Annotated in this window: 43 protein-coding genes and 7 pseudogenes (2 of these 50 only partly in view); 21 read left to right on the top strand and 29 right to left on the bottom strand. The window is 71.3% G+C overall.

All coding sequences use genetic code 11. The features are described from left to right. The 3 genes from AB5L52_RS44290 to AB5L52_RS44280 all read right to left on the bottom strand — a co-directional run. Nucleotides 1-19,364 carry the 5' portion of a type I polyketide synthase gene (locus tag AB5L52_RS44290; RefSeq protein ID WP_369368673.1) on the bottom strand. Its footprint begins 5,449 nt before the window's first position, so the window shows 19,364 of its 24,813 coding nt (coding positions 1-19,364); the start codon lies at nt 19,362-19,364; its stop codon lies off the left edge, out of view. Nucleotides 19,365-19,424: 60 nt separating this feature from the next. Further along, nucleotides 19,425-33,581: a type I polyketide synthase gene (locus AB5L52_RS44285; RefSeq protein ID WP_369368672.1), complete on the bottom strand. Its 14,157-nt coding sequence runs from the start codon at nt 33,579-33,581 to the stop codon at nt 19,425-19,427. A gap of 118 nt (nt 33,582-33,699) precedes the next feature. Continuing rightward, nucleotides 33,700-45,534, bottom strand: a complete 11,835-nt coding sequence (locus AB5L52_RS44280; protein ID WP_369368671.1) for an SDR family NAD(P)-dependent oxidoreductase — start codon at nt 45,532-45,534, stop codon at nt 33,700-33,702. A 359-nt stretch (nt 45,535-45,893) separates the two neighbouring features. Here AB5L52_RS44280 and AB5L52_RS44275 point away from each other — a divergent pair, with 359 nt between their 5' ends. Both AB5L52_RS44275 and AB5L52_RS44270 read left to right on the top strand, forming a co-directional pair. Continuing rightward, nucleotides 45,894-47,102 (top strand): cytochrome P450, encoded by a 1,209-nt coding sequence (locus AB5L52_RS44275; RefSeq protein ID WP_369368670.1) that lies wholly within the window; start codon nt 45,894-45,896, stop codon nt 47,100-47,102. A 38-nt stretch (nt 47,103-47,140) separates the two neighbouring features. Beyond that, nucleotides 47,141-48,355, top strand: a complete 1,215-nt coding sequence (locus AB5L52_RS44270) for a cytochrome P450 (protein WP_369368669.1) — start codon at nt 47,141-47,143, stop codon at nt 48,353-48,355. Between the two features lie 72 nt (nt 48,356-48,427). Here the strand turns inward: AB5L52_RS44270 and AB5L52_RS44265 are convergent, their stop codons facing one another. Further along, nucleotides 48,428-50,008 (bottom strand): ArnT family glycosyltransferase, encoded by a 1,581-nt coding sequence (locus AB5L52_RS44265; protein WP_369368668.1) that lies wholly within the window; start codon nt 50,006-50,008, stop codon nt 48,428-48,430. A 390-nt stretch (nt 50,009-50,398) separates the two neighbouring features. Here AB5L52_RS44265 and AB5L52_RS44260 point away from each other — a divergent pair, with 390 nt between their 5' ends. Continuing rightward, nucleotides 50,399-51,316 carry an ABC transporter ATP-binding protein gene (locus AB5L52_RS44260; RefSeq protein WP_351578836.1) on the top strand — a complete coding sequence of 306 codons (918 nt, stop codon included), beginning with the start codon at nt 50,399-50,401 and terminating at the stop codon, nt 51,314-51,316. Next, nucleotides 51,313-52,503: an ABC transporter permease gene (locus AB5L52_RS44255; RefSeq protein ID WP_369368667.1), complete on the top strand. Its 1,191-nt coding sequence runs from the start codon at nt 51,313-51,315 to the stop codon at nt 52,501-52,503. The genes AB5L52_RS44260 and AB5L52_RS44255 overlap by 4 nt, the downstream gene beginning before the upstream one ends. A gap of 345 nt (nt 52,504-52,848) precedes the next feature. Here the strand turns inward: AB5L52_RS44255 and dacB are convergent, their stop codons facing one another. The 6 genes from dacB to AB5L52_RS44225 form a co-directional block, all read right to left on the bottom strand. Next, nucleotides 52,849-54,177, bottom strand: a complete 1,329-nt coding sequence (gene dacB / locus AB5L52_RS44250) for a D-alanyl-D-alanine carboxypeptidase/D-alanyl-D-alanine-endopeptidase (RefSeq protein ID WP_369368666.1) — start codon at nt 54,175-54,177, stop codon at nt 52,849-52,851. 680 nt (nt 54,178-54,857) lie between these two features. Then, nucleotides 54,858-55,850: a Gfo/Idh/MocA family protein gene (locus tag AB5L52_RS44245; protein ID WP_369368664.1), complete on the bottom strand. Its 993-nt coding sequence runs from the start codon at nt 55,848-55,850 to the stop codon at nt 54,858-54,860. A gap of 46 nt (nt 55,851-55,896) precedes the next feature. Continuing rightward, nucleotides 55,897-71,052: a type I polyketide synthase gene (locus tag AB5L52_RS44240; protein WP_369369076.1), complete on the bottom strand. Its 15,156-nt coding sequence runs from the start codon at nt 71,050-71,052 to the stop codon at nt 55,897-55,899. Nucleotides 71,053-71,234: 182 nt separating this feature from the next. Beyond that, nucleotides 71,235-83,981, bottom strand: a complete 12,747-nt coding sequence (locus AB5L52_RS44235; protein ID WP_369368663.1) for a type I polyketide synthase — start codon at nt 83,979-83,981, stop codon at nt 71,235-71,237. Between the two features lie 380 nt (nt 83,982-84,361). After that, on the bottom strand, nt 84,362-84,940 hold the full coding sequence (locus tag AB5L52_RS44230) for a LuxR C-terminal-related transcriptional regulator (protein ID WP_369368662.1): 579 nt from the start codon (nt 84,938-84,940) through the stop codon (nt 84,362-84,364). A gap of 840 nt (nt 84,941-85,780) precedes the next feature. Continuing rightward, nucleotides 85,781-88,825, bottom strand: coding sequence for a non-ribosomal peptide synthetase (locus tag AB5L52_RS44225; protein ID WP_369368661.1), 3,045 nt, complete (start codon nt 88,823-88,825; stop codon nt 85,781-85,783). A gap of 616 nt (nt 88,826-89,441) precedes the next feature. Between AB5L52_RS44225 and AB5L52_RS44220 the strand changes: the two genes are divergently transcribed. Together AB5L52_RS44220 and AB5L52_RS44215 are read left to right on the top strand one after the other, a co-directional pair. Then, on the top strand, nt 89,442-90,020 hold the full coding sequence (locus tag AB5L52_RS44220; RefSeq protein WP_369368659.1) for a LuxR C-terminal-related transcriptional regulator: 579 nt from the start codon (nt 89,442-89,444) through the stop codon (nt 90,018-90,020). 347 nt (nt 90,021-90,367) lie between these two features. Further along, the gene (locus AB5L52_RS44215; RefSeq protein ID WP_369368658.1) at nt 90,368-90,871 is read left to right on the top strand and encodes a hypothetical protein; all 504 of its coding nucleotides are present in this window, start codon (nt 90,368-90,370) and stop codon (nt 90,869-90,871) included. Between the two features lie 460 nt (nt 90,872-91,331). Here AB5L52_RS44215 and AB5L52_RS44210 read toward each other — a convergent pair whose 3' ends face one another. The 3 genes from AB5L52_RS44210 to AB5L52_RS44200 form a co-directional block, all read right to left on the bottom strand. Continuing rightward, nucleotides 91,332-91,694: a DUF1304 domain-containing protein gene (locus AB5L52_RS44210; protein ID WP_369368657.1), complete on the bottom strand. Its 363-nt coding sequence runs from the start codon at nt 91,692-91,694 to the stop codon at nt 91,332-91,334. A 98-nt stretch (nt 91,695-91,792) separates the two neighbouring features. Further along, nucleotides 91,793-92,323, bottom strand: a complete 531-nt coding sequence (locus AB5L52_RS44205; protein WP_351033504.1) for a hypothetical protein — start codon at nt 92,321-92,323, stop codon at nt 91,793-91,795. 701 nt (nt 92,324-93,024) lie between these two features. Continuing rightward, nucleotides 93,025-94,239 (bottom strand): MarR family transcriptional regulator, encoded by a 1,215-nt coding sequence (locus AB5L52_RS44200; protein WP_369369075.1) that lies wholly within the window; start codon nt 94,237-94,239, stop codon nt 93,025-93,027. Nucleotides 94,240-94,281: 42 nt separating this feature from the next. Here AB5L52_RS44200 and AB5L52_RS44195 point away from each other — a divergent pair, with 42 nt between their 5' ends. The 3 genes from AB5L52_RS44195 to AB5L52_RS44185 all read left to right on the top strand — a co-directional run bounded on the left by AB5L52_RS44195 (nt 94,282) and on the right by AB5L52_RS44185 (nt 95,736). Beyond that, a complete protein-coding gene (locus AB5L52_RS44195; protein WP_351580280.1) occupies nt 94,282-94,578 on the top strand; it encodes a hypothetical protein in 297 nt (98 codons plus the stop codon). A gap of 9 nt (nt 94,579-94,587) precedes the next feature. Then, nucleotides 94,588-94,953, top strand: coding sequence for a hypothetical protein (locus AB5L52_RS44190; protein WP_351580277.1), 366 nt, complete (start codon nt 94,588-94,590; stop codon nt 94,951-94,953). A gap of 288 nt (nt 94,954-95,241) precedes the next feature. Continuing rightward, a complete protein-coding gene (locus AB5L52_RS44185; RefSeq protein ID WP_351580274.1) occupies nt 95,242-95,736 on the top strand; it encodes a hypothetical protein in 495 nt (164 codons plus the stop codon). A 105-nt stretch (nt 95,737-95,841) separates the two neighbouring features. Here AB5L52_RS44185 and AB5L52_RS44180 read toward each other — a convergent pair. Next, nucleotides 95,842-95,996: pseudogene (locus tag AB5L52_RS44180) on the bottom strand (transposase); the annotation flags it as partial. A 70-nt stretch (nt 95,997-96,066) separates the two neighbouring features. Here AB5L52_RS44180 and AB5L52_RS44175 point away from each other — a divergent pair. The 3 genes from AB5L52_RS44175 (at nt 96,067) to AB5L52_RS44165 (ending at nt 97,503) form a co-directional block, all read left to right on the top strand. Beyond that, nucleotides 96,067-96,594 carry a GNAT family protein gene (locus AB5L52_RS44175; RefSeq protein ID WP_351580271.1) on the top strand — a complete coding sequence of 176 codons (528 nt, stop codon included), beginning with the start codon at nt 96,067-96,069 and terminating at the stop codon, nt 96,592-96,594. Between the two features lie 66 nt (nt 96,595-96,660). Further along, nucleotides 96,661-96,981, top strand: coding sequence for a hypothetical protein (locus AB5L52_RS44170; protein WP_369368656.1), 321 nt, complete (start codon nt 96,661-96,663; stop codon nt 96,979-96,981). Nucleotides 96,982-97,182: 201 nt separating this feature from the next. Further along, the gene (locus AB5L52_RS44165; RefSeq protein ID WP_369368655.1) at nt 97,183-97,503 is read left to right on the top strand and encodes a hypothetical protein; all 321 of its coding nucleotides are present in this window, start codon (nt 97,183-97,185) and stop codon (nt 97,501-97,503) included. 41 nt (nt 97,504-97,544) lie between these two features. On the opposite strand, the gene AB5L52_RS44160 is transcribed toward AB5L52_RS44165, so the two are convergent. From AB5L52_RS44160 to AB5L52_RS44150, 3 genes are all read right to left on the bottom strand, one after another. Beyond that, entirely contained in the window at nt 97,545-98,624 is a 1,080-nt protein-coding gene (locus AB5L52_RS44160) for a protein kinase family protein (RefSeq protein ID WP_369369074.1), read from the bottom strand. Between the two features lie 375 nt (nt 98,625-98,999). Then, nucleotides 99,000-100,286 (bottom strand): MFS transporter, encoded by a 1,287-nt coding sequence (locus AB5L52_RS44155; RefSeq protein WP_369368654.1) that lies wholly within the window; start codon nt 100,284-100,286, stop codon nt 99,000-99,002. Beyond that, nucleotides 100,283-100,822, bottom strand: coding sequence for an ArsR/SmtB family transcription factor (locus tag AB5L52_RS44150; protein ID WP_369368653.1), 540 nt, complete (start codon nt 100,820-100,822; stop codon nt 100,283-100,285). Before AB5L52_RS44150 ends, AB5L52_RS44155 begins: the two co-directional genes overlap by 4 nt. A gap of 242 nt (nt 100,823-101,064) precedes the next feature. Between AB5L52_RS44150 and AB5L52_RS44145 the strand changes: the two genes are divergently transcribed. Then, the gene (locus AB5L52_RS44145; protein WP_369368652.1) at nt 101,065-101,214 is read left to right on the top strand and encodes a hypothetical protein; all 150 of its coding nucleotides are present in this window, start codon (nt 101,065-101,067) and stop codon (nt 101,212-101,214) included. Nucleotides 101,215-101,321: 107 nt separating this feature from the next. Here the strand turns inward: AB5L52_RS44145 and AB5L52_RS44140 are convergent. From AB5L52_RS44140 to AB5L52_RS44130, 3 genes and pseudogenes are all read right to left on the bottom strand, one after another. After that, a pseudogene (locus tag AB5L52_RS44140) lies at nt 101,322-102,169 on the bottom strand (oxidoreductase). 26 nt (nt 102,170-102,195) lie between these two features. Continuing rightward, nucleotides 102,196-102,339 carry a hypothetical protein gene (locus tag AB5L52_RS44135; RefSeq protein WP_351032995.1) on the bottom strand — a complete coding sequence of 48 codons (144 nt, stop codon included), beginning with the start codon at nt 102,337-102,339 and terminating at the stop codon, nt 102,196-102,198. A gap of 100 nt (nt 102,340-102,439) precedes the next feature. Next, a pseudogene (locus AB5L52_RS44130) lies at nt 102,440-103,245 on the bottom strand (MFS transporter); the annotation flags it as partial. On the opposite strand from AB5L52_RS44130, the pseudogene AB5L52_RS44125 reads away from it, so the two are divergent. After that, a pseudogene (locus AB5L52_RS44125) lies at nt 103,239-103,673 on the top strand (TetR-like C-terminal domain-containing protein); the annotation flags it as partial. The pseudogenes AB5L52_RS44130 and AB5L52_RS44125 sit on opposite strands and share 7 nt — an antisense overlap. A 390-nt stretch (nt 103,674-104,063) precedes the next feature. Here AB5L52_RS44125 and AB5L52_RS44120 read toward each other — a convergent pair. Continuing rightward, nucleotides 104,064-104,363 carry a hypothetical protein gene (locus tag AB5L52_RS44120; RefSeq protein ID WP_369368651.1) on the bottom strand — a complete coding sequence of 100 codons (300 nt, stop codon included), beginning with the start codon at nt 104,361-104,363 and terminating at the stop codon, nt 104,064-104,066. Nucleotides 104,364-104,381: 18 nt separating this feature from the next. After that, the gene (locus tag AB5L52_RS44115; protein WP_369368650.1) at nt 104,382-105,206 is read right to left on the bottom strand and encodes a hypothetical protein; all 825 of its coding nucleotides are present in this window, start codon (nt 105,204-105,206) and stop codon (nt 104,382-104,384) included. Nucleotides 105,207-105,381: 175 nt separating this feature from the next. On the opposite strand from AB5L52_RS44115, the pseudogene AB5L52_RS44110 reads away from it, so the two are divergent. After that, nucleotides 105,382-106,055, top strand: a pseudogene (locus AB5L52_RS44110) (recombinase family protein). A gap of 512 nt (nt 106,056-106,567) precedes the next feature. Continuing rightward, nucleotides 106,568-107,968 (top strand): glycosyltransferase 87 family protein, encoded by a 1,401-nt coding sequence (locus AB5L52_RS44105; protein ID WP_369368649.1) that lies wholly within the window; start codon nt 106,568-106,570, stop codon nt 107,966-107,968. A 358-nt stretch (nt 107,969-108,326) separates the two neighbouring features. Here the strand turns inward: AB5L52_RS44105 and AB5L52_RS44100 are convergent, their stop codons facing one another. Next, nucleotides 108,327-108,968 (bottom strand): hypothetical protein, encoded by a 642-nt coding sequence (locus tag AB5L52_RS44100; RefSeq protein WP_369368648.1) that lies wholly within the window; start codon nt 108,966-108,968, stop codon nt 108,327-108,329. A gap of 79 nt (nt 108,969-109,047) precedes the next feature. Between AB5L52_RS44100 and AB5L52_RS44095 the strand changes: the two are divergent. Further along, nucleotides 109,048-109,416 (top strand): annotated as a pseudogene (locus AB5L52_RS44095) (IS256 family transposase); the annotation flags it as partial. Nucleotides 109,417-109,517: 101 nt separating this feature from the next. Here AB5L52_RS44095 and AB5L52_RS44090 read toward each other — a convergent pair. Next, the gene (locus tag AB5L52_RS44090; protein ID WP_369368647.1) at nt 109,518-109,838 is read right to left on the bottom strand and encodes an SHOCT domain-containing protein; all 321 of its coding nucleotides are present in this window, start codon (nt 109,836-109,838) and stop codon (nt 109,518-109,520) included. 464 nt (nt 109,839-110,302) lie between these two features. On the opposite strand from AB5L52_RS44090, the gene AB5L52_RS44085 reads away from it, so the two are divergent. After that, nucleotides 110,303-110,689 (top strand): hypothetical protein, encoded by a 387-nt coding sequence (locus AB5L52_RS44085; protein WP_369369099.1) that lies wholly within the window; start codon nt 110,303-110,305, stop codon nt 110,687-110,689. Here AB5L52_RS44085 and AB5L52_RS44080 read toward each other — a convergent pair. Continuing rightward, nucleotides 110,631-111,053 carry a tautomerase family protein gene (locus tag AB5L52_RS44080; protein WP_369368646.1) on the bottom strand — a complete coding sequence of 141 codons (423 nt, stop codon included), beginning with the start codon at nt 111,051-111,053 and terminating at the stop codon, nt 110,631-110,633. The two genes, AB5L52_RS44085 and AB5L52_RS44080, sit on opposite strands and share 59 nt — an antisense overlap. Before the next feature lie 67 nt (nt 111,054-111,120). Then, nucleotides 111,121-111,825, bottom strand: coding sequence for a carboxymuconolactone decarboxylase family protein (locus tag AB5L52_RS44075; protein ID WP_369368645.1), 705 nt, complete (start codon nt 111,823-111,825; stop codon nt 111,121-111,123). Between the two features lie 72 nt (nt 111,826-111,897). Here AB5L52_RS44075 and AB5L52_RS44070 point away from each other — a divergent pair, with 72 nt between their 5' ends. Both AB5L52_RS44070 and AB5L52_RS44065 read left to right on the top strand, forming a co-directional pair. Continuing rightward, entirely contained in the window at nt 111,898-112,806 is a 909-nt protein-coding gene (locus AB5L52_RS44070) for a LysR family transcriptional regulator (protein WP_351032976.1), read from the top strand. 711 nt (nt 112,807-113,517) lie between these two features. After that, the gene (locus AB5L52_RS44065; protein ID WP_369368644.1) at nt 113,518-114,240 is read left to right on the top strand and encodes a dienelactone hydrolase family protein; all 723 of its coding nucleotides are present in this window, start codon (nt 113,518-113,520) and stop codon (nt 114,238-114,240) included. Nucleotides 114,241-114,250: 10 nt separating this feature from the next. Here the strand turns inward: AB5L52_RS44065 and AB5L52_RS44060 are convergent, their stop codons facing one another. Beyond that, nucleotides 114,251-114,487: a hypothetical protein gene (locus tag AB5L52_RS44060; protein ID WP_369368643.1), complete on the bottom strand. Its 237-nt coding sequence runs from the start codon at nt 114,485-114,487 to the stop codon at nt 114,251-114,253. A gap of 172 nt (nt 114,488-114,659) precedes the next feature. Next, nucleotides 114,660-114,788: pseudogene (locus AB5L52_RS44055) on the bottom strand (IS256 family transposase); the annotation flags it as partial. 15 nt (nt 114,789-114,803) lie between these two features. Here AB5L52_RS44055 and AB5L52_RS44050 point away from each other — a divergent pair. Further along, nucleotides 114,804-115,133, top strand: a complete 330-nt coding sequence (locus AB5L52_RS44050; protein WP_351578809.1) for an FGGY-family carbohydrate kinase — start codon at nt 114,804-114,806, stop codon at nt 115,131-115,133. A gap of 6 nt (nt 115,134-115,139) precedes the next feature. Here AB5L52_RS44050 and AB5L52_RS44045 read toward each other — a convergent pair whose 3' ends face one another. Further along, nucleotides 115,140-115,343: the 3' portion of a hypothetical protein gene (locus AB5L52_RS44045; protein WP_369368642.1), read on the bottom strand. 66 nt of this gene lie beyond the right edge of the window; 204 of the gene's 270 nt are visible here — the last part of the coding sequence; the start codon falls outside the window, past its right edge — the gene reads right to left on this strand; it ends in the stop codon at nt 115,140-115,142.

Genomic DNA, 115,343 nt, shown 5'->3' with positions numbered 1-115,343 from the left:
TTGATCACACCGGCCACACCCGCGGCAGCCTGAGTGTGCCCGATGTTCGACTTCACCGAACCGAGCAGGAGGGGCTGTTCACGGTCCTGGCCGTAGGTGGCGAGCAGGGCCTGCGCCTCGATCGGGTCGCCGAGGGAGGTGCCCGTTCCGTGCGCCTCGACAGCGTCGACGTCAGCGGGTCCGAGCCCGGCGCCTGCGAGCGCCTGGCGGATCACCCGCTGCTGGGAGGGGCCGTTGGGGGCGGTCAGGCCGTTGGAGGCGCCGTCCTGGTTGACCGCGCTGCCGCGTACGACCGCCAGGACCGGGCGGCCTGCCGCCCGCGCGTCCGAGAGCCGCTCGACGAGCACCAGGCCCGCGCCCTCGGAGAACCCGGCGCCGTCCGCGGTGTCCGAGAACGCCTTGCACCGGCCGTCCGAGGCCAGACCACGCTGCCTGCTGAAGTCCAGGAACAGACCTGGTGTCGACATCACCGTCACACCACCGGCCAGCGCCAGATCGCACTCCCCCGCCCGCAGCGCCTGCACCGCCAGATGCAGTGCCACCAGGGCGGCCGAGCACGCTGTGTCCACGGTCACCGCGGGGCCTTCCAGGCCCAGCGTGTAGGACACGCGGCCGGAGACGATGCTCGCCGCGTTGCCGGTGCCGAGGTGGCCACCGACGTCCTCGCCGGAGGCGACGAGGAGCGGGGTGTAGTCGTTGCCGTTGGTGCCGGCGAAGACGCCGGTACGGGAGCCGCGCAGGGTCGTCGGGTCGATCCCGGCCCGCTCGAACGCCTCCCACGCCAGCTCCAGCAGCAACCGCTGCTGCGGGTCCATCGCCAGCGCCTCACGCGGCGAGACGCCGAAGAAGGCGGGGTCGAACTCGGCCATGGCCCGCAGGAATCCGCCTTCGCGGGCGGTGCAGGTGCCGGGGTGGTCGGGGTCGGGGTGGTAGAGGTTGTCGACGTCCCAGCCACGGTCGGCCGGGAACGGGGCGATGGCGTCGGCGCCGTCCGCGAGCAGCTTCCAGTAGTCCTCGGGGGTGTCGGCACCGCCGGGGAAGCGGCAGCTCATCGCGGTGATGACGATCGGGTCGTCGGCCACGGAGGCAGACGCCGCGGCGGACGCGACAGCGGATCGCGCCGTCGCGGGGCGGCGGGCGCCCTCGTCGGACGCTTCGCCCAGTTCGCCGAGCAGCATCCGGGCCAGCTCCGCGCAGTTGGGATGGTCGAAGACCAGGGTGGCCGGCAGTCGCAGTCCGGTGATCTTGTTCATGCCGTTGCGCAGTTCGACGGCGCTGAGCGAGTCGAACCCGAGGTCGCTGAAGGCGCGGGTGGGCTCGACGGACTGCGGCCCGGGGTAGCCGAGGACGGTGGCGACATAGCCGCGGACGACGTCGAGAACGGCGTCCGCGCGTCCGGCGCCGGTGAGGCCCGCCAGATGCCGGCGGAGGGCGGGCCGGCCGCCTTCGTCGCCGTCGCCGCCGAAGCCGTCGCCGGCACTCTCCCCGGAGGTCGTACCGCGAGACGGGTTGAGGACTCGCTGGGCGTCGGGCAGGTCCCGCAGCAGGGCGCTGGGCCGGGAGCCGGTGAAGGCGGGTGCGAAGCGCTCCCAGCCGATGTCGGTGACGGCGAGGTAGGTCTCGCCGTGGTCGAGTGCCTGCTGGAGGGCCTGGCAGGCCAGTTCGGGCTGCATGTCGTAGACGCCGTAGCGGCGCAGGCGTTCGCCGACCGCGCCGTCGCCCATGCCGCCGTCGGCCCAGTGGCCCCAGGCGACGGCGGTGGCGGGCAGGCCGAGGGAGCGGCGCTGCTGGGCGAGGGCGTCCAGGAAGGCGTTGCCGGGGGCGTAGTTGCCGAGGCCGGGTCCGCTGATGGTGCCGGACGTCGAGGAGAACAGCACGAACGCGGACAGGTCGAGCCCGGCGGTCAGTTCGTGCAGGTTGACGGCGGCGGTGGCCTTGGTGCGCAGCACCGGGTTCATCCGGCCCGGGTCGAGTGCGTCGATGACGCCGTCGTCGAGGGAGCCGGCGATGTGCAGCACGGCGTCGAGCGGCTGTTCCTCGGGGATCGAGTCGATCAGGTCGCGCAGGGCGTCGCGGTCGGCGACGTCGCAGGCGGCGAGGGTGACCCGGCCGGCACCGAGTGCGGTCAGCTCCGCCGTCAGTTCCGTGGCGCCGGGCGCGTCGGCGCCCCGGCGGCTGGTGAGCAGCAGGTGTTCGGCGCCGAGGGAGGCGAGCCAGCGGGAGATGTGTCCGCCGACCGCGCCGGTGCCGCCGGTGACCAGGACGGTGCCGCGGGGGCGCCAGCTCTCGCCGGGCGGGGTGGCGGCGGCGAGCGGGGCCCGCAGCAGCCGGCGGCCGTAGGTACCGGAGGCCCGAATCGCCGTCTGGTCCTCGCCGTCGGGCCGGGCGAGCAGGGCGCACAGCCGGTCTGCCGACCGGCGGTCGAGGGCGGCGGGCAGATCGATCAGGCCGCCCCAACGGTCGGAGTGCTCAAGGGCGGCGACCCGGCCGAGGCCCCAGATGAGGGCCTGCGGCGCACTGAGGACGGTCTCCGAGCCGGTGACGGCGACGGCACCGCGGGTGGCGCACCACAGGGGTGCGCTGACGCCGAGGTCGCCGAGGGCCTGGAGCAGCGTGAGGGTGGCGGCGAGGCCTGCGGGGACCGCCGGGTGTTCGGGGTGCGGGTTCTCGTCGAGGGCGAGGAGCGAGAGTACGCCGCCCAGATCGCCGGGTTCCAGGGCGGGTTCGGCATCGGTCGCGGCGAGCGCTGCGGCCAGCAGGCCGGTCAGACCCCCTCGGTCGGCGGCGGGGGTGCCGCCGCCGACGGGTACGACCCGCACGCTGACGCCGTGGTCGGTGAGCGCCTGGCAGGTGGCGTCCGCCAGGGCGTGACCGGCGGCGGGAACGACGAGGAGCCAGGTGCCCGCCGGGGGCGCGAGCGTGGTGTCCTGGGTGAGCGGGGTCCAGCCGACGGTGTAGCGCCAGTTGTCGACGGTGGACTGCTCCTTGCTGCTGCGCCGCCAGGCGGACAGCGCGGGCAGCACCTCGCGCAGCGGGGTGTCCCCGCCGAGGTCGAGGGTGGCGGCGAGGGATTCGAGGTCCTCTTCCTCCACCGTCTGCCAGAAGCGGCTCTCCACCTCGTCGGTGACCTCCGGGCCGTCCGCGGCGCCGCTGTCCGCCGCCCGCAGCTCGGGCCAGAACCGCAGCCGTTGGAAGGCGTAGGTGGGCAGGTCGACGCGGTGGGCGCCGGTACCGGCGAAGACGCCGTGCCAGTCGACGGGCACGCCCTGGGCGTGGGCCTCGGCGAGGGAGGTCAGGAAGCGGTCGAGGCCGCCCTGGTCGCGGCGGAGCGTGCCGAGCACGACGGCGTCGGCGGCGGCGTCCTCGATGGTCTCGCGGAGGCCGAACGCGACGACGGGGTGCGGGCCGACCTCGATGAAGGCGCGGTGGCCGGCGCCCAGCAGTCCTCGGATCGCGTCCTCGAAGCGGACCGTCTCCCGCAGGTTGGTGTACCAGTAGGCGCCGTCGAGGATGGTGTCCCCGTCCAGCCAGTCGCCGGTCACCGAGGAGCGGAAGGGGATCTCGGCGGGCATGGGCCGCAGGCCGGCGAGCGCGTCGAGGACTTGTTCCCGGATGGGCTCGACATGGCCGGAGTGGCTGCCGTAGTCCACTGCGACCTTGCGGGCCTGGACGCCGTCGCCGGTCAGCTCGGTGAACAGGTCGTCCAGGGCGTCGGCGGCGCCGGACACGACGACCGAGCCGGGGCCGTTGATCGCGGCTATGGCGAGCCGGTCGCCGTACGGCTCCAGTCGGGTGCGCGCCTCGTCGGCGGGGAGCGGCACCGACATCATGCCGCCGTCGCCCGCGATGGCGGTGATGGCCTTGCTGCGCAGGGCGGCGACGCGGGCGCCGTCCTCCAGCGACAGGACGCCGGCGACGACGGCCGCGGCGATCTCGCCCTGGCTGTGGCCGACGACGGCGGCGGGCTCGACGCCGTACGAGCGCCACAGGTGGGCGAGGGAGACCATGACGGCCCACAGGACGGGCTGGACGACGTCCACCCGGTCGAGGTCGGGCGCGTCCGGGCCACCGCGCAGGGCGGCGGTCAGCGACCAGTCGACGTACGGCGCGAGTGCCTGCTCGCACGCGGCGACACGGCAGGCGAACTCCGGTGCGGTGTCGAGGAGTTCCCGGCCCATGCCGGTCCACTGGGCGCCCTGGCCGGGGAAGACGAGCACGGGTCCGGTGCCGCGCCGGTCGGTGCCGCGGACGACGTCGCTGACCATACGGTCCTCGGCGAGGTCGCGCAGTCCGTGCTCCAGGCCGTCGCGGTCGGCGGCGAGTACGACCGCCCGCTGCTCGAACGCGGTGCGGGTGGTGGCCAGCGACAGCCCCAGGTCGGCGAGGCCGAGGCCGGGGTGGTCGCGCAGATGGGCGAGCAGCCGGCCCGCCTGGGCGCGCAGCCCGTCGGAGGTGCGGGCGGACACGGGTACGGGTACGGGTACGAGCGGCAGCGACGCGGGGGCGTCGACGTCCTGCCCGGCCGAGTCTTTCTGTGCCGCGCCGTTCGGTGCCGTCTCGTTCGCCGCCGTCTCGTTCCGGGCCGTGTCGTCGGGGGCCTGCTGGATGATCACGTGCGCGTTGGTGCCGCTCATGCCGAACGAGGAGACGCCCGCGCGGCGCGGACGCCCGGTCTCGGGCCACGGCAGCGGCTCGTCGAGCAGCCGCACGGTGCCCGCCGACCAGTCCACCTCGGGGGTCGGGGTCTCGGCGTGGAGGGTGGCCGGGAGCACGCCGTTGCGGATGGCCATGACCATCTTGATGACGCCGCCGACACCGGCCGCCGCCTGGGAGTGACCGATGTTGGACTTCAGCGAGCCCAGCCACAGCGGGCGGTCCTCGGGCCGGTCCTGGCCGTAGACCGCGATCAGCGCCTGTGCCTCGATGGGGTCGCCCAGCGTCGTACCGGTGCCGTGGGCCTCCACGGCGTCGACGTCGGCCGGGGTGAGCCCGCCGCCGGCCAGCGCGGCGCGGATCACCCGCTGCTGCGAGGGGCCGTTGGGGGCGGTCAGGCCGTTGGAGGCACCGTCCTGGTTGAGGGCGCTGCCCTGGACCACGGCGAGGACGGGGTGTCCGTTGCGCCGGGCGTCGGACAGCCGCTCCACGACGACCGTGCCGACGCCCTCGGCCCAGCTGGCACCGTCGGCGTCCGCGGAGAACGGCTTGCAGCGGCCGTCCTCGGCGAGCGCCCGCTGCCGGCTGAACTCGATGAGGGAGCCCGGCGTCGACATGACGGTGACACCGCCCGCCAGCGCCAGGTCGCACTCGCCCTGCCGCAGCGCCTGCACCGCGAGGTGCAGGGCCACCAGGGACGAGGAGCAGGCGGTGTCGACGGACAGCGCCGGACCCTCCAGGCCCAGGGCGTAGGCGATACGGCCGGACAGGACGCTCGGCGAGTTGCCGGTGCCGATATAGCCCTCGAAGCTGTCCTTGGCGGCGCCGAGGATACCGACGTAGTCCTGGTAGGTGACGCCGGCGAAGACACCGGTGAGGCTGCCGCGCTGGGACGCCGGGTCGATGCCGGCCCGCTCCAGCGCCTCCCAGGAGGTCTCCAGGAGCAGCCGCTGCTGCGGGTCCATCGCGAGGGCCTCGCGCGGGGAGATGCCGAAGAAGCCGGGGTCGAACTGGCTGGCGTTGTGCAGGAATCCGCCCTCGCGGGCGTAGCAGGTGCCCGGGTGGTCCGGGTCCGGGTGGTAGAGCTTGGCGAGGTCCCAGCCGCGGTCGGCCGGGAGCGGGGAGATGCCGTCACCGCGGTTCACGACCAGGTCCCACAGTTCCTCGGGACTGGTGATGCCGCCCGGGTAGCGGCAGGCCATGCCGACGACCACGATCGGATCGTCGTCGAGCCGGGCGCGGGACGCCGCGGGTGCCGCGGAGTCCGGCCGGGCGCCGAACAGTTCCTCGTCGAGGTGTGCGGCCAGCGCCAGCGGCGTCGGGTGGTCGAAGACCAAAGTGGCGGGCAGCAGCACGCCGATGTCGGCGCTGAGCTGGTTGCGCAGCTCGACCGCGGTGATGGAGGCGAAGCCCAGGTCCTTGAAGACGCGGGAGGGCTCCACCTCGTCGACGTCGACGTAGTCCAGCACGGCGGCCACCTTGCGGCGCACCAGGTCGAGCAGCACCCGCTGCCGCTCGGCCGCGGACCGCCCGGCGAGGCGGTCCAGGAGACCCGCTTCCCCGCCTGCCCCGCCGGAGTCGGCGGCGCGACGGCGCACCGGCCGGGACGGGGTGACGGTACGGGCGGGGTCCGTGGCGCCGCCGACAGTGCCGTCGGCGTCCGTACGGTCTTCCGTGACGGCGGTGGTCGTACGGTCACTGGCGGCGTCGGTGGTCGCAGGGTCGGCGGCGGCAGCGGTGCTCGTACGGCCTTGTGCGCCGGCGGCGTCGGCGGTGGGTGCGGGCCCGCCGGTGGCAGGACGCAGCCGCAGCGACTCGACGGCGAGGACCGGCTGTCCGCAGGCGTCGGCGGCCCGGAGCGTCACCGCGTCCTCGGCGCGCCGGGTCAGCCGGACGCGCAGGGTGCCGGCGCCGTCGGCGAGGAGCGTGGCGCGCTGCCACGCGAACAGCAGCAACCCGTCGCCGAGTCCCTCCGGCAGGCCGAGGCCCAGCGGGTGCAGCGCCGCGTCGAGCAGTGCCGGGTGCACCCCGTACCGCTGCGCCTGTTCCCGCACCTCCTCACCGAGGGCGACCTCGGCATACACGTCGTCGCCGTGCCGCCAGACACCGTCGAGCGCGCGGAACGCGGGGCCGTACTCCAGACCGGCGTCGGCCACCAGCCGTTCGTACAGGTCCCCGATCGCGACCGGTTCGGCACCGGCCGGGGGCCAGACCGCGAAGTCGGCTTCCCAATCCGCGTCCGCGTCGTGCCGCGCGGCCGTGGTGGCGGGCGCGAGCAGACCGCCCGCGTGGCGGGTCCACGCGCTCTCGTCGAGCGCTGCGTCGTCGGGGCGCGAGTAGACGGCGAGGGCCCGGGTGCCGCGGGCGTCCGGCTCCTCGATGCGGACTTGCAGCCGGACCGCGCCGCGTTCGGGCACCGTCAGCGGCGCCTCCAGGGTGAGTTCGCGCACCTCGTCGCAGCCGACCTGGTCGCCCGCGCGGACGGCGAGCTCCAGGAAGGCGGTGCTGGGCACGACGGCGGTACCGGCGAGGCGGTGGTCCGCCAGCCACGGGTGCGAGCGCAGCGAAAGCCGTCCGGTCAGTACGACCGCCCCGCTGTCCGCGACGGAGACCGCGGCGGAAAGGAGCGGGTGGCCGGTGGCGGTGAGGCCCAGCGCGGAGGCGTCGCCGGATCCGGCGGGCTCCTCCAGCCAGTAGCGCCTGCGCTGGAAGGCGTAGGTGGGCAGGGCGATCCGCGGCGCGCGGGACAGGGCCGGTACGGGCGCCGTCCAGTCCACCTCGACGCCCCGCGTGAACAGGGCGGACAGGGCCGTCAGCAGGCTGCGCGGCTCGGGACGGTCGTGCCGCAGTGCGGGCACCTGGAGGCCGTCCGCCGTGGGCAGGCACGACTGGGTGAGCGTGGTCAGGGTGCTGTCGGGGCCGAGTTCCAGGAAACGGGTGACGTCATGGTCGGCGAGGGTGCGTACGCCGTCGGCGAATCGGACCGCGTCCCTGACGTGCCGCACCCAGTAGTCCGGGGAGATGAGTTCCTCGGTGGTGGCGGGGCGGCCGGTGACATCGGAGACGACGGGGATGCCCGGCGCCGCGTAGGTGAGGCTCTGGGCGACGGCACGGAAGCCGGTGAGCATCGGCTCCATCAGCGGCGAGTGGAAGGCGTGGCTGACCCGCAGCCTCCGGGTCCGCTTGCCCAGCGCCTCCACGGCGGCGGCGATCTCGCTCACCGCCTCCTCGGTGCCGGACACCACCACGGACAGCGGTCCGTTGACGGCCGCGATGCCGACCTCGTCCTCCCGGCCCGCCAGCAGCGGCAGCACCTCGTCCTCGGACGTCTGCAGCGACACCATGGCTCCACCCGCGGGCAGCGCCTGCATCAGCCGGCCCCGCGCCGCCACCAGACGGCAGGCGTCCGCCAGGGACCACACCCCGGCCACGTGGGCGGCCGCCAGCTCACCGATGGAGTGGCCGAGCAGTACATCCGGGCGCACGCCCCAGGACTCCAGCAGCCGGAACAGGGCCACTTCGAGGGCGAAGAGGGCAGGCTGCGCGTACTCGGTCCGGTTCAGGGCGTCCGCGTCGTCACCGAAGACCACCGCGCGCAAGGGCCGTTCGAGTTCGGCGTCGAAGTGCGCGCACACGGCGTCGAAGGCATCGGCGAAGTCCGGGTACGCATCGTACAACTCCCGTCCCATGCCGAGGCGTTGTGAGCCCTGGCCCGCGAACAGGAACGCCGTGCGCCCGTCGGTGAGCGCGGAGCCGGTGACGGCGCCTTCGGTCTGCTCGCCGTCCGCGACCGCCCTGAGCGTGCTCAGCAGTTCCTCTCGGTCGGCGCCCCACACCACCGTCCGGTGTTCGAACACCGACCGGGAGCGCACGAGGGACGCGGCCACCTCGACCGCCGTCGCCTCGGGACGCCCCGCGACATGGGCGGCCAGCCGCTCGGCCTGGGCCCGCAGGGCGGCCCGGCTGCGGCCGGAGACCACCCACGGCAGCGGCCCGGCCTCGGGGACGACGTCCCCTTGGGCACCCACCCGGGACTCCTCCGGGAAAGGCTCCACCGAAGTGGGTTCCTCCAGGGCGGGCTGCTCAAGGACGATGTGTGCGTTGGTGCCGGACACGCCGAAGGCCGACACACCGGCCCGCCGCGGACGCCCCTCGATCCGCGGCCACTCGGCGTTCTCCGTCAGCAGGCTGATGTCGCCGGCCGACCAGTCCACGTGTGTCGACGGCCGGTCCGCGTGCAGGGTGCGCGGCAACAGGCCGTGGTTCATGGCCAGCACCATCTTGATGACACCGGCGACACCGGCGGCCGCCTGAGTGTGCCCGATGTTCGACTTCAACGAACCCAGCCACAGCGGCCGTTCACGGTCCTGGCCGTACGTCGCCAGGAGAGCCTGTGCCTCGATCGGGTCGCCCAGCGTCGTACCCGTACCGTGCGCCTCCACCGCGTCCACATCGGTGGCTGCGAGCCCGGCCCCGGCGAGCGCCTGCCGGATGACCCGCTGCTGGGCGGGCCCGTTGGGGGCGGTCAGGCCGTTCGAGGCGCCGTCCTGGTTGACGGCGGAACCGGCCACGACGGCGAGCACCTGGTGACCGTTGCGGCGCGCGTCGGAGAGCCGCTCCACCACGAGGACACCCACGCCCTCCGCCCAGCCGGTGCCGTCGGCGTCGTCGGAGAACGCCTTGCACCGCCCGTCCGCCGCCAGACCGCCCTGCGAACTGAACTCGACGAACGCGCCCGGGTCGGCGAGCACGGTCACACCGCCGACCAGCGCCAGGTCGCACTCGGCCGACCTAAGCGACTGCGCCGCCAGATGCAGCGCCACCAGGGAGGACGAGCAGGCCGTGTCGACGGTCACCGCGGGTCCCTCGAAGCCGAAGGTGTAGGCGACGCGACCGGAGACCACGCTGCCCGCGACCCCGGTCAGCAGCTGACCGCCGAGCCCCTCGGGCACCTCGCGCAGCCCGGCGCCGTATCCGGAACTGCCGGCGCCGACGAACACGCCCGTGCGGCTGCCGTGCAGCGCGTCGGGCCTGATCGCCGCGTGCTCCAGCGCCTCCCAGGAGGTCTCCAGCAGGAGCCGCTGCTGCGGGTCGACGGCGAGGGCCTCGCGGGGCGAGATGCCGAAGAAGGCGGGGTCGAACTGCGAGGCGTCGTAGAGGAAGCCGCCGGCGCGGGTGTGGCTGCGGCCCTGGCCGTCACCGTCACCGTTGCCGGAGCCGTACAGAGCGTCGAGGTCCCAACCGCGGTCGGTGGGGAACTCCGAAATCGCGTCGGTGCCTTCGGTGACCAGTCGCCACAGATCGTCCGGGCCCGTGACCCGGCCGGGCAGACGGCAGGCCATGCCGACGATGACGATCGGATCGTCGGTCGTGGCCGCGACGGCCGGGACGGGCAGCAGCGCGTCCGTGGCCCGGTCGGCGGTGTCGTCGGCGGCGAACAGCTCCTGTCGCAGCAGCCGTACGAGGGCCGCCGGTGTCGGATGGTCGAAGACAAGGGTGCTGGGCAGCTTCAGGCCGGTCTCGGCGGCGAGCCGGTTGCGCAGTTCGACCGCGGTCAGGGAGTCGAAGCCCAGGTCGCGGAAGGACCGCGTGGCCTCCACGGACCGGGCGTCGGAGTGACCGAGGACGGCGGCGACACGGCCCAGCACCAGGTCCAGCAGCGCGCGGTCGCGTTCAGCCGCGGACATCCCGCCGAGGCGCTCGCGCAGCATCGAGCCGGCTGCCTCACCGGCGGGAGGAGCCACGGCGGTGGTGAGGGCGGTACGTGCTTCGGGCAGGTCGGCGAGCAGGGCGCTCGGGCGGACACTGGTGTACGCCGGGGTGAACCGTGCCCAGTCCACATCCGCCACGACCACCACCGCGTCCCCACCCGGCACGACCCGGCCCAGCGCCCCGACCGCACGCTCCGGCTCCAAGGCCGACAGACCGCGCCTGCGCAGCGCCTCGACCGCCTCAGCACCAGCCGCCATGCCACCGCCGGCCCAGGGACCCCAGGCCACCGACGTCCCCACCAGCCCACGCGCCCGACGCGCCTCCACCAGCCCGTCCAGGAAGGCATTGCCCGCCGCGTAACCAGCCTGACCACCACTGCCCCACACACCGGCAATGGAGGAGAACACCACGAACGCATCCAACGGACGCCCACCGAGCGCCGCGTCCAGATTCACGGCACCGGCGACCTTGCCCGCCCACACGGCGGTCAGATCCTCCGCCGACACCTCGTCCAGCGGCACATTCACCACAGCACCGGCCGCATGCACCACCGCATCGACCGCATACCGGCCCAGCAACTCCTCCACCGCAGCGCGATCGGCCACATCACACGCATCGATACTCACCCGCACTCCGAAGGCGGCGAGTTCCTCGCGCAGCTCCGCGGCCCCCGGCGCCTCAAGACCCCGACGACTCACCAGCACCAGATGCCCGGCACCCTCCACCGCCGCCCACCGCGCCACACGAGCACCCAACACACCCGTACCACCCGTCACCAGCACAGTGCCCCGCGGACGCCAGCCCCTCTCCCCACCAGCACTCCCGCCCGGAACCACCCGCACCAGCCGACGCCCGAAGACCCCCGACGCGCGCACCGCGACCTGGTCCTCATCCCCCACACCCACCAGAACAGCCGCCAGCCGGTCCGCCGTGCGGCGGTCGATCACCGCGGGCAGGTCGACGAGACCGCCCCAGCAGTCGGATGCCTCCAGTGCGGCCACACGGCCCAGACCCCACACCGCTGCCTGCGGCGCGTCGACGGGGCCGTCCGAGCGGCCGACGGAGACGGCACCGCGCGTCAGCACCCACAGCGGAGCCGACACACCGGCATCGCCGAGGGCCTGCACCAACGCCACCGAACCGGACACACCCACCGGTACGCCGTCCTCGGACACCTCGCCCGAGGAAGCGAGCAGGGACACCACACCCGCGACCGGCGCCGTACCTTCCAGGCGCACGACGAGCTGCGCACGGTCGATGCCGGCCTCGTATGCGATGCGCTCCACCTCCGCACCGCGGGCTGCCAGAGCGGCCGGTACCGCCTCTGCCCATGCGTCCGTGGCGATTCCGGCCGGCTCGACCACCAGCCAGCGGCCGGAGAGGGTGGCCGCCGCAGATACCTCGGCCAGCGGCCGCCACTCGACGCGGTAGCGCAGGCCGTCCGCCTCGGCCTGTTCCACACTCTGCCGCCGCCAGGAGGTCAGCGCGGGCAGTACCGCGCCCACGACGTCCTCCCCCAGCTCCAACTCCCCGGCCAGGGCCTCCAGGTCCTCCCGCTCGACGGCCTCCCAGAAACGGGCGTCGATCTCGCCACCAGCGTGCGTGGCCGGTTCCGTGCTCGTGATCGTCGGCCAGTAGGGCTCGTGCTGGAAGGCGTATGTCGGCAGCTGTACCCACGGCACGTCCGGGAGGAGACTCGACCAGTCCACCTCGGCACCGCGTGTGAATGCCGCGGCCACGGCGGCGACCAGCGCCCCGGGCTCCGGCCGGCCCTTGCGCAGCGCCGGCACGAACAGCCGTCCTTCGTCGGCCGCACAGTCCTGGGCGAGGACGGTGAGGGTGCTGTCGGGGCCGAGTTCGAGGAAACGAGTGACGGTCTGGTCAGCCAGGACACGGACGGCGTCCGCGTAACGAACGGTACGGCGGACGTGCTCCACCCAGTAGTCGGGCGAGGTCAGTTCCTCGGCGGTGGCGGGTGCGCCGGTCACCGTGGAGACGAGGGACAGCTTCGGCGGCCCGTACGACAGTTCCTCCGCGACGGCGCGGAAGTCGTCGAGCATCGGCTCCATCAAGGGCGAGTGGAAGGCGTGGCTGACCCGCAGGGCCGTAGCCTTGCGGTCCCGGGCACGGAAGTGAGCGGCCACCTCCTCGACCGCATCGGCCGCACCCGAAACCACCACCGCCTGCGGCCCGTTGACCGCAGCAATCCCCACACGCCCATCCAGCAGAGGCAACACCTCCTCCTCGGCGGCCTGCAGCGCGACCATCGCACCACCCGCGGGCAGCGCCTGCATCAACCGGCCCCGCGCCACCACCAGACGGCACGCATCCGCCAGCGACCACACCCCCGCCACATGCGCCGCCGCAATCTCACCGATCGAATGACCAGCCAGCGCATCCGGCCGCACACCCCACGACTCCAGCAACCGGAAGAGGGCGACTTCAAGGGCGAAGAGGGCAGGCTGCGCGTACTCCGTCCGGTTCAGCAGCTCCGCGTCCTCACCGAACACGGCCTCCCGGAGCGGCAGTTCCAGCTCCGCGTCCAGATGCGCGCACACGGCGTCGAAGGCGTCCGCGAAAACCGGGTAGTCCTCGTACAACTCCCGCCCCATGCCGAGGCGTTGTGACCCCTGACCCGCGAACAGGAAGGCCGTACGACCCCCCTCACCCACCTCACCGGTCACCGCGCCATCGAAGGACAGCTCACCTGCCGCCACGGCCTCAAGGCCTCGCAGCAGCTCCGTACGGTCGGTGCCCCAGACCACGGCCCGGTGCTCGAACAACGACCGCGACCGCACCAGAGCAGCGCCCACCTCCGCGACGCCCAGCGCCTCGTCACCGGCCACGAACTCCGCGAGCCGCGCCGCCTGGTGCCGCAGCGCCGCGGCCGTACGGCCCGACACCACCCACGGCACCACACCACTACCGCCGACCGGCGCACTCGTCGACTCGGTCTCCTCCTGGACAGGCGCCTCCTCCAGCACCACATGCGCGTTCGTGCCGCTGAGGCCGAACGACGACACACCGGCTCGGCGTGTCCTGCCCTCGGTCCTCGGCCAGTCGGCGTTCTCGGTGAGCAGGTCGACCGCTCCGGCGGACCAGTCGACGTGGGACGAGGGCTCGTCCGCGTGCAGGGTGCGCGGCAGCACCCCGTGCTGGAGAGCGAGCACCATCTTGATCACACCGGCCACACCCGCGGCGGCCTGCGTGTGCCCGATGTTCGACTTCACCGAACCGAGCAGGAGGGGCTGTTCACGGTCCTGGCCGTAGGTGGCCAGCAGAGCCTGCGCCTCGATCGGATCACCCAGCGCGGTACCCGTGCCATGAGCCTCGACGACATCGACGTCGACCGGCTTGAGCCCACCGCTCGCCAGCGCGGCGCGGATCACCCGCTGCTGGGAGGGACCGTTCGGCGCCGTCAGACCATTCGACGCACCATCCTGATTGACCGCACTCCCCCGCACCACCGCCAACACCCGGTGACCATGGCGGCGAGCGTCCGACAACCGCTCCACCACCAGCACACCGACACCCTCACCCCACCCCGTACCATCCGCATCATCGGAGAACGCCTTGCACCGCCCGTCCGCCGCAAGCCCCCGCTGCCGCGAGAACTCCACGAACGCACCCGGCGTCGACATCACCGTCACACCACCGGCCAACGCCAGATCACACTCACCACCACGCAACGCCTGCACCGCCAGATGCAACGCCACCAACGACGACGAACACGCCGTGTCCACCGTCACCGCCGGACCCTCAAGACCCAGCACATACGACACCCGGCCCGACAACACACTCGCCGCGTTGCCCGTCCCCACATGCCCCTCGAAATCCTCACCCGAGGCCAGCAGCAGACCCGTGTAATCCTGACCGTTCGTCCCCGCGAACACACCCGTACGACTGCCCCGCAACCCACCCGGCGCGATCCCCGCACCCTCCAACGCCTCCCACGACGACTCCAACAACAACCGCTGCTGCGGATCCGTCGCCAACGCCTCCCGCGGACTCATCCCAAAGAAGCCCGCATCGAAACGATCCACACCCTCAAGAAACGCGCCCACGTCGACCACCGTGGTCCCGGGACGCTCGCCCTGCGGGTCATACAGCGTGGTGAGGTCCCAGCCGCGGTCCGCCGGGAACGCACCCACCGCGTCCCCGCCCTCCGACAGCAGCCGCCACAACCCCTCGGGATCGCGCACACCACCCGGGAACCGGCACGCCATCCCGACGATCACCACCGGATCATCCGCGACAGCCACGCCCACGGAACCGGTGACTGACAGCTCCGCCCCGGCCACGGCGCCCAGCAGCTGCTCCCGCAGATGCCGCGCCAGAGCCACCGGCGTCGGATAGTCGAACACCAGGGTCGCGGCAAGTCCGGAGACACCCGTCAGCGCCGCCAGGCCGTTGCGGAGTTCGACGGCGGTGAGGGAGTCGATGCCGAGGTCGCGGAAGGCGCGCTCGGCGGCGACGGCTTCGGGGGTGGGGTAGCCAAGGACCGCGGCGGCGCAGGACTGCACCGTCTCCAGCAGGACGCGGTCCTGTTCGGCGGGGGTGAGCCCGGTCAGCCGGCCGAGCAGTCCGGCGCGGTCGTCGTATCCGATGCGCTCGGAGGTCGCCGCGGCGCCCTGGACCGCCGCGCGGGCCTCGGGCAGCGACTCGATCAGCGGGCTCGGACGCGTCATGGTGAAGGCCGGCGCGAAGTCCGTCCAGTTGAGGTCGGCGACGATCACGGCCGCCGTGTCGGCAGCCACCGCACGCCCGAGAACCTTCGTGGCGACCTCGGCATCCAGCGGAAGCACTCCGCCGCGGCGCATGCGCGAGGTGGATCCGGCGTCCTCGGCCATGCCGGCGTCGGCCCAGGGGCCCCATGCGATCGAGGTGGCGGGCAGCCCGTCCGCCCGGCGCCGCTCGGCAAGCGCGTCCAGGAAGGCATTGGCCGCCGCGTAGTTGGCCTGGCCCGCCGCTCCGATGCTTCCCGCGAAGGAGGAGAAGAGGACGAAGGCGTCCAGGTCCCGATCACGGGTCAGCTCGTCCAGATGCAACGCGCCCAACGCCTTCGTCCGCAGCACCGCCGCGAACCGCTCCGGCGTCAACGCATCGATCACACCGTCATCCAGCACACCCGCCGTATGCACCACCGCATCCACCGGATGCGCCAACAACAACTCCGCCAGCGCATCACCATCCGCCACATCACACGCAACCACCGTCACATGCACACCCAGACCCACAAGCTCATCCCGCAGATCCACCGCACCCGGCGCCTCAAGCCCCCGACGACTGACCAGGATCAGATGCCGAGCACCCTCCACCGCCGCCCACCGCGCCACACGAGCACCCAACGCACCCGTACCACCCGTCACCAACACAGCACCCCGCGGACGCCAGCGCCTCTTGCTGCCGGTGCTCTCGGCCGGGGCGACCCGCACCAGCCGACGCCCGAAGACTCCCGACGCGCGCAGCGCGATCTGGTCCTCGTCTGCGGTTCCGCCCGCCAGGACCGCGGCAAGCCTCCGTGTCGCGCGGCGGTCGAGGATCTCGGGCAGGTCGATCAGACCACCCCAGCGGTCCGGATACTCCAGCGCCGCCACCCGGCCCAGACCCCACACCGCACCCTGCACCGCATCGACCGGACCGTCCGAACGGCCCACCGACACACCACCCCGCGTCAACACCCACAACCGACCCCCCACACCCGCATCCCCGAGCGCCTGGACGACCAGGGTCACCGCGGCGCACGTCTGCGTCGCGTCACCCGTGGTCCCGGTGGCGAGGACGACTCCGGACACGTCGTCAGAGGCGGTCGTCAGCTGTGCCGCGAGGGAGGCCCGTTCGGGGTTGGCGGGGAGCTGGACGATCACGGGTTCGGCGCCGCGCGCGGCGAGTTCCGTCGTGAGGGCGTCCGTGCCGGCGTCCTGTGTCGCGCCTTCGGGGAGGAGCAGGAGCCAGCGGCCGGAGAGCAGGGTCGTCGACGAGGGGTCGAGCGGCTTCCACTGTGCCCGGTAGAGCCACTGGTCCGCCCGGGAGATCTCCTGGCGCCGGCGCCGCCACGAGGAGAGGGCCGGGACCAGGCTGTTCAGGGACTCCTCGGCGAGGCCGAGCGACTCCGCCAGGGAACCGAGGTCACCGCGCTCGACCGCGTTCCAGAACTCGTTCTCGGCGGCGCCACCGCTCTGCTGCTCGGCGGCGCCAACGGCGTTCGTGGCGGGGCGGGCCCGATCCGCCAGCCAGTAGCGCTGATGCTGAAAGGCGTAGGTGGGCAGCCCCACCCGGCGTCCGCCGGGCAGGAGGGCCTCCCAGGTGACCGTGGCGCCGTGGGCGTGCAGGCGGGCGAGCGCCGTGAGAGCACTGACGGGCTCGTCGCGGTCCTTGCGGAGGGTGGCCGTGAACAGGTTGCCGTCGCTGCCGCCGGTGTCGGCCGCGGCGAGGGCCTCCGGGCAGGCCTGGGCCAGCGCGGTGAGGGTGCCGTCGGGGCCGAGTTCCAGGTAGCGGGTGATACCGCGCGCCGCGAGGGTGCGCACGCCGTCGGCGAAGCGGACCGTCTGGCGGACGTGCCGCACCCAGTGGTCAGGTGAGCGCAGTTCCTCGGCGGTCGCGGTCGTCCCGGTGAGGGTGGAGACGATCGGGAGGGTCGGGTCCGCGTACTCGAGGCTCTCGGCGACGGCCCGGAACTCGTCGAGCATCGGCTCCATCAGAGGCGAGTGGAACGCGTGGCTGACGCGCAGGGCCGTGGCCTTGCGGTCCCGGGCACGGAAGTGAGCGGCCACCTCCTCGACCGCATCGGCCGCACCCGAAACCACCACCGCTTGCGGCCCGTTGACCGCAGCAATCCCCACACGCCCATCGAGGAGAGGAAGCACCTCGTCCTCGGCGGCCTGCACCGCGACCATCGCACCACCCTCAGGCAGCGCCTGCATCAACCGGCCCCGCGCCACCACCAGACGGCACACATCCGCCAGCGACCACACCCCCGCCACATGCGCCGCCGCAATCTCACCGATCGAATGACCGGCCAACACGTCAGGCCGCACACCCCACGACTCCAGCAACCGGAACAGAGCCACTTCAAGGGCGAAGAGGGCAGGCTGCGCGTACTCCGTCCGGTTCAGCAGCTCCGCGTCCTCACCGAAGACGATCTCCCGCAGGCTGAACGGGAGTTCCGCGTCCACGGCGTCGAGGGCCTCGGCGAAGACGGGATACGCCTCGTACAACTCCCGACCCATGCCGAGGCGTTGTGACCCCTGCCCCGCGAACAGGAACGCCGTGCGGCCGTCGGTCTGTGCGAGGCCGGTGACGATACCCTCGGCGCGGTCGCCGTCGGCGAACGCGGTGAGCCTGTCGACGAGTTCGTCGTGACCGGTGCCGATGACGGCGGCCCGGTACGGGAGTGCCGCTCGGTGCGCGGCGAGCGACCAGGCGAGGTCGAGTGGGGTGTCGCCGGTGTGTTCTCTCAAGTGCGCGAGGAGACGGGCGGCCTGGGCAGGCAGGGCTTCCGGGGTACGGGCGGACAGCACCCAGGGCAGGACGGGGGGTGTCTCCTGGGGCAGCGCACGGTGGGCGGCAGGCGCGGAGTCGTCGGAGAGCGCTTGCGGGTCTTGGGGGGCTTCCTCGTGGGGCGCCTCCTCGATGATGGCGTGTGCGTTGGTTCCGCTCACGCCGAAGGCGGAGACGGCGGCGCGGCGCGGCCGGTCCTCCTCCCTCACCCACTCCCGCGGCTCCGTGAGCAGTCGCACGTCACCCGCCGACCAGTCCACATGCGAGGACGGCGCATCCACATGCAAAGTCCGCGGCAACACCCCATGCCGCATCGCCAACACCATCTTGATCACACCAGCCACACCCGCAGCCGCCTGCGTATGCCCGATGTTCGACTTCACCGACCCCAGCCACAACGGCCGCCCACGATCCCGCCCATACGCCGCAATGAGCGCCTGCGCCTCAATCGGATCACCCAGCGCCGTACCCGTACCATGCGCCTCCACCACATCCACGTCGTGAGGCGAAAGACCGGCACCCGCCAACGCCGCACGAATCACCCGCTGCTGCGAAGGACCATTCGGCGCCGTCAGACCATTCGACGCACCATCCTGATTGACCGCACTCCCCCGCACCACCGCCAACACCCGATGACCATAACGACGCGCATCCGACAGCCGCTCCACCAGCAGCATGCCCACACCCTCGGACCACCCCGTACCATCCGCACCCTCAGCAAACGCCTTGCACCGACCATCCACCGCAAGCCCCCGCTGCCGCGAGAACTCCACAAACACACCCGGCGTCGACATCACCGTCACACCACCGGCCAACGCCAGATCACACTCACCACCACGCAACGCCTGCACCGCCAGATGCAACGCCACCAACGACGACGAACACGCCGTGTCCACCGTCACCGCCGGCCCTTCGAGACCCAGCACGTACGAGACGCGACCGGAGACCACGGAAGTGGAGTTGCCGGTCAGCAGGTGACCCCGTACGTCGTCGGGAATGTCGCCGAGACCGGCGCCGTACTCCTGGTTGCTGCATCCCACGAAGACGCCCGCGCGACCGCCCCGCGCCGACTCGGGATCGATACCGGCGTGTTCGAACGCCTCCCAGGACGCTTCGAGCAGCAGCCGTTGCTGGGGGTCCATGGCGACTGCCTCGCGCGGCGAGATCCCGAAGAACGCCGGGTCGAAGTCGCCGGCGTCGTGGACGAATCCGCCTTCATGGGCGTAACTGCCGTCCACACGCCGGGAGTCGGGGTCGTAGAGGGCCTCGGCGTCCCAACCGCGGTCCGTGGGCCATTCGGAGATGGCATCGGCGCCGTCGGCCAGGAGCTGCCAGTAGTCCTCGGGGGATCGCACCCCGCCGGGGAACCGGCAGCTCATCCCGACGATCGCGATGGGCTCGTCCCCGCGGGACTCCAGCTCCTGGAGCCGCTGACGCGTCTCGGCCAGGTCGGCGGTGACCCACTTGAGGTAGTCCCGGAGCTTGTCTTCATTCGCCATTGGAACTTGCCCCATACGTTGTAGCGGTAGGAACGATTCGGCCTGCTGCTGCGCGGGCGCTCAGGACCGGCCGAGTTCCCGGTTGATGAAGTCGAAGATCTCGTCGTCCGAGGCCGCCTCGAGCTGCTGGGACACGGAGGCTTTGGGATCACCCTCGCTCTGATCACCCAGCTCGCTCAGCATGCTGCGCAGCCGCGCCTTCGCGAGAGTCCTGGCGCTGTTATCTGGGGAAAGCCTTGAAATCGTGGAGGCCAGCCGGTCCAGCTCGGCGACGAGGGCAGTCTCCGCGTCGTCTTCCACCTCGTCGAACAGCTCCTCGTCGAGGAAGGCCGCCAGATGACGAGGGGTCGGATGGTCGAAGACGAGAGTGATGGGCAGCCTCAGGCCGGTCTCGGCGGCGAGCCGGTTGCGCAGTTCGACCGCGGTCAGTGAGTCGAGGCCGAGTTCGCGGAAGGCCTGGCCCGATCCCACGACGCCGATGTCACCGTGCCCCAGTACCTCGGCGGCCCGCCTGCGCACCAGATCGAGCAGCGTCTGCCGTCGCTCGTCCGCCGACTGTCCGCCGAGCTTCTGCCGCAGCGGGGACTCCTGTTCGCCCGCATGGTGCCGGGATGTTCCCGGGGTGTCGGTGAGGGTGGCACGTGCTTCGGGCAGGTCGGCGAGCAGGGCGCTCGGGCGGACACTGGTGTACGCCGGGGTGAACCGTGCCCAGTCCACATCCGCCACGACCACCACCGCGTCCCCACCCGGCACGACCCGGCCCAGCGCCCCGACCGCACGCTCCGGCTCCAAAGCCGACAGACCCCGGCGCCGCAGCGCCTCGACCGCCTCCGCACCAGCCGCCATGCCACCGCCGGCCCAGGGACCCCAGGCCACCGACGTCCCCACCAGCCCACGCGCCCGACGCGCCTCCACCAGCCCGTCCAGGAAAGCATTGGCCGCCGCGTAACCAGCCTGACCACCACTGCCCCACACACCGGCGATGGAGGAGAACACCACGAACGCATCCAGCGGACGCCCACCGAGAGCCGCGTCCAGATGCACAGCACCCGCGACCTTGCCCGCCCACACGGCAGCCAGATCCTCCGGCGACACCTCGTCCAGCGGCACATTCACCACAGCACCGGCCGCATGCACCACCGCATCGACCGCATACCGGCCCAGCAACTCCTCCACCGCAGCGCGATCGGCCACATCACAGGCATCGATACTCACCCGCACCCCGAAGGCGGCGAGTTCCTCGCGCAGCTCCGCGGCCCCCGGCGCCTCAAGACCCCGACGACTCACCAGCACCAGATGCCCGGCACCCTCCACCGCCGCCCACCGCGCCACACGAGCACCCAACACACCCGTACCACCCGTCACCAGCACAGTGCCCCGCGGACGCCAGCCCCTCTCCCCACCAGCACTCCCGCCCGGAACCACCCGCACCAGCCGACGCCCGAAGACCCCCGACGCGCGCACCGCGACCTGGTCCTCATCCCCCACACCCACCAGAACAGCCGCCAGCGCGTTCCCAGTGGTGCCCTCCAGGGCAGCCGGGAGGTCGATCAGGCCGCCCCATCGGCCGGGTGCCTCCAGGGCGGCCACACGGCCGAGGCCCCAGACCGCGTTCCCGACCGGATCGACGGCCGCGTCCGAGCGTACGACCGACACGGCACCGCGCGTCAACACCCACAGCGGAGCCGACACACCGGCATCGCCGAGAGCCTGCACCAACGCCACCGAACCGGACACGCCCACCGGTACGCCGTCCTCGGACACCTCGCCCGAGGAAGCGAGCAGGGACACCACCCCGGCCACTGGCGCCGTACCTTCCAGGCGCACGGCGAGCTGCGCACGGCTCGCGCGCGCGTCGCACGTCCACCACTCGACCTCGGCGCCCGCGGCCGTGAGGGCTTCCCAAACCGAAACGGCCCAGGTGTCGTCCTCAAGGCCCTCCGGTACGACCGCCAGCCAGCGGCCCGCCAGTGTCGCACCGCTTGGGATTCCGGTCACCGGCGCCCACTGCACCCGGTACCGGTAACCGTCCACCTCGGCCTGTTCCACACTCTGCCGCCGCCAGGAGGTCAGCGCGGGCAGTACCGCGCCCACGACGTCCTCCCCCAGCTCCAACTCCCCGGCCAGGGCCTCCAGGTCCTCCCGCTCGACGGCCTCCCAGAAACGGGCGTCGATCTCGCCACCTCCGCCGCCGGATGCCCGTGTGTCGGCACCCGTAGGCCAGTACCGCTGGTGCTGGAAGGCATACGTAGGAAGTTCGGCGGCCCGGGGGACGCCGTCACCGAGCATCGACGACCAGTCGACGGCACCGCCGGACACGAAGACGCCGGCCAGCGCGGACAGTACCGACCTCACCTCGGCCCGGTCCTTGCGCAGAACAGCGACGAGAACGGGCAGGTCACGGTCGACCCTGTTCCTGCCGTCCAGGACGGAGTGCGCCAGGGCGGTGAGCGTGCTGTCGGGGCCGAGCTCGACGAAGCGGCGGACGCCGTCCTGCCCGTCCAGGACGCCTACGGCATCGGCGAAGCGCACCGTCCCGCGGACATGCTGCACCCAGTAGTCGGGCGAGGTCAGTTCCTCGGCGGTGGCGGGTGCGCCGGTCACCGTGGAGACGAGGGACAGCTTCGGCGGCCCGTACGACAGGCCCTCGGCCACCTTGCGGAACTCGGCCAGCATCGGCTCCATCAGCGGCGAGTGGAACGCGTGGCTGACGCGCAGGGCCGTGGCCTTGCGGTCCTGGCCACGGAAGTGAGCGGCCACCTCCTCCACCGCATCGGCCGCACCCGAAACCACCACCGCCTGCGGCCCGTTGACCGCAGCAATCCCCACACGCCCATCAAGGAGAGGAAGCACCTCGTCCTCGGTGGCCTGCAGCGCAACCATCGCACCGCCCTCAGGCAGCGCCTGCATCAACCGGCCCCGCGCCACCACCAGACGGCACGCATCCCCAAGCGACCACACCCCCGCCACATGCGCCGCGGCGAACTCACCGATCGAATGACCGGCCAACACGTCAGGCCGCACACCCCACGACTCCAGCAACCGGAACAGAGCCACTTCAAGAGCGAACAGAGCAGGCTGCGCACACTCCGTCCGGTTCAAGGCTTCGGCATCGTCACCGAAGACCACCTCCCGCAGCGAACGCGGCAGTTCAGTGTCGAGGTGCGCGCAGACGGCGTCGAAGGCGTCCGCGAAAGCCGGGTATTCCTCGTACAACTCCCGCCCCATGCCGAGGCGTTGCGACCCTTGACCTGCGAACAGGAAGGCCGTGCGACCCCCTTCACCCGCCTCACCCGTCACCGCACCATCAGACGACAGCTCACCCGCCGACACGGCCTCAAGACCGCGCAGCAACTCCTCACGGTCCGCACCCCACACCACCGCACGGTGCTCGAACACCGACCGCGACCGCAGCAGAGATCCACCGACCTCCACAGCGCCCAACGCCTCGTCACCACCCACGAACTCCGCCAGCCGCCCGGCCTGCGCCCGCAGGGCGTCACGGCTACGCGCCGACACCACCCACGGGACGAGGGACGACAGTGGCTCGGCCCCGGGAGAAGCCGGAGCCACTTCGGGGACCGGCTGCTCCAGGATGACGTGCGCGTTCGTACCCGAGACACCGAACGCCGACACACCCGCCCGGCGCGCGCGCCCCGCCTCGGGCCAGGCGCGCTCCTCGGTCAGCAGCTCCACGGCACCGGCCGACCAGTCGACGTGCGAGGACGGCACGTCCACATGCAAAGTGCGGGGCAGTGTGCCGTGCCGCATGGCCAGCACCATCTTGATGACACCGGCGACACCCGCGGCGGCCTGGGTGTGCCCGATGTTCGACTTCACCGACCCCAGCCACAGCGGCCGTTCACGGTCCTGGCCGTAGGTGGCCAGCAGAGCCTGCGCCTCGATCGGATCGCCCAACGCGGTACCCGTGCCATGAGCCTCGACGACATCGACGTCGACCGGCTTGAGCCCACCGCTCGCCAGCGCGGCGCGGATCACCCGCTGCTGGGAGGGACCGTTCGGCGCCGTCAGACCATTCGACGCACCATCCTGATTGACCGCACTCCCCCGCACCACCGCCAACACCCGGTGACCATGGCGGCGAGCGTCCGACAACCGCTCCACCACCAGCACACCGACACCCTCACCCCACCCCGTACCATCCGCATCATCGGAGAACGCCTTGCACCGCCCGTCCGCCGCAAGCCCCCGCTGCCGCGAGAACTCCACGAACGCACCCGGCGTCGACATCACCGTCACACCACCGGCCAACGCCAGATCACACTCACCACCACGCAACGCCTGCACCGCCAGATGCAACGCCACCAACGACGACGAACACGCCGTGTCCACCGTCACCGCCGGACCCTCAAGACCCAGCACATACGACACCCGGCCCGACAACACACTCGCCGCGTTGCCCGTCCCCACATGCCCCTCGAAATCCTCACCCGAGGCCAGCAGCAGACCCGTGTAATCCTGACCGTTCGTCCCCGCGAACACACCCGTACGACTGCCCCGCAACCCACCCGGCGCGATCCCCGCACCCTCCAACGCCTCCCACGACGACTCCAACAACAACCGCTGCTGCGGATCCGTCGCCAACGCCTCCCGCGGACTCATCCCGAAAAAGCCCGCATCGAAACGATCCACCCCCTCAAGAAACGCGCCCACGTCCACGTAACTCGTGCCCCGCCGTACGGCGTCGGGGTCGTAGAGGGTGGTGAGGTCCCAGCCGCGGTCGGCCGGGAACGCACCCACCGCGTCCCCGCCCTCCGACAGCAGCCGCCACAACCCCTCGGGATCGCGCACACCACCCGGGAACCGGCACGCCATCCCGACGATCACCACCGGATCATCCGCGACAGCCACGCCCATCGGACCCACCACCGACGCCACCGCTTCGGGCACATCGCCCAGCAACTGCTCCCGCAGATGCCGCGCCAAAGCCACCGGCGTCGGATAGTCGAACACCACCGTCGCGGCGAGCGCGACGCCGGTCGCCATCGCGAGGGTGCCGCGCAGCTCGACCGCGGTGAGGGAGTCGACGCCCAGGTCCCGGAAGGCACGCTCGGCGGGAACCGCGGAGGCGCCCGAGTATCCGAGCACGCCGGCGGCGCACAGGCGGACGACTTCGAGGAGTACGCGCTCCTGTTCCGCGGGGGTCAGCCCGGTGAGCTGGCCCCGCAGGCCGGAGCCGTCGCCTCGGCCGAACCGATCGGAGGCGGCACCGGCGCTCTCGACGGCCGCGCGGGCCTCGGGCAGCGACTCGATCAGGGGGCTCGGACGCGTCATGGTGAACGGTGGTGCGAATTCGCCCCAGTGGATGTCCGCGACCATGACGGCCGGCCGGGGTGCGCCGATGGCGCGGCGCAGAGCGAGCATCCCGAGAGCGGGTTGCAGTGGCAGCACTCCGCCGCGGTGCATGCGCCAGGCCACGACCTCCTCGTCGGCCATGCCGCCGTCGGCCCACGGCCCCCATGCGATCGAGGTGGCGGGCAGCCCCTCCGCCCGGCGCCGCTCGGCGAGCGCGTCCAGGAAGGCATTGGCCGCCGCGTAGTTGCCCTGACCGGTGGTGCCGAGGGTGCCGGCGACCGAGGAGAAGAGGACGAAGGCGTCCAGGTCCCGGTCACGGGTCAGCTCGTCCAGATGCAGCGCGCCCAGCGCCTTAGTCCGCAGCACCGCCGCGAACCGCTCCGGCGTCAACGCATCGATCACACCGTCATCCAGCACACCCGCCGTATGCACCACCGCATCCACCGGATGCGCCAACAACAACTCCGCCAGCGCATCACCATCCGCCACATCACACGCAACCACCGTCACATGCACACCCAGACCCACAAGCTCATCCCGCAGATCCACCGCACCCGGCGCCTCAAGCCCCCGACGACTGACCAGGATCAGATGCCGAGCACCCTCCACCGCCGCCCACCGCGCCACACGAGCACCCAACGCACCCGTACCACCCGTCACCAACACAGCACCCCGCGGATGCCAGGTGGTGTCCCCGTCGGCGGCGGGGATGCGTTCCAGCCGGCGGCCGAGGACGCCGGACGGCCGGACGGCCACCTGGTCCTCCGTGCCGCTGCCGAGGAGGACGCCCAGGAGTCGGGCAGTCGCGCGGCGATCGAGGATCTCGGGCAGGTCGATCAGACCACCCCAGCGGTCCGGGTACTCCAGCGCCGCCACCCGGCCCAGACCCCACACCGCACCCTGCACCGCATCGACCGGACCGTCCGAACGGCCCACCGACACACCACCCCGCGTCAACACCCACAACCGGCCCCCCACACCCGCATCCCCGAGCGACTGGATGAGTGCGGCCACTACGGCGGGGCCGAGTGGCAGGCCGTCATCGTCGGTCCCGGCGAGTGAGGCGAGGGCGAGGACGCCTTCGACGGGATTCCCCTGCGTCGCCTCGCGCAGCCGGTCGGCGAGCGCGGCACGGTGCGTACGGGTGCTGCCGCTGACCTCGACGGTGGCGACACGGTCCGGGCCGCCGAGGGCCGTGATCAGGTTGGTGACCGTCGGGTCGTCGCCCTCTGGGGCGCCGGGAAGGACCAGCAGCCAGCGGCGGCCGGCGAAGTCGGGGGCGGTCGTTGCCGGTTCGGTCTCGGCGGGCTTCCACACCACCTGGTAGTACAGGGCGTCGACCGCGCTGTGTTGCTGCTGCCGCTTCCGCCAGGAGGCCAGCGCCGGTACGACCGCGTCGATCTGCTCGGCGGCCAGGCCCAGGGTCTGCGTCAGCGCGTCGACGTCCTCGCACTCGACGGCCTCCCAGAAACGGTCGTCGGCGGTGTCGGCCGCGGTCCGGGCGGATTCGGGGGCCCCGACGGTGGCTGCGGTGCCATGGTCGAGCCAGTAGCGTTCACGCTGGAAGGCGTACGTCGGCAGGTCCGCCGCCGGTGTGCCGGGACCGGCGCCGAACGCCTGGGTCCAGTCGACGTCGGCGCCGTGGACGTGCAGTTGGGCGAGGGCACCGTACAGGCTGGGGAGTTCGGGGCGGTCCTTGCGCAGCAGGGGCACGAGCAGCGGGCCGCGTCCGGCGGCGGGCTCGTCTGCGAGGCAGGTTCGGGCGAGTGCGGTGAGGGTTCCGTCGGAGCCCAGTTCGAGGTAGCGGGTGACACCGTGCTCCCTGAGGCGGCGCACATCGTCGACGAAGCGAACGGGCTGCCTCACGTGGGCCGCCCAGTAGCCGGCCGCGCACAGTTCGCCGGGGTCGGCGAGGGCGCCGGTGACGTCGGAGACGACCGGGATCTGCGGGCGGTGGTACGTGAGGCTCTCGGCGACGCGCAGGAAGTCGCACAGCATCGGTTCCATCAGCGGCGAGTGGAAGGCGTGGCTGACGCGCAGACGGGTGGTCCGGCGTCCGGCGGCCTCGAAGTGCCCGGCGATCCACGAGACGCCGTCCTCGGTGCCGGAGACCACGACGGACTGCGGCCCGTTGACCGCGGCGATGCCGACCTCGGCCTCCCGCCCGGCCAGCAGCGGCAGCACCTCCTCCTCCGATGCCTGCACCGCGACCATGGCGCCGCCCTCGGGCAGCGCCTGCATCAGCCGGCCGCGTGCGGCGACCAGCCGGCAGGCGTCCTCCAGGGACCACACGCCCGCGACGTAGGCCGCCGCCAGTTCACCGATGGAGTGCCCGGCGAGCACGTCCGGCCGCACGCCCCACGATTCCAGCAGCCGGAACAGCGACACCTCGAAGGCGAACAGGGCGGGCTGGGTGAACTCGGTCCGGTTCAGGGTCGCTTCGTCGTCACCGAACACGATCTCCCGGAGCGAACGGCCGAGTTCGTTGTCCAGGTGGGCGCATGCTGCGTCGAAGGCCTCCGCGAACACCTCGAAGGTCTCGTACAGTTCGCGGCCCATGCCGAGCCGCTGGGAGCCCTGCCCCGCGAACAGGAACGCGAGGCCCCCTTCGGAGTCGGCCGTGCCCACGGCCGCGGCGGGCGTGGGTTCGCCGCGGCTGACTGCCTTGAGGGCGGCGAGGAGGTCGTCGCGGTCCTCGCCGACGACTGCGGCACGGTGCTCGAAGGCGGACCGGGAGGCCGCGAGTGAGTGCCCGACCAGGGCCGCGCTCAGCTTGGGACGGGCCTCGATGTGCCCGGCCAGGCGGGCGGCCTGGGCGCGCAGTGCCTCGTCGCTGCGGCCGGAGACCAGCCAGGGCACCACGGACGCCGGGGGCTGCGGAGCGGCCGGGGGTTCCGGGACGTCGGCGGGGAGTGGCTCCTCCAGGACGACGTGGGCATTGGTGCCGCTGAGGCCGAAGGCGGAGACGGCGGCGCGGCGCGGCCGGTCCTCCTCCCTCGCCCACTCCCGTGGCTCCGTGAGCAGTCGTACATCACCCGCCGACCAGTCCACATGCGAGGACGGCGCATCCACATGCAAAGTCCGCGGCAACACCCCATGCCGCATCGCCAACACCATCTTGATCACACCAGCCACACCCGCAGCCGCCTGCGTATGCCCGATGTTCGACTTCACCGACCCCAGCCACAACGGCCGCCCACGATCCCGCCCATACGCCGCAATGAGCGCCTGCGCCTCAATCGGATCACCCAGCGCCGTACCCGTACCATGCGCCTCCACCACATCCACGTCGTGAGGCGAAAGACCGGCACCCGCCAACGCCGCACGAATCACCCGCTGCTGCGAAGGACCATTCGGCGCCGTCAGACCATTCGACGCACCATCCTGATTCACCGCACTCCCCCGCACCACCGCCAACACCCGATGACCATGACGACGCGCATCCGACAGCCGCTCCACCAGCAGCATGCCCACACCCTCGGACCACCCCGTACCATCCGCACCCTCAGCAAACGCCTTGCACCGACCATCCACCGCAAGCCCCCGCTGCCGCGAGAACTCCACAAACACACCCGGCGTCGACATCACCGTCACACCACCGGCCAACGCCAGATCACACTCACCACCACGCAACGCCTGCACCGCCAGATGCAACGCCACCAACGACGACGAACACGCCGTGTCGAGTGTGACCGCGGGGCCCTCCAGTCCGAGCGCGTACGAAACCCGGCCGGAGGCCAGGCTCGCCGCGCTGCCGGTGAGCAGATGGCCGCGTACGTCGTCCGGGACCTCGGTGAGCGTGGCGCCGTAGCCCTGGTGTCCGCAGCCGACGAACAGGCCGGTGCGGCTGCCGCGCAGCGAGCGCGGGTCGAGACCGGCCCGCTCGACGGTCTCCCAGGAGACCTCCAGGAGCAGCCGCTGCTGGGGGTCGATGGCGACGGCCTCGCGCGGCGAGATCCCGAAGAAGGCGGCGTCGAAGGCGTCGGCGTCGGACAGGAAGCCGCCCTCGTTGACGTAGCTGGTGCCGGGTCGCTGCGAGTCGGGGTCGTACAGCCCGTCGAGGTCCCAGCCGCGGTCGGCCGGGAAGGGGGCGATGGCGTCGCCGCCGTCGGCCAGGAGGTCCCACAGTTCCTCGGGCGAGGTGATCCGGCCGGGAAGCCGGCAGGCCATCGCGACGATGGCGATCGGTTCGTCGGCGGCGCCGCCGCTGCCGCCCGCCGGGACCGGCTCCGCTCCAGTGGTCCGGTGGCCGACCGCGAGGGTGCCGTCGTCGAGTTCGCGCACCAGGTGGTCGGCGAGGGCGAGGGGCGTCGGGTGGTCGAAGACCAGGGTCGTCGGGAGCGTGAGGCCGGTGCTGGTGGCCAATAGGTTGCGCAGTTCCACGGCGGTGAGCGAGTCGAAGCCGCAGTCCTGGAAGGCGCGGGTCGGCTGGATGCTCTCCGGTGTCGGATGGCCGAGCGCGGTGGCGGCGCTGTGGCGTACCAGCTTGAGCAGGAGCTGTCGGCGTTCCGCCGCCCCGAGCGGGGCGAGTTCGGCGCGCAGCCCACTGCGGTGCCCTGCCGTGTGATCCTCGGCCGCCGCCATGGCGCGGGCGGCGTCCGGGATACGGCTCAGCAGCGCGCCGCCCGGCAGACCGCGCCGCCCGGCGGCGATCCTGGCCCAGTCGACGTCGCAGACCAGCGCCCAGGTGTCGTCGTGGGCGAGCAGGCTCTGGAGGGCGGTGAGCGCCGGTTCGACCTCCATCGGGGTCAGGCCGCCGCGCCGCAGCCGCGTCAGTACGGCGGGGTCGTCGGCCATGCCCCCGCCCGCCCACGGCCCCCAGGCGACGGAGGTGGCCGGGAGTCCTGCGGCGCGCCGCTGCCGGGCGAGGGCGTCGAGGAAGGCGTTGCCGGCCGCGTATCCGGCCTGGCCCGCCGAGCCGAGCGCGCCCGCGATGGACGAGAAGAGCACGAACGCCGCCAGGGGGGTGTCCAGGTGCCGGGTGGCCTCGTCCAGGTTGACGGCCGCGCGGAGCTTGGCGCGCAGGACGGTGGCGTAACGCTCGGGATCCATCGCGGTGAGCGGGGCGTCGTCGAGGGCACCCGCGACATGCAGCACCGTGGTCAGCGGCCGGTCGGCGGGGACGGTGGCGAGCAGCTCGTCCAGGGCGGTCCGGTCGGCCGGGTCGCAGGCTGCGACGGTGACCTGGGCGCCCGCCTCCTCCAGTTCGCGGCGCAGTTCGTCGGCGCCGGGCGCCGCCGGGCCGCGCCTGCTGACGAGGAGCAGGTGCTCGGCGCCTTCCCGGGCCAGGCGGCGCGCTGCATGGGCGCCGATGACGCCAGTGCCGCCGGTGACCAGCGTCGTACCGGTGAGCCGCGGTGCGGGACGGGCCTCGTCGCCGTCGCGGACGACACGGGTCAGTCTGCGCGCGAAGACGGCGGATTCCCGTACCGCCAGCTCGTTCTCGTCGCCTGGCTCCGCGACGAGCGCCACCAGCCGGGACAGCGCCCGCTGATCCGGGCGCGTCGGCAGGTCCACGAGTCCGGCCCACAGGTCGGAGTGCTCGACGGCCACGGTCCGGCCGAGCCCCCAGGTGGTGGCCTGCTGCGGCCGGGTCAGCCGGTCGGCGGCACCGACCGACACCGCCGACTGCGTGGCCGCCCACAGCCGGGCCGTGGTGCCGGTCTCGGCCAGCGCCTGCACCAGCAGGGTGTTGAGGTGCAGGCCGAGGGGAACGTCCGCATGAGCCGGGTGGGACATCTCGGTGAGGGCGAGCAGCGACAGCAGCCGCACCGTGCCGCCGTGGTGTGCGGCGGCCTCGGTCACCGCCGCCGCGAGCCGGGCGCGGTCCGCGTCGGCGGCCACGGGGAGGGGGCTCGCGTCCGCCCCGGCGGTGGTGAACGCCTCTGCCAGGGCCTCGGCGGTCTGGGCGGCGTCGGGGTCGCTCGCGCAGAACGGCACCAGCCACACCCCGGCCGGGGAGCCCGCCGGGGACTGCAGTGGTGTCCAGATCTCCCGGTACTGCCAGGACTCCGCGGTGGCCCTGTGCATGCTGTCGTGGTGCCAGGCCGTCAGGGCGGGCAGCACGGGTGCCAGGACGTCGGGGTCGAGGGCCAGCCGCTGCGCCAGGTCCCGGACATCGCCCCTGCGCACAGCGGACCAGAAGGCCGAGTCGACGGCCGGTACCTGACCGTCGTCCGGGTCGGACGCGGCGTCGGCCAGCCAGTACCGGGCCCGCTGGAAGGCATAGGTGGGCAGTTCGACACGCCGGGCGCCGGGGAGCAGTGCCGACCAGTCCGGGCTGTGACCGTACGCGTGCAGCGCGCCGACAGCACGGAGCAGACTTCCCGTCTCCTCCCCGTCCTTGCGCAGCGCCGGTACCGCCACGTACTGCGCCACGGCCGCTTCCGGGTCCTCCCCCGCCGGGGGCAGGACAGCCTGGGCAAGTGCGGAGAGGGTGCCGTCCGGGCCGAGTTCGAGGTAGCGGGTGACGTTCTGGTCCGCGAGGGCGCGGACGGCATCGGCGTAACGCACGGTCTGGCGCACGTGCCGTACCCAGTACTCCGGGGACATCAGCTCCTCGGCACTCGCGGCCTCTCCGGTCACCGTAGAGACCAGAGGAAGCCTCGGCCGCTCGTACGACAGCCCCTCTGCGACCGCACGGAAGTCGGCCAGCATCGGCTCCATCTGCGGCGAGTGGAAAGCATGGCTGACCCGCAGCGCCGTGGTCTTGCGGTCCTGGGCGCGGAAGCGCGCGGCCACCTCGTCCACGGCCTCCGCGGCGCCCGCGACGACCACGGACTGCGGTCCGTTGACCGCCGCAAGACCCACCTGCTCGTCGAGCAGAGGAAGCACCTCGTCCTCGCTCGCCTGCACCGCGACCATCGCACCACCCTCAGGCAGCGCCTGCATCAGCCGGCCCCGCGCCACCACCAGACGGCACGCATCCGCCAGCGACCACACCCCCGCCACATGCGCCGCCGCGATCTCACCGATCGAATGACCGGCCAGCACGTCGGCGCGCAGGCCCCACGACTCCAGCAGCCGGAACAACGCCACTTCCAGCGCGAACAGAGCAGGCTGGGCGTACTCCGTCCGGTTCAGACGCTCCGCGTCCTCACCGAAGACGACCTCCCGCAAACTGAACGGAAGTTCTGCGTCCACCGCGTCGAAGGCCTCGGCGAACACGGGGTAGGCCTCGTACAACTCCCGGCCCATACCGAGCCGTTGCGCGCCCTGCCCCGCGAACAGGAATGCCGTACGCCCCCGCAGCGCCGTACCTCTCACCACCCGCGCGTCCGCCTCACCGGACGCCAGCGCGGCAAGCCCGGACCGCAGTTCCTCCCCATCCGAACCCACGACCACGGCACGGTCTTCGAACACCGACCGCGTCACCGCGAGCGACAGCCCCACATCCGCGGGAGAACCGCTCAGGGACTCCAGCAGCCGTCCCGCCTGCGCCCGCAGGGCGGCCTCCCCCCGCGCGGACACCGGCCACACCACGACCCCGCCGTCACCGGCGTCTGATCCCGCGGACTCCTCGACCGCCTCGGCCTCTTCGAGGATCACATGCGCGTTGGTCCCGGAGATACCGAAGGACGACACACCGGCCCGGCGCGGGCGGTCCCCCGCCCGTGGCCAGTCCCGCGGTTCGTCCAGCAGGTTCACGTCGCCCGCGGACCAGTCGACGTGGGTCGACGGTGCGTCGACGTGGAGGGTGCGCGGCAGCAGGCCGTGCCGCATCGCCAGCACCATCTTCATGACGCCCGCGACACCGGCCGCGGCCTGGGTGTGTCCGATGTTCGACTTCACCGAGCCCAGCCACAGCGGCCGTTCACGGTCCTGTCCGTAGGTCGCGAGCAGCGCCTGCGCCTCGATCGGATCACCCAGCGTCGTACCCGTACCGTGCGCCTCCACCGCGTCCACATCGGCGGCCGAAAGTCCCGCACTCGCCAGCGCCGCACGGATCACCCGTTGCTGCGAAGGACCGTTGGGCGCCGTCAGGCCGTTCGACGCGCCGTCCTGGTTGACCGCGCTGCCACGGATCACGGCCAGGACGCGGTGGCCGTTGCGACGCGCGTCCGACAGCCGCTCCAGCAGCAGCAGGCCGGCACCCTCACCCCAGCCGGTACCGTCCGCGGCCTCCGCGAACGGCTTGCAGCGGCCGTCGGTCGCCATACCTCCCTGGCGGCTGAACTCGACGAAGGCACCAGGGGTGGACATCACGGCGACACCGCCCGCCAGCGCCAGCGAGCACTCGCCCGCCCGCAGGGCGTGCGCCGCCAGGTGCAGGGCCACCAGGGAGGATGAGCACGCCGTGTCGACGGTCACCGCGGGGCCCTCCAGGCCCATGGTGTAGGCGACACGCCCGGAGACCACGCTGCCGGTGTTGCCGGTGAGGATGTGGCCCTCGACTCCTTCGGGGATCTCGCGCAGCCCGGAGCCGTACTCCTGGTTGCTGCAGCCGACGAAGACTCCGGTGCTGCTGCCGCGCAGGGCGGCGGGCGCGATGCCCGCGCGTTCCACGGTCTCCCAGGCGACCTCCAGCAGCAGGCGTTGCTGCGGGTCCATGGCCAGGGCCTCACGGGGCGAGATGCCGAAGAAATCGGCGTCGAAGCGGTCGGCGCCGTGTACGAAGCCGCCCTGGGTGGCCGCACTGCCGCTGCCGCTGCCGTCGTGCCGGAACAGTGCGTCGAGGTCCCAGCCACGGTCGGCGGGGAAGTCCGTCATGGCGTCCGTGCCGTCGGCGAGGAGCTGCCAGAAGCCCTCGGGGGTGTCGGCGCCGCCGGGCCAGCGGCAGGCCATGGCGACGATCGCGACCGGCTCGGTCATCGTCTCCCGCAGCTGCTGGTTGTGCTTGCGCAGCCGTTCGTTCTCCCGGAGCGAGGCACGGAGGGCTTCGACGACTTTTTCGGAGGACATGCTCAGCTCCACACTTCGCGCTTCGATGCAGACGTGACAGACGTGACAGATATGGCGGACATGACGGACAGGGAGGGCCAGACGGGCTGGAAGGGCTGACGGAGAGGGGCCGGGGCGCTCAGTCGTCGGCGCCCAGGGCCATCCGGACCAGGTCGTCCACGTCCATGTCGTCGACGTCCACGTCGGCGCCGTCGACCGTGGCCGGCTCCTGGTCGCTGCGGGCTGCGGGGACGGCGGCCGGGGCCAGGTCCAGCAGCGCGTCCAGCAGTCCCGACTCGCGGAACCTGGTGATGGGGATGGACGTGAGCAGCCTGCGGATCGCGGCCTCGTCGGGTTCGCCCGCGCCCGAGGTGTCGGTGCCGGGTGCCGCGGGGCCCGGGTCCGTCTCGCCGGCGAAGTGCTCCCGGCACAGGTGGTCGGCGAGCGCTTCGGGTGTCGGGTAGTCGAAGACCAGGGTGGCGGGCAGCAGTACCGCGGTGGCCGCGTTCATCCGGTTGCGCAGTTCGACGGCGGTGAGCGAGTCGAAGCCGAGTTCCTTGAAGGACTGCTCGGGGTCGATCCGGGCCGCCGAGGCGTGCCCCAGGACCGCGGCGACCTGGCGGCAGACCTCCTCGACCAGCCTGCGTCGCCGGTCGGCGGCGTCGAGGCGGGACAGTTCACCGGCGAGGTCCGCGCCCGGCTCCGCGATCGGCGTGCGGTCGGCGACGGTGCGCCGGGCGCGGGCGAGGCCGGACAGCAGCGGAGGTACCGGGCCGTCGGCGCCGAGCCTGCTGGTGTCCACCGCCAGCGGCAGCCGTACCGCCGCCGACTGGTCCAGTGCCTCGGTGAACAGCGCCAGGCCCTCCTTCGGGGTGAGCGGCGGCAGTCCGGCGCGCTCCATTCGGCGGACGTCGGCGTCGGTGAGACCGCTGGTCATGCCGGTGGCCTGGGACCAGGGCCCCCAGGGCAGGGACAGCGCGGGCAGGCCCAGGGCGCGCCGGTGCTCGGCGAGCGCGTCGAGGAAGGCGTTGGCCGCCGCATAGTTGCCCTGGCCGGGCGCGCCGAGGGTGCCGGCGACGGAGGAGAACAGCACGAACGCGGCCAGGTCGAGGGGGCGGGTGAGGTCGTGCAAATGGGCTGCGGCGTCCAGTTTGGGGCGCAGCACGGCGTCCAGCCGTTCGGCACCGAGCTGCTCCACGACCGTGTCGTCGAGTACGCCGGCGGCGTGTACGACGGCGGTCAGCGGATGCCTGTCGGGTACGGACGCGAGGAGTGCGGCGGCCTGGGCACGGTCGGCTACGTCCACCGCCTCGATCCGCGCCTCGGCGCCCAACTCGGCCAGGTCGGCCACAAGTTGCTCGGCACCCGGAGTCGCGCTTCCGCGGCGTGAGACGAGCAGCAGATGGCGTACGCCGTGCTCGGTGACCAGATGGCGGGCGAGCAGGGCGCCGAGGCCACCGGTGCCGCCGGTGATGAGGACGGTGCCGTCCGGGTCGAGCGGCGCGGGGACGGTGAGGACGACCTTGCCGACGTGGCGGGCCTGCGACATGTACCGGAAGGCTTCCGGGGCGCGTCGTACGTCCCACGGGGTGACCGGCAGCGGGGTGAGCACCCCGGCCTCGAACAGGCCGACGAGGGTGGTGAGCATCTCGCCGATGCGGTCGGGACCGGCCTCGATGAGGTCGAACGCCCGGTAATGCACGCCGGGGTGGCGGGCGGCGACATCCTCGGGGTCGCGGACGTCGGTCTTGCCCATCTCCAGGAAGTGTCCACCGCGCGGCAGCAGGCGCAGGGAGGCGTCGACGAACTCGCCCGCCAGGGAGTCCAGGACGAGGTCGACTCCGCGGTCGCCGGTCGCGGCGCGGAAGGCGTCCTCGAAGGAGAGGTCGCGGGAGGAAGCGATGTGCTTGTCGTCCAGTCCCGCGGCGCGCAGGGCGTTCCACTTCCCGGGGCCGGCGGTGGCGTACACCTCGGCGCCGAGGTGGCGGGCGAGCTGGGTGGCGGCCATGCCGACGCCGCCGGCCGCCGCGTGGACGAGCACGGACTGGCCCTCGGTGACGCCGCCGAGGTCGACGAGGGCGTAGTACGCGGTGAGGAAGACGATCGGTACGGTCGCCGCCTGGGCGAACGTCCAGCCGTCCGGGATACGAGCGACGGTGCGGGCGTCGGCCACCGCGACGGGCCCGTAGGCGGAGGGGAACATGCCCATGACGCGGTCACCGACGGCGAAGGCGGTCACGCCGGGGCCGGTCTCGGTGATCACACCGGCGCCCTCCAGACCGAAGTCGCGGGCCGGGCCCGGGTACATGCCGAGTGCGTTGAGCACGTCGCGGAAGTTGACGCCGGCGGCGCGGACGGCGATCCGTATCTCGCCGTCGCCGAGGGAGCGTTCGGCGTCGGGGGCGGCGACGAGCTCCAGGCCGTCGAGTGTGCCCTTGCGGACCATGTCCAGCCGCCAGGCCTTCTGGGCCGTGGTGTGCGGGAGGCGCAGCGCGGTGTCCTGATCGGTGCGGACGATGCGCGGCAGGTGCACCTGCCCCTCCCGCAGGCCCAGTTGGGCGTCGGGTCGGTCCAGGGCGGCGGGCAGTGCGGCCAGTGAGGCGGCGGCGCTGTCGGTGTCGACGAGGGCGAACCGACCGGGGTGCTCGGACTGGGCGGAGCGGACCAGGCCCCAGGCGGCGGCCGCGGCCGGGTGGCGCACTCCCGGTCCGGCGGGTCCGTCCGGCATCAGCGCCTCCCGGGTCACCAGCACCAGCCGGGTCCGGTCCAGACGTCGTTCGGCCAGCAGGTGCCGTACGAGGGTGAGCGCGTGCTGCGCGGCCGAGTGTCCCGCCTGCTCCAGGGGGCCGCTGTCGTGGGGTACTACGGCGAGTACGGTGCCGGGCGCGGCCTCAGCTGCCGCGAGGGTGGCGAGATCGGCTGCCTCGGTGAGGTACGCGGAGACGCCGGCGGCGGCGAGTTCCGCGGCGAACTCCCGCCCGGCGCCGTCGCCCAGAACCGTCAGCCCGTCCGGGGCCGGACGGCTGCCGTTCGGCGCGCCCATGTGGCCGTCGGCGGCCGGCTGTGGCTGCGGCTGCCAGTCGATCTGGAAGAGGTCGCCCGCGCCCCGGTCGGGCCGTGCGCGCAGCCGCTCGGGATCGATCTCACGCAGGGTGAGGGAGCCGACGGAGGCGACGGGCCGCCCGGTGGTGTCGGCGACGTCGAGGGCGACGGCATCGTCGCCGCGCAGGGCGAGCCGGACGCGTACGGCGGTGGCGCCGGTGGCGTGCAGGGTCACGTCCCGCCAGGAGAAGGGCAGCCGGCCGGGCGCGGAGTCGTCCAGCGGCAGGAAGGCGGTGGCGTGCAGGGCGGCGTCCAGCAGGGCGGGGTGCAGGCCGTAGCGGGGTGCGTCGGCGTGCGCCTGTTCCGGGAGCGCGAGCTCGGCGTACACGTCGCCGTCGAGCCGCCAGGCCGCGCGCAGGCCCTGGAAGAGGGGCCCGTAGCCGAAACCGGCCGCGGCGAGGCGGTCGTAGGTGTCCTCGACGGGCAGTTCCTCGGCGCCCGCGGGCGGCCAGGCGGCGAGCGGGGTGCCCTCGGGGTCCGGGCGGGCACCGGCCGCGAGGATGCCGTCGGCATGCAACGTCCAGGGCCGGTCGGGGGCCGCGTCGGCGGGGCGGGAGTGCACCCCCAGCGGGCGGTTGCCGTCGGCGTCGGGTGCGCCGAGCCGCAGCTGCAGGGTGACGGCCTGCCCGTCGGCCAGCAACAGCGGCTCGACCAAGGTCAGTTCGGTCACCCGGTCGCAGCCCACGCGGTCCCCGGCGAGCAGCGCCAGGTCGAGGTGGGCGGTGCCGGGCAGGACGGTGGTGCCGCCGACGGCGTGGTCGGCGAGCCACGGCTGGTCCGCGACGGAGAGCCGGCTGGTGAAGACATGTTCGCCGGTGTCGGCGAGGTCGACGCGGGCGCCGAGCAGCGGGTGTCCGGTGTCGGCGAGGCCCGCCGCGGCGAGATCACCCGCGGTGTGGCTGCCCGCTGTGGGCCAGAAGCGCTGCCGTTGGAAGGCGTAGGTGGGCAGGTCGACCACCTCGCCGGAACCTGCGGTGGCGGCGGTCCAGTCGACGTCGGCGCCGTGGGCGTGGACGCGGGCCAGTCCGCCGAGGAGGCTGGCGGTCTCGTCCTGGCCGGGGCGCAGCAGCGCGATGGTGGCGGTGTCGGCGGGGGCGGTGAGGGCGTCGGCGGCCAGCGCGGTGAGCGTGCCGCCGGGGCCTATCTCGACATACCGGCTGACGCCGAGGTCCTCCAGCGTGCGCACGCCGTCGTGGAAACGGACGGCCTGGCGCGCATGCCGCACCCAGTGGTCGGGGGAGGCGAGTTCGTCGCCGGTGGCGGGCCGGCCGGTGACGTCGGAGATCACGGGGATACGGGGCTCGTGGTACTCCAGGGCGGCGGCGACCTCGCGGAAGTCGCCGAGCATGGGCTCCATCAGCGGCGAGTGGAAGGCGTGGCTGACGCGCAGCCGCTTGGTGCGCCGGCCCAGGGCCTCGATGCGGGCGGCAAGGTCCAGGACGGCGGCCTCCTCGCCGGAGATCACCACCGACCTGGGGCCGTTGACCGCGGCCACGCCGACCTGGTGTTCCCGGCCGTCCAGCAGCGGCAGCACTTCCTCCTCGGTGGCCTGGAGCGCGACCATGGCGCCGCCGTCGGGGAGCGCGTCCATCAGCTTGCCGCGGGCGGCGACGAGGGTGCAGGCGTCGGCGAGGGAGAGGACTCCGGCGGCATGTACGGCGGCGAGGGCGCCTATGGAGTGGCCGAGGAGGTGGTCGGGGCTCACACCGAGGCTGCGGACGAGCCGGTACAGGGCCGTTTCCAGGGCGAACAGGGCGGGTTGGGCGTACCCGGTACGGTCCAGCAGCCGCCCGGCGTCGCCGAGGACCGCCTCGCGCAGCGGGGTGTCGAGGACATCGGCACCGAAGTGCGCGCACACCTCGTCGAAGGCGTCGGCGAAGGCGGGGAAGGAGGCGTACAACTCCCTTCCCATGCCGGGATGTTGGGCGCCTTGGCCGGTGAACAGGAAGACGGTGCGTCCGGCTCGGGCGGTGGCGCCGGTGCCGTCGGGTCGCAGGTCGCCCGAGGCGAGCCGGGCCAGATCGGTGAGGAGGTCGTCGCGCCCCGTGCCGAGCAGCACCGCGCGGTGTTCGAAGGCGGGGCGGGTGGCCGCCAGGGAGTGACCGAGGTCGGCGGCGGACAGCTCCGGGTGCCGGACGGCGTGGTCGAGCAGCCTTTCGGCCTGGGCGCTCAGCGCCTGAGGGGTACGGGCCGACAGCGGCCAGGCGACCATCCCGTGCGCGGCCGACGGGACCGAGGCGGTGGGAGCCGCCTCCGGAACCGGCGGTGCCTCTTCCAGGATCACATGGGCGTTGGTGCCGCTGAAGCCGAAGGAGGAGACACCGGCGCGCCGCCGGCGGCCGTCGTCCTGCGGCCACGCCTGGGCTTCGGTCAGCAGGCGTACGGCGCCGGAGGCCCAGTCGACATGGCTGGAGGGCTGGTCGGCGTGCAGCGTGCGGGGCAGTTCGCCGTGGTTCAGCGCCAGTACGGTCTTGATGACGCCGGCGACTCCGGCGGCGGCCTGGGTGTGGCCGAGGTTGGACTTCACCGACCCGAGCCACAGGGGCCGCTCGCGGTCCTGGCCGTAGGTGGCGAGGAGCGCCTGTGCCTCGATGGGGTCGCCGAGGACGGTGCCGGTGCCGTGTCCCTCGACGGCGTCGACGTCGGCCGGGGTGAGCCCGGCGTCGGCCAGCGCGGCATGGATCACCCGTTCCTGGGAAGGGCCGTTGGGGGCGGTCAGACCGTTGCTGGCGCCGTCGGAGTTGACCGCGCTGCCGCGGACCACCGCGAGTACCCGGTGTCCGTTGCGGCGGGCGTCGGACAGCCGTTCCACCAGCAGCATTCCGGCGCCCTCGCCCCAGCCGGTACCGTCCGCGCCGTCCCCGTACGCCTTGCAGCGCCCGTCCGGCGCGAGCCCGCGCTGGCGGCTGAACTCCAGAAAGGCCGCGGGGGTCGACATCACGGTGACGCCGCCCGCCAGGGCAAGGTCGCACTCCCCCGCGCGCAGCGCCCGCGCCGCCCAGTGCAGGGCGACCAGGGAGGACGAGCAGGCGGTGTCGACGGTGACGGCGGGGCCCTCCAGACCGAGGGTGTACGAGATACGGCCGGAGACGACGCTGGCGGCGTTGCCGGTGCCGAGGTAGCCGTCGACGTCCTCGGCGGACGTACGCAGGAGGGTCGTGTAGTCCTGCCCGTTGGTGCCGGCGAAGACGCCCGTGCGGGAGCCGCGCAGCGTCCGCGGGTCGACTCCCGCGCGTTCCACGGCCTCCCAGCACACTTCGAGCAGCAGGCGCTGCTGCGGGTCCATCGCCAGCGCCTCGCGCGGTGAGATGCCGAAGAACGCGGGGTCGAACCGGTCGACTCCGGGCAGGAAGCCACCGCTGCGGGTGTAGCTGGTGCCCTCGTGGTCGGGGTCGGGGTGGTACAGGGACGCGAGGTCCCAGCCGCGGTCGTCGGGGAAGCCGGTCAGTCCGTCGCCGCCGGAGGCGAGCAGGTCCCACAGCCGCTCGGGCGTGTCGGCGCCGCCGGGGAGGCGGCAGGCCATGCCCACGATGGCGATGGGTTCGTCCGCGCCGGTGTGCGCGCCGCGGGGCGTGGTGATGACGGCCCGGGCGGGCCGGTCGCCGGCCGGCAGGGAGCGCAGCAGATGGCCGGCCAGCGCGGCCGGGGTGGGGTGGTCGAAGGCGACGGTGGGCGCGAGCCGAAGACCAGTGCGGCGTTCCAGCGCGTTGCGCAGGTCGACGGCGGTGAGCGAGTCGAAGCCCAGGTCACGGAAGGCGCGTTCGGGGTCTGCGGCCGGGGTGTCGGCGGTGTGACCGAGGACGGTGGCGATCTCCGTCTGGAGCAGGCGGAGCACGGCGGCGGGCCGCTCGGACTCCGGCAGCGCGGCGAGGGTACGGGACAGCCGTCCGCCCGACCGGGCGGCCCCCGCGGTACGGCGCAGGGAGGCGGCGGGGTCGCGCAGCAGGGCCGGGGCGGGTGTGGTGGCGGCGCGGGCGGCGGCCAGGTCCAGCCGGACGGGCAGCAGCACCGCGCGGTCCTGTGCCAGGCCGAGGTCGAGCAGGTGCAGGGCGTCTGCGGTGGGCAGCGGCGCGATGCCCGCACGGGCCATCCGGGTGCGGTCGGCGTCACCCAGCCCGGCCGTCATACCGCTGTCCTCGGCCCACATGCCCCAGCCGAGGGCGAGCGCGGGCCGGCCCTGCGTCCGCAAGGTGGCGGCCAGCGCCTCCAGGAAGGCGTTGGCGGCGGCGTAGTTGCCCTGGCCGGGGCCGCCGAAGGTGGCGGCGGCGGACGAGAAGAGCACGAACGCCGACAGGTCCATGTCTCGGGTCAACCGCTCCAGATGGACGGCTGCGTCCGCCTTGGGCCGCAGCACGGCCGACAGCCGCTCGGGGGTCAGCGCGGGGATCACCCCGTCGTCGATCACGCCGGCGGCGTGGAAGACGGCCCCGAGCGGATGCTCCTCGGGTACGGCGGCCAGCAGCACGGCCAGTGCCGCGGGGTCGGACACGTCGCACGCGGCGACCGTCACCTCGGCCCCCGCCTGTTCGAGTGCGGCCCGCAGTTCGGCGACGCCGGGCGCTTGAGGGCCGCGTCGGCCGGCGAGCAGCAGATGGCGTACGCCGTGGGCGGCCACCAGATGGCGGGCGACCGCCGCGGCGACGGTTCCGCCCGCCCCGGTGATCAGCACGGTCCGCTCCGGATCGAGGACGGGCGCCGCGGTGCCGTCCGGGATGTGCCGGGTGAGCCGGGCCGCGTACGGGCGGCCGGTGCGCAGGGCGATCTCCGTCTCCCCGCCGTGCGCCGCCTCGACGACCGCGGCCAGGACGGTGTCCGGGGCGGTGTCGGTGTCGGTGTCCACGAGCAGGAAGCGCCCCGGGTTCTCCGACTGCGCGGAGCGCACGAGACCGCGTACGGCGGCCGCGGCGAGGTCGGCGACCGGCTCGCCGGGCCGGACGGCCACCGCGTTCCGTGTGACCACGACCAGCCGGGCGTCGGCCGTCCGCTCCTCGGCCTGCCAGCGCTGCAGGACCTCCAGGGCCACGGCCGCCGACTCGTGTACGCCCGCAGGCAGTTCCGTCCCGTCGCCCCGCACGGACGCGAAGACCAGTTCCGGAACGGCCGCACCGGTGTCGTCGAGAGCGGTGAGCAGCGCGCCCAGGTCCGGGTGCCGTTCGGCGCCCGGCGGGGCCGGTCCGTCGCCCAGGACGGCCACCGCGGGGCGGCGCGTGAGCCGTACCGGGGTGGGAAGTCCGGTCCACTCGACGGCGAACAGGTCACCGGCCGGGGCGTCTACGACCGGGAGGGACAGTTCGGCGGCCGGGGTGAGGGCGACCGCGCCGACGGCGGCGACCGGGTCACCGGCCCCGTCGGCGAGGTCGAGCCGGAGCCCACCGTCGGGCACGCGCCGCAGCCGGACCCGCAGCGCATCCGCCGAGGCCGCGTACAGGGTGCAGTCCCGCCACGACACGGCGACCGAGCAGGGGTGCCCGAGCAGGGGTGCCGCGTGCAGGGCCGCGTCCAGCAACGCGGGGTGCAGCGCGACCCGCAGGGCGTCCTCCCGGAGGTCCTCCGGTACGGCCACCTCGGCGTACACCTCGTCCCCGGCCCGCCAGACGGCGGTGAGCCCGCGGAAGGCGGGGCCGTGGTCCAGTCCCTGCTCCCGCAACGCCTCGTAGATCTCGTCGACTTCGCCGGGGTCGAGTGCCTGGGCGCCCGGTGGCGGCCATGTGCCGTGGTGCTCGTCCTGCTCCGGCCGCCCCGGCATGGCAGCGCCCGGCGCCAGGGCGCCGCGGGCGTGACGGGTCCAGGGCCGGTCCGTGTCGTCCTCGCCGGCCGAGGAGGCGGCGGTGGCGGGCCGGGAGTAGCAGGTGAACGGCCTGAGACCGGCGTCCCCGGGGCCGTCGAGCACGACTTGGACCTCGACGGGGTCGTGGCCGAGGACAAGGGGCTGTTCCTGGTCCAGTGCGACGACGTGGTGGCAGCCGACCCGGTTGCCGAGGTGCAGGGCGAAGTCGAGATACCCGGCCGTGGGCAGTACGGCGGTACCGGCGACGGTGTGGTCGGCCAGCCAAGGGTGGGTGCGGGTGGAGAACACGGCGGTGGAGAGCACGGCGGAGGAGTCCGCCAGCGTCACGGAGCTGCCGAGCAGTGGATGCCCGCCGCCGCGCCGCCCGCCGCCGGGAAGGGCGTCGAGCCAGTACCGGCGTCGCTGGAACGCGTAGGTGGGCAGTGCGACGCTGCGGGCGCCGGGGAACAGCGCGGCCCAGTCCGGGCTGTGGCCGTGTGCGTGCAGTGCGCCGACGGCGGTGAGCAGACGTGCCGCCTCGGATCCGTCCTTGCGCAGGGCGGGCACGAGAAGGGACGGCTCGTCCTGGAGCAGGGTACGGGCAAGGGCGGTGAGGGTGCCGTCGGGGCCGAGTTCGACGAACCGCGTCGTCCTGCTCTGCGCGAGAGTGCGCAGGGCGTCGGCGTACCGAACGGTCCGGCGGACGTGCTCCACCCAGTAGCCGGGGGACGTCAGCTCGTCGGCGGTCGCCGCTTCACCGGTCACCGTGGAGACGATCGAAAGCTTCGGCGGCTCGTACGAGAGCCCTTCCGCGACCGCGCGGAAGTCGGCGAGCATCGGCTCCATCAGCGGGGAGTGGAAGGCATGGCTCACCCGCAGGGCGGTCGTCCTGCGGTCCTGGGCACGGAGATGCGCGACCGCCTCCTCCACCGCGTCGAAGGCACCCGCGATCACCACCGATTGAGGGCCGTTGACCGCGGCGACACCCACCCGGGCATCGTCCAGCAGCGGCAGGACCTCCTCTTCCGAGGCCTGGACCGCGACCATCGCACCACCGGACGGCAGCGCCTGCATCAACCGGCCGCGGGCCACGACCAGTCGGCACGCGTCCGTGAGCGACCACACTCCGGCCACATGCGCCGCAGCGATCTCACCGATGGAGTGACCGGCGAGAACGTCCGGGCGTACGCCCCAGGACTCCAGCAGCCGGAACAGCGCCACCTCCAGGGCGAAGAGGGCCGGCTGCGCGTACTCGGTGCGGTTCAGACGGTCCTCGTCCTCGCCGAACACCACCTCACGGAGGCTGAAGGGCAGCTGCGCGTCCACCGCGTCGAAGGCCTCGGCGAAGACGGGGTACGCCGCATACAGCTCCCGCCCCATCCCGAGGCGTTGTGAGCCCTGTCCGGCGAACAGGAACGCCGTGCGACCGCGCCCGGCCGTACCCCGCACCACCTGTGCGTGCGGCTCACCCGCCGCCAGCGCCGCGAGGCCGGCCCGCAACTCCCGCACATCGGAGCCCACCACCACGGCACGGTCCTCGAACACCGATCGCGTCACCGCGAGCGACAACCCCACATCGGCCGTGGAACCGACGGATCCGTCCACACACTCCAGCAACCGGGCCGCCTGCGCCCGCAGCGCCCCCTCGCCCCGCGCCGACACCGGCCACACCACGACACCGCCGGCACCGGCATCCGGCCCGGCGGGCTCCGCGGTCTCCTGGACCGCCTCGGCCTCCTCCAGGATCACATGGGCATTGGTGCCGGAGACGCCGAACGCGGAGACGCCGGCCCGCCGCGTACGGCCTTCCGTGGGCGCCCAGTCCTGCGGTTCGGTCAGCAGGCTCACCGCACCGGACGACCAGTCGACGTGGGTGGACGGAGCGTCGACGTGCAGCGTGCGCGGCAGCTGTCCATGGCGCATCGCCATGACCGTCTTGATCACGCCGCCGACCCCGGCCGCCGCCTGTGTGTGACCGATGTTGGACTTCAACGACCCGAGCCACAGCGGCCGTTCACGGTCCTGTCCGTAGGTCGCAAGCAGCGCCTGCGCCTCGATCGGATCGCCCAGCGTCGTGCCCGTCCCGTGCGCCTCCACCGCGTCCACGTCCGCGGCCGACAGCCCTGCGCTCGCCAGCGCCGCCCGGATCACGCGCTGCTGCGACGGGCCGTTCGGGGCGGTGAGTCCGCTGCTGGCGCCGTCCTGGTTGACCGCGCTGCCACGGATCACGGCCAGTACCGGGTGGCCGTTGCGACGCGCGTCCGACAGCCGCTCCAGCAGCAGCAGACCCGCGCCCTCGCCCCAGCCGGTGCCGTCCGCGGCCTGTGCGAAGGACTTGCAGCGGCCGTCCGGGGAGAGGCCGCGCTGGCGGCTGAACTCCGTGAAGGTGACCGGTGTCGACATCACGGCGACACCGCCCGCGAGCGCGAGTGAGCACTCACCGGCCCGCAGAGCCTGGCACGCCAGGTGCAGGGCCACCAGCGACGAGGAGCAGGCCGTGTCGACGGTGACTGCGGGGCCCTCCAGACCCAGGGTGTAGGAGACGCGCCCGGAGGCGATGCTGCCCGCGCTGCCGTTGCCGAGGAAGCCCTCCAGGCCGGGCGGCGGTGCGTCGAACCGGGAGCCGTAGTCGTTGTACATGACGCCGGCGAAGACACCCGTGCGGCTGCCGCGGAGGGCGGCCGGGGCGAGGCCGGCCCGCTCCAGTGCCTCCCAGGAGATCTCCAGGAGGAGCCGCTGCTGCGGGTCGGTGCCGAGCGCCTCGCGCGGCGACATGCCGAAGAAGTCGGGGTCGAAGTCGGCGGCGTCGTGCAGGAAGCCGCCCTCGCGGGTGTAGCAGGTGCCCGGGTGCTCGGGGTCCGGGTGGTACAGCGAGCCGACGTCCCAGCCGCGGTCCTCGGGGAACGGCGTGATGGCATCGGTGCCTTCGGCGACGAGCCGCCACAGGTCCTCGGGGGTGCGTACCCCGCCCGGGTAGCGGCAGGCCATGGAGACGATCGCGATCGGTTCGCAGTCCCTGGCCTCCAGCTCGCGCACGCGGGTGGTGGTGCGGTGCAGCTCGGCGGTGACTCGCTTCAGGTACTCCCGCAGGCGGTCTTCGCTCACAGCTCTGCCCCCAGGCTCGGGTCGCGCACCTCGGCGGACGTCACCGGCGGCAGGCCCGCTGCGCTCGGAACGGTAAACAACACCGGATCTCCTCAGGCTCGGACACCCACGCGGTCCGCATGGCTCCTCGAACACCTCGAACCCGGCCAAGTCTGGGGCTGCCCCCGGCCGTCCACGGCCGCTTGACCTCCGACTCTGAAAAATCCCCTAGTTGCTCAAGAGCCCCGCAGGGGCGCCGACCGCACCGGCAAATCCCTAGAGTTGCGCGCGACTTCTGGCCTCCGATTCACCGGTTGTGCTGCGCTGGGGCCGCTCCCGGCCCGCCTCCCGTGCGGCCCGACCCATGAGAGGGGTTTCCGATGACAGCCGTGCCCGCTCCTCCCGGCCCCGAGGTCTCCGCACCGCCGGAGGTGGGGCTCGACGGCGGTGCGACGCTGCTCGCCTGGCTGCGGCGGATGCGCGACGAGCAGCCGGTGTGGCGTGATCCGGCGGGCCGCTACCACGTGTTCCGCCACGAGGACGTCCAGCGGATCACCGCCGATCCGTCGGGGTTCTCCTCGGACACGGTGAGCCGGCTGTCGGGCGGCGAGCAGCAGCCGCCCGGCGGAACCCTGCTGTTGCTGGACCCGCCCCGGCACGGGAAGCTGCGGCGTCTGGTGAGCAAGGTCTTCACCGCGAAGATGATCAACGAGCTGGCCCCGCGGATCACCGAGGTGGCCACCGAACTGCTCGACGGCCTGGCGGGCGGCGACCGCTTCGACCTGGTCGAGGCGTTCGCCAATCCGCTGCCCGTCATCGTGATCTCGTCCATGCTCGGTGTACCGCCCTCGGACCGTCCGCTGTTCCAGGTGTGGGCCGACAACCTGCTGACCGTGGACTGGGAGACGCCCGAGGGCGCCGCGGTCCTGGGCCGGACCGTGCAGGAGCTGGACGCCTATCTCCGGCAGCACGTCGCGGAGCGGCGGGCGCGCGAGCACGACGACCTGATGAGCCTGCTGGTGCGGGCCGAGGTCGACGGGGAGAGCCTGAACGACGACGACGTGGTGAGCTTCGCCGCGCTGCTTCTGCTGGCCGGTCATGTCACCACCGCGGTACTGCTGGGCAACATGCTGCTGACGCTGGACCTGGAGGAGGGCCTGCTCGCCCGGTTGCGAGCGGACCGTACCGGGATCGCGCCGTTCACCGAAGAGGTGCTGCGCTGCCGGCCGCCGTTCCTGAAGATCGAACGGGTGCCCACGGCCCCCGTGGAGATCGCCGGGGAAAAGGTGCCGGAGAACACGATGGTGTACCTCTGGCTGCTGTCCGCCAACCGCGACGAGCGGGTCTTCCCCGAGCCGGACCGCTTTCTGCCCGGCCGGCCCAACGCCAAGCAGCTCGCCTTCGGGCACGGCATCCACTACTGCCTGGGCGCCCCGCTGGCCCGTATGGAGGGGCAGATCGCGCTCCATCTGATGCTCGACCGCTACGCCGACATCCGGGTCGACCGCGACAGCCCGCTGTCCTACTTCGACAACCGCGTCAACGTCTTCGGTCTTCGCCAGCTGCCGCTCACCGTCCGGCGGGCCTGAGCGACGCGTCCGGACGCAACCCACCAGACGGAGGATCCATGGCCTACGAGCCGAAACCACCAGTGATACCGACCGATCGCACCTGCCCCTTCGACCCCGATCCGGAGTACCGGCGGCTGCGTGCGGAAGACCCGATCAGCCCGGTGAGGTTCGACATCGCGCCGGGCCGCGACGACGGCTGGCTGGTCACCCGGCACGACCATGTGCGGGCGATCATGACCGACCCGCGGTTCAGCCACCGTGCCGAACTGCTGGCGCTGGTGGCCTCGCCGCCGTTCGAGGTGGAGAGCTACGACCCGCAGCCGTCGGGTCCGGGTTCCTTCGTCCGGATGGACGCGCCGGACCACACGCACTACCGACGGCTGCTGACCGGCTTCTTCACGGTCCGCAAGATCCAGGAGTACGAGCCCACGCTCGCCGGGATCATCGACGACGTGCTGGAGGAGATGGCCGGCCTCCAGCCGCCGGTGGACCTGCTGCCGGCGTTCGTCCAGAAGATCGTGTACCGGTCGGTGCACTCGGTGATGGGCGTCCCGGAGGAGGACATCGCCGAACTCGACAAGCACTTCTCGGCGATCATGCGGATCGACTACACGCTGGAGGAGTTCGTCGAGCACAACACGGCGCTGGACCAGACGCTGGCCCGGGTCGTCAAGGACCTGTTCGCCGAGCCCAACGACAAGCTGCTCGGCAAGCTGGTGAAGACCGGTGAGCTGACCGAGGAGGAACTGGCGAACATCGCCTGGATCACCATCGGCGGCGCGCTGGACACGACCCCGAACATGCTGGGTCTCGGCACCTTCGCGCTGCTGGAGCATCCGGAGCAGCTGGAGAAGATCCGCAAGCAGCCGGAGCTGATGGAGCGGGCGGTGGAGGAACTGCTGCGCTACCTGACGATCTCTCATATGGGGGCGAGCCGGGTCGCGTTGGAGGACGTGGAGATCGGCGGCACGACCATCGAGGCCGGGCAGACCGTGGTGCTGTCGCTGCCGGCCGCCAACCGGGACCCGGAGCAGTTCGAGAACCCGGAGGTCTTCGACGTCACCCGTCCCTCCCGCCGCCATCTGGCGTTCGGTTTCGGCATCCACCAGTGCCTGGGGCAGCATCTGGCCCGGGCGACCCTGCGCATCGGCTTCCAGAAGCTGTTCGACCGCTTCCCGGACCTGCGACTGGCGGTCGAGCCGCAGGAGATCCCGCTCCGCGACAAGGCCATGCACTACGGCGTGTACGCGCTGCCCGTGACCTGGGGCTGATCGCGCCGGCGAGAGCGAGCCGCGGGCCGTCCTGGAAAGGGCGGCCCGCGGCGTTGTCATGGCCTCAAGGGCCTATTTCCTCGCCGAGTCCGCGTTCAGATGGGAGAAGCGGGGCCACAGGGTGCGCCACGGCCGGCGCTGACCCTCGCAGATCCATATGGGGGCACCCCAGTTGAGGTTGTGCACCTGCTGCGCGTTGGTGACCGTGCCTGCCTTGCGCACGCCGGTGAAGAACCGCCGCAGGTAGCGGGCGTCGGCGCCGACGAAGACGACGGGCGCCGAGTCGTCGGCCGGGCGGCGCAGGTACCAGTAGCCGCGGTGGCCGCTGTAGGGCCGTGGCAGACCGAGCGCCGGACCGTAGCGGTCCAGGGCGCCTGCCTGGTCGTAGCGGTCGGTGATGACGAGGGCGCGGCCGCGCCGGTCGGCGGGCAGTTCGCGGTAGACGCGGGCGACCGAGGCGGCGAGGTCGGGCCAGCCCACGCTCTCCATGGCCAGCCGGTCGGCGGAGGGACGGGTCAGGCGGTGGACCGGGTAGAGGGGCAGGACCAGGACCGCCAGTGCGGCCGACAGCACGTACGCCGCCGCGGCCGACCAGAGACGCGGCCGGGTGAGCCGCAGCCGCTGCAGACCCGTGGCACCCGCCGCCCACAGGACCGCGAAGAGCCCGGAGACGTAGTACGGCCGTCCATGGACGACGAGGTAACACGCGCACAGTCCGGCGAAGGTCACTGCGAGGAACCGGTGGGCGCGCGCCTCGCGGGCGGTGAGCAGGCGCCACAGCCCGTAGCACAGGAGTACGGCGCCGACGAGTCCCGAGGCCGACAGCACGGTGGGCAGGAACATGGTCCGGCCACCCTCCTCGGTGGCGACCTCGTGGGAGATGACCTCGGTCATGGCCAGTTGGGGCCATCCGTTGCGGGCCTGCCACAGCAGACCGGGTACCGCGGTGAGCAGGGCGCCCGCCGCCGCCACCCACAGCAGGGGGCGGCGCAGCAGGTCCCGGGGCCCGGCGAGCAGCAGGGCGACGAGGAGCACGGCCCAGAAGCCGGCGCTGAGGAACTTGACCTGGAAGGAGAGTGCGGCGGTCAGGCCGACGAGGAGCAGCAGCCGGTCGCGCCGGGTGCGGACCCAGCGCACCAGCAGCCAGGTGGTGACCGTCGTCAGGAAGATGTCCAGGGTGGCGGTGATGAGCAGATGGCCCATCTGCAGCATGACGGGCGAGACGGCGTACGCCCCGGCGGTGGCGATCTGGGCGGCCCGTCTGCCACCCAGCTCACGGGCGGTCAGGGCCGCGGTCAGCACGCCGAGTGCGCTGACCGCCGCGGCCGGTGCGCGCAGCCAGAACAATGAGCCGTGGGAGACGACGTCGAGGGCGTGGGCCAGCAGGGGCAACAGCGGCGGCTGGTCGGCGTAACCCCAGGCGGGATGGCGGCCCGCGGCGAGGAAGTACAGCTCGTCGCTGAAGTAGCCGAAGCGGTGGGCGGTGAACAGCAGCAGGGCCGCGGTGGCACCGGCGATCGCGGCCACCGGCAGCAGGGCCAAGGGAGGAGGCGCGTCCGTCAGCGGGTCGGCGGAGTTCGGGCGGGGGGTGGCCCCGGGCCGGCCGCTTCCGCTGTCGCGGTGCACGGCCTTGTCCCGGGCTCGGGGGCGCATCGTGGAGTCCTCGATCCTGTCGTTCCGCGGCCGTGGGGCACCGCGGGTCTCGGAGGGCGAACGTACGGTCTACGACCGGTCCTGGACGGCTTCCTTCCCCTTTTCCGCGCTCAGGAGTAGGGGCGATTCCCTAGTCTTCGGCGCTGTGGATGGCCGTCGCCCCGGCGCCTGTGCTGGGCTGGGGTTCCGTACCGCCGAAGAGCGCCACACGTGCCCGTCCCTGTCCGGCCGCTGCCGGCCGCCGGCGGTCGTACGCGGGGGCCGGGCCACTTCCCCGGCCTGGCCCCGACACCCCAACCGATCACGGAGAGACGGCAGTCGAGTGATGGACCTTCAGTTCATGTGCGGCGCGGCCGGGACACGGCTTCGCAAGGTCAGGACGGGCGCGTCATGACGGCGGCGATCGTCGCGGACGGCGTCCGGAAACGGTACGGGGACATCCAGGCCGTCGACGGTGTCTCGCTGCGCATCGAGGCGGGCGAGTTCTACGGCATCCTGGGTCCCAACGGCGCGGGCAAGACGACCACTCTGGAGATCCTGGAGGGCGTCCGGGAGCCCGACGAGGGCCGGATCGAACTGTTCGGCAAGAGCCCCTGGCCCCGCAATCACGAGTTGCTGAACCGGATCGGCGTGCAGTTCCAGGCGTCGTCGTTCTTCGACAAGCTGACCACGCGGGAGACGATCCGCCTGTTCGCGTCCTTCTACCGGGTCGGCGCCCGGCAGGCCGACGAGATGCTGGAGCGGGTCGGCCTCACCGACTTCGGGAATGTGCCGGCGGACAAGCTCTCCGGCGGCCAGGCGCAGCGGCTGTCCATCGCCTGCGGTCTCGTGCACGACCCGGAGATCGTCTTCCTGGACGAGCCCACCGCCGGCCTCGACCCGCAGGCCCGGCGCAATCTGTGGGACCTGCTGCGCGACGTCAACCAGGAGGGCCGCACGGTGGTCCTCACCACGCACTACCTGGACGAGGCGGAGATCCTCTGTGACCGGGTGTCGGTCATGGAGCGCGGCAAGGTGCTCAAGACCGGCGCTCCGGCGGCCCTGATCCGCGAGCTGGACGACATGGTGCGGGTGAGCGTGGAGTCCGGGCTGATCAAGCCGGACGCCCTGCGGGACCTGCTGGAGTCCGCCGGGGTGGACAACGCCGCCGTGGAGGACGACGGAGTCTCGCTGTCGGTCGCCACCCACGCGCCGGGGCCGGTGCTCTCGGTCCTGGCCGACCAGGGGGCCCTGCGTGGCCTGGAGGTACGCGGAGCCACCCTGGAGGACGTCTTCCTCCAGCTGACCGGACGGGAGTACCGCGCGTGAGCATCGAGGAGACCACCACGCGAACCGCTCGTACGAAGACGGCCGGGACCGGCTCGTCCGAGCGGAACAAGCCCGCCGGGACGGCCGGTTCGGGCCGCAAGGGCTCTGCCGGGGACGAGCGGCTCAGCCCGGTCCGCGAGCTGTCCCGGGCGATGATCCTCAGCGTGCTGCGGGACAAGGGCACGATCTTCTTCCTGCTGATCTTCCCGATCCTGTTCCTGCTGTTGTTCGGCACGCTGTTCAAGAGCACCGCGACCTCACACATCAAGGTGGCCCAGGTCGGCGACGTACGGGTGCTCGACTCGCTCACCAAGGACCAGCGCGGGCAGCTGTCCAAGGCCGCCACGATCTCCAGGGTGAGCAGCGAGTCGGCCGCGCTGGAGAAGGTGCGCAAGGGCGACTACGACGCGCTGGTCGAGCAGGACGGCGGCACGATCGTCCTGCGCTACAGCGCCGCCGACCCGGTCAAGGGCGCCTCCGCCCGCGCGACGCTCAACGCGGTATTGCAGCAGGCGAACCTGGCCGCGACGGGCCGGCCGGCCACGTACACGCTGAAGGCCGGCCAGGTCGGGGACGAGTCGGTCAAGCCCATCCAGTATCTGACCCCCGGTCTGATGGGTTGGGCCATCGCCTCCAGTGCGGTGTTCAGCACGTCGCTGACGCTGGTGACGCTGCGCCGGAAGAAGATCCTCCAGCGGATGCGGCTGTCGCCGATCCGGGCCTGGGAGGTGGTGGCCGCCCGCATCTCCATGACCATGATCATGGCCCTCACGCAGACAGCGCTGTTCCTGCTGGTGGCCACGCTGCCGTACTTCGGTCTGCAGCTCACCGGCGACTGGTGGCTGATCGTCCCGCTGGTGATGTGCGGCACCCTGTCGCTGATGTCGCTCGGCCTGCTCATCGGCTCGGTCACCAAGACCGAGGAGTCCGCAGGCGGTCTCGCCCAGTTGCTGGTCCTTCCGATGTCCTTCCTGTCCGGCTCGTTCTTCTCGCTGGACGACGCCCCGGGCTGGGTCAAGGCGATCTCGTACCTGATGCCGCTGCGCTACCTCGTGAAGGGCAGCGAGGCCGTGCTCAGCCGGGGCGGCGGTGTGCTGGAGGCCCTGCCGACCATGGGCGGCATGCTGGCCTTCACGGCCGTGGTGACCGCGCTGACGCTGCGGTTCTTCAAGTGGAACGACACGTGATCCCCTGCTGACGGGAACCTGCCGCCGGGGTCCTCCGCCATGTCCCGCACGGCAGAGGGCCCCGGCTGCGTGCACGGGCCGCCGGTGCCACTCCTGGGCATCAAGCCCTCTCCTTGTGCGGCTCGGGTGTTCCTGTGGCCCGGGAGGGCAGGGTGTTCCCGTGGTCCGGCCGGGCACTTGGGTCACCTCGACGAACGCGGCCGTGAGGGCAGGGAGGATTCGCGGAATGCGGGCACGGCGCATGGCCCGTTGCTCAACTCAACTCCGTCGGCCGGGGGTCACGAGAGGCCGACAGGAGGCGGACATCGGGCGGGCCGTTCAGGCCCGCCCGTCGGGCGTCCTTGGTCAGGCCCAGCAGCCGTTGACGGTCGCAGCGAGGCCGTCGACCGCATGGCGGATGCTGGGTGTCGGGGCGGTGGAGCCGTTCTCGATGAAGGAGAAGATCCTCCACTGGCCGTCGGAGCCCCGAGTGAGCCCGCTCAGCGCTATCGCGCCGGTCAGGGTGCCGGTCTTGGCCATCACCTTGCCGACGGCGCACTTGGACTCCGGTGTGTCGAAGCGGTCCAGCGCGGTGTCGAGCGTGGAGCCCGCCTCGCCCGCGACCGGCAGGCCGTCGATGACGGGCTGCAGGATCATGCGGTATCTGGGGTCGGCGTCGGTCTCCAGGATCTGGGTGACGGTCTCGGCGGAGATCCGGTCGTCGCGGGAGAGACCGCTGCCGTCGTAGAGCTGGAAGTTCTCCAGCGAGATGCCGTAGTTCCGCAGCACCTCGGTGACCACCTCGGCGCCCGCCTCGAAGGTGGCGCGGCGGCCGGTGCGCAGCGCGGTCATCCGCAGCAGGGACTCGGCGATCTGGGCGTCGCTCTTCTTGAGCATCCGGTGGACGGTGTCAGCGACCGTCGGGGACAGGTGGACGGCCAACGGGAGGGCCTCCCCGGGGTGGACCGTGCCGCGAGTGATACTGCCGGTGACGGTCAGGCCCTTGGCGGTGAGCTGCTTGGCGAACACCTGGCCCGCATCGAGCGAGGTGTCCTGGGTGAAGTCCTCGTCGACCGAGAGGGCGCGCACGGGCGGGATGACATCGGTGAAGTAGCTCGGGTCCCAGCCCTGGGCCAAGGCGGGCTCCGGGAAGAGGCTGTCGTCCACCTGTACCTGGACCGACTTCACCCCGGCGTACTGCAGCCTGGAGACCACATCGGCGGCCATGGAGGTCAGGTCGGCAGTGCTCAGCAGCCGGTCGCCGCCGCCCACGAGGGTGACCACGCCATCGCTGTAGAGGGCCCTGGTGCTGAAGCGGTGGTTCGGGCCGAGGACGGTCAGTGCGGCGGTGGCGGTGGCCAGCTTGGCGTTGGAAGCCGGCATCAACGCGCTGGCGGCGTCGTGGTTCCACACCGCCTTGCCGCTCGGCTCGTCGATGACGAGGCCGCTGAACGTCGAGTTGGCGAAGGCTGCGTTCTGGACGCGGGTGTCCAGGTTCTTGGCGATCTGCTCGTCCGCGGAGTCGGTGGTGTGGTCGGGGGCCGTTGCGGCCGTCGGCTGCCCGGCGGCGAAGGCGGAGCCCTGACCGAGGAGCATGGCGGTGGCCACCGGGACACTCGCGGCGACGACGAGGGCACGGCGTACCGCCACGTTGGCGGGCTTGGGCTTACGGTGACGACCTGTGGAACTGGACACGTGAAATCTTCCCGAAGTGTTGGGGGGATTGGCCGTTGGCAGACACTCAGGTTGAACTCATCGAGTCTGCGACAATACTTGATTGTTGAAGTACGTTGTCCTGCGGTACTCGCATGAAGGCGGGCCGCCGGACGTACCCCCCATCCACGCCCTTTGATGTGTCTGCCGTTCTTCCCGCGGCTCGGCGGGCCACCGGTTGCGACCCGTCACGGCCCGGCCGGCCGACGACCGCACCACCTTCGACAAGCCGCTGCCCAACGGCGAGCCGCAGCTGCGGTAGCTGTTCATCCGCCTCAAGCGCAAGGGGAAGGTCCTGGTCGTGGTCGACCAGCCGGCCTCCATCGGCACCCTGGGGGTCACCGCAACGCCGCGCTCACCTGCCTCAACCGGCTCTCCCCGCGCGCTGTCGGCTCCCGCCCGTACCGGAGCTTCCCCGATCCGGGAGTCACCGCCCGCTCCCAACTGCGCGACCTCATCGCCGGCGACGCCCCGGACGGCGGGGTTCTCCCTCGTCAGGGTCGGTGCCGGAAAGGAGAGCGGGGACGGCCCGCACCGGGCTGACGAAGACGCCGGCTTCTCCGGGTCGCGCTGTGCCCTCCGGGTTCCGGGTCACCGTCGACCAGTAGCCGCACGCAGGTGGTGCGGTGCGCCCGGGAGCCCAGCGGCTCTCGGGCGAAGCCCTACGCCCCGGGACGCGCCCGCCCGCCGGCCGCGCCGAGCACCGCGTCCACCAGCTCCGCCTGCCGCAGGATGTCCTCCCCAGGCCCCTTGAGATCGCCGCCGTGCAGGGCCGTACGGGCGAACAGGGAAACCAGCGAGGCGAACTGATGCCCGGCGGGCAGCGTGCGTTCCTCCAGGTGGTCCTGGCGCTGCAGCCGCAGCACGGGCCGCATCGTCGGCGGTGCCGTGAACGCCCGGTCGAGGCCGATGCTGCCCTCGCTGCCCCAGATGGTGCACGCACAGCGGTAGGACCGGTCGAAGCCGAAGGTCAACTGCCCGGTCCGGCCGGCCGGATCGGCCACCAGTGCTGCCCCGGCCACATCGACCTTCGTGCCGGGATCGGTACGCAGCACCGCCCCGTGCACGGCCACCTGCGGCCCCAGGTAAAGGGAGGCGGCGCGCAGGGTGTACACCCCGGCGTCGAGCAGGGCGCCCCCGCCCAGCGCCGGGTCGTGGCGGATGTCGCCCGGGGGCAGCGGCGGAAACCCGAACTCCGCGGTGATGTGCCGCACTTCACCGATCGCGCCCTCGTCGATGAGGGCGCGTACGGCGTCGTGCTGCCCGTGGTGCAGGAACGCGAAGTTCTCCATCAGCAGCAGGCCGGCGGCGTGGGCCGCGGTAACCAGCTCGGCCGCCTCGGTCCGGTCTACCGCGAGCGGTTTCTCGGCGAGTACGTGCTTGCCCTCCGCCAGCGCCCGGCCCACCCATTCGGCGTGCAGGGCGGGCGGCAGCGGCACGTACACGGCGTCGATGTCGTCGCGCGCCAGCAGCGCGGCGTATCCGGTGACCGCCTGGCAGCCGAACTTCCGGGCGACCGCCTCCGCCTTGTCGCGGCTGCGGCTGGCCACCGCGACCAACCGCACCGACGGGTCGGCGACGAGCGCCGGAATGGTGGTGCGCTGGGCGATGGCGGCACAGCCGACCACACCGACGTTCAACACCCGGTCTGTCACGGTCTCGCTCTCTTCCGGCGCTTGCGAAGGATGCCCCGACGTGTTGTCACGCCGACCCGAACTGCTTGTCGATGAAGTCGAAGAGGTCGTCGTCGCTCGCCCCGTCGATGTGTTCCTCGACCGCCACCGCCGTGGCAGCGTCGTGCTCGTCTTGCCCGCCCGCGCCGGATGCGGCCACGTCCAGCGTGGACAGCAGCCCCCGCAGCCGGTCGGCCAGTGCGGAGCGGACGGTCTCGTCCACGGCGATCTCCGCCAACGTGCCCTCCAGCCGGTCGAGTTCGGCCAGCACCGGCTGGACGGCCGCCGCGGCGCCGGGTGCGGTCTCGGCCCGCAGGTGGCGGGCCAGCCCGATGGGCGTCGGGTAGTCGAACAGCAGGGTCGCGGGCAGCCTGAGCCCGGTGGCGGCGCCCAGCCGGTTGCGCAGTTCGACCGCGGTCAGCGAGTCGAATCCCATCTCCAGGAAGCCCCGTTCGGGGTCCACGGCGTCGGAGTCGGCGTATCCGAGGACGGCCGCCGCCTGGTCGCGTACGACGTCCACCAGTACCCCGAGCCGTGCCTCGCCGTCCAGCTCCGCGAGCCTGCGGCGAAGCCGCTCGGCGGGCGCGGTCCCGTCGGCCGCGGCGGTGGCGGTACGGCGGCCGGGGGCGGGCTTGACGAGGGACCTCAGCAGGGCCGGGACCTCGCCGTCGGGTGTGCGCAGCCCGGCCGTGTCGAAGCGGGCCGGGACGAGCACCGCCCGGTCGGCGGCGACAGCGGCGTCGAACAGGCCGAGTGCCTGCTCGGACGGCATGGGGACGACTCCGCCGCGCGCCATGCGCAGCAGGTCGGCCTCATCCAGCTTGCCGGTCATCCTGGACCGCTGCTCCCACAGGCCCCACGCCAGCGACTGGGCGGGCAGGCCATGGGCGCGGCGCTGCCGGGCGAAGGCGTCGAGGAAGGCGTTGGCCGCCGCGTAGTTGCCCTGCCCGGAGCCGCCGAAGAGACCGGCCAGCGAGGAGTACAGCACGAAGGCGCGCAGTTCGCTGTCCCGGGTGAGTTCGTGCAGATGCAGCGCGGTGTCGACCTTGGCGGCGAGCACGGTGTCGAGACGTTCTGGGGTCAGCGATCCGATGACGCCGTCGTCGAGGACGCCCGCGGTGTGCACGACGGCGGTCAGCGGATGCTCGGCGGGAACCGTGGCGAGCAGCGCGGCCAGCGCCTCCCGGTCCGAGGTGTCGCAGGCGACGAGTTCGGCACGGGCACCGAGCGTGGTCAGGTCGTCGAGGAGTTCCCGGGCGCCGGGTGCGTCCGGGCCTCGACGGCCGACGAGCAGCAGGTGCCGGGCACCGTGCCGGCCGGCCAGGTGACGGGCGATCAGGCCGCCGAGCGCGCCGGTGGCGCCGGTGACCAGGACGGTGCCGTCCGGGTCGAGCAGCGTTGCGGTGTCGCCGTCCGCGGTCTGCGTCAGCCGCATCCGCATCCGCACCAGCCTCGGCACCCGCAGCTCTCCCTTGCGCAGGGCGACCTGCGGCTCGTCGTGACCGGCCGCGGCGGGCAGTGCCCGGTACGACTCCTGGGCACCGTCCCAGTCGAGGAGCACGAACCGCTCCGGGTTCTCGGACTGCGCCGTGCGCACCAGGCCCCATACGGCCGCGGCCACCGGGTCGGGCGCCCGGTCGCCGTCGTGCACACTCACGGCGTGCCGGGTGACCAGCACCAGCCGGGTGGCGTTGAACGTGTCCTCGGCGAGCCAGCCCTGCAGCAGCCGCAGCACCTGCCCGGTCGCCCGGCGCACCGCGGCGGCCGCGTCGGGCCCGCCCGGCTGCCCGGCGTCGTCGTCACCGAGGCCGGGTACGGCTGCCAGCACCGTGCCCGGCACCGGTGTTTCGCCCGCGGCGACGGCGCGGGCGAGCGCGTCCAGTCCGGGGTGGTGTACGGCGGCGAGACCGGCGGCCGTCAGGGCGGCACCGATGCCGGGATCGCCCTCGCCGTCCAGGACGGCCCAGCCCCCGGCGGTGGGCCGCACCAGGGCGGCGGCCGGGGTCACCCACTCCAGCTCGTGCAGATGGCGGGCGGCGGCGCGTGCGTCCCCGAGCTGCCCCGCGGGCAGCGGGCGCAGGGTCAGCCCGGTCACCGTGGCGACGGGGCCGCCCTCCGGATCGGTGACCCGCAGCGCGACCGTGTCGGGTCCGGCCGGGGCGAGGTGCACCCGCAGCGCGTCGGCTCCGGGAGCGTGCAGCCGTACGCCGGTCCAGCTGAACGGCATGAGCGCGGGACCGGCCGCGGCGGCGGTCAGTCCGACGGCCTGCAGGGCGGCGTCCAGCAGAGCCGGGTGCAGCCCGTAGCGGGCGGCGTCGGCGGCTGCCCCGTCGGGCAGTGCGACCTCCGCGTACACGTCCTCGCCGAGCTTCCAGGCCGCGGTCAGGCCCTGGAACGCGGGCCCGTACGCGAAGCCACCAGCGGCGAAACGGTCGTACAGTCCGTCGACGGCCACCGCCTCGGCGCCCTGTGGCGGCCACACGCCGAGCGGGGCGTCCTCGGCCGGGGTCGTGGTGGGCGTGAGCTGGCCGACCGCGTGGCGGGTCCAGGGCTCGTCGTCCGCGGCGTCGTCCGGCCGGGAGTGCACGGTCACACCGCGCACTCCCTGCTCGCCGGGCTCGCCGACGGTGACCTGGAGATGGACGGCGCCCTGCTCGGGCAGGACGAGCGGTGCCTCCAGGGTGAGCTCGTCGACGGCGGTGCAGCCGACCCGGTCGGCGGCCAGCAGGGCCAGCTCCAAGAAGGCGGTGCCGGGCAGGATCGGGGTGCCGGAGACGGCGTGGTCGGCGAGCCAGGGGTGGCTGCTCAGCGACAGCCGTCCGGTGAGCAGGTAGCCGTCGCCGCCCGCGAGTGCCGTGCCCGCGGCGAGCAGCGGGTGCTCCCCTGCCGCGAGCCCGGCCGCGGCGAGGTCCGGGACGCCCGGGTCGGCGTCGAGCCAGTAGCGGGCGCGCTGGAAGGCGTACGTCGGCAGCTCGGCCCGGCGCACCGGACGGCCGCCGAAGTACCCGGCCCAGTCGGGGCCGACGCCGTGGACGTGCAGTGTGGCGAGGGCGATGGTGACCGCCGTCTCCTCGGGCCGGTCACGGCGCAGCAGCGGCGTGACGACGGCTGCCTGCGGTTCGGCGAGGCAGTCGCGGGTCATGGCGGTGAGCACACCGTCCGGGCCCAGTTCCAGGTACGTGGTCACGCCCTGCCGCTCCAGGGTGGCGACGGCGTCGGCGTAGCGGACGGTGCCGCGCACATGACGCACCCAGTAGTCGGCGTCCTCCAGCTGTCCGGAGTCGGCGAGTTCGCCGGTGAGGTCACAGACGACGGGCACGGTCGGAGCCGCGTACGTCATCTGGCGGGCCACGGCCGCGAAGCGGGCCTGCATCGGTTCCATCCGCGGTGAGTGGAAGGCGTGCGACACCGTCAGCCGCCTGGTGCGCAGCCCGGCCTCCCGCCAGGCCTCGGCCAGCTCCTCCACGGCGTCCTCGTCACCGGAGACGACCACGGACGCCGGGCCGTTGACCGCGGCGACGGACACCCGGTCCGCGTATGTGCGCAGCGCCTCGGCGACCTCCGCCTCACCTGCCTGTACGGCGAGCATGGCGCCGCCGTCCGGCAGTTGCTGCATCAGCCGGCCGCGGGCGGCGACCAGACGGCAGGCGTCGGCGAGGCCGAGCACCCCGGCCACATGGGCGGCGGCCAGCTCGCCGATGGAGTGGCCGACGACGATGTCCGGCCGCAGCCCCCAGTGCTCCAGCAGCCGGAACTGGGCGACTTCCACGGCGAACAGCCCGGCCTGCGTGTAGGCGGTGTGGTCCAGCAGCTCGGCGTCCGGGGTGCCGGCCGGGGCGAACAGCACCTGGCGCAGCGGCCGTTCGAGTTCACGGTCCAGTTCGGCGCAGACGGCGTCGAGGGCATCGGCGAACACCGGGTACGCGGCGTACAGGTCGCGTCCCATGCCCGGCCGCTGGCTGCCCTGACCGCTGAAGAGGAACGCGGTGCGTCCACTCCGGCGCCGCACCCCGCGCACCAGTCCGGGAGCCTCCCGGCTCTCGGCCAACGCCCTTACTCCGGCGACGAGTTCATCCCGATCCTGGCCGACGACAGCCGCCCGGTGGTCGAACGAGGCCCGTCCGAGGGCGAGCGAGTGTGCGATGTCGAGGGGCGCGGCACCGTCCCGGCGCTCCGGGTCCTCCAGATGGGCCAGCAGGCGGACGGCCTGGGCGCGCAGGGCGTCGGCACCACGGCCGGAGAGCACCCAGGGGACCACGTCGCCGGAGGTGACAGGGACGGGCGCCCCCTCCGGCGACGTGGCGTTCTCGGCGGACACCGTGTGGGACGTCGTCGCGGACGGCGTGTGCGGTGTCGTCGCGGACGGCAGATGTGGTGTCGTCGCGCACGGCTCGGGTGCTTCGGTGGAAGGCTCGGGTGCGGTCGAGGCCGGCTCCGGTGCTTCCGCGGGCGGCTGTTCCAGGATCACGTGGGCATTGGTGCCGCTGATGCCGAACGCCGACACCCCGGCCCGGCGCGGACGGTCACTGTCCGGCCACTCGACGGCCTCCGTGAGCAGCGACACCGCGCCCTCGGCCCAGTCGATCTGCGTGGACGCCCGTTCGGCGTGCAGGGTGCGCGGCAGCATCCCATGGCGCATCGCCAGCACCATCTTGATCACACCGCCGACACCGGCGGCGGCCTGGGTGTGCCCGATGTTGGACTTCAGGGCCCCGAGCAGCAGCGGCCGGCCCTCGGGCCGGTCCTGCCCGTACGTCGCCATCAGCGCCTGTGCCTCGATGGGGTCGCCCAGCTTGGTGCCGGTGCCGTGTGCCTCGACGGCGTCCACATCGGCCGGGGAGAGCCCGGCGGCGGCCAGCGCCTGCCGGATGACCCGCTGCTGCGCGGGACCGCTCGGCGCGGTGAGGCCGTTGCTGGCGCCGTCCTGGTTGACCGCGGAACCGGCGAGCACCGCGAGGACGGGGTGGCCGTTGCGGCGCGCGTCCGACAGCCGCTCCAGGAGCACGACGCCCACGCCTTCGGCCCAGCCTGCGCCGTCGGCCTCGTCGGAGAAGGCCTTGCAGCGACCGTCCGCGGACAGCGCCCGCTGCCTGCTGAACTCGATGAAGGTGTCCAGCGAGGAGATCAACGTGACCCCGCCCGCCAGCGCCATGGTGCACTCACCGGTGCGCAGCGCCTGGGCGGCCATGTGCAGCGCCACCAGGGACGAGGAGCACGCGGTGTCGACGGTGACGGCCGGGCCTTCCAGACCGAAGGTGTACGAGATCCGTCCGGAGGCCACGCTGCCGGCACTGCCGGTGGCCAGATAGCCCTCGAAGCCCTTCGGGGCGTGCTGCACCCGGGAGCCGTAGTCGTGGTAGTTGGAGCCGACGAACACCCCGGTGCGGCTGCCCCGCAGCGTGGCCGGGTCGATACCGGCCCGCTCGATCGCCTCCCACGACGTCTCCAGCAGCAGGCGCTGCTGCGGGTCGACGGCCAGCGCCTCGCGCGGGCTCATGCCGAAGAACTCCGGGTCGAAGTGGTGCGCGTCGTAGAGGAATCCGCCGCCGCGGGCGTAGAAGGTGCCCGGACGGTCAGGGTCGGGGTCGTAGGTGCCCTTGAGGTCCCAGCCGCGGTCCTCCGGGAAGACCGACACCGCGTCGCCGCCCTGCGCGAGCAGGCGCCACAGCTCCTCGGGACTGCTCACCCCGCCCGGGTAGCGGCAGCCCATCGACACGATCACGACCGGATCGTCGTCCACCGCGACCGGCCGGGACGAGAGCACCGGCGCCGACGCGACGGCCGTACCGAACAGGTCCTCGTGCAGCTTGCCCGCGAGGGCGGTGGCGGTGGGGTGGTCGAAGACCAATGTCACCGGCAGCCGCAGCCCGGTGGTCTCGGCGATGGTGTTGCGCAGGGCCACCGCGGTGAGCGAATCGAAACCGAGGTCGCGGAACGCCCGCTCCTCGTCGATCTCCTCGGCATCCGAGTACCCCAGCGCCCCGGCGGCCAACCTCCGTACCAGCGCCAGGAGTTCACGCCGCTGCTCGTCGTACGGCAGGACCGCGAGCCGCGCAGTGAGCGCATTGCCGCTGCCGTTGCCATCGCCGCCGCCGTCCGTCGCGGGCGCGGTACGCGCCGCCAGGGCCGCCCGTACCTCCGGCAGGTCGGCGAGCACGCGGGCGGCCCCGTCGGAGTGGGCGAACGCATACGTCTCCCACCGCACGTCGGCCACGGCCAGCACGGGTTCCTCGCCGGACACGGCCTGCTGAAACCCCGTCAGGGCCGACTCCGGGTCCATGGCCGGCATACCGGAACGGGCCAGCCGCTCGCCCGTCTCTCCGGAGGCGAGGCCACCACCGCCCCACGCACCCCAGGCGACCGATGTGGCAGGCAGCCCGTCGGCGTGGCGCTGCCGGGCGAGCGCGTCGAGGAAGGCGTTGGCGGCGGCGTAGCTGCCCTGGCCCGGGCCGCCGAGCGTGCCGGCGAGCGAGGAGAACAGTACGAACGCGGACAGTCCCAGGTCCCGGGTCAGTTCGTGCAGGTGCCGCGCGGCGGCCACCTTGGGCCGCAGTACGGTCTCGGCGCGCTCGGGGGTGAGGGCGTCCAGCACGCCGTCGTCCAGCACCCCGGCCGCATGCACGACCGCGGTCAGCGGCTGGTCCTCCGGCACGGTGGCCAACAGCGCGGCAAGCTGGTCGCGGTCGGCGACATCGCAGGCGGCCAGCGTGACGCGGGCACCCAGCCCGGTCAGCTCCGCCTCCAGCTCGGCCGCACCGGGTGCCTCAGCGCCACGGCGTCCGGCCAGCAGCAGATGGGCGGCGCCGTTGCGGGCCAGCCAGCGGGCGACCTGGGCGCCCACTCCCCCGGTGCCCCCCGTGACCAGAACCGTGCCGCTCGGCCTCCAGTCGGCGGTCGCCGGTTCGGGCAGCGCGGCCCGTACCAGCCGCCGGGCGAACAGCCCGGAACCTCGTACGGCCACCTGGTCCTCGTCGACGGCTCCCGACAGGGCGGCCACCAGCCGGGCGACGGCACGGTCGTCCAGCTCCTGCGGCAGGTCGACCAGTCCGCCGAAGCGCTGCGGGTACTCCAGCGCGGCGATCCGGCCAAGCCCCCAGGCCTGCGCCTGGACCGGTGCGGCCAACCGGTCGGCACGGCCGGTGGACACGGCGCCCCGGGTGGCGATCCACAGCGGCGCGGCGAGACCTGCGTCCCCGAGAGCCTGCACCAGGGCGGTGTTGAGGGCGAGCCCGTTGTCGAGCGGGCTGCCGGGAGCGTACGGCGACTCGTCCAGCGCCAGCAGGGATAGGACACCAGCCGGCGACCGGGCTCCGTCATTACCGCTCACGGCGGTGGCGAGCAGCTCCCTGAGCCGGTCCCGGTCGACACCGGCGGCCACCTCGATGGTGGTCACCTGAGCGCCGTGGGCGGCCAGACCGCTGGTGAGTGAGGTGACGAGGTCGGTGGCGGTGTGCTCGTGTGGGACGGCCAGCAGCCAAGTACCGGTGAGGGCCGTGGCCTGTGCGTCCCGGCCGACCGGTTTCCACACCACCTTGTACCGCCAACGGTCCACCGCCGAACGGACCACCTCTTCCTTGCGCCAACTCGACAGCGCGGGAAGGAGTTCCGCCAGGGGCTCTCCGCTGGACAGTCGCAGCGTGTCGGCCAGGGCCTCCAGATCCTCACGCTCGACCGCCTCCCAGAAGCGGGCGTCCACGGCAGCCTGAGGCGAGGCCGGGACAGGAGCGGGAGCCGTCTTCTCCAACCAGTAACGACGGTGCTGGAAAGCGTAGGTGGGCAGGGAGACGGTGCGGGCGTCCTGCCCGGCCAGGACGGCGGTCCAGTCGACCGGGATACCGCGCACCCATGCCTCGGCCAGCGAGGTCAGGAGGCGGGTGGCGCCGCCTTCGTTACGGCGCAGACTGCCCACGACCACCGCGTCCGGCGCGGCCTCCTGCACCGCCATACCCAGCACCGGATGCGAACTGACCTCCACGAAGGCGCTGTAACCCTGCCCGGCCAGCCCCTCGACGGCGTCAGCGAAACGCACCCGCCGACGCAGGTTGCGATACCAGTAACCGCCGTCCAGCCCCGCCGTGTCCACCAGTGCAGCCTCGGTGGTGGAGAAGAACGGCACCCGACCCGAACGCGGGGTGACCGGGGCGAGGACCTTCGCGAGTTCGGCCTCGATAGCCTCCACATGCCAGGTGTGCGAGGCGTAGTCCACCGGAATACGACGGGCCCGGACCTCGCCGGCCTCGCAGTGCGCCATCAGCTCATCCAGAGCGTCCGCATCCCCGGCCACCACGACACTACCGGGACCGTTGACCGCCGCGATGTCGATCCGGCCCGTCCAACCGGCCAGCAACTCCTCCACGTCCGCGAGGGGGAGTGCGACGGAGACCATACCGCCCCGGCCCGCGATCGCCCGGATCGCCCTCGACCGCAGCGCCACCACCCGCGCCCCGTCCTCCAACGACAGACCACCCGCCACCACCGCAGCAGCAATCTCACCCTGCGAATGCCCCACCACCACCGACGGCTCAACACCACACGCACGCCACACCGCCGCCAACGACACCATCACCGCCCACGACACCGGCTGCACCACATCCACACCGGCCAGCTCGATCCCGCCGCGCACCACATCGCTCAGCGACCACCCCACATACGGAGCAAGAGCCGCCTCACACGCCTCCATCGACGCAGCAAACACCGGCGAGACATCCCACAACTCCCGCCCCATCCCCACCCACTGCGCCCCCTGACCCGGAAACACGAACACCACCCGGTCAGCACCGCCGGCGACCGCACCCCGCACCACGCCGGCGCCGGTCACCTCGCCCGAGGCCAACGCACTGAGGCCAACGGCGAGTTCACTCCGCTCGGCCCCCAACACCACAGCCCGGTTCTCGAACGCCGAACGCGTCGCAGCCAACGACCACGCCACATCCACCGGCCGCACATCCTCACCGGCCGACTCCACGAACGACGCCAGGCTCCCGGCCTGACCCGCAAGTGCATCGCCGCCACGACCGGACACCACCCACGGCACCACACCACCAGCCACGAACACCGGCGCTGTGTCCTCACCAGCTGTGCCCTCACCATCGGACACGGGCCCCGGAACGCCCGGTGCCTCCTCCAGCACCACATGCGCGTTGGTGCCGCTCACACCGAACGAGGAGACACCGGCCCGGCGCGGGCGACCATCCGTCTCCGGCCAGTCCACCGCCTCCGTCAGCAGCGACACCGCACCCGCCGACCAGTCGACATGCGGAGTCGGCTCATCAACATGCAGCGTCTGCGGAAGAACACCGTGCTGCAACGCCAGCACCATCTTCATCACACTGGCGACACCGGAGGCGGCCTGCATGTGACCGATGTTGGACTTCAACGAGCCCAGCCACAGAGGCCGTTCAGGATCCCGGCCCTGACCGTAAGTCGCCAGCAGCGCCTGCGCCTCGATCGGGTCACCCAGCGTCGTTCCCGTACCGTGCGCCTCCACCGCGTCCACGTCCGCGGCGGAAAGCCCGGCCTTGGCGAGCGCCGCCCGGATGACCTGCTGCTGCGCGGGACCGCTGGGGGCGCTGAGTCCGTTGCTCGCACCATCTTGGTTCAGGGCGGTGGAGCGGATCACGGCCAGTACCGGATGGCCGTTGCGGCGGGCGTCGGAGAGCCGCTCCAGGAGCAGCATGCCCGCGCCCTCGGCGAGGCCCATGCCGTCGGCGGCCTTGGCGAACGCCTTGGAGCGGCCGTCCTTGGCGACGCCCCGGGTGCGGGCGAAGCCGACGAACCCGATGGGCTCCACCATCACCGCGACACCGCCCGCGAGGGCCATCGAGCACTCGCCGGAGCGCAGCGCCTGGACGGCCATGTGCAGGGCGACCAGTGACGAGGAGCAGGCCGTGTCGATGGTCACCGCGCTGCCTTCGAGGCCCAGGGTGTAGGCGATACGGCCGGACAGGACGCTGGTGGCGCTGCCGGTGACGATGTGGCCCTCGACGCCTTCGGGGAGGTTGTCCAAGCCGCCGAAGCCCTGGTTGGCGGCGCCGATGAACACGCCGACGGGGGTGCCGCGCAGCGCGTCGGGGACGAGCTCGGCCCGTTCCAGCACCTCCCAGGAGGTCTCCAGCAGCAGCCGCTGCTGCGGGTCCATGGCGACGGCCTCGCGCGGGGAGATGCCGAAGAAGCCGGGGTCGAAGTCGCCGGCGTCGTAGACGAAACCGCCTTCGCGGGCGTAGCAGGTGCCCTCGCGGTCCGGGTCGGGGTCGTAGAGGGCGTCGAGGTCCCAGGCGCGGTCATCGGGGAAGACGTCGATGACGTCACGGCCCTCCGCGAGGATCTGCCAGAGCTTTTCCGGGCTGTTGGCGCCGCCGGGGTAGCGGCAGCTCATCGAGACGATGACGATCGGGTCGTCGTCCGCGGCGGGCCCGCGGGCCGGGACCACGGACGCGACCGGCACGGGCAGGGCGACGGACTCGCCGACCAGTTCTTCGCGGACGTGGCGGGCCAGGGCGGTGACCGTGGGCCGGTCGAAGATCACGGTCACGGGCAGGCGAAGCCCGGTGGCGGCGTTCAGCCGGTTGCGCAACTCCACGGAGGTCAGCGAATCGAAGCCCAACTCGCGGAAGGCGCGGCCGACTTCGACGCTGTTCGGGCTGCTGTGCCCGAGCACTCCGGCGACCTGGATCCGTACCAGGTCCAGTACGGCCTGGTCCTGTTCGTCGGCGCTCATGCCGCGCAGCCGGGAGACGAGACCGGAGGTCTCCGTGTCCGGCGTGTCCTGGCGGTCGCGGTCCTCCTCGGCGCGCAGCAGTTCTGCGACCTCGGGCACTTCGGTGAGCAGGGGGCGCGGGCGGGCCGCGGTGAAGACCGGGACGAAACGGTCCCAGTCGATGTCGGCGACGGCGATGAAGCACTCGTCGCGGTCGAGGACCTGCTGCATGGCCCTGACCGCGAGGGCCGGCTCCATGAAAGGGATGCCACGCCAGCGCAGTTGCTCCTGGACCACTTCGAGGGCCATGCCGCCGCCCTCGTCGCTCCAGATGCCCCAGGCGATCGAGGTGCCGGCCAGGCCGCGGGCCCGCCGGTGCTCGGCGACCGCGTCGGCGTAGGCGTTGGCCGCCGCGTAGGCGCCGTGGTCGCCGCTGCCCCAGACGCCGGCGACGGAGGAGAAGACGATGAACGCGTCGAGCCGGTCGTCGCAGAAGAGCGCGTCGAGGTTGGCGACGCCGGAGAGCTTGGCCTCGGCGCCGTCGGCGAACTCCTGGAGCGTCGTGGTGGCCAGCGGGATGAGGATGCCTACGCCCGCGGTGTGGACGACGGTACGAATCGGCGGCCCGTCGGTCTCGACGCGCTCGACGAGCGCGGCCAGTGCGGCCGCGTCGGCTATGTCGCAGGCGGCGATGGTGACGCGGGCCCCCAGTTCGCGCAGCTCGGCTTCCAGTTCGGCCGCACCGGGTGCGTCCGGGCCACGGCGGCTGACCAGGACCAGGTGCTCGGTTCCGTTGCGGGCGAGCCAGCGGGCGGTGTGACCGCCGAGGCCGCCGGTGCCTCCGGTGATCAGCGCGGTGCCGCGGGACGTCCAGGTGCGGTCGCCGTCGTCCGCGGTTCCGGCGGGAGTGCGGACAAGGCGCCGGATCAGGGTTCCGGTCCTGCGGATGGCGAGCTGGTCCTCGGCGCGGGCGTCGGCGAGGATCCCGCACAGCCTGGCGGCGGTGCGCTCGTCGGGCACTTCGGGAAGGTCGACGAGGCCGCCCCAGAACTCGGGGTGTTCGAGCGCGGCGACGCGGCCCATGCCCCAGGTGCCGTTCTGCACAGGGTTGCGCAGCGGGTCGCTGTCACCGGTGGTGACGGCTCCGCTGGTGGCCAGCCACAGGGGGGCCCGTACGCCGGTGTCGCCGCACGCCTGGATCAGCGCGAGACCGGCGACGAGACCGGCCGCGAGTCCCGGCTGTTCAGGGTGCGGATGCTCGGCGAGCGCGAGGAAGGAGAGCACACCGCTGAACTGACCGACGTCGACGCCGCTGTGCTGGGCCGTCTCCGTCAGCAGCGCGGCCAGTCGCTCCCGGTCGGTGTCGGAGGGGTCGACGTACAGGGGCAGGGTCTGCGCGCCGTGTGTGGCGAGTCCGTCCAGGCAGGCCTCGACGAGTTCCGTCCCCGTGTGACTCGCGGGGACGACGACCAGCCAGGTGCCGCCGAGTGCGACAGCGGAGGAATCGGCCGTCGGCCGCCAGGCGACGCGATACCGCCAGGAGTCGATGGTGGCGGCGGCACGGCGGCCCCGGCGCCAGGCCGACAGCACGGGCAGCGCCTGGGCCAGGGCCTGCTGCCCCGTGTCCTCGGCGACGTCGAGTGCACCGGTCAGCGCCTCAAGGTCCTGCTCCTCTACGGCGGCCCAGAACTCGGCGTCCACCGGATCCTCAACGACACCGGCGGCCGTGTCAAGCTGCGCCGACGCCGTCTCGAACCAGTACGGGCGGTGCTGGAAGGCGTACGTGGGCAGGGAGACGGTGTGGCCGTCCTGCCCGGCCAGTACGGCCGTCCAGTCCACGGGGATCCCCCGCACCCACGCCTCGGCCAGCGACGTCAGGAGGCGGGTGGCGCCGCCTTCGTTGCGGCGCAGAGTGCCCACGACCACCGCGTCCGGAGCGGCCTCCTGCACCGCCATACCCAGCACCGGATGCGAACTGACCTCCACGAAGGCGCTGTAACCCTGCTCGACCAGGCCCTGCACCGCGTCCGCGAAACGCACCCGCTGACGCAGGTTGCGATACCAGTAACCACCGTCCAGCTCGGCCGTGTCGATGAATTCCGCCTCGGTGGTGGAGAAGAACGGCACCCTACCGGAGCGCGGCGAGACCGCAGCAAGAACCTCCGCGAGCTCGGCCTCGATGTCCTCCACATGCCAGGTGTGCGAGGCGTAATCCACCGGAATACGACGTGCCCGGATCTCCCCCGTCTCGCAGTGCGCCATCAGCGCATCCAGAGCATCCGCATCACCAGCCACCACGACCGAACCGGGACCATTGACTGCCGCGATGTCGATCCGGCCAGCCCAACCGGCCAGCAACTCCTCCACGTCCGCGAGAGGGAGTGCGACGGACACCATGCCACCCCGGCCCGCGATCGCCCGGATCGCCCTCGAACGCAGCGCCACCACCCGCGCCCCATCCTCCAACGACAGACCACCCGCCACCACCGCAGCAGCAATCTCACCCTGCGAATGCCCCACCACCACCGACGGCTCAACACCACACGCACGCCACACCGCCGCCAACGACACCATCACCGCCCACGACACCGGCTGCACCACACCAACATCCGTCAGCTCAGCCCCGCCGCGCACCACATCGCTCAGCGACCACCCCACATACGGAGCAAGAGCCGCCTCACACGCCTCCATCGACGCAGCGAACACCGGCGAGACATCCCACAACTCCCGCCCCATCCCCACCCACTGCGCCCCCTGACCCGGAAACACAAAGACAGGACCGTCGGGGACGACGTCGAAGCTCCCGGTCACCGCTTCGGAAGCCGTGTCACCGGAGGCCAACGCACCGAGGCCGTCGAGAAGTTCACTCCGGTCGGCGCCCAGTACCACCGCCCGGTTCTCGAACGCCGCACGCGTCGCGGCGAGCGACCAGGCCACATCCACCGGCCGTACGTCCCCACCGGCCGATTCCACGAACGACGTCAACCGGCCCGCCTGACCGGCCAGTCCCTCCGCACCGCGGCCCGACACGATCCACGGCACCACTCCCCCGGCCGTGAACACCGCAGCGGCGGTGTCCTCGGTGGTCGGCGCCGCCTCCGTCTCGGGCTCCGGCGCCTGCTCCAGGATCACGTGGGCGTTGGTGCCGCTGCCGCCGAACGAGGACACGCCCACGCGGCGCGGGCGGCCGGTCTCGGGCCACTCCTGGTTCTCCGTGAGCAGTTCGACCGCGCCGGAGGACCAGTCGACGTGCGGCGTCGGCTCGTCCAGGTGCAGCAGCCTCGGCAGGACGCCGTGTCGCATGGCGAGCACCATCTTGATGATGCCCGCGACACCCGAACTAGCCTGGAGGTGACCGATGTTGGCCTTCAATGACCCCAGCCGCAGTGGTTCTTCGCGCTCCTGTCCGTAGGTGGCGAGCAGTGCCTGTGCCTCGATCGGGTCGCCCAGCGTGGTCCCCGTACCGTGCGCCTCGACCACGTCCACGAGGTCCGGGGTGAGGCGGGCGTTGGCGAGAGCGGCGCGGATGACGCGTTCCTGGGAGGGGCCGTTGGGTGCGGTGAGGCCGTTGCTCGCCCCGTCCTGGTTGGTCGCCGAACCGCGGATGACGGCGAGCACCGGGTGACCGTTTCGCCGCGCGTCCGACAGCCGCTCCAGCAGCAGCACGCCGACGCCCTCGCCCCAGCCCGTGCCGTCCGCACCCGCAGCGAACGGCTTGCACCGACCGTCCGGCGCAAGCCCCCGCTGCCTGCTGAACTCCACGAAATTGCGGGGGGTGGCCATGACGGTGGCGCCGGCGGCGAGCGCGAGGCGGCACTCGTCCTGGCGCAGGGCCTGGACGGCGAGGTGGAGCGCGACCAGCGACGAGGAGCACATGGTGTCGACGGTGACGGCGGGGCCCTCGAAGCCGAGGGTGTAGGCGATGCGGCCGGAGAGTACCGCCCCGGAGCCGCCGGTCAGCATGTGGCCCTCGACCCGGTCCCGGGCACGGGCGGCCGCGGCGCCGTAGCCCTGGTCGCTGCTGCCGACGAAGACGCCCGCCTGCTCGCCGCGCAGGGTGCCCGGGTCGATACCGGCCCACTCCAGCGCCTCCCAGGAGGTCTCCAGGAGCAGCCGCTGCTGCGGGTCCATCATCGTCGCCTCGCGCGGCGAGATCCCGAAGAATGCGGGATCGAAGTCGGCCGCGTCGTACAGGAACGAGCCGGAGCGGGTGTAGCTCGTGCCCTGGTGCTCGGGATCGGGGTGGTAGAGGCCCTCCAGGTCCCACCCGCGGTTCGCGGGCAGCTCGGAGGCGGTGTCGACGCCCGCCACGAGCAGTTTCCAGAAGTCCTCCGGAGTGTGGACGTTGCCGGGGAAGCGGCAGCTCATCGAGACGATGGCGATGGGCTCCTGCTGGCGGGCCTCGACCTCCTGGAGGCGTCGGCGGGCCTGCCGCAGGTCGGTAGTGACCAGCTTGAGGTAGTCGCGGAGCTTGTCCTCGTTAGCCATGATCGTCATCAGTCCCTAGAGCAGGCCCGAAGGCTTGGAGTCACCCGTACGGCATTGGCAACGGGCAGGTCGGACGGGGTGGTGCGTGGTGGGCCTGGGTGAGGCCGGTGCTAGTGCTCGTGCGGTGGGGGCGGAGGAGGCCGGACGGATCGGTCGGGGAGCGTCCGTCCCGTCCGGCCGGTCTAGTTGAGGCCGAGTTCCTTGTCGATCAGGTCGAACATCTCGTCGTCGGAGACGGCCTCCAGCAGTTCGTCGGCGGAGTCGCCGCCGCCCGCCGGTTGCTCCGCCGGGCTGTCGGACAACCGCCACAGCAGCGCTTGCAGCCGGGTGGTGATCCTGGTGCGGGAGGCATCGTCGGCGGGGTCGAGCGCGGCGACCGCCGCCTCCAACTCATCGAGCGAGGCCAGGCCCCCTCCGCCCGCCGGTTCCGTGGCCGGTGCCAGTTCGGACAGCAGTCGCGCGCCGAGGGCGGCCGGGGTGGGATGGTCGAAGACCAGGGTGGCGGGGAGCCCGAGACCGGTTGCCTCCTTCAGCCGGTTGCGCAGCTCCACCGCGGTCAAAGAGTCGAACCCGAGGTCGCGGAACGCCTGGCCGGGAGCGATCGCACCGGTCCCGTCATGGCCGAGTACCGCCGCGACCTGCGTACGGACGAGATGCAGCATGGTCCGTTCCTGCTCCGGCCGGCTCGCGCCGACCAGTCGGCGGGCGAACGACTGCGACTCGCCGGGCACCGGCCCGGCATCGGCGCCGCCCCCGGCCCCGTCGGCGCGGGCGTCCTCGTCGATGAGCCGGACCTCCGGGATCTCGTCGAAGAGACGACGGCGGCGGGCGGCCGAGTAGGTCGCCGCGAACCGGTCCCAGATCACGTCCGCGACGACCACGAACGTCTCGTCGTACGCGAGGGCCTGCTGTACGGCGCCCACGGCCACCTCGGGCTCCATCATGGGAACGCCGTAGCGGTGCAGCCGTTCGCCCTCGGCCTCATGGACCATGCCGCCGCCGGCCCAGGCACCCCACGCGATGGAGGTGGCCACCCTGCCTCGGCTGCGGCGCCACTCGGCGAACGCGTCGAGGTAGGCGTTGGCGGCCGCGTACCCGGAGTGGCCGCCGTCGCCCCAGACGCCCGCGCCCGACGAGAACAGGACGAAGGCTTCCAGCGGGCGGTCGGCGAGCAGCGCGTCGAGATGGACGGCACCGGCGATCTTCGCGCCCACCACTTCCTGCAGGGAGTCGAGGTCCGTGTCCCCGATCGCGACGGCAGGCGGCTCGGTGCCCGCCGCGTGCACCACGGCGTTGACCGGTGCGTCCTCCGGCACGTCCGACAGCAGCTTGGCGAGGGCCTCCCGGTCGGTGATGTCGCAGGCGGCGAGGGTGACGCGGGCGCCGAGCCCGGTCAGTTCCGCCTCGAGTTCTGCCGCGCCGGGCGCGTCCGGGCCCCGGCGGCTGACCAGTAGCAGGTGCTCGGCACCGGTGGCGGCCAGTCGCCGGGCGAGGTGGGCGCCGAGGGCTCCGGTGCCGCCGGTGATGAGCGTCGTACCCTCGAAGCCGACCGCACGGCGCTCGCCCGCCCCGGCGTCGACCGGCTTGCGGACCATGCGGCGTACGTGGAGTCCGTTCGGACGTACGGCGAACTGGTCCTCGTCCTCGTCGCCCGCCAGAGCCGCGAAGAAGTGGCTCCAGGTGCGTGCGTCGAGTTCCGCGACGGACGCGGGCGGTGCGGTGGAGTCGCCGGGTCCGGGACGATCGGGAAGCGGGGGAAGGTCGATCAGGCCACCCCACTGCCGAGGGTGGTCGAGCCCGTAGACCCGGCCGAGACCCCAGACGGCCGCCTGCTCCGGTACCGGCCCGGCGGCGGGCATCACCATGGGACCGGGCACGGTGACCGCTCCCCGGGTGACCGTCCACAGCGGTGCCTCCGCCTGCACGTCCGTCAGCGCCTGCATGAGCAGGAAGGTCGCTGTGACGACCCCGGGCACGGCGGAGGACCGGAACTCGGCAGCAGAGCCGCGGGTGCCAGGGGCGAGCGGCAGCAGATTGAGTACGCCACCCGTGAGCGGGTTCTTCTCGAAAGCTTCGCGGAGGCGGTCCACGAGCGCCTCCCGGTCTCCCTGAGTGACGTCGAGGACGATGGTGACCACGTCTTCGATCTCCCTGTGACCGCGCAGCCGCTCGACCAGCTCCTGCGCCATCCCCTCAACGGCACCTTCGGCGGCGGGCAGCACGACCAGCCAGTGGGAGGGCAGCGGGCTCGACCCGGTCATCTGCACCCTGGTCGGTTGCCACGTCACCGCGTAGCGCCAGGAGTCCAGTACGGCGTTCTCCCTCTTGCGTCGACGCCACTCGGCCAGAACGGGCAGAGCCGGTTCCACCGTGGCCAGCGTCCCGCGCCGCTCGGGCGCCAGGTCGAGGGTGTTGGCGAGGGCTTCCAGATCCGCGCGCTCGACCGCCTCCCAGAAGCCGGCGTCCACGTCATCGACCAAGGGGCCTCCGGACACGACACGGGCGGCGGATTCGGGGAGGTCGAGCCAGTAGCGGCGGTGCTGGAATGCGTAGGTGGGCAGCGAGAGGGTGCGGGCGTCGTGTCCGGCCAGTACGGCCGTCCAGTCGACCGGGATGCCGCGCACCCATGCCTCGGCCAGCGAGGTCAGGAGGCGGGTGGTGCCGCCTTCGTTGCGGCGCAGACTGCCCACCACCACCGCCTCCGGAGCGGCCTCCTGCACCGCCATGCCCAGCACCGGATGCGAACTGACCTCCACGAAGGCGCTGTAACCCTGTCCGGCAAGGCCCTGGACGGCGTCAGCGAAACGCACCCGCTGACGCAAGTTGCGATACCAGTAACCACCATCCAACCGGACGGTGTCGATGAATTCCGCCTCGGTAGTGGAGAAGAACGGCACCTGACCCGAGCGCGGGGTGACCGGGCCGAGGACCTTCGCGAGTTCGGCCTCGATAGCCTCCACATCCCAGGTGTGGGAGGCGTAGTCCACCGGAATACGACGGGCCCGGACCTCGCCGGCCTCGCAGTGCGCCATCAGCTCATCCAGAGCGTCCGCATCACCAGCCACCACGACACTACCGGGACCGTTGACCGCCGCGATGTCGATCCGGCCCGTCCAACCGGCCAGCAACTCCTCCACGTCCGCGAGGGGAAGTGCGACGGAGACCATACCGCCCCGGCCGGCAATCGCCCGGATCGCCCTCGACCGCAGCGCCACCACCCGCGCCCCGTCCTCCAACGACAGACCACCCGCCACCACCGCAGCAGCAATCTCACCCTGCGAATGCCCCACCACCACCGACGGCTCAACACCACACGCACGCCACACCGCCGCCAACGACACCATCACCGCCCACGACACCGGCTGCACCACACCAACATCCGTCAGCTCAGCCCCGCCGCGCACGACATCACTCAGCGACCACCCCACAAAAGGAGCAAGAGCCGCCTCACACGCCTCCATCGACGCAGCGAACACCGGCGAGACATCCCACAACTCCCGCCCCATCCCCACCCACTGCGCCCCCTGACCCGGAAACACGAACACCACCCGGTCAGCACCGCCGGCGACCGCACCCCGCACCACACCGACACCAGTCACCTCACCCGAGACCAACGCACCGAGGCCCGCAGCGAGTTCACTCCGCTCGGCCCCCAACACCACAGCCCGGTTCTCGAACGCCGAACGCGTCGCAGCCAACGACCACGCCACATCCACCGGGCCCAACTCACCCACAGCCGACTCCACGAACGACGCCAGGCTCCCGGCCTGACCCGTCAGCGCGTCCCCGCCACGACCCGACACCACCCACGGCACCACACCACCAGCCACGAACACCGGCGCCGCACCCTCACCATCGGACACGGACTCCGGCACCCCTGGCGCCTCCTCCAGCACCACATGCGCGTTCGTCCCACTGATGCCGAACGACGACACACCGGCCCGACGCGGACGGCCATCCGTCTCCGGCCAGTCCACCGCCTCCGTCAGCAGCGACACCGCACCCGCCGACCAGTCGACATGCGACGACGGCTCATCCACGTGGATCGTGCCGGGTACGAGTCCGTTCCGCATCGCCAGCACCATCTTCATCACGCCGGCCATACCGGACGCGGTCTGAGTGTGCCCGATGTTCGACTTGACGGAGCCGATGAGCAGCGGCCGGTCGTCCGGGCGGTCCTGACCGTAGGTCGCCAGCAGCGCCTGCGCCTCGATCGGGTCGCCCAGCCGCGTGCCCGTGCCATGCGCCTCGACGACGTCCACGTCAGCACCGGTGAGGCGGGCGTCGGCGAGGGCGGCTCGGATCACCCGCTGCTGCGAGGGGCCGTTCGGGGCGGTGAGGCCGTTGCTCGCCCCGTCCTGGTTGATCGCCGAACCGCGTACCACCGCCAGCACGGGGTGCCCGTTGCGCCGCGCGTCCGACAGCCGCTCCAGCAGCAGCACACCCACGCCCTCTGCGAGAGAGAAGCCGTCGGCGGCCTCGGAGAAGGGTTTGCAGCGTCCGTCGGGGGCGAGGCCCCGCTGCCGGCTGAAGCCGACGAACGGTGCCGGGTCGGCCATGACCATCGCGGCTCCCGCCAACGCCATCGAGCACTCGCCGGAGCGCAGGGCCCCTACGGCCAAGTGCAGCGCGACCAGCGACGACGAGCACGCCGTGTCGATGGTCACCGCCGGTCCCTCCAGGCCGAGGACGTAGGAAACGCGGCCTGAGGCGACGGCGGTCGAGGCACCGGTGACGAGATAGCCCTCGGCACCGTCGGTGCCGCGGCCGAGGAGGGTGCCGTAGTTCTGGTCGGTGAGGCCCGAGAAGACGCCGGTGCTGGTGCCACGCAGGGTCTTCGGGTCTATTCCGGCCCGCTCGAACGCCTCCCACGAGGTCTCCAGCAGCAGCCGCTGCTGCGGGTCCATCGCTGCCGCCTCACGCGGGGATATCCCGAAGAAGGCCGCATCGAACTCCCCTGCGTCGTGCAGGAACCCACCGTGCCGGACGTAGCTGGTGCCGTGCCGGTCGGAGTCGGGATCGTAGAGCCGGGTCGTGTCCCATCCGCGGTCGGAGGGGAAGCCGGTGATCACGTCCTCCCCCGCGGTGGCGATGCGCCACAGGTCGTCGGGTGACGTGATGCCCCCCGGGTAGCGGCATCCCATGGCGACGATGGCGATGGGGTCGTCGGTGGCATTGCCCGGTGAACCCGTCGTGACTGCAAGCGAGTTCGTGTGGTGCTGCGGCGTCGCGCCGGCCCCCAGGGCCAGTTCGCGGAGGTGGGCGGCGAGGGCGAGCGGAGTGGGGTGGTCGAAGACGACCGTCGTCGGAATCTTCAGTTCCGTCCGCGAGGTGAGGCGATTGCGCAGTTCGACGGCGCTCACCGAGTCGAAGCCCAGCTCCTTGAAGGCATACGCAGGGTCGACGGCGTCCCCCGAGGCATGGCCGAGCACGGCGGCCGCCTCGGCCCGTACGAGGTCCTGTACGAACCGGTCGTGCTCGGCGGCGGGCAGAGCGCCGAGCCGCTGGGCGAGCGTCGGCACCGCCGTGCCCTCGCCATGCCTGTCCTCCCCCGCACCGGCCGCCACGGCGGAGGACGGCCCCTCCTTGGGTTCCAGGTCGGCGATGAGGGGGGCGGGGCGGGCGGCGCTGAAGACGGGCACGAAGCGGGCCCAGTCGACGTCCGCGACGGACACGACCGTGTCCTCGTGATCGAGCGCCGCCTGCAAGGCCACCATGGCCGGTTCCGGGCCGATGACGGGGATGCCGCGACGGCGCAGCGGATCGCGCATGTCCTCGGGGATCATGCCGCCGCCGTCCCAGGGGCCCCAGGCCACTGAGAGCACCGGGAGCCCGCGCGTACGGCGGACTTGCTCGGCCAGTGCGTCCAAGGTCGCGTTGGCGGCGGCGTACGCCCCGTGGTCTGCGACGCCCCAGACGCCGGAAATGGAGGAGAAGAAGATCAGTGCGTCGGTCTCATCCGGGCCGAGGAGCTCGGCGAGGTTCTGCGCCCCGGCGATCTTGCCCTCCGTGACCTCGGCGAACTCCGCGGGACTGAGGTCGGCGAGCGGGCCGAGGGTGCCGACGCCGGCGGCATGCACCACGGTCCGTACGGTGCGTTCCTCCGCGCGCAGGGAGTTCAGCAGCTGCCCGAGCGCCTCACGGTCGGCCACGTCGCAGCGGGTGACGGTCAACCGGGCGCCCAGCACGGCGACTTCGGTCTCCAGTTCCGACAGGCTCGCGTCGTCGGTGGCGCCGCGGCGGCTGACCAGGACGACGTCCTTCGCGCCGCCACGCGCCAGCCACCGCGCGACATGCGCACCGAGCGCGCCGGTGCCGCCGGTCACGAGGGCGGTGCCGTTCGGTTTCCAATGAGGTCCGGAGGCTTGTCCGGTGGACGGGTGCGCGCTCTTCGACAGGGGGGTCGGCACAAGCCGTCGTGCGAAGACACAGCCGGCACGCAGGGCCAGCTGATCCTCCGTGCTGTCGCCACGCGACGCGAGCGCGGCGCACAGAGCGGCCGTGTCACGGCCTTCGAGTCGCTCGGGAAGGTCGACCAGTCCGCCCCAGCGCTCCGGGAACTCCAGGGCGGCAACCCTGCCGAGACCCCAGACGGCCGCCTGCGCCGGGTGGGAGACCGGCTCCTGATCCCCGACGGCCACAGCACCCCGGGTGGCACACCATACGGGTGCGGTCACCCCGACCCGCCCGAGCGCCTGCAGGAGGGACACGGTCAGGGCGGCGCCGGTGGGCAGCACGCCATGTTCGGGCAGTGGGTTCTCGTCCAGTCCGAGCAGCGACAGTACACCGGTGACAGTCGTGTCCGAGTCGCCCAACACCTCGTCCAGCGCGGCTTCCAGCACGCCGGTGTCGGCGTGGCGCGACGTTAGCTCCAGTAGGCGTACGTCGGCACCGTGGCGGGTCAGCGCATCGGCGAGGGAGGCGGTGGGGTCGGTGGCGGTGTGCTCGTGTGGAACGGCCAGCAGCCAGGTACCGGTGAGGGCCGCGGCCTGTGCGTCCCGGCCGACCGGCTTCCACACCACCTTGTACCGCCAACGGTCCACCGCCGAACGGGCCACCTCTTCCTTGCGCCAACTCGACAGCGCGGGAAGGAGTTCCGCCAGGCCTTCACTGTCAGGCAACCGCAGCGTGTCAGCGAGCACCTCCAGGTCCGCGCGCTCGACCGCCTCCCAGAACCGGGCGTCCACTTCCTGGCCGGAGGAAAGAACGGGTTCGGGAGTGGTCTTCTCCAGCCAGTAGCGGCGGTGCTGGAAGGCGTAGGTCGGCAGGGAGAGGGTGTGGGCGTCGTGTCCGGCCAGGACGGCGGTCCAGTCGACCGGGATGCCGCGCACCCATGCCTCGGCCAGCGAGGTCAGGAGGCGGGTGGCGCCGCCTTCGTTGCGGCGCAGACTGCCCACGACCACCGCGTCCGGCGCGGCCTCCTGCACCGCCATACCCAGCACCGGATGCGAACTGACCTCCACGAAGGCGCTGTAACCCTGCTCGACCAGGCCCTGCACCGCATCCGCGAAACGCACCCGCCGACGCAGGTTGCGATACCAGTAACCACCATCCAACCGGACGGTGTCGATGAACTCCGCCTCGGTAGTGGAGAAGAACGGCACCTCACCCGAGCGCGGAGACACGGGAGCGAGAACGCCGGCCAGTTCGGCCTCGATAGCCTCCACATGCCACGTGTGCGAGGCGTAATCCACCGGAATACGACGGGCCCGGACCTCGCCGGCCTCGCAATGCGCCATCAGCTCATCCAGAGCATCCGCATCACCAGCCACCACGACACTACCGGGACCGTTGACCGCCGCGATGTCGATCCGGCCCGACCAACCGGCCAGCAACTCCTCCACGTCCGCGAAGGGAAGTGCGACGGACACCATGCCACCCCGGCCCGCGATCGCCCGGATCGCCCTCGAACGCAGCGCCACCACCCGCGCCCCGTCCTCCAACGACAGACCACCCGCCACCACCGCAGCAGCAATCTCACCCTGCGAATGCCCCACCACCACCGACGGCTCAACACCACACACACGCCACACCGCCGCCAACGACACCATCACCGCCCACGACACCGGCTGCACCACACCAACATCAGCCAGCTCAGCCCCGCCGCGCACCACATCACTCAGCGACCACCCCACAAAAGGAGCAAGAGCCGCCTCACACGCCTCCATCGACGCAGCGAACACCGGCGAGACATCCCACAACTCCCGCCCCATCCCCACCCACTGCGCCCCCTGACCCGGAAACACAAAAACAGGACCGTCACCGACCTGCGCAACCCGCCCCCGCACCACACCGGCACCGATCACCTCGCCCGAGGCCAACGCACCCAGCCCCGCAGCGAGTTCATCCCCCCGCACGCCAAGAACGACAGCCCGGTTCTCGAACGCCGAACGCGTCGCGGCCAACGACCACGCCACATCCACCGGCCGCACATCCTCACCAGCCGACTCCACAAACGAACCCAACCGACCCGCCTGACCGCCCAGCCCCTCCTCACCACGCCCCGACACCACCCACGGCACCACACCCCCGGACGCAAATACCGGCACAGCGTCGCCACGACCAGTCCCGGGCTGCGGCAACACCGGCGCCTCCTCCAACACCACATGCGCGTTCGTCCCACTGATACCGAACGACGACACACCGGCCCGGCGCGGGCGACCATCCGTCTGCGGCCAGTCAACCGCCTCCGTCAGTAGCGACACCGCACCCGCCGACCAGTCGACATGCGGCGTCGGCTCATCAACATGCAGCGTCTGCGGAAGAACACCGTGCTGCAACGCCAGCACCATCTTCATCACGCCGGCGACACCGGACGCGGCTTGTGTGTGACCAATGTTGGACTTCAACGAGCCCAGCCACAGAGGCCGTTCAGGATCCCGGCCCTGACCGTAAGTCGCCAGCAGCGCCTGCGCCTCGATCGGGTCACCCAGCGTGGTCCCCGTACCGTGTGCCTCGACCACGTCCACGAGGTCCGGGGTGAGGCGGGCGTTGGCGAGGGCGGCGCGGATGACGCGTTCCTGCGAGGGCCCGTTGGGTGCGGTGAGGCCGTTGCTGGCCCCGTCCTGGTTGGTCGCCGAACCGCGGATGACGGCGAGCACCGGATGACCATTCCGCCTCGCGTCCGACAGCCGCTCCAGCAGCAGCACGCCGACGCCCTCGCCCCAGCCCGTGCCGTCCGCACCCGCAGCGAACGGCTTGCACCGACCGTCCGGCGCAAGCCCCCGCTGCCTGCTGAACTCCACGAAGATTCCGGGCTCCGCCATCACCGTCGCCCCTCCGGCGAGCGCGAGCGAGCACTCGCCGGAACGCAGGGCCTGGACCGCCAGGTGCAGCGCCACCAGCGAGGACGAGCACGCGGTGTCCACAGTCACCGCCTGTCCACGCAGTCCCAGGATGTAGGCGATGCGCCCACTGGCCACGCTGCACGAGGTGCCCGTCAGCAGATATCCATCGACCGACTCGGGAGCATGCCGGAGCCCAGGACCGTACTCCTGGTGCATCAGTCCGACGAACACTCCGCCGTCGCCCTCGCGCAGGGACTCCGGGTCGATGCCGGCCCGCTCCAACGCCTCCCACGAGGTCTCCAGAAGCAGCCGCTGCTGTGGGTCCATGGCCTCGGCCTCACGCGGCGAGATACCGAAGAAGAAGGGGTCGAACTCGGCCGCGTCGTACAGGAACGAGCCGGAGCGGGCGTAAGTCGTACCGTGGTGCTGCGGGTCAGGGTGGTACAGGTTGTCGAGGTCCCATCCTCGGTCGGTGGGGAAGACGGAGATCGAGTCGCCGCCCGTGGAGAGAAGCTCCCACAGCTCCTCGGGGGTGCGGATGCCACCGGGCAGACGACAGCCCATGGCCACGATGGCGATGGGGTCCTCGCTGGTGGCGGATTCATGGTTCTCGGGTGCATCGGGGCCCGACTCGACGTCGCCGTCAAGCAGGCCACGCACATGACGGGCGAGTGCCTGCGGTGTGGGGTGATCGAAGAGAACGGAGGCGGACAGGGAGAGCCCCGTCTCCGCGACCAGCCGGTTCCGCAACTCGACCGAGGTGGCGGAATCGAAGCCCAGCGCCTTGAAGGTGAGCGTCGCGTCGACGTCAACGGGGCTGGCATGCCCGAGCACGACAGCGGCGTGCGCACGAATCCGCTGCAGCATGTCGGCGTGCCGACCTGGGGAGGAACCCGGCGCGGCCTCGGCCGTCTCGACAGATTCCATTCGGGGGGCGACCGTACGACGGGAGCTGCCGCCGTCGAGCCAGTAGCGGCGGTGCTGGAAGGCGTAGGTGGGCAGGGAGACTGTGTGGGCGTCGTGTCCGGCCAGGACGGCGGTCCAGTCGACCGGGATGCCGCGCACCCATGCCTCGGCCAGCGAGGTCAGGAGGCGGGTGGCGCCGCCTTCGTTGCGGCGCAGAGTGCCCACGACCACCGCGTCCGGAGCGGCCTCCTGCACCGCCATACCCAGCACCGGATGCGAACTGACCTCCACGAAGGCGCTGTAACCCTGCTCGACCAGGCCCTGCACCGCATCCGCGAAACGCACCCGCTGACGCAGGTTGCGATACCAGTAACCACCATCCAACCGGACGGTGTCGATGAACTCCGCCTCGGTAGTGGAGAAGAACGGCACCTCACCCGAGCGCGGAGACACGGGAGCGAGAACGCCGGCCAGTTCGGCCTCGATAGCCTCCACATGCCACGTGTGCGAGGCGTAGTCCACCGGAATACGACGGGCCCGGACCTCGCCGGCCTCGCAGTGCGCCATCAGCTCATCCAGAGCATCCGCATCCCCGGCCACCACGACCGCACCCGGACCGTTGACCGCCGCGATGTCGATCCGGCCCGACCAACCGGCCAGCAACTCCTCCACATCCGCGAAGGGAAGTGCGACGGACACCATACCGCCCCGGCCCGCGATCGCCCGGATCGCCCTCGACCGCAGCGCCACCACCCGCGCCCCGTCCTCCAACGACAACCCACCCGCCACCACCGCAGCAGCAATCTCACCCTGCGAATGCCCCACCACCACCGACGGCTCAACACCACACGCACGCCACACCGCCGCCAACGACACCATCACCGCCCACGACACCGGCTGCACCACATCCACACCGGCCAGCTCAGCCCCGCCGCGCACCACATCACTCAGCGACCACCCCACAAAAGGAGCAAGAGCCGCCTCACACGCCTCCATCGACGCAGCAAACACCGGCGAGACATCCCACAACTCCCGCCCCATCCCCACCCACTGCGCCCCCTGACCCGGAAACACAAAAACAGGACCGTCACCGACCTGCGCAACCCGCCCCCGCACCACACCGGCACTGGCCACCTCACCAGAAGCCAACGTCTCCAGGCCTAGGGCAAGTTCACCCCGCTCGGCACCCAACACCACAGCCCGGTTCTCGAACGCCGAACGCGTCGCGGCCAACGACCACGCCACATCCACCGGCCGCACATCCTCACCAGCCGACTCCACAAACGAACCCAACCGACCCGCCTGACCCGCCAGCCCCTCCCCACCACGACCCGACACCACCCACGGCACCACACCCCCGGACGCAAACACCGGCACAGCGTCGCCACGACCAGTCCCGGGCTGCGGCAACACCGGCGCCTCCTCCAACACCACATGCGCGTTCGTCCCGCCCATGCCGAAGGAACTCACACCAGCCATGAGGGGAAGCTCGGGACGGGGCCATGGGCCGACGGCGTCCTGGACCCGTAGACGGTAGGCGTCGAGAGGGATGTCCGGGTTGGGGGTCTCGTAGTTCAGGCTGGGCGGAAGTTCGCGATGCTGGAGCGCGAGCACCGTCTTGAGCAGACCGGCGATCCCCGCCGCGCCCTCCAAGTGGCCTACGTTGGTCTTCACCGAGCCGACACGCACCTGCTCATCGGCCGACCTTCCGGCGCCCAGGACCGCACCTAGGGCGGCCGCCTCTACCGGGTCTCCGACCGGGGTGCCAGTTCCGTGGAGTTCGACGTACTGGATGTCCCGGGGAGCCGCTCCGGCGCGGTGCAGAGCGCGGCGGATCACGTCTTCCTGTGCACGGGGCTCAGGAGAGGTGAGGGTGTCACCACCGCCGTCGTTGTTGACCGCGCTGCCGCGGATGACGGCGCGGATGGGGTCGCCGTCGGCGAGAGCCAGGTCGAGCGGCTTCAGTACGACGAGGCCACCGCCCTCACCACGGACGTAACCATTGGCTCGGGCGTCGAAGGTGTAGCAGCGGCCGTCGGGGGAGAGAGCGCCGAAACGGTGCGGGAAAAGGCTGCTGTCGGGGGCGAGTTGGAGGTTGACGCCGCCCGCGATGGCCACGTCGCTGTCGCCGCAGCGCAGGCTTTCACAGGCGAGGTGGAGGGCGACGAGAGAGGACGACTGCGCCGAGTCGAGGGTGATGCTGGGACCGCGCAGACCGAGCAGATAGGAGAGCCGGTTGGCGATGATGGCGCGGTGGGTTCCGGTGAGGGACTGATGGGTGACGCTTTCGGGGCCGAGCCCGTGGAGCACGGTGGCATAGTCGTCGTGGGCGGCGCCGATGAACACGCCGGTGCTGGTGCTGCCGAGTCGGTCGGGAATGATGCGGGCGTCCTCCAGGGCTTCCCAGGCGAGTTCGAGGACGAGGCGCTGCTGCGGGTCCATGGCGTCGGCCTCACGAGGGGAGACACCGAAGAAGCCCGCGTCGAAACGGTCGACTTCGTCGAGGAATCCGCCCCAGCGGGGTACGTCGTCACCGGCGGCGTCCTCGAGGGACGCACCGGCAAGCCGCATACGGTCGGCGGGAGTTCGGCGCACCGCGCTCTCTCCCGCGCGGAGCAGGCGCCAGAGACCGTCGGGGTCCGGGGCACCGGGGAGACGGCAGGCCAGGCCGATGACAGCGATGGGACGCCGGGGCGCGGTGTCGAGCCCGTACCGTGTGCGTTCTGACTCGCTCATTCCACTCCACCAGCTTGTTGGCCCAGCCTGCTTGGACCGGAGACGTCAGGTACGGGTGTGTACGGCATACGTGCAGCGCACGGCTTGGTCGACAGCCCGCACCAGCCGGTCAGGACCGAGCAGCGGGACCGCGGGCCGTCGGGCTGCTCACGCTATGCGCGCATGGACTAGGGCGCCCCCTAGATTCACGCAGATCCTGCAAGGCAAGGGCCGTGTTCCCGGCCGGTGTTTTAGAAAAACGCCTAGACATGGACCGAAGGAAAGCCCGGGGTGTCGCGCTCGTCCGGGACAGAAAGCTGATGTGGGCCTCCGGAAACGAAGAACGCCGGCTCCCCCGGCGTGGGCGGGGAAAACCGGCGTCGGCACCAGTGGCGGGAGAGTTACTTCACGAAGTCGAGCACGGCGCGGGGCGGCCAGCTGCCGACGGTGAGGATACCCATCGAGTAGGCGCGGGAGACGAGTGCCGCACGGTTGGGAGCCTTGAAACGACGAAGCATCAGACCGACGTGGTATTCGACGCCTTGCCGGCTGAGGTAGAGACGCGAGGCCAGTTGGACGGTCGAGGCACCCGTGGCGACGCCCTCGAGAATGCGGGCGTCGAGGGCGGAGAGTATCGGCGTCGGCTTCTTCGGCCGCTCCGCCGCGTCGGCGGGCTCGTCCTCAGGGCTCATCAGCAGGACGACGCCTGAGAGATCGTCTCTCTCACCTTTGACGGCTATGCCGGTTATCTCGGCCGAGAACACCCGGTCGTGCCCGCGCATGGCGACCACTCGCTCAACGAAGCGGCCACCCTGGCCGTTCGAGAGATGAGTGAAGTGCTTCGGCAGAATGTTGCGGGCACTGGGGTGCAGGACATCGTAGATGCTGCGTCCACAGATCTCCGTGGAGGGCCGGGCGACGTGACGGAAGAAGTCGGCATTCGCCGCTTCGATATTGAGCCCGGGGTCCAGGCTCGCCATGCAGGTGACATGGTGCGAGGAACTCGGCCGCCGTTCTCCACGGCGGGCGTTGCGCGGGAATTCCGAATGGCCACTGACCATTGTCGACCTGTCGGCGTGCGAGAGCATGGGGGTCCTCTCCTGGTCATCACGGAACAGCTAATTCAGACAGCGGGGGCAGAGCGGTTAGCCCACCGCAATAACTGTCCCGTTCATTTGCTGCACCCTGCCGGTGACATTAAGTCGGGCCGCGCACGGGAGTCAACGACGGTCTGGTCCCGCAGGGAAATACTGCGGTGCCCCTGTTCGGAAGGTTCGGTCATCGCGGCGCAGTAGGGGTTCGGCAGCATGCTTCGGTACGGTCACCCGTGCGCCGGTCGCGGAGACGGCACCGGTCACGCCAACACTGCGGCGGCATGACCAGTGTGTGTCGCACACAGGAAGAAGCCGCTCAGGACGAGGCTCCGACCACCTCTCTCAGAGCCGTCGCATGGCCGTAACCTGAGCTCTCACCTGCGGAAACGTCGCCCGCCTCGGCTCCAGTCGGGCCGCTGCGTCAATCTGCTAACGATCTTGACTCTATGGTTTGACCATGGGAGGAACGGGGAAACGGGGGGTCGCCTGTCGCCTCCCCGACTCACAGGAGAGGAAGCCGCCCTCAGGCCGAACTCTTCCCAAGTCCGGCCGCATGGACAGCTCCGTGACTTCGACACGAGGGGAACGACTCAACGTTCCATAAAAGTTTCTCGATTGGTTACGCGGACCGAAACGCTTTGAAATACCGCGTACGCCGATGCCTACGTCACCTTGCCGAGTCGGATCAGCGGGACGTCCTGGCGACCCTCTCCCCAGCCCTTCCGGTCAGTGCGCCGAACCCACCCCTGTCCCGACCCCGGCCGCGGCCCCGCGGGCGAGCGCGGCCACATGCTCCAGCGTGGGCTTGTCGATGATCTTGTGCAGGTCGGCCATGAAGGCTTCCTCCCCACCCTGAGCGAGGAGTTCACGGCTGACCCCGGCGAGCATGGACAGCAGCGCCAGGGAGTCCCCGCCGAGCCGGTGAAAGTCGGCCTGTTCGTCCAGCCGTTCCCGGGGGATGCCGAGGACCCGCGACCAGACCGTGGCCACCGCCTGGGTGACCGGGTCGGTGTTCGCGGTCACGGGACCCGCCGTCAGGCTCGCGCCGGCGGACTCGCCGTCGGTGGCGAAGGGATCGGGCAGAGCTCGGGCGTCCACCTTTCCGCTGATGGTGTAGGGCAGTTCGGGCACGGTAAGGAATGCGGCCGGCACCATGTAGGGCGGCAGGAGCCGGGCCGTGTGCTCCTCCAGTTCCTTCGCGGTCACCTCCGCACGGGCAAGCACGTAGGCGTAGAGCGCCTTACCCGATCCGCCGGGTCGGACCCTGGCCACCACCACGGCACGGTCCACCGCCGGATGTTGTTCCAGGGCGCGTGCCACCTCGGCGGGCTCCACCCGGTTGCCGCGCACCTTGACCTGGTCGTCGTTGCGGCCCACGTATGCGAGTTCCCCCGAGGACAGGAGCGTGGCCAGGTCCCCGGTTCGGTACACCCTGGTGCCGTCCGCCAGCCGGACGAAGCGCTCGGCGTCCAGGTCCGGACGGCCCAGGTAGCCGCGCGCCAGTTGCACACCGCCCAGGTACATCTCGCCCGTCTCGCCGGGCGCGACGAACCGATGCCGTTCGTCCAGCAGGTGCACCGTGGTGTTGTACGCGGGAAGCCCGATCGGCACGGCGGTCGCGTCGCCGTCGCCCACCTCGTCGAAGACATGCGCGGTGCATCCGACAGTGGCCTCGGTCGGGCCGTACTGGTTGATGATCCGGCACTTCTCCCCGAACACCCGCTGCGCCCGGGCGGCGACTTCCACCCGCAACTGCTCTCCGGTGATGATCACTCCGGTGTAGCCGGCGGGCTGGACGTCCAGCTGGCCGATCAGGTCGAGGTGGGAGGGGGTGAGGTTGAGCATCGTGGCGCCGGAACGCTCCAGCAGGTTGCGCAGGGTCAGGTGGTTGATCCGGTCGGGCACCAGCACGACGGCCCCGCCCACCATCCCCGGACCGAAGACCGACGTCATGGAGACGTCGAAGGACAGCGAGGTCATCAGGGAGATCCTGGTCTCCGCGCCGATCTGGAACATGTCCAGGGCCCAGTGCAGATAGTTGAGCAGGCTGCCATGCTCGATCTGCACCCCCTTGGGCCGGCCCGTGGATCCGGATGTGTAGATCACATACGCCAGGTCGTCCGGCCGTGCCTTCACGTCCGGGAACTCGGGCTGGTCCGTCGCCGCACGTGTGAAGTCTTCCAGCGGCAGGGGCTCACAACCGGACGGGAAGAGGTCCCGTCCCTCGCACCCCCGCTGGACCAGGCAGTGGCGCACGTCGGCGTCGGTCAGGACGTCGGCGAGCCGGTGGTCGGGGTGCAGCGGGTCCAGGGGCAAGAAGGCCGCCCCGGCCCGGATGACTCCCCAGATGCCCGCGATGGCCGCCACGGTACGGTCGGCGAGCAGCCCCACGACCGAGCCCCGTCGCACGCCACGGCGTTGCAACTCGTGGGCCACGGCGTCGGCACGACGGCTGAGTTCGAGGTACGTGACCTCGCCCTCGGGGCCGGTGAGTGCCACCCGGTCGGGTGTCCGCCGCACCTGGTGCCGGATCTGCTCCATCAGGCCCTGGGCAGGCGCCGTGCGCGCGGTCAGGTTGCCTTCCCAGTGGCGGTTGCGGGACGGGGACAGCGCCTCCTCCACGGTGTCCAGCAGCGCCTCAGCGCGTTCGGCGACACCGGGGCCGTCCAGCCAGGTCACCGTGATCTCGGTGTGGTCACCTACGTCCATCAGATCCAGGGCCGGAGGTGTGCCTGGGCCGACACCGCCCAGGCTGTACACGGCGGTGGCCCGGAAGCCGTCGGCGCTGAAGTCGGCGAGGTCGAAGGTGCCCAGGTGGGTGACGAAGGCAAGGGCGCAGTAGCGGTCCGAGCGGGCGGCGGCGCGGGCGACCGCCTTGGACAACAGTCGGACCGCCGGCAGCGGCATGCGCATCATCGTCGGCTCGGTGCGCAGCGCGATCTCCTTGCCCTCGCCCAGCCCGGCGAGCAGGGTCCGGTGGACCTGCTCCCACTCCTCGCCGCTCTCCACGTCGAGGACCAGCGCCTGCGACAGCCAGGCCGTGGACCGAATGTCCGAATCGTGTCGGCGCAGGTCCACTGGGACGAAGAAGCTGCCCCTGCCCTCGGGTCCGTACGAGGCCGCGAGCGCGGCGGCGACCTTCGCGGTGCCGGCCGCGTGTGTGCCGTTGACGGTCCTGTTCCGCCACACCAGCTTTCGGATGCCTGCCGGCACGGGGCCGAGCGGGGACGGCCACTCCAGCGCGCCCGCGGCGGGCGGAATCGGGGGCAGGCCCTCCGGGTGCAGCGCTTCGAGGAGCTCCGTGCTGTTCAGCTGCGACGGCGCGCCCTCCGGCTCCTGCCCGCGCAGCGCCCGGAAGACATCGGCCCCCCACAGGGCAAGGCCCCGGGCGTCGGTCACCTCGTGCTGGCCCCTGATCACGACGCAGGCCGGGTCGCCGGGGTAGAGCAGCACCTCGAAGGTCGTTCCCGGACGGCTGACCCAGGCGCTCAGTGCCGGGGAGTCCAAGCGCCGCCGGTCCAGGGGGTGGTCCATGACGTGCACGGCCGGACTGACACCGCTGTCCACCCACTGCTTGCCCCGTCGGACCAGCCGGGTGCCCGGAGAGGCCTCCGACGCCACGCCGACGGCTGCGACAAGGTCCTCGGGCCGGATGTCGCCTTCGCCCTCGATCACGTACTGGACCTCATGCGGCGTGGGAAAACCTAGATAAAGCCACTCGGCGGGAGTGATGGCGCGCTGATACGCGTGGCTCTTGGCTGCGTTCCTCATCGATTCTCCAGGCGGGCGTGTGCGTGCCGCAGCGGCAAGCGCTCACATCATCCCGGTTGGAGGACTAGGGGAATCTCCAGCGGATCGTGCCCCACCAAGTGGTGTCGTCACTCAGCTTCTATGGGCTGGTCGGCGGGGTGATCCGGCGAAAGTTCGATCCTTCAGTGCTCGACGTCCCGTACGAGCAGGTGCAGGTGATCGCTGCCTCGGACGGCAAGCGGCTTCACCGCTGGGTTGATGGGTCCCTGAACCGGGTTGATAAGTCCCCCGGACTGGGTTGATAAGTCCCCTGAACTGGGTTGATGAACAACCCACCGCCCCTGAGGATCAATCGCACCCGGACAACGTCGCCGCGTGTCTCACCGGAGCGACGCGCGTGCGGCCTTCCCATGATCACCGCCGGCGACAGTGCCACAGAAAAGAGTGGAACGTCTATCGCAGTGGCCTTTCGGCTCCCACCCCGCTGTTGGATCAGTCGTTCCACGCCAACGCCCAGGAGAGAACCTCGATGCTCCCCCCTGCCAGCAGGTCGGCCATGGCCAGCGGCTCTCCGGAACTCCCGCTCAGCACCCGCCTCGGAGACCGCCGACCGAGCGCCCCACACCACGGCCCCTGCATGGCGAGCCTGGACCCCGGGCTCAGAATAGAAGCAGCGAACGCCGACTTCTTCCGCCTTGTATCCCGGCTCTCCGCGGAGATCTGCGGACGCAGCATCTACGACGTCCTGCACCCCAGCGCCCGTAACATTCTTCCCCGGCACTTCGCCCATCTCTCGAACGGCCACAGCAGCCGCTTCGTCGAGCAGGTGGTCGCCATGCGCGGCCATGACCGGGTCTTCTCAGCCGAGATCACCGGCATCGCCGTCAAAGGTGAGGGAGACGACCTCTCAGGCGTCGTCGTCCTGATGAGCCCGGACGACGAGCCGGCCGAAGCGGCAGCCCGGCCCACGAAGCCGAAGCAGATGCTCTCCGCTCTCGACGCCCGCATCCTGGAAGGCGTAGCCACCGGTGCCTCGACCGTCCAGCTCGCTTCGCGTCTCTACCTCAGCCGCCAAGGCGTCGAATACCACGTGGGCCTGATGCTCCGCCGTTTCAAGGCTCCCAACCGCGCCGCACTCGTCTCCCGCGCCTACTCGATGGGGGTCCTCACGGTCGGCACCTGGCCGCCCCGCACCGTGCCCGACTTCGTGAAGTGACCCTTCCGCAGGCACAGTGCGCAACAGCGTCTCGCACCGCCGCGACGGTGGCCTTCCTGCGGACACACAAGGCAGGGTGGGCGTTCCTGGACGGCTGTCCGCAGCGTGGGGACACCGGTGCCGCCGGGCCGCCGTGCTCGGGCTGTTCACCACCGTTCAGACGGCGAACAGCTCGACCTCCCTCACACTGCTCGCGGCCCAAGTCCGGAACGACGGTCGAGCCGACGACCACAGTGACAGCCGGCGGCCAGGGAGGTCTGACCAGCTACGGCCTCGCCCCTGGCCTGCTGAAGATCACTGGCGGCCGCACCCGCGGGAACCCGACCCAGGTGCACGGCGTCCTCGGCATGCCCGAGGGCAAGGGGCCGCACCCGGTGGTCGTGGTCCTGCGCGGCAGGCACCACAACCGCGTCACGACGGGGAAGACAGATGCTGTGGCCCGTAATCCGCTGAAGACCCGGTGGCCGCTGATGTGCGCGAACCCGAAGAATCCGCAGGAGGTGGCCGGACTCGGCCAGGACTGCATCCGCCAGGACGTGGGGTTCTCGTACCTGGTGCAGGCGCTGACCCGCAAGGGATTTGCCGCGGTCTCCATCGACATCGCGTCCCCGAAGATCTGGTGGCGATGCCCTCGCTGCGTACGGCGGTCTGACCGTGAATGCGACCGGGGCCTGACCACGCCGGCCAGCAGCATCCGGCCCCGCTGGTCGCTGAACATGGTGGCCTTGATGGGAAATCTGCTTGCGCTTGCCGGAAACGAAGGACCGCCTGCCGGGAGTCCCGCCCGCGGACGACGCACCTGGGTCTTGGCTCCATCAAGCCGCAGCTCGATGTCCTCGGTCTCGGCATAGGCGAAGACGTCCTCCAGCGTTTTCAGCCTCAGGCCGGGCCGGTCGGATATGGCGAAGCCACGTTCGGCAAGCTGGGCCCGTATCTCCCGCACTGCGGCGGAGACGGTGGAGCGGTCCACCCCGTACAGCTCGGCAGGAGCGACGTGCGGCAGATCGTGCCGCAGTCAGATGAGGTGATCAGCAGCCGGTCGGTGAACACGAGCTTGGACTTGCGCCCCGCCCCCGCCGCCTGGCGGCGTTCACCTCCACGCCACTCGGCCCGATCAGACTCCCGTGCGGCCTCCCAGCGACGCGCCAACTCGAAGACAAGCCCCGCGACAAGCCCCGCGAAGCGTTGGCGCGTCACGCCAGTGAAGGCAGGGGGACAGGGTGGCACGGTCCCGGGAACGCGTCACATCTGCCGATCGCGCCGCCTACCACTGACGGTTCCGTCAGCCCCGTTCACCTTGCTGGGCGACGCTCAGCGAGCGGCCAGCACCAGCGCCAGTCCGATCAGCGCGGGAACGGTCTGCACGAAGACGATCTTTCGGCTGGCCGTGGCGCCACCGTACGCGCCGGCCACGGCCACGCACACCAGGAAGAACACCTTCGCCTGGAAACCCACCGGATCGGATGCCACCGCACCCCACACCAGGCCGGCGGCGAGGAAGCCGTTGTACAGCCCTTGATTGGCCGCGAGTGCCTTCGTCCCGGAGGCGAACTCGGCACTGGTCCCGAAGGCTGCCCGAGCCCTGGGGCCCGTCCACAGGAACATCTCCAGGACCAGGATGTAGACGTGCAGAGCAGCGATGAGCAGTACCACGGCGGTTGCAATGATCGACATGCGTAACATGTTCACACAACGCTCCCGCGCTGAGCTCGGCACCCGATATGTCGTAACGCAGCGCACCCCTCTCAATTGCCCCCAAGGTCGTTACGCTGTCAGGCCAGCTCACGGATCACCGAGGTCAGCCACCGGCGATACGCCTCCGCGTCCTCCCGCAGAGCCCGGCTCACCACCACATGCTTCTCCGAGACACGCCAGCCGACCGCGCCAGCGACTGGCAGCTCCATCACCTGCAGCTCAAACGGACGGGCCTTGCGCCCCAACTCCGTCTCCACCGCACGGACGAGGTCTCCTTCATGGCCACGGCGATCACCGCGCATCATGGCCTCCGCGTACTCGCGGCCCCGGGCAGAACTCCACCGCACGGCATCATCGAAGCACTCGCGCACCAGCGCCCCGAGTTCCTCGCCGCCCCCGAACCTGGACTCCGGCGCAAGGAACCCACGATGGGGTTCCTCGTGCCGCGTCAATTCGCGATCCCACCACCGAGCCCACTGCGCCGACGCCTCTGGGACCGCAAGAGGCGCGAGGCTCGCCCGTGCTTCGACCGCCGGCACCAGCGGCGGCACCTCGATGTCAACGCGCGGACGCAGACCAGCCGCGTCCCGCACGAACAACCCGATCACGAGCTGCTGCGAGGTCCCGCTTCGGACCTGCCAGCTGGACGACCCTGCATATCGCATGACCGACATCCTCCGCCGCTGATGCCGCCCAGACCAGCGGATTTCGAGCCCCGGCGCAGCTGTCGACGCGCTCCTCGCTCCCCAGACTCCCCGCAACGTCGAACCAGCTACCAAGCGGGACACATGAGCATCACTGCGGAAAAATCGGCGTCATCACGCAGGAGTCTCAGGCACGGCGACGTGATCACGCCGCGCCCGGCTCCGCCGTCCGACGGCGGGCTCTTCCTGACCCGTGGCACTCCACACGCGGCTGGCGGCCTGGGTACCGTCACGGCAGAAGCCTCTACGGACGGAGCACGATGCCTCGCCGCCCGCTGGACCGCCGACGCCTCACCCATAAGGGGGTGCGCTGATGCTGGAAGAAGCCGAAGAGACGGGCCGTCGCGCACGCCGCGCCCTGCGAGGGCCTGGATCTGGTCCGCCTGCACGACCGGCCCGACCTGCAGCCCCTGCGCCGGGTCCGAGCCTGGCGGGACTGGCTCAAGGAGCAGGGCGTCACCAGCGGGCCGCTGTTACGGCAGCTGGCGACCGGAGTCCGGCTGACCCGGCGTGCCCTGTCCGGCGGACCGCAGGCGCGGTCCGTGGGAGCTCTCCGTCCCAGAGCCGCTGCACAGCACGGTGGTAGGCCCGAGTCTGATGGAAGGTCAGCGTCTTCGGCCGCTGGCGGAACGGCCGCTTTGGAGTGGTGGGTCGGTAGGTCCAGGCGCATCCGCCCGCGATCCGGGGGCGTTAACGGTTGGGCGGGTCCGGCGGTGGGCAGGGGACTCCGTCTCTGCGCCATGCCCTGGTGGATCATCGGTGGTTGATCCGTGGGCCAGGTCCACGCCGAGTCGGGTCGGGTGGTGGTGGACCTTTTGGCCGTTGCGGGTGGTGGCGATGAGCCCGGACTCGCGAAGGACGGATGCGTGCCGGGAGGCCGCTGCGGCGGATACGCCGAGGGTCGCCGCGAGTTGGCCAGTGGTCAGGGCGGGCGTCCTGACCACGGCGACCAGTGCCGCCGCGCGGGTCGTGCCGAGCAGCGACAGCAGGGCCTGGGACGGAGTGTGGAGCTCGGGGTCCCGCGTGAGGGCGGCCGCGGCCGCGGGGTAGCTGACGATCACCACATCGGTGAGCGGGTTGAAGGTGATCCGGGTGGCCAACACCGAGGGCTGGAAGATCAAGGGTCGCCCCTCCAGGGATTCCACGGCGTCGCAGATGGTGTTCAGTCGCAGGTATCGACCGTCCCAGCTGACCGATGGATGTATGGAGCGCAGCATGCCGTCCGGACCGCCGATCGCGGCACGGGTCCGTGCCGTCGCGGATGCGGTGGCAACGACGGAGGCCATGCGTCGCCGGTACGGGTCCAGAGCCGTGGCCCGGAGACTGGCAAGTATCTGGTCCAGAGCGGAGACGGCGCGCGTGTGGCCCTCGGCAAGCCCACGCGTGAAAGGGGTTAGCGCGCCCGATCGGGCCAGGTCCCGCCAGTGAGCGACTGCGGGTGGGGACTCCGGGGCGATCGTTGTCGGTGACGGTCGGGCGGCCTCGTCGAAGAACGCGGGCAGGTAGCGATCCGTGTACAGGTCGAACAGCCTGCTGTGATAGGGGTTCCAGTTGCGGGCGGCCTCGAGGCGCCACGCTGAAAGGTGGCGGTCGGGGGCGCCGCTGGCCAAGTGCGCGCCGCCCAGTGTGAGTTCGTATCCGAAGTCAGGTGCGTCGGCGACCTGCATCCGTTCGAGGTCGTCGGTCGTCACGCGGATCCGTATCAACGCGGCCCCCCCGGCGCGTACCTGGCAGTACTGGTCCTCGAGCCTTTGCATCCTCGCGCAAAAGCCTAGCCGCCCGGACACCGAGAGTCGATCGTTGGTCACGGCTTCGGCCACCAGCAACTGCCATACCGTCAAGGGGACTTAGCAGGCCTCAGCATGGGAGACGACAACATGCCCGATGTGACCGGCGGCGCCGTCAAGGCCATCGCCGGCCTCGCCACCGCCGCCGGCGTCGCCCGGCCCGACGCGGTCCAGTTGCACCCGCTCTGGACCGAAGGTCGTGCCCGGCCTCACGACGTTGTCGGCGACAGCCACGGCGACGTACCGGCCCAATCTCGTCTCCACCCATCCGACCTCGTGCCGCACGGCCCCACCAGCGGGTATTCGCATGAATCCGCTGATCGGGCTGCGAATGCAACGGCCTTGGACCTGCGTCCCATGGTCAATCCATAGGAGGAAGTAATGTCGAAGATCTTGCGCCGCGCGTCCCTGGCGGCGGGTGCTGCCCTGATCACGGTCCTGGGGGTGACCGGGAGTGCGCACGCTGGAACGACCGGCTCGGTGAGTATTTCGGTTCCCGGATGCATCGGCCATTTGAACCTCTTGCCCAACTGGGCCTATGGCCACCTGGATTCCTACACCAACACCTGCTGGCTCACCATCTTCGACCGGAACGACCAAACAGGAGGGGAGACCTCCCAGACCATCTCCTACGGTCCAGGCGGGAGCGGCGACACGGCCCAGTTCTATCACGACAGCGTCGTCCACGCGGTCGCCATGGCCATCTCCAACGGAAGCCAGAGCAACGACACGGCCTGGTACCACTGACCTCCCCGTTCCACAGCATGAAGCGGACGCAAGACTCCGCATGCCTCCCTCACCACGAGCGAAACCATGCGCGCCGAGCAGTCGAAGGGACGTCACCCCTCGGCTCTCAGTGGACGGTTCGCGAGTTCACGGGGCTCGTGAGCACCGCTACCGCGCAGCTGGTGACGGCGTATCGGCCGCATCGACTCCAACCTATGCCCAGCGCACCCGACGACAGTGCGGCAAAGCCGACGTTCACGCAGGGTGCAGCACTGCACCCTCCAGACCTGAGATTGGATCCTGCACAAGATGAACACCTCACGCGCCATCGGAGCTGTCGCCTCCGCAGCTCTGACTGCCTCTGCACTTGTGGTCATGGGGCCCTCGACTGCAGCGCGAGCCGACGGCTGCCTGAGGACGGTCGGCGACACTCGCAACATCGACACGTACGCCGGATACCACATCGGCGTCTTCTACCAGGGCTACAACCAGTGCACCCGCCAGGCGTACGCCGAGATCGACTTCAGTGACATGTGGGTGTCGCAGGTTGCCGACGGCTGGGACATCTACATGACATCCAACGGCAGAAACGAAGTCACTGACACAACGCCCGGGGGCAAGGTGTCCTGGGTCAGCCCCATGATGAGCATCGATACACCCGGCACCAACGAGAGCAACTTCGAAGCGCACTTCGTTCTCACCTGGAACGGCTACGAGTGCAAGGGCTACAGCAAGTGGAATTACACCAACGGAACCAGCAACGGGGCCTGGGTAGGTGGGCCGAACTGTAACCCCTGGGCCTGACGTGAGATGAGACAGACGAGGAGCAGGCCGTCGGCGAGCATTCCGCCGCCCTGGCCGGGTCAGACCCGAACGCGACACGGCTCAGCTTGCTCCTTACTGATCATTTCAGAATGAAGTTCGGAGTCGTCGCAAGCAGCTGATGCAGCAGGCGAGTTGGATGAGTCCCAGGTGGAGGTCGGCGCGCATATCTCGTAGCCGATCAGAAGCCGCTTGAACTGGTGGAGCCAGACGAAGGTCCGCTCGACGACCCAGCGGGCACGGGGTACGGGGGCGTGGGCACCCTCGCCTAGGCTGCCGTCTCATCCGACCCGCCACGACGAGGATCAGCTCATGCGCAGCCGCACCAGTATCCGCCTGATCGAGCCCACCGACGCCGCCCCGATCGCCGCCCATCGAATGCGGGACGTCGAGGCATTCCGGCAATGGGAACCGGCCCAGCCGGCCGAATTCTTCACCCCGGAGGGCCAGACGGAACGGATCGACAGGCTGCTGGCCGGATACCAGGCCGGCACGGTCTGGCCGGGCGTGGTGCTTGCCGACGACCAGGTGATCGGGCAGGTCACCGTCGGAGACATCCTGCCACAGCCGCACCTGCGCCGTGGCTCCGTCGGATACTGGATCGCCAGTGTCGCCCAGAATCAAGGGCATGCCGGGCACGCCGTCGGGCTCGTACTCCGGGTGATGAAGGACGAACTCGGATTGCACCGCGCCGAGGCGTCCACCAATCTGGAGAATCTGCCGTCGCAGCGGGTGCTGCGCCGCAACGGGTTCAGTCCGTACGGCGTCGCGCACTCCTCGATCCTTCTCGACGGGCGCTGGCGGGACGGGCTGCTGTGGGAGCGACTCCTCGGCGGCTAGCGCTCTGGCCACATAGGTTCCGCCGGGTCGGGGGGCGTGGCGGTTGGACTGCCGTCAAGCGGTACGGTGAAGCACTACTTCTCCTGGTGGCGCGACGGTGCAACCGGCCAGGTCATCCACGACCTGCTGCGCTGGCAGATCCGTGACAAGAAGGGCCGATCAGCCGACCCCGGCATGGTGATGCTCGACGCCGAGAGCTTGAACGCGGCCGCCGGAACGACGGGACGAGACGAACTGGCTGCGGCTGGCATGACTACGGTGACTTGCCTGGCCCAACCAATGTCAGATTCCAAGCGGATAACACGGAGCGGTAGCCACATTCGCTCGGGGCGCGTAGCCGCGACCTCTGTAACTGCCGCTGAGCGACCACGCGGCGCGCAGACGTGATCCGAGTTATCGGGTGGACCCTGTCAGCCCCTGAACTGCGTCGATCACGCTGTCCACCACCTCGGTCACCGGCTTGGATGCATCGATGTTCGTCGCCCCACGGCCTTGGTAGATCGCTCGCATCCGAGGATTCCACTTCAGGGCCGCTGCGAGCTCTTCGGGATGGTGACCGAATGCGTTCGTAGTGCGGGTCGCGAGCCGGTGGCGGAGGGTGTCCTCGTCCATCACCAGGCACACGATGAGGTCGAAAAGATCGCGGACGTCTGCCTCGTTCTCCGCAGCGAGATCCGGATGCTCGACCGCGACCCGCTCTCCGCGCTGAACCAGCTCACCCGGCCCGACGAGCAGGAGGCCGCCGACAGCGCCTTCGTCGCCAAACTGCGCTACCAGCAGACGAAGATCGATCAGGCGCCGGACACCATCCTCGTCGACGCCGAGGTCGTCGCCATCATCCACGCCCAGCAGCAGTGGACCGACACCCATCTCAAGCCTCGCTGGGCGGCGGGCCCGAGCCCCAAGTAGCTCTTCCTGGCCCACAGGCGATCTTCTGCCGAAGGCCGGTCTCACTGGGGCGCCGCGACCGCAGTGCGCCAGGCCCGCTCGATCTCGGCGGCCGGAAATGGCGTCCGCTTGCTCTCGGTGAGAAAGCGGCGGTGGAATTCACCCAAGACCACGGCAGCTCGGGAATGCCGGTCGATGATCGCGGCGATCTCGCGCGGGACGTCATCGGGCTGGTGGCCGGCGATCCACTCGCGCAGGAACGCCTCGTGTTCCTTGCCGCCGCGCAGGCCATCGGGCAGGTGGTGGCGGAGCAGATGGCTCACGGTGTGGGAGCGGTCATACATGAGGTGGTCGGAGAGGAACTCCGCCTCGGCCGCCGACAGTTCGAAGCCGGAGCTCAGGGCAAGTCCGAAGTCCGCGAAGTAGAGCAGCTGGCCGTCGGTCAGGACATTGGCGAAGTGGGCGTCGAAGTGGACGAGTCCGCGCGAGCTCATGAAGGCAGTGCCGCGCGCCAGTGCCTCCTCCACCCACAGGTACGGCGAGCCCGCCCCGCCCTCCGGCGCGGCGGTCCGGTGGTCGTGCAGCCAGTCGGCGAGTGTCTGCGGGACGTGTTCCAAGAAGAGCACCAGGCTGAACGAGGAACGGCCGATGGCCTCCAGCCGCTCACGCACGGCCGAGGATCCCTCCCAATGCTCGACCGCCCCGTCGATGCCCCCGAACGCGTCGGTGAAACCCTCGGGAGGGGAGTCAGGCAGGATGCGCCAGTGGTACATCAGCGGAAAGCCCCCGTACTCGTTCCCGAGGACCCAGTTGGTGGTCATGACATGCACGGCCAGCTCTCGCCAGGCCCCGAACCCGGCCGAGCCCACTCCATACTGGTAGCACATCGGCAGTCCGAAGAGGTTCGCCGTCGACCGCGCGTTCTCCGGCCGCAACTCGGTGTCCGTCAGCGGAACCCGCTTGACGAACACCCGCGTGCCGTCGATGTCCAGCTCCGCCGACCTGCCGCCGATGCCTGACCCGAGCGGGTCGGCGGCGGCCACGACCTCGCCGAGCCGACGGTCACTCAGCAGGGACAGGCGCGTGGCCACGGTCCCATACGTGGCGAGCCGCACGGCATACCGGGGTTCCGGGTGGTGCATAGACGGCTCCTCGGTGCCCGGAACCAGGGCTTCGTTGATCTCGCGCACGTTGTCGAGCCTATCCGCCACGCCTCCCGAAGGAGCAGGTACGCGAAGTCGCCCGGAACGCCGGCCCCCGGACGCCGCCTCAGACGATGATGCGCCCCCGACACCGATCTCTCACGGACGCGACCGCAAGTCTTCTACCAGGTCAGGGCCTGCGCCCCTTCCTGGACCCGGGGGCTGTCGAGGACGACGAGGATTGACGGCGGCGCACCCCGGCCCGCTGGGCCACTCGTTGCCTCCCGTGGAAGCCAGGCGCCCGGCGCTCCTGGGCCAAGGCGGGGAACGCCCAGCTGGGCCTGCCGTGCGCTGGCTCAACGACCTCGCGGAGCCCTAAATGGCACGCTCCTGAACGGGATCCCCGGATTCCGGGTGATCTGGATCACCGGCCGAGGTGGCGGCATGCAGCGCCGCCTCAACCCGGCGGTTGCTGGTCATGGTCGCGGTGACGGTGGTCATGGCCAGGAGGAGGCCGGCTGCGGTGTACAGCGGGGTGCGTACGTCGTAGGTGGTGGCCAGCCAGCCGCCGAGGAAGGCGCCGAACGGGGCGGCGCACATGGCGAGCATGCGGGAGGTGGAGGCGACCCGGCCCATCAGGTGGGCGGGGACGATCGTCTGTCGGAGGGAGGGGCCGAGCACCATCGTGGCGCCCATGCCCGCTCCGCAGACGGCGAGCGCCAGGCCGGCGACGTACGGGTTCGGGGCGGCGGCAAGGCCCAGGATGGCGAGTCCCTCGACTGCGGCCGTGCAGGTCAGCGCGGCGCCGGTGCCGAGTCGTCGACCGAGGAAGGAGGCGATGCCCGCGCCGAGCAGACCGCCGGTGGCCTCCGCCGTGAGGAGTAGGCCGAAGCCGAAGGTGTCGATGCCGAGACGGTCGTGCGCGAAGAGGGCGAGTACGGTCTCCACGGCGAGGAAGGCGATGTTCCCGACCGCCGGACGCAGCGCGAGTCCGAGCAGCAACTGATCCCGGAATACGTACGAGGCGCCGGCTCGTGCCTGCCGCAGCAGCGACTCGCGAGCCTGCGGTACGGGCCGGGGTGCGGCAGGCAGCGACCGTACGAGCAGTGCGGAGAGCGCGAACGACACCGCGTCGGCGAGCAGCGGAGCCGCCCGACCGAGCGCGAGCAGGGCACTGCCCGCAGGCGGCCCGGCGAAGCCGGACGCGGCGGTCTGGGTGCCGCGCAGGCGGGAGTTGGCGCGCTCCAGGAGCGCGGCGTCGCGGCCGAGCAGATCCGGTAGATAGGCCGTGGCGGCCGTGTCAAAGAAGAGTCCGCCGAGGCCGAGGAGGAAGGCGACGGCCGCGAGCAGTGGAATGCTCAGCACGTCGAGCGCGGCCGCTGCCGCCGGTATCACGAGCAGCACCGCACGCGCCGCGTCCGTGACCCACATCGTGCGCCGACGGTCCCAGCGGTCCACCAGCGCGCCGCCGAGCACCCCGAAGAGCAGCCACGGCAGCGTCCCTGTGGCCGTGACGACGGCGAGCGCCATCGGATCCCGCGTCAACGTCAACGCGAGCAGCGGCAGCGCGGCATGCGTTACCCCGTCACCGAGCGAGGACACCGTCTGCGCAGTCCACAGCCGCCCGAAGCCGGTCGGCAACTTCCGGACGTCTGAGGTCACTTGGCGTCCCCTTCGGCCTGCTCGCGCCATGCCGGGTGGAACAGTGCGAAGACGAGTGACGCGTCCGGCAGTGACGGATCGGACAGCTCCCGGTACTCGTCCGCCAGTGCCTGCAGCCGCTCCCCCAGCTCCGCGAACTGCTCCTCGGTGAGCCGCAGATGCGCCATCCGCACATGCCGCTCGCCCTCCACCGGCGCTGCCTCCAGGTCCGCCACCGCATGCCGCATCAGCACATCAGGGCTTCCCTCGCCCGGCTCCGGCAGCACGATCGCCCGGGCGGCCATTGCGTAGTACCGCTCGGTGACGCCCCGGACCTTCCGCGTTCGGACCACCTTCACCAGGCCGGCCCGTTCGAGCAGCCGTACGTGATAGCTGGAACTCCCCTTCGCAAGGCCCACCCGCTCGGCGATCTGCGTAATCGTCGCGGGCTCGAAGCGGAGCACGGCCATGATCCGGTGACGCGTGAGATTGGAAACGGCGCGTAGCTGCTCGTCAGTGGTGACGTGGAACGTCTCTGGAAGATCATCGGTAGGCATACCCCCAATGGTCAACACTTCTTGACCATTAGGCAAGGGGTTTTTGTTCGGGCTCCCGGAATCGGCCTCACGCACGTGAGACCTTCGCTCCTGCACTGTCCTTCTCGAAGGGGGCGCTGTTCGGGGCGGCGCGCGCCAAGGGGCAGCTTCCTGCAGGCTCGCTAGAAACGGTTGACCTCCCGCCGGGGCCCGATCAAGGCACTGGTCGCCGTCGAGCACTCGATCATCACCACGATCTGGACATGCCCAGCAACGACCTGCCCTACCACGACCTGGGCGGCGACTACTTCCCCCAGCGGGATCCCGAACGGGCCGCACGCCGAGCCGTCTCCCGGTTCAACGAACTCGGCTTCCGCGTCACCCTCGACCCGATGGAGGCCGTTTCCGAATGAACGGGGTCGGACGAAGCCCGGCGGGCATGGTCCCGACCGGGCCAACAGTCTTGCCCGGAACTTCCTCTACCAGCAGATATTTACGCGTCAGAGTCGCCCAGCGGCTCTCACGCGATCTGTTCCCCGTCGGGGTAGTCGGTGGACTTCGACAGCTCGTACCAGTCGGCTGTCTCCGCATCGAAGGCGGAGCGGGCGTCGGCGACGAGGCGGAGGGCGTCGCTGCCGAGGATGAGGTGGGTCGGCGGCTTCTCGGCCTCCACGATGGCGAGCAGGGCGCGGCCGGCTTGAGCGAGATCGCCGAGCTGCTGACCGCTCATGTCGAGGCGGCGTTCGCGGATCGGGGCGAAGATCGGGTCGTAGTCGGCGATGGTGCTTTCTACGCGGTGCATGGAGCGGCCGGCCCAGTCGGTGCGGAAGGAGCCGGTCCGATCGCCGTGACGTGAATGCCGAAGGGTGCGACCTCTGAGGCGAGCGTGACCCCAATGCCCTCGACGGCGAACTTGGAGCCGTGATAGGCGGCCAGGCCGGGGAACGCGCGCAGACCGCCCATCGAGGCCACGAACAGGATGTGCCCGGCACGGCGCTCGCGCATGCGGGTCAGAACGGCTTGGGTGACCGCGATGACGCCGAAGACGTTGACGTCGAACTGGTGGCGGAAGGTGTCGGGCGGGGTTTCCTCGAAGGTGCCCTCGACACCGTACCCAGCGTTGTTGACCAGTACGTCGATGGGGCTCACCTCACCCTCGACCGCTGCGACGGTCGGCGCGATGGCACCGGTGTCGGTGACGTCCAGCACGCGGGCCTGAGCGCGGCCCGGAGCGAACTACTCGAAGGCGGCGATCTGGTCCGGGTTCCGAACGGTGCCGATGACGGTATGGCCGGCATCGAGGGTGGCGGTGGCGAAGGCACGGCCGAGGCCGCTGCTCACGCCGGTGATGAGAAACGTGCGGGACATGTGTCTCTCCGTTGAAATCGGAAGTGTCAGACGGTGGAGCGCATAAGCCCGTCGAGTGCAGTGCGCGCGAGCTTCTCGGCGTGCTCGTTCGTGAGGTCGTGGTGGCCGGTGAGCCTGCGAAAGATGAGTGGCCCGAAGAGGATGAAGAGGATGTCGATGACGTCCTCCACTTCGGTTTCGGGCGAGGCGTTATCGCGGTCGACGGCGCCGTTGCCACAGGGTCACGACGGCCTCCGGCGGGATGTCTCCCGGCCAAGGTCGGTGTCGCCGTCAACGGCTGTTCGCGGATGCCTCGTTCGAGCTGGTGACCGCACCTGGATCGGTGGAACGTTGCGGCGCCGCGGGGCCTTCCGCGTGCTTGGACCTCGCCGGCCACAGGCCGGTGAATACGGCGGTGGCCAAAGTGACGGTGCCGGCAGCGAGGAAGGCGCTGTTGAGGCCGGTCTCGAAGGAGGCGCCGCCGGATTGCCGGGTGCGGACGATGGCTCCGAGAATGCCACGCCGAGCACCGCGCCGATCTGCCGCGTGGTGCTGCTGATGCCTGATGCGAGGCCGCCTTCCTGCGGGCTGACTGCTTGGATGGCGACTCCCGTCAGTGGGGACATGGTCAGGGCGAAGCCGATGCCGACGACTCCCAGCCCCCACCACACGTTCGCGTAGCCGGTGTCGGCGTGCACCGTGCCGAGCGCCAGCAGTCCCAGGCCGGCCAGGGCCAGGCCGGTCGTAACCACGATTCGGAAGCCGTGCCGGGCGGCGAGCCGGCTCGCGTACGGGCTGACGATCACCATGGCGAGGGACGCCAGCAAGGTCTGCAGGCCGGCGCGCAGGATCGAGCTGCCCTGGACGTACACGAAGAACTGGGAGAAGAAGAACGACGAACCCATGAGCGCGAACCCCACCACGACCATGGCGGTGTTGGACACGGTGAACAGCCGCTGCCGGAACAGCCGCAGCGGCAGCATCAGAGCGGAACGACGCGCTTCGACGGCGGCGAAGGCGGCGAGAAGGGTCACCGCGGCGGTGAAACTGCCCAGGATCACCGGCGACGTCCAGCCGCAGGCACCACCCTCGATCAGCCGTAGCCGACAGCAGCATCTACCGCCGGTGGGGCAGCCTGGAAACCCTGCTCACCGACGTGGCGCTCACCCGCCTCAACGCGCAGTCGCCGATGCCCGACACCGGGAGCCTGGCCGGAGACCTGCGCACGTACGCGGCCAACGTGGCCCGCGAGATCACCGGACCCGACGGCCTGGCGTTGCTGCGCCTGTCCGTAGCCCTGTCGAGCATGGGTCAGCAGGGTCTGCAGGCGCGTGACGACCTCCTCGCCGAACGCACCCGGCAACTGCAGTCCATGCTCGATCGCGCCCGCGAACGCGGCGAGCACGCACCTGACGCGTTCGGCGTGCTGGAGCACATCCTGGCCCCGATGTATATCCGCGTCTTGCTCGGCAGGGGCCCGCTCACCCCGGACTACGTCGACGGACTGGTCGACCGATTGCTGTGACCTCAACCCGGTCCCCGGGATCAGCCCTCGGACACGGTGCCAGGGCTCCGCGGTGCCAGGGCTCCGTGAGGTGCTCTACTACGTGTCATCCCAGCTTCGCCTCGACGTCCTGCTACGGCAGGAGTTGCTCGCTCCAGTCGGCGAACTCCTCGGAGCCGGCCACCGCGACGTCGCCGGTGCACAGTTCCTCGGCGAGCGCGGCGAACACCATCGCTCGAAGTACTTGCGCACGAAGACGCCGGGCCGGTTCTTGTCGCGGACGGCCTTCTGCCAGTTCAGCGTGGCGCACGAGATGTCGACGCGGCGGCCGTCCTCGTGCCGCTCGGGGAGGTAGTCGCGGAGGTGCTTGTGGGCTCGGGCGTGCTCGAGCGCGTCCAGGACTCGGCCGTCCTAGGACGTCGCCGTGAGTTCCAGACGGCTGGTCAGGTCGTACATGGTGGATCGGTCGTTGAGCAGATGCCCGTACAGCAGCACCTCCCAGTAGTTGCCGTAGTGCCCGGCGACCTTCTCGATCTGCTCGTACTGCCTCTCGAACCCGCCGAAGCCGGCCACCGCCGCAGCGGGCACCCCCAGCGCGCCGGCCTGCCTGCGCACGGCCATGATCAGCGTGTGCAGCGCAGGCGCGAGAGCGTCACCGAGCTGGGCGGCGACCGCGTCCGGCGTCTCGTCCGGGGTGAGACCGGCGACCACCTCCAGGACCTCGGGCGGTCATCGCCGCGGCCTTCTCCCGCGCGGCCTGGACCGGGCGATCCGCATCCAGCTGCTGCAGCACCGTGCGGTAGTTTGCCGATCAACGCCTCGACCAGAGCCTGCTGTTGCTCCCGGATGCTCTCCAGCTCCGCCTTGGCCCGCTTGACCTGCAGCGCGATCCGCCGGCAGAACATCGTCGTCAGCTCGTCGCGGCCCGCATCTGCGCCTTGCGGGCCAGACACACCAACAACGCGAGGCGCTTGACCCCGTTGTAGTCGCGCAGCCCCGGCACAGCCCCGGCCCATCCGCGGCGTCCGCCTCGCCCGCGCAATCCGTGATCTTCCCCGGGGCGACTCCGTCCAGCCTCACCCCGGTCTCGCCGAGCCCGTCCACCCACTCCAGGTGCGCGGCCTGCTCACGCAAGCGCGACCACGTCGGGGCCTTCGCCGACTGCTTCAGCTGGTTGTACTCCGTGGTGCCCGAGGTGTCCGAGGTGTCCTTGTCCGAGAGCAGGGCCGGCAGGCGCTCCCGGTGGGCCTCACTCAGCTGGTCACAGATGCCCATACAGATCGTGGCGTTCACCTCGGAACGCACCTTCGCCGCCAGAGCGTCCAGCGTGGTGAAGCCCGGCAGCTCCAGACCGGCCTCGACGACCTCGTCCAGCGCGATGTTCATCAGGTCCGCCGGACGGTTCTTCACCACCGCCTCGCTCCGCATCACCACCTCGGCAATCTTCCGGGCCTTCGCCTTGTCGTAGAGGCCCGGGCACTGACGTACGGCGGTCCGCTGCCGCTCCGCCGTACGGTTCGCCGCGGTCGGCACGACGTCGTCGGGCAGGTCCACCACGCCACCGGAAGCTCAGCCGCACCGCCCGAGTCCTTGAGTCGTCGAGAAAGCTTCGTTTTCTGAAGATCGCCGGGCCGAGGCCGGGCGGCCCCGCAGAGCCTTCAGGAAGCCCTTCAAAAACCTGGGTGGTTCAAGAACTCCGGACCACCGTTTTCGGACATGATCCGGGGTCATGAGTGACCTTCCGGGGCCGCCCGGCCACCCCGAACCCCTCGTCGCCGAACCCCTCGTCCGTACCGAGATCAAGATCGGATACGCGCGGGTCTCCACCGGCGGGCAGAAGCTCGAACGGCAGCTCGATGCCCTCACCGCCGCCGGGTGCCGCAAGATCTTCTCCGACAAGAAGTCCGGCAGGACCGACCTGCGCCCGGAGCTGAAGGCGTGCCACGCCTTCCTCGACGCCGGAGAGACACCCTCATGGTCCCCTCGCTCGACCGCTACGGCCGCAGCCTCCAAAACCTGATCAACATGGCCGCTGGACGCCGTATGCGCGAGGTCGGTTTCACCTCGCTGCACGAGAACCTCGACACCACCGCCCCCGGCGGCCGGGTCCTCTTCCACGTCTTCGCCGCCCTCGCGGAGTTAATCCGCGAACTCATCGTCCAGGGCACCCGCGAGGGCCTGGCCGCCGCCCGCGCCCGCGGCCAGGTAGGCGGACGCCCCACCGTCGCCGCCGAAAAAGTCGTCAAGGCCGCCCGCGACCTGCTGCCCGACCCCGGCCGCTCCATCACCTCGATCGCCAAACTCCTCGGCGTCTCCCCGGGCACCCTCTACAACCACATCCCCGACCTGCGCGAACTACGCACGGGCGCCGTGCCCCGTCAGCTCGAAGAGCCCGCGCAGTAGGCGGACCCGAACAAGATCAATCTCAGTGGCTCTCTCTGTACCTCAACTACTCACACCCGGAATCCAAGGGCTCGTTTCCCATCCGCGACGACGTCGAGAACGGCCTCACCGCCCTCACGGGGCGGCAGGACGCGGTGAGGCCGGCCTTGATGGAGCGGCTGACGACGTAGGTGACGGTGGCGGGCTTGAGGCAGCAGTGGGGCACGAACGCCACTCGAAAGCCGTACACAATTGAGTAACCCGAAGTTCATCCTGTCGTGCCGCGCCTGGCGATCACTTGTCGTACGTTCAGTTCAAGTTCTGGAAATCTGTCGTTATGAGCGGTCGGTTTTCCTTGGAGCCCTCATTTCACGAAGGTCGAGGTCTTACGCGTGTCAGGCGATCTCTTGTCATCCGCGACCTCGGAGGGGCATTCCGAATCCCCTGCGATCGCGCCACTCCGGATCGGCCGTGACAGAGGTGGGGCTCTCGGCAAGGGCGCGCTCGCGGCATGTGCGGTCTGCGTGCTCCTCATGGTCTTCTTGGGGCTGCTCGGGCCGTCGGCGGTCGAGCCGGTGTTCGGCCCCGCTGGAAAGCTCCCGCCGTGGTTCTGGAACGCCCACCCCTCGGACCTGTCCATCTGGGTGCTCGTCGCCGTGGTGCTCCTGCTCGGCACCGCCGCCGTGGCAGCCGGGCTCGCCGCGACACGCCGCGGATGGTCACCACGCCCCCGCGCCCTGCTCACCTTCGGCACGGTCGCGACCGTCGCCCTGGTGTGCGTGCCGCCCATGGGGACCACGGATCCGCTCAACTACGCCGCGTACGGCCGCATCGCCACCCTCGGCCTCGACCCGTACCGGATGACGCCCTTCGGGCTGGCGCGCACCGGCGACCCGATCGGGCAACTCTCGATCGCGGAGCCCTGGCTGCACAACCCGTCGGTCTACGGGCCGCTGGCCACCATGACCGAATGGTTCGCCTCGGTGATCGGCGGCACATCGATGCTGACCACCGTGTGGATACTCTCCCTGCTCAACGGAGCCGCGTTCATCGCCACCGGGGCCCTGTTGCTGCGCCTGGCCGGACCGGATCCGCGGCGCCGGGCGCGCTCGCAACTGCTGTGGACGCTCAACCCGGTCCTGCTGTGGAACCTCGTCGTGGGGCCGCACATCGACGTGCTCGGCGCGCTCGGCGTGGTCGCGGCCTTCTGGGCGCTGCGCCGTTCCGGCCTCACCGCGGGCCTCGCGCTGGCGGCGGCGACCGCGGTCAAGCTCACACTCGGAATCTTCGCACTGCCCTTCGCGTGGCGCCTGCGCCATGACTGGCGTCGGCTGGCCATCGCCGCATCGGCGAGTGGCCTGCTGCTGGCGGTCGCCTACGGCGTCGTGCCACGGGCCGTCCGCAATGCGGCGGCCGTCAGCGATCAACCGGTGGTGGGCTCCCCGTGGCCGCTGCTGCAGCGGAATCTGCTGAGGCCGGTGTTCGGCAATGCGGCGGGGCACCTCGTGCCCATTGTCGAGGTCATGGCCGTCGCCGGGATCGCCGCTCTGCTCCTCGTGGCGCTGCCCCCGGTCGACAAGGACGACATCGTCCAGATGACGGCGCGCCCGGCTCTCGCCCTCGCGGCCGGCTACCTCCTGGGCACCGGTTACGTCCGCCCCTGGTACGACGCCATCGCCTGGCTCCTCGTGTCGATGCTGCCCCGCTCGTGGTTCGACCTCGTACTCCTCGCGCACACCACCTGCATGACCCTGCCGTTCGACCCCGGGTTGCCTTACCCCCTGCACCCCGACTGGCTCAACGGTGTCGTGGTGCAGACCGGTTATCGGGCCATGCCCTACCTACAGGGGCTGCTCCTCCTCGCCGTCCTCGCCATCGGCCTTTCGCGCCTGCGCCACAAACTGGCCGAGAACACAAGCGCCCGTGTGGGATAGGTGTAGGGGCTCGCGGAAGAACGGCATGCTGGTTCCACTTCTGAAGCACGTCCTGTGATCTCGGGCTGCTGGACCTGCGAGAACGTGCCAAGCGCTGCGGAAGCTCGGAGAGGTGGGCAGCGCGCCCTGTCGGACATCGCAGCAGGGCAACGCTTGCCACGACGGTGCTTGAACAACCGCCAAAATCAGCATGCTGTCCTTCTGCGCCGCTCGTACAAGTGACGTGAAGGGCCCCGGCCCGGCTCGCGGCAGCGCAGCCACATGGATCGGCGGGCCAGGAAGGGAATCATGACGACCTCGACCGCCCAGCACTCAGTGCTCACAGCCCGTCCGTGGTGTTCTCCAGGCAGAGCCTGCGTCATCGCCTCGCCAGCTTCTCCACCCAGGGATGTCCGGGGTGCACGCGCGTCAGCCACCCTGTGAGAACATCGCGCCGCGCCTGGCTCAGCATCGGCAGGACCCCCTCGAAGTCCGCATCATCCTTGGGCCGTGGCACCTTCGCTTTGAACAACAGCACCAGCTCCGGCACCAGATAAGGGATGCCGTCCGCAGTCCGCTCGATGATCGCGTCGTACGGCAGCCGCAGGCTCTCGTCCCGCCGGCAGATCCATGTCCCGCCGTCGTGCGATTCACGGAAAACGTCGAGCAGGAACTGACCGCTCACCGGATCCCGCAGCCAGGTCTGGTGCGTGGCCGCGAGCACCTCAGCTCCTGCCCTCGCCCAGACCCGTCCCGAGCCCACCGCGTCAAGCACGTACTCGGGGAAGCGGTCTCGAATCTCTGTGAACCCCGCCGCGGGCACCGCGATCTCCAGATCACCGTGGGGCCGCGACTGCCGTCCACGGAACAAATCCAGCGCCCACCCTGCCACGATGCACCAGGGCGTACTGACCCCAGCCAACCGATCCGCGACCCGCTCCGGCCGCCAAGCATCCGCCCACCGAGCATCCAGTTCGTCCGCATCAAGGACAGCGCCGCCGGGCGGAACAGAATCGGTCATCAGCACAACGTACTGCTTGAACTTGTAGCTCAGAGAAGAGCAGCAGCCCGTCACCGACGGCAGTACCGAGTCCGGCTCCCTGATCGACGAGATCGTGCGCGAGGGCGCTGGGCGGATGCTCGCCGCCGCGCCGGAGACCGAAGTCAACCAGTACATAGCCGAGTTGGCGGCTGAGACGGACAAGGCCGGCGGGCGACTGGGGAGTCCGCAATGGCCTCCATCAGGCCCGCACCGTGGCCACCGCCACCGCCACCGGCCCGGTCGAGTTCAATGCCCCGCCGGTGCACGACAAGCGCGTCGATGCGGCGACTGGCGAGCGGATGCGGTTCTCCTCCAAGATCCTGCCGCCGTGGTGCCGCAAGTCGCCGAAGGTTTCCGAGGTACTGCTGCTGTACCTGCACGGGCTGTCCTCGGGGACTTCGTCCCGGCGCTGGAGCAGTTCCTCGGGCTGGACCCGGATGAGGCAGTCCACATGGTCTCGCCCGAGGTAGTCGCTTGACCTGACCGAGGCAGCGGCGGACGACACGCCGCCGCGCCATTTGGCAGCTCTCACAGCCGATCGAGTAGCTGCTGCTTCTTCTGCGCGAACTCAGCGGTGGTGAGGACGCCGGCCGCATGCAGCTCGCCGAGCCTGGCTATCTGATCGAGGACGTCCTGGGGCACGGCCGGGGCGTTGAACGGGGCCGGGGCCGGGGCGGCGCGCCCGAGAGAGCCGAGGGCCAGGCGCAGCGCCTCGTCGAGCCGTGCCAGGTCCTCCCCCTTGAGGCCTTCGAACTCGACGACGAGACCCCGCAGGGTCTCCACTTGCAGGACGCCCTGGGTGATTTTCTGGTTGACGGCCACCGCCCTGATCTCCCCGAGCTGGAGCACGGACAACTCGTCTCCGGAGAACTTTGTGTGGACGAAAATGAGCCGCTGGTTCGTGAGGACGACCGCGCCGTCGTCACTGCCGAGGTCACACCCGCCACGACGAACACCTGCTCCCCGCCGAGGAGTAGGCCGGGCAATCGCTTGAGTTCGAGCCAGCACCGGTCACCCGTGGCCGAGGCGAGCCCGGCGGCCATGATGTCCTCGCGGGCTGCGGCCTCCGGGCCGACCTTGCGGGCGAGCCGGGCGATGCGTTGCTGTTCCGCCGCGTGTTCCTTTGCGGCCCGGTCCTCCTCAGCCTTCGCCCGGGCACGGGCGCGCTCGGCCGACCAGGCCACCAGAGGGTCGTTCGCGGCCTCGTAGGCGACGGTCACGTCGATGTCCTGAGCCTCGTTCGTCCTCACGACGTTCCAGAGGAAGGGCTGATCCGCGACCCGCGGACCGACGCCGACGCCGCCCGACTCGCCTTGGAGAAGCGACAGACGGTCGAGAAGGTCTGCGGCTACCTCGACGGCAAGGCCCCGTACCTGTGCTACGACACCGTCCTGGCCGCGGGCTGGCCGATCGCCACCGGCATCTTCGAGGGCGCCTGCCGCCACCTGGTCGAGGACCGCCTCGACATCACCGGCGGCCGTTGGGGACTCGAAGGAGCCGAGTCCGTCCTGAAACTCCGCGCCCTGATCGCCAACGGCGACTTCGAGCCCCCTTCGCCTGACACCTCGACCGCGAGCACCAACGCGTCCACCAGTTCCGCTAACAGGACGAACTCATCCTCACCTCATGACGAGCACGCACTCAACTCGAACTGCTCCCGACGTCGGTCATGCGGGCGTCGTAGCCGGTGTCGGGATTGATCACGCGGCCGGCGGCCCACCAGTTCTCGCGGGCCGTCTCAAACACCACGATCATCACGTCCTCCTCAGGGACGCCCGCGAACCGCCCGAGGTCGTCGACGATCGCACGGAACAACTCCTTCTTCTGCTCGGCGGTGCGCTGATTGAAGGACAGCTCGATGAACATGGCTCGCTCGCCTCGCGGCAGGCCGAACACGACCGGCTGCATGACGAAGTTGTCGGGCGTGACCTCGTGAAAGACGTGGAACTGGTCGTCCTGGGGGACCTTCAGGACGTCGACCATGGCCTTGTGCAGGGCAGAGGAGACGTCACGGCGGTACTCGGGAGTGGTGCCCTGGCGCAGGTAGACGTTGATCAGCGGCATGGTGTCCTCATCTCATTCCGGTGCGGTGTGCGGGATCGGTGCGGTGCGGGATTGCTGCAGGGTGCGGTCAGGCAGCGGGCTCCAGGACAGGGACGGGAACCTCGAAGAGGGCCAACAACGCGCTGGTGTTGAGGTACTGGCCGACGAGATTGACGAGAGCAACCAGTGATTCCGTACCGAACACGGCCACCGCCTCGTCGTAGAGGTCGTCCGGAACCCGGTGGTCGCGGACGAGAGCGGCGGTCACACGGTGGGCGATGTCCGCCTCGTCACGCAGACCGTGCGGCGTTCCGCCCGCTCGAAGTGCCCCGATCGCGGCCTCGGGCACGCCCGCGCGTACTGCTCCCGCGGTGTGGGCGTAGAGCGCGTAGTCGGCGCGCCAGTGGGCGGCGACGGTGAGGATCACCGCCTCGCGGACATCGGCCGCGAGCCCGGATCCGGCGATCGCCTGGGCCCATTCCAGTAGCGGTCGAGCGATGCGCGGTGCGCGCAGCATCACGTTGAACGGACCGAGCAGTCGTCCGTCGGGGAGCATGGCGGTGTACCCCGCGTCGTCCGCGGCGAGCAAGCGCGTGGCCCGCACTCCGGCGTAGAGGGCCCGCTGCTCCTCATCGAGGGCGTCGGGGGGCAGGAGGGGCAGCCGACCGCCTCGACCAGCAACTTCGGCCCCGGCAACTTCGGTGGCTTCGATGGATTCGGTGGATTCGGTGGATTCGGTGGATTCGGTGGATTCGGTGGATTCGGTGGATTCGGTGACGGATTCTTCGCTCATGCCAGCCACGGTAGAAGCGCGCACAGCCATGCTGCCAACGAATGTCATGCATAGTGGATATGCTCGTTACTCATGGACATCACGGTGGTCGGTCTGCGGGTGCTCCGCGAGGTGGCCGAGCGGGGCACCTTCACGGCGGCAGCCCAGGAGTTGGGCTACACGCAGTCGGCGGTCTCCCGGCAGGTGGCCGGCTTGGAGCAGGCCGTTGGCGGCCGCCTGTTCGACCGCTTTCCGGGCGGCGTGCGACTGACCGCGGCGGGCCGGGCCTTGCTCCGCCACGCCGTGACCGCGCTGGACGCGTTGAACGCGGCCGATCGCGAACTACGCGGCGCGGAGGATGACTCGGGTCGTGTGCGGCTCGGCTACTTCCCCACCGCCGGACCGGTGCTGGTGGCCCACGCCTTGGCGACCCTGCGCCGGGAGCGTCCCCGCGTCCAGGTCGCCACCCGGGAGGGGACCACCCCATCTCTGGTGAGGGCCCTGCGCGCCGGTACCCTCGACCTCGCCCTGCTGTCCTCGCGGCCGCCGCACCGTTCTCCCGACACCGACGACCCGCCCCTCCACGCCGAACCGCTGCTGGAGGACCGCCTGGTCCTGGCGGTGCCGGCCGACGGCCGCTTCGCCGACCGGGTCTGCGCCACAGCCCAGGAACTCGCCGACGAGCTGTGGATCGCCAGCGCGTCCGGCACCGGTGAGCCCCTGCTCGGCGTCTGGCCAGGCCTTCCCGGCCGACCCCGGGTCCAGCACGCCAGCCGCGACTGGCTGACGAAACTGCATTTGGTCGCGGCCGGGGTCGGTGTCACGACGGTCCCCGCCACGCTGAAATCCGCGACCCCGCCCGGCGTCCGGCTCGTCACGGTCGCCGACCTCCCCGAGGAGCGGCGCCGCGTCAGCCTGGTGCGACTTCCTGGCCCTACCGCCCCACCGGTGGACGCCCTGGTTCACGCCCTCCGCCAGCACGCCGCCGATCTCGCCGGCTGACAGTCGGGCCGCGAAGAGCTCGAAGCGCGGTGCCTCAGGCGGTCTCGCAAGATCTTCCGGCACTCAGGGACGGCAGGGACGCCGCCCTGGCCCACTGACCGGCCGGGCCTCCCTGCCACCTGACAAGCCCTGTGGGCCGGCCCCCTGGCCGCCAGGGCTTGTCACCAGAGCCCCACAGGGCGGACGGCGCCGCGTCGCTGTAACCCACCCGCCGGTCATCGCAACAGGGACCCCTTTGCTAGTAACACGAATCAGGTTGGGTGTGGCTCTTCCGGAGTGACCGCCCTGGTCGGCTCCGCGTGATGATCTGTCAGCAGCTCAGGGCTCCTTGGAGGAGAGCCGCACCCCCTTCGAGTTCGTGCCGTACGCGCCACGAGGGCGGGAAGGTGTAGTAGAGGTCCAGGACGTCGGGGGCTCAGCCAGGCCGGCCCGCCTCTCGGTTCGCCGGATCATCGCCACCCCGGCCAGTGCATTGCGCAGGTCGGTGAGCCTTGAGGCGAGGGACTCCGTGGCAATCCGGCCACGGATCCTCCGAGAAAACCCGTTGGCGGACCACGGCGACCACTGCTAGCTTTCCGGAGGCCGTGAGAGAGAACGAGGAGGTGGTACCCGTGAACGTATTGACATGGGTGCTCCCCTCCGGGGTCACGGTCGGACGATAGGCAGGTCGTCCGGGAGCGCCGTTCCAGAGCACTCCCGAAAGGCACGACCATGCATTTCACTTCTGAGCAGCGCCTCGACGACGGCGTCCTCGAACGCGAATTCACCCTCGGCGAGATCCCCGGCACCCTGTGGACGCCTGAATCCGACGCTCCGGCCCAGCTGATCCTGATGGCCCACAACAACGGCCTGCCCAAAGGGGAACCCCGGCTCGTAGCCCGGGCCCGGCAATCCGCGGCGTACGGCTACGCGGTGGCCACCATCGACGCACCCGGGTGCGGTGACCGGCCTCGTTCCGCCGCCGATGAGCAGGCCCGCGCCGATCTCCGCCTGGCGATGCAAGCCGGCGAGCCGGTCGACGAGATCCTCGAGTCCTTCGTCGGCCCGCTGGTCGAAAAGGCGGTCCCGGAGTGGCGGACCACCTTGGACGCCCTCCTTTCGCTGCCCGAGATCGGCGGGCCCGTCGGGTACTCGGGGTGGACCGCCGTCGGCATTCGGCTGGCAGTGGTCGAGCCGCGCATCACGGCCGCCGGCTTCTTCGCCGGGGGCTACGTGCCCCGCGCCCAGCGCGAGGAGGCTCGGCAGGTCACCGTTCCGCTGCTGTTCCTGCTGCAATGGGACGACGAAGGGAACCCCCGGCAGCGAGCCCTGGACCTGTTCGACGCCTTCGGCACCAAGGAGAAGACGCTGCACGCCAATCTGGGCGGGCACACCGGTACCCCGTGGTTCGAGGTGGAGGACGGGGACCGGTTCTTCGGCCGGCACCTGAAGTGAGGCCGGGCCGTCAGGCGGGCAGCAGAGGGTAGGCGGTACCGGCCAGGAGGCCGCTCATCGAGGACAGGTGCCGGCCCTCCTCGATGGCGTTGGCCGGCAGCTGCGCAACCGCCCCGATCGCGGCGGTACCGGCCATCGGCGGTACCGGCCGGTCGGGGCGGCGCTCGGCCACCAGCGCCACCATCAGCTGGGCCCACGCTGTGAGGCACCACCTCAGCCCCGTCTCCGTCACCGCCTGACCCAGCACCCAGGCCGGTCCCTGTGGCCAGCCACCTCCTCCTCACCCAACAGCTGGCCCCAGGCCGGGATCTGGGAAATGGCCACGTTCCTGAGACAGGGACGTGGCCATCGCCATGAGACGTCGTCCGCAGATGGATCCAGTGCTCGGCGAGAAAGTCGTAGAACGCCAGCAGCTGCTCCTGGTCGTCGGTAACCTTCACCACGGCTTTGGGGAACCTCGCTTGGTAGCGCTTGGCGAGCGCCCGAATCGCCTGCTCGGCGTGTTCACGGTCCTCGGCGTTGCAGATATCTTGCAGCGCCTTCTTCACTGCGGGCTGTGCGGCATGGCCGAGGCCCTCGACGAACTGCGGCAGGACAACGACATCCGCCGGATCCTCATCATCAAAGGCGCTACCAAAGCCCCTGTGGTCGGCGAGATCGCGGCCGAGGTCTTCGGCGCACCTGTCACCGTCCCCGAACCCGACGAATACGTCGCCTTGTGCGCTGCCCGCCAGGCGGCCTGGGCACTGACCAGTACTCGGGAGCCCCGCACTGGCCGCTTCCCGCTTCCCGCAACGATCCCCGTCGGCACCGACGCCTCGACCGGCGAACGAATTCGCCAGGGCTGTCTGGATAGGACACCCGGGCGCCCAGGACGTGGGCCTGGCCCATGACGATGGTCAGGCCCAGGCCCAGGCCCAGGCCCAGACCAATGCCGGTGCCGGTGCCGGTGCCACGCTCCCGCGCTCCGGTACGGAAGCGCTGCGGGCCTTCCGCCAGAAGGTCGGCGGGGAAGCCGGAGCCGGGGTCGGACACGTGTACGGCGGTGCCGTCGACCTCCATGCCACCGGAGCGGCGCCGTGCTTGTGGGCGTTGGTGACGAG

Source organism: Streptomyces sp. CG4, from assembly GCF_041080655.1.
In the GTDB taxonomy this organism is placed as follows: domain Bacteria; phylum Actinomycetota; class Actinomycetes; order Streptomycetales; family Streptomycetaceae; genus Streptomyces.
The sequence above is the reverse complement of the archived record's forward strand: the minus strand, read 5'-3'. Positions and strand labels throughout refer to the sequence as shown.

What these genes read in the sequence shown, in the direction of transcription:
- AB5L52_RS44070 (WP_351032976.1), top strand. Translation starts at nt 111,898, where the DNA reads ATGGACATCACGGTGGTCGGTCTGCGGGTGCTCCGCGAGGTGGCCGAG.
- AB5L52_RS44065 (WP_369368644.1), top strand. Translation starts at nt 113,518, where the DNA reads ATGCATTTCACTTCTGAGCAGCGCCTCGACGACGGCGTCCTCGAACGC.
- AB5L52_RS44175 (WP_351580271.1), top strand. Translation starts at nt 96,067, where the DNA reads ATGCGCAGCCGCACCAGTATCCGCCTGATCGAGCCCACCGACGCCGCC.
- AB5L52_RS44225 (WP_369368661.1), bottom strand. Translation starts at nt 88,825, where the DNA reads ATGAGGAACGCAGCCAAGAGCCACGCGTATCAGCGCGCCATCACTCCC.
- AB5L52_RS44275 (WP_369368670.1), top strand. Translation starts at nt 45,894, where the DNA reads ATGACAGCCGTGCCCGCTCCTCCCGGCCCCGAGGTCTCCGCACCGCCG.
- AB5L52_RS44075 (WP_369368645.1), bottom strand. Translation starts at nt 111,825, where the DNA reads ATGAGCGAAGAATCCGTCACCGAATCCACCGAATCCACCGAATCCACC.
- AB5L52_RS44265 (WP_369368668.1), bottom strand. Translation starts at nt 50,008, where the DNA reads ATGCGCCCCCGAGCCCGGGACAAGGCCGTGCACCGCGACAGCGGAAGC.
- AB5L52_RS44190 (WP_351580277.1), top strand. Translation starts at nt 94,588, where the DNA reads ATGTCGAAGATCTTGCGCCGCGCGTCCCTGGCGGCGGGTGCTGCCCTG.
- AB5L52_RS44160 (WP_369369074.1), bottom strand. Translation starts at nt 98,624, where the DNA reads ATGCACCACCCGGAACCCCGGTATGCCGTGCGGCTCGCCACGTATGGG.
- AB5L52_RS44080 (WP_369368646.1), bottom strand. Translation starts at nt 111,053, where the DNA reads ATGCCGCTGATCAACGTCTACCTGCGCCAGGGCACCACTCCCGAGTAC.
- AB5L52_RS44145 (WP_369368652.1), top strand. Translation starts at nt 101,065, where the DNA reads ATGCCCAGCAACGACCTGCCCTACCACGACCTGGGCGGCGACTACTTC.
- AB5L52_RS44220 (WP_369368659.1), top strand. Translation starts at nt 89,442, where the DNA reads ATGGCGAGCCTGGACCCCGGGCTCAGAATAGAAGCAGCGAACGCCGAC.
- AB5L52_RS44260 (WP_351578836.1), top strand. Translation starts at nt 50,399, where the DNA reads ATGACGGCGGCGATCGTCGCGGACGGCGTCCGGAAACGGTACGGGGAC.
- AB5L52_RS44185 (WP_351580274.1), top strand. Translation starts at nt 95,242, where the DNA reads ATGAACACCTCACGCGCCATCGGAGCTGTCGCCTCCGCAGCTCTGACT.
- AB5L52_RS44240 (WP_369369076.1), bottom strand. Translation starts at nt 71,052, where the DNA reads ATGGCTAACGAGGACAAGCTCCGCGACTACCTCAAGCTGGTCACTACC.
- AB5L52_RS44230 (WP_369368662.1), bottom strand. Translation starts at nt 84,940, where the DNA reads ATGGCGAGCCTGGACCCCGGGCTCAATATCGAAGCGGCGAATGCCGAC.
- AB5L52_RS44285 (WP_369368672.1), bottom strand. Translation starts at nt 33,581, where the DNA reads ATGTCCTCCGAAAAAGTCGTCGAAGCCCTCCGTGCCTCGCTCCGGGAG.
- AB5L52_RS44235 (WP_369368663.1), bottom strand. Translation starts at nt 83,981, where the DNA reads ATGAGCGAGTCAGAACGCACACGGTACGGGCTCGACACCGCGCCCCGG.
- AB5L52_RS44270 (WP_369368669.1), top strand. Translation starts at nt 47,141, where the DNA reads ATGGCCTACGAGCCGAAACCACCAGTGATACCGACCGATCGCACCTGC.
- AB5L52_RS44215 (WP_369368658.1), top strand. Translation starts at nt 90,368, where the DNA reads ATGCCCGAGGGCAAGGGGCCGCACCCGGTGGTCGTGGTCCTGCGCGGC.
- AB5L52_RS44100 (WP_369368648.1), bottom strand. Translation starts at nt 108,968, where the DNA reads ATGACCGATTCTGTTCCGCCCGGCGGCGCTGTCCTTGATGCGGACGAA.
- AB5L52_RS44150 (WP_369368653.1), bottom strand. Translation starts at nt 100,822, where the DNA reads ATGCCTACCGATGATCTTCCAGAGACGTTCCACGTCACCACTGACGAG.
- AB5L52_RS44105 (WP_369368649.1), top strand. Translation starts at nt 106,568, where the DNA reads ATGGTCTTCTTGGGGCTGCTCGGGCCGTCGGCGGTCGAGCCGGTGTTC.
- AB5L52_RS44210 (WP_369368657.1), bottom strand. Translation starts at nt 91,694, where the DNA reads ATGTCGATCATTGCAACCGCCGTGGTACTGCTCATCGCTGCTCTGCAC.
- AB5L52_RS44050 (WP_351578809.1), top strand. Translation starts at nt 114,804, where the DNA reads ATGGCCGAGGCCCTCGACGAACTGCGGCAGGACAACGACATCCGCCGG.
- AB5L52_RS44195 (WP_351580280.1), top strand. Translation starts at nt 94,282, where the DNA reads ATGGGAGACGACAACATGCCCGATGTGACCGGCGGCGCCGTCAAGGCC.